Origin of the sequence: Mesorhizobium sp. B2-4-15, from assembly GCF_006658505.1 — a bacterium.
Classification (GTDB): domain Bacteria; phylum Pseudomonadota; class Alphaproteobacteria; order Rhizobiales; family Rhizobiaceae; genus Mesorhizobium.
This window is the reverse complement of sequence record NZ_VFUZ01000003.1, coordinates 283890-375902: the sequence shown is the minus strand read 5'-3', so window position 1 is coordinate 375902 and position 92013 is coordinate 283890. Positions and strand designations below refer to the sequence as shown.

Annotated in this window: 94 protein-coding genes (1 of these 94 cut by a window edge); 48 read left to right on the top strand and 46 right to left on the bottom strand. The window is 63.4% G+C overall.

Annotated elements, in window-relative coordinates:
- Positions 1 to 139: 139 nt before the first annotated feature.
- From FJ930_RS06060 to FJ930_RS06050, 3 genes are read right to left on the bottom strand one after another with little or no spacing between them, the layout of a single operon-like run.
- Positions 140 to 556, bottom strand: coding sequence for a cupin domain-containing protein (locus FJ930_RS06060; protein ID WP_141835906.1), 417 nt, complete (start codon positions 554 to 556; stop codon positions 140 to 142).
- A gap of 4 nt (positions 557 to 560) precedes the next feature.
- The gene (locus FJ930_RS06055) at positions 561 to 1424 is read right to left on the bottom strand and encodes a phosphoenolpyruvate hydrolase family protein (protein ID WP_141835903.1); all 864 of its coding nucleotides are present in this window, start codon (positions 1422 to 1424) and stop codon (positions 561 to 563) included.
- Between the two features lie 6 nt (positions 1425 to 1430).
- A complete protein-coding gene (locus tag FJ930_RS06050) occupies positions 1431 to 2627 on the bottom strand; it encodes a Tm-1-like ATP-binding domain-containing protein (protein ID WP_141835900.1) in 1197 nt (398 codons plus the stop codon).
- A gap of 123 nt (positions 2628 to 2750) precedes the next feature.
- Between FJ930_RS06050 and FJ930_RS06045 the strand changes: the two genes are divergently transcribed.
- The 7 genes from FJ930_RS06045 (at position 2751) to FJ930_RS06015 (ending at position 9462) form a co-directional block, all read left to right on the top strand.
- Positions 2751 to 3434 carry a TetR/AcrR family transcriptional regulator gene (locus tag FJ930_RS06045; RefSeq protein ID WP_141835897.1) on the top strand — a complete coding sequence of 228 codons (684 nt, stop codon included), beginning with the start codon at positions 2751 to 2753 and terminating at the stop codon, positions 3432 to 3434.
- A 359-nt stretch (positions 3435 to 3793) separates the two neighbouring features.
- Positions 3794 to 5110 carry an extracellular solute-binding protein gene (locus FJ930_RS06040; RefSeq protein ID WP_140744969.1) on the top strand — a complete coding sequence of 439 codons (1317 nt, stop codon included), beginning with the start codon at positions 3794 to 3796 and terminating at the stop codon, positions 5108 to 5110.
- Between the two features lie 65 nt (positions 5111 to 5175).
- Positions 5176 to 6081 (top strand): sugar ABC transporter permease, encoded by a 906-nt coding sequence (locus tag FJ930_RS06035; RefSeq protein ID WP_140764555.1) that lies wholly within the window; start codon positions 5176 to 5178, stop codon positions 6079 to 6081.
- 3 nt (positions 6082 to 6084) lie between these two features.
- Complete coding sequence (locus FJ930_RS06030; protein ID WP_140609328.1) at positions 6085 to 7041, top strand: carbohydrate ABC transporter permease; 957 nt, start codon at positions 6085 to 6087, stop codon at positions 7039 to 7041.
- A complete protein-coding gene (locus tag FJ930_RS06025; protein ID WP_140744967.1) occupies positions 7038 to 7256 on the top strand; it encodes a hypothetical protein in 219 nt (72 codons plus the stop codon). Before FJ930_RS06030 ends, FJ930_RS06025 begins: the two co-directional genes overlap by 4 nt.
- Positions 7256 to 8359 carry an ABC transporter ATP-binding protein gene (locus FJ930_RS06020; RefSeq protein ID WP_141835894.1) on the top strand — a complete coding sequence of 368 codons (1104 nt, stop codon included), beginning with the start codon at positions 7256 to 7258 and terminating at the stop codon, positions 8357 to 8359. The genes FJ930_RS06025 and FJ930_RS06020 overlap by 1 nt, the downstream gene beginning before the upstream one ends.
- Positions 8359 to 9462, top strand: coding sequence for an ABC transporter ATP-binding protein (locus FJ930_RS06015; protein ID WP_141835891.1), 1104 nt, complete (start codon positions 8359 to 8361; stop codon positions 9460 to 9462). Before FJ930_RS06020 ends, FJ930_RS06015 begins: the two co-directional genes overlap by 1 nt.
- Positions 9463 to 9498: 36 nt before the next feature.
- Here FJ930_RS06015 and FJ930_RS06010 read toward each other — a convergent pair whose 3' ends face one another.
- Entirely contained in the window at positions 9499 to 10485 is a 987-nt protein-coding gene (locus FJ930_RS06010; RefSeq protein ID WP_141835888.1) for an AraC family transcriptional regulator, read from the bottom strand.
- Positions 10486 to 10667: 182 nt separating this feature from the next.
- Between FJ930_RS06010 and FJ930_RS06005 the strand changes: the two genes are divergently transcribed.
- Positions 10668 to 11882 carry an MFS transporter gene (locus FJ930_RS06005; protein ID WP_141835885.1) on the top strand — a complete coding sequence of 405 codons (1215 nt, stop codon included), beginning with the start codon at positions 10668 to 10670 and terminating at the stop codon, positions 11880 to 11882.
- A gap of 127 nt (positions 11883 to 12009) precedes the next feature.
- On the opposite strand, the gene FJ930_RS06000 is transcribed toward FJ930_RS06005, so the two are convergent.
- A complete protein-coding gene (locus tag FJ930_RS06000; protein ID WP_141835882.1) occupies positions 12010 to 12357 on the bottom strand; it encodes a GFA family protein in 348 nt (115 codons plus the stop codon).
- A 120-nt stretch (positions 12358 to 12477) separates the two neighbouring features.
- Here FJ930_RS06000 and FJ930_RS05995 point away from each other — a divergent pair, with 120 nt between their 5' ends.
- Positions 12478 to 13773 (top strand): amidase, encoded by a 1296-nt coding sequence (locus FJ930_RS05995; protein ID WP_141835879.1) that lies wholly within the window; start codon positions 12478 to 12480, stop codon positions 13771 to 13773.
- Between the two features lie 24 nt (positions 13774 to 13797).
- Here the strand turns inward: FJ930_RS05995 and FJ930_RS05990 are convergent, their stop codons facing one another.
- Genes FJ930_RS05990 through FJ930_RS05975 form a run of 4 tightly spaced genes read right to left on the bottom strand, consistent with a single transcriptional unit; the run spans position 13798 to position 17632 of the window.
- The gene (locus tag FJ930_RS05990; RefSeq protein ID WP_246676813.1) at positions 13798 to 14790 is read right to left on the bottom strand and encodes a hydroxyacid dehydrogenase; all 993 of its coding nucleotides are present in this window, start codon (positions 14788 to 14790) and stop codon (positions 13798 to 13800) included.
- A gap of 2 nt (positions 14791 to 14792) precedes the next feature.
- Positions 14793 to 15512, bottom strand: a complete 720-nt coding sequence (locus tag FJ930_RS05985; RefSeq protein ID WP_141835876.1) for a FadR/GntR family transcriptional regulator — start codon at positions 15510 to 15512, stop codon at positions 14793 to 14795.
- A 2-nt stretch (positions 15513 to 15514) separates the two neighbouring features.
- Positions 15515 to 16684 carry a mandelate racemase/muconate lactonizing enzyme family protein gene (locus tag FJ930_RS05980; protein WP_141835873.1) on the bottom strand — a complete coding sequence of 390 codons (1170 nt, stop codon included), beginning with the start codon at positions 16682 to 16684 and terminating at the stop codon, positions 15515 to 15517.
- A gap of 60 nt (positions 16685 to 16744) precedes the next feature.
- Entirely contained in the window at positions 16745 to 17632 is an 888-nt protein-coding gene (locus tag FJ930_RS05975) for a sugar phosphate isomerase/epimerase (protein WP_027054376.1), read from the bottom strand.
- Between the two features lie 400 nt (positions 17633 to 18032).
- Here FJ930_RS05975 and FJ930_RS05970 point away from each other — a divergent pair, with 400 nt between their 5' ends.
- The 3 genes from FJ930_RS05970 to FJ930_RS05960 all read left to right on the top strand — a co-directional run bounded on the left by FJ930_RS05970 (position 18033) and on the right by FJ930_RS05960 (position 21455).
- Positions 18033 to 19088 carry a sugar phosphate isomerase/epimerase gene (locus FJ930_RS05970; RefSeq protein WP_141835870.1) on the top strand — a complete coding sequence of 352 codons (1056 nt, stop codon included), beginning with the start codon at positions 18033 to 18035 and terminating at the stop codon, positions 19086 to 19088.
- 111 nt (positions 19089 to 19199) lie between these two features.
- Complete coding sequence (locus FJ930_RS05965; RefSeq protein WP_140744957.1) at positions 19200 to 20387, top strand: Gfo/Idh/MocA family oxidoreductase; 1188 nt, start codon at positions 19200 to 19202, stop codon at positions 20385 to 20387.
- A 216-nt stretch (positions 20388 to 20603) separates the two neighbouring features.
- The gene (locus FJ930_RS05960; protein WP_141835868.1) at positions 20604 to 21455 is read left to right on the top strand and encodes a sugar phosphate isomerase/epimerase; all 852 of its coding nucleotides are present in this window, start codon (positions 20604 to 20606) and stop codon (positions 21453 to 21455) included.
- Between the two features lie 239 nt (positions 21456 to 21694).
- Here FJ930_RS05960 and phnE (FJ930_RS05955) read toward each other — a convergent pair whose 3' ends face one another.
- From phnE (FJ930_RS05955) to phnG, 13 genes are all read right to left on the bottom strand, one after another.
- Positions 21695 to 23062: a phosphonate ABC transporter, permease protein PhnE gene (phnE, locus tag FJ930_RS05955; RefSeq protein ID WP_141835851.1), complete on the bottom strand. Its 1368-nt coding sequence runs from the start codon at positions 23060 to 23062 to the stop codon at positions 21695 to 21697.
- A gap of 3 nt (positions 23063 to 23065) precedes the next feature.
- Positions 23066 to 24022: a phosphonate ABC transporter, permease protein PhnE gene (phnE, locus tag FJ930_RS05950; RefSeq protein WP_141835848.1), complete on the bottom strand. Its 957-nt coding sequence runs from the start codon at positions 24020 to 24022 to the stop codon at positions 23066 to 23068.
- Positions 24023 to 24077: 55 nt separating this feature from the next.
- Positions 24078 to 24986: a phosphonate ABC transporter substrate-binding protein gene (phnD, locus tag FJ930_RS05945; RefSeq protein WP_140744953.1), complete on the bottom strand. Its 909-nt coding sequence runs from the start codon at positions 24984 to 24986 to the stop codon at positions 24078 to 24080.
- 146 nt (positions 24987 to 25132) lie between these two features.
- The gene (phnC, locus tag FJ930_RS05940; protein ID WP_140744952.1) at positions 25133 to 25990 is read right to left on the bottom strand and encodes a phosphonate ABC transporter ATP-binding protein; all 858 of its coding nucleotides are present in this window, start codon (positions 25988 to 25990) and stop codon (positions 25133 to 25135) included.
- Between the two features lie 137 nt (positions 25991 to 26127).
- Positions 26128 to 26838 (bottom strand): DUF1868 domain-containing protein, encoded by a 711-nt coding sequence (locus FJ930_RS05935; RefSeq protein WP_141835845.1) that lies wholly within the window; start codon positions 26836 to 26838, stop codon positions 26128 to 26130.
- A gap of 87 nt (positions 26839 to 26925) precedes the next feature.
- Positions 26926 to 27543 (bottom strand): DapH/DapD/GlmU-related protein, encoded by a 618-nt coding sequence (locus FJ930_RS05930; RefSeq protein WP_141835843.1) that lies wholly within the window; start codon positions 27541 to 27543, stop codon positions 26926 to 26928.
- Positions 27540 to 28247 carry a phosphonate C-P lyase system protein PhnL gene (gene phnL, locus FJ930_RS05925; RefSeq protein WP_141835840.1) on the bottom strand — a complete coding sequence of 236 codons (708 nt, stop codon included), beginning with the start codon at positions 28245 to 28247 and terminating at the stop codon, positions 27540 to 27542. The genes FJ930_RS05930 and phnL overlap by 4 nt, the downstream gene beginning before the upstream one ends.
- Before the next feature lie 2 nt (positions 28248 to 28249).
- Positions 28250 to 29026 carry a phosphonate C-P lyase system protein PhnK gene (gene phnK / locus FJ930_RS05920; protein ID WP_015315654.1) on the bottom strand — a complete coding sequence of 259 codons (777 nt, stop codon included), beginning with the start codon at positions 29024 to 29026 and terminating at the stop codon, positions 28250 to 28252.
- Positions 29023 to 29922 (bottom strand): alpha-D-ribose 1-methylphosphonate 5-phosphate C-P-lyase PhnJ, encoded by a 900-nt coding sequence (locus FJ930_RS05915; RefSeq protein ID WP_141835837.1) that lies wholly within the window; start codon positions 29920 to 29922, stop codon positions 29023 to 29025. Before FJ930_RS05915 ends, phnK begins: the two co-directional genes overlap by 4 nt.
- The gene (fosX, locus tag FJ930_RS05910; protein WP_141835834.1) at positions 29919 to 30338 is read right to left on the bottom strand and encodes a FosX/FosE/FosI family fosfomycin resistance hydrolase; all 420 of its coding nucleotides are present in this window, start codon (positions 30336 to 30338) and stop codon (positions 29919 to 29921) included. The genes FJ930_RS05915 and fosX overlap by 4 nt, the downstream gene beginning before the upstream one ends.
- Complete coding sequence (locus FJ930_RS05905; protein ID WP_141835832.1) at positions 30335 to 31447, bottom strand: carbon-phosphorus lyase complex subunit PhnI; 1113 nt, start codon at positions 31445 to 31447, stop codon at positions 30335 to 30337. The genes fosX and FJ930_RS05905 overlap by 4 nt, the downstream gene beginning before the upstream one ends.
- 1 nt (position 31448) lies before the next feature.
- A complete protein-coding gene (gene phnH / locus FJ930_RS05900) occupies positions 31449 to 32060 on the bottom strand; it encodes a phosphonate C-P lyase system protein PhnH (protein ID WP_141835829.1) in 612 nt (203 codons plus the stop codon).
- A complete protein-coding gene (phnG, locus tag FJ930_RS05895) occupies positions 32060 to 32521 on the bottom strand; it encodes a phosphonate C-P lyase system protein PhnG (protein WP_141835827.1) in 462 nt (153 codons plus the stop codon). The genes phnH and phnG overlap by 1 nt, the downstream gene beginning before the upstream one ends.
- 118 nt (positions 32522 to 32639) lie before the next feature.
- Between phnG and phnF the strand changes: the two genes are divergently transcribed.
- Entirely contained in the window at positions 32640 to 33389 is a 750-nt protein-coding gene (phnF, locus tag FJ930_RS05890; protein ID WP_141835824.1) for a phosphonate metabolism transcriptional regulator PhnF, read from the top strand.
- A 332-nt stretch (positions 33390 to 33721) separates the two neighbouring features.
- Here the strand turns inward: phnF and FJ930_RS05880 are convergent, their stop codons facing one another.
- The 6 genes from FJ930_RS05880 to FJ930_RS05855 form a co-directional block, all read right to left on the bottom strand.
- Positions 33722 to 34741 carry a zinc-binding alcohol dehydrogenase family protein gene (locus tag FJ930_RS05880; RefSeq protein ID WP_141835821.1) on the bottom strand — a complete coding sequence of 340 codons (1020 nt, stop codon included), beginning with the start codon at positions 34739 to 34741 and terminating at the stop codon, positions 33722 to 33724.
- A 76-nt stretch (positions 34742 to 34817) separates the two neighbouring features.
- The gene (locus FJ930_RS05875) at positions 34818 to 35786 is read right to left on the bottom strand and encodes an ABC transporter permease (RefSeq protein ID WP_141835819.1); all 969 of its coding nucleotides are present in this window, start codon (positions 35784 to 35786) and stop codon (positions 34818 to 34820) included.
- Complete coding sequence (locus FJ930_RS05870) at positions 35783 to 37336, bottom strand: sugar ABC transporter ATP-binding protein (RefSeq protein ID WP_141835816.1); 1554 nt, start codon at positions 37334 to 37336, stop codon at positions 35783 to 35785. Before FJ930_RS05870 ends, FJ930_RS05875 begins: the two co-directional genes overlap by 4 nt.
- Positions 37337 to 37501: 165 nt before the next feature.
- Positions 37502 to 38497, bottom strand: a complete 996-nt coding sequence (locus tag FJ930_RS05865) for an ABC transporter substrate-binding protein (protein ID WP_140744939.1) — start codon at positions 38495 to 38497, stop codon at positions 37502 to 37504.
- A 338-nt stretch (positions 38498 to 38835) separates the two neighbouring features.
- Complete coding sequence (locus FJ930_RS05860) at positions 38836 to 39834, bottom strand: aldo/keto reductase (protein WP_141835813.1); 999 nt, start codon at positions 39832 to 39834, stop codon at positions 38836 to 38838.
- 94 nt (positions 39835 to 39928) lie between these two features.
- Positions 39929 to 41434 carry an altronate dehydratase family protein gene (locus FJ930_RS05855; RefSeq protein WP_141835811.1) on the bottom strand — a complete coding sequence of 502 codons (1506 nt, stop codon included), beginning with the start codon at positions 41432 to 41434 and terminating at the stop codon, positions 39929 to 39931.
- 252 nt (positions 41435 to 41686) lie between these two features.
- Here FJ930_RS05855 and FJ930_RS05850 point away from each other — a divergent pair, with 252 nt between their 5' ends.
- The 6 genes from FJ930_RS05850 to gndA all read left to right on the top strand — a co-directional run bounded on the left by FJ930_RS05850 (position 41687) and on the right by gndA (position 47634).
- Positions 41687 to 42586 (top strand): GntR family transcriptional regulator, encoded by a 900-nt coding sequence (locus tag FJ930_RS05850; RefSeq protein ID WP_140744936.1) that lies wholly within the window; start codon positions 41687 to 41689, stop codon positions 42584 to 42586.
- Positions 42587 to 42704: 118 nt separating this feature from the next.
- On the top strand, positions 42705 to 43061 hold the full coding sequence (locus tag FJ930_RS05845) for a DUF2946 family protein (RefSeq protein WP_141835809.1): 357 nt from the start codon (positions 42705 to 42707) through the stop codon (positions 43059 to 43061).
- Between the two features lie 101 nt (positions 43062 to 43162).
- Positions 43163 to 43699 (top strand): copper chaperone PCu(A)C, encoded by a 537-nt coding sequence (locus FJ930_RS05840; RefSeq protein WP_141835806.1) that lies wholly within the window; start codon positions 43163 to 43165, stop codon positions 43697 to 43699.
- Positions 43700 to 43737: 38 nt separating this feature from the next.
- Complete coding sequence (locus tag FJ930_RS05835; RefSeq protein WP_141835803.1) at positions 43738 to 44256, top strand: YcnI family protein; 519 nt, start codon at positions 43738 to 43740, stop codon at positions 44254 to 44256.
- Between the two features lie 77 nt (positions 44257 to 44333).
- Positions 44334 to 45941 (top strand): copper resistance CopC/CopD family protein, encoded by a 1608-nt coding sequence (locus FJ930_RS05830; protein WP_246676812.1) that lies wholly within the window; start codon positions 44334 to 44336, stop codon positions 45939 to 45941.
- 265 nt (positions 45942 to 46206) lie between these two features.
- Positions 46207 to 47634: an NADP-dependent phosphogluconate dehydrogenase gene (gene gndA, locus FJ930_RS05825; protein WP_141835799.1), complete on the top strand. Its 1428-nt coding sequence runs from the start codon at positions 46207 to 46209 to the stop codon at positions 47632 to 47634.
- A gap of 12 nt (positions 47635 to 47646) precedes the next feature.
- Here the strand turns inward: gndA and FJ930_RS05820 are convergent, their stop codons facing one another.
- A complete protein-coding gene (locus FJ930_RS05820; RefSeq protein WP_141835796.1) occupies positions 47647 to 48690 on the bottom strand; it encodes a LacI family transcriptional regulator in 1044 nt (347 codons plus the stop codon).
- A 408-nt stretch (positions 48691 to 49098) separates the two neighbouring features.
- Here FJ930_RS05820 and FJ930_RS05815 point away from each other — a divergent pair, with 408 nt between their 5' ends.
- The 7 genes from FJ930_RS05815 (at position 49099) to mgrA (ending at position 56505) form a co-directional block, all read left to right on the top strand.
- On the top strand, positions 49099 to 50355 hold the full coding sequence (locus FJ930_RS05815) for an ABC transporter substrate-binding protein (RefSeq protein WP_141835793.1): 1257 nt from the start codon (positions 49099 to 49101) through the stop codon (positions 50353 to 50355).
- A gap of 95 nt (positions 50356 to 50450) precedes the next feature.
- On the top strand, positions 50451 to 51347 hold the full coding sequence (locus tag FJ930_RS05810) for a sugar ABC transporter permease (RefSeq protein WP_141835790.1): 897 nt from the start codon (positions 50451 to 50453) through the stop codon (positions 51345 to 51347).
- Positions 51344 to 52273, top strand: coding sequence for a carbohydrate ABC transporter permease (locus FJ930_RS05805; protein ID WP_141835787.1), 930 nt, complete (start codon positions 51344 to 51346; stop codon positions 52271 to 52273). The genes FJ930_RS05810 and FJ930_RS05805 overlap by 4 nt, the downstream gene beginning before the upstream one ends.
- The gene (locus tag FJ930_RS05800; RefSeq protein WP_181763284.1) at positions 52273 to 53373 is read left to right on the top strand and encodes an ABC transporter ATP-binding protein; all 1101 of its coding nucleotides are present in this window, start codon (positions 52273 to 52275) and stop codon (positions 53371 to 53373) included. The genes FJ930_RS05805 and FJ930_RS05800 overlap by 1 nt, the downstream gene beginning before the upstream one ends.
- Before the next feature lie 52 nt (positions 53374 to 53425).
- Entirely contained in the window at positions 53426 to 54172 is a 747-nt protein-coding gene (locus FJ930_RS05795) for a sugar phosphate isomerase/epimerase (RefSeq protein WP_141835784.1), read from the top strand.
- A gap of 10 nt (positions 54173 to 54182) precedes the next feature.
- Positions 54183 to 55328, top strand: coding sequence for a Gfo/Idh/MocA family oxidoreductase (locus FJ930_RS05790; protein ID WP_141835781.1), 1146 nt, complete (start codon positions 54183 to 54185; stop codon positions 55326 to 55328).
- Positions 55329 to 55458: 130 nt separating this feature from the next.
- Positions 55459 to 56505 carry an L-glyceraldehyde 3-phosphate reductase gene (gene mgrA / locus FJ930_RS05785; RefSeq protein WP_141835777.1) on the top strand — a complete coding sequence of 349 codons (1047 nt, stop codon included), beginning with the start codon at positions 55459 to 55461 and terminating at the stop codon, positions 56503 to 56505.
- A 10-nt stretch (positions 56506 to 56515) separates the two neighbouring features.
- Here the strand turns inward: mgrA and FJ930_RS05780 are convergent, their stop codons facing one another.
- Positions 56516 to 56713 carry a hypothetical protein gene (locus FJ930_RS05780; RefSeq protein ID WP_181763290.1) on the bottom strand — a complete coding sequence of 66 codons (198 nt, stop codon included), beginning with the start codon at positions 56711 to 56713 and terminating at the stop codon, positions 56516 to 56518.
- Positions 56714 to 56954: 241 nt separating this feature from the next.
- On the opposite strand from FJ930_RS05780, the gene FJ930_RS05775 reads away from it, so the two are divergent.
- Positions 56955 to 57359, top strand: a complete 405-nt coding sequence (locus FJ930_RS05775; protein ID WP_141835770.1) for a Fur family transcriptional regulator — start codon at positions 56955 to 56957, stop codon at positions 57357 to 57359.
- A gap of 296 nt (positions 57360 to 57655) precedes the next feature.
- Here the strand turns inward: FJ930_RS05775 and polA are convergent, their stop codons facing one another.
- Positions 57656 to 60610: a DNA polymerase I gene (gene polA / locus FJ930_RS05770; protein ID WP_181763288.1), complete on the bottom strand. Its 2955-nt coding sequence runs from the start codon at positions 60608 to 60610 to the stop codon at positions 57656 to 57658.
- A gap of 420 nt (positions 60611 to 61030) precedes the next feature.
- On the opposite strand from polA, the gene FJ930_RS05765 reads away from it, so the two are divergent.
- The 11 genes from FJ930_RS05765 (at position 61031) to FJ930_RS05725 (ending at position 68779) form a co-directional block, all read left to right on the top strand.
- Entirely contained in the window at positions 61031 to 62416 is a 1386-nt protein-coding gene (locus FJ930_RS05765; RefSeq protein WP_141835767.1) for a M20/M25/M40 family metallo-hydrolase, read from the top strand.
- 79 nt (positions 62417 to 62495) lie between these two features.
- Complete coding sequence (locus FJ930_RS05760) at positions 62496 to 63116, top strand: ribonuclease D (RefSeq protein ID WP_140744920.1); 621 nt, start codon at positions 62496 to 62498, stop codon at positions 63114 to 63116.
- Between the two features lie 84 nt (positions 63117 to 63200).
- The gene (locus FJ930_RS05755; protein WP_141835764.1) at positions 63201 to 63404 is read left to right on the top strand and encodes a hypothetical protein; all 204 of its coding nucleotides are present in this window, start codon (positions 63201 to 63203) and stop codon (positions 63402 to 63404) included.
- Between the two features lie 110 nt (positions 63405 to 63514).
- Positions 63515 to 63769, top strand: a complete 255-nt coding sequence (locus tag FJ930_RS05750; protein ID WP_141835761.1) for a GlsB/YeaQ/YmgE family stress response membrane protein — start codon at positions 63515 to 63517, stop codon at positions 63767 to 63769.
- A 139-nt stretch (positions 63770 to 63908) separates the two neighbouring features.
- The gene (locus tag FJ930_RS05745; RefSeq protein ID WP_141835948.1) at positions 63909 to 64055 is read left to right on the top strand and encodes a hypothetical protein; all 147 of its coding nucleotides are present in this window, start codon (positions 63909 to 63911) and stop codon (positions 64053 to 64055) included.
- A gap of 49 nt (positions 64056 to 64104) precedes the next feature.
- On the top strand, positions 64105 to 64266 hold the full coding sequence (locus FJ930_RS29985) for a hypothetical protein (RefSeq protein ID WP_181763283.1): 162 nt from the start codon (positions 64105 to 64107) through the stop codon (positions 64264 to 64266).
- On the top strand, positions 64263 to 64400 hold the full coding sequence (locus tag FJ930_RS29980) for a hypothetical protein (protein WP_181173258.1): 138 nt from the start codon (positions 64263 to 64265) through the stop codon (positions 64398 to 64400). The genes FJ930_RS29985 and FJ930_RS29980 overlap by 4 nt, the downstream gene beginning before the upstream one ends.
- Positions 64401 to 64655: 255 nt before the next feature.
- On the top strand, positions 64656 to 64850 hold the full coding sequence (locus FJ930_RS05740) for a hypothetical protein (RefSeq protein ID WP_246676811.1): 195 nt from the start codon (positions 64656 to 64658) through the stop codon (positions 64848 to 64850).
- A 114-nt stretch (positions 64851 to 64964) separates the two neighbouring features.
- On the top strand, positions 64965 to 65348 hold the full coding sequence (locus tag FJ930_RS05735) for a hypothetical protein (protein WP_140744915.1): 384 nt from the start codon (positions 64965 to 64967) through the stop codon (positions 65346 to 65348).
- A gap of 339 nt (positions 65349 to 65687) precedes the next feature.
- Complete coding sequence (locus tag FJ930_RS05730; protein ID WP_141835758.1) at positions 65688 to 67946, top strand: transglycosylase domain-containing protein; 2259 nt, start codon at positions 65688 to 65690, stop codon at positions 67944 to 67946.
- Positions 67947 to 68026: 80 nt separating this feature from the next.
- Positions 68027 to 68779 carry an SDR family oxidoreductase gene (locus FJ930_RS05725; protein ID WP_140744913.1) on the top strand — a complete coding sequence of 251 codons (753 nt, stop codon included), beginning with the start codon at positions 68027 to 68029 and terminating at the stop codon, positions 68777 to 68779.
- A gap of 164 nt (positions 68780 to 68943) precedes the next feature.
- Here the strand turns inward: FJ930_RS05725 and FJ930_RS05720 are convergent, their stop codons facing one another.
- Both FJ930_RS05720 and FJ930_RS05715 read right to left on the bottom strand, forming a co-directional pair.
- Positions 68944 to 70770, bottom strand: coding sequence for a cation:proton antiporter (locus FJ930_RS05720; protein WP_141835755.1), 1827 nt, complete (start codon positions 70768 to 70770; stop codon positions 68944 to 68946).
- Positions 70771 to 70987: 217 nt separating this feature from the next.
- A complete protein-coding gene (locus FJ930_RS05715; protein ID WP_141835752.1) occupies positions 70988 to 71437 on the bottom strand; it encodes a host attachment protein in 450 nt (149 codons plus the stop codon).
- A 380-nt stretch (positions 71438 to 71817) separates the two neighbouring features.
- Here FJ930_RS05715 and cysG point away from each other — a divergent pair, with 380 nt between their 5' ends.
- The 6 genes from cysG (at position 71818) to FJ930_RS05685 (ending at position 77569) form a co-directional block, all read left to right on the top strand.
- Positions 71818 to 73263 (top strand): siroheme synthase CysG, encoded by a 1446-nt coding sequence (gene cysG, locus FJ930_RS05710; protein ID WP_141835750.1) that lies wholly within the window; start codon positions 71818 to 71820, stop codon positions 73261 to 73263.
- Entirely contained in the window at positions 73260 to 73553 is a 294-nt protein-coding gene (locus FJ930_RS05705) for a DUF2849 domain-containing protein (RefSeq protein WP_141835747.1), read from the top strand. The genes cysG and FJ930_RS05705 overlap by 4 nt, the downstream gene beginning before the upstream one ends.
- A gap of 46 nt (positions 73554 to 73599) precedes the next feature.
- The gene (locus tag FJ930_RS05700) at positions 73600 to 75270 is read left to right on the top strand and encodes a nitrite/sulfite reductase (protein ID WP_141835745.1); all 1671 of its coding nucleotides are present in this window, start codon (positions 73600 to 73602) and stop codon (positions 75268 to 75270) included.
- On the top strand, positions 75245 to 76009 hold the full coding sequence (locus FJ930_RS05695; RefSeq protein WP_141835742.1) for a phosphoadenylyl-sulfate reductase: 765 nt from the start codon (positions 75245 to 75247) through the stop codon (positions 76007 to 76009). Before FJ930_RS05700 ends, FJ930_RS05695 begins: the two co-directional genes overlap by 26 nt.
- Before the next feature lie 168 nt (positions 76010 to 76177).
- On the top strand, positions 76178 to 76711 hold the full coding sequence (locus FJ930_RS05690; protein WP_140744906.1) for a DUF934 domain-containing protein: 534 nt from the start codon (positions 76178 to 76180) through the stop codon (positions 76709 to 76711).
- A gap of 237 nt (positions 76712 to 76948) precedes the next feature.
- Positions 76949 to 77569 carry a DJ-1/PfpI family protein gene (locus tag FJ930_RS05685; RefSeq protein ID WP_141835738.1) on the top strand — a complete coding sequence of 207 codons (621 nt, stop codon included), beginning with the start codon at positions 76949 to 76951 and terminating at the stop codon, positions 77567 to 77569.
- A 116-nt stretch (positions 77570 to 77685) separates the two neighbouring features.
- Here FJ930_RS05685 and FJ930_RS05680 read toward each other — a convergent pair whose 3' ends face one another.
- On the bottom strand, positions 77686 to 78708 hold the full coding sequence (locus FJ930_RS05680; protein ID WP_141835734.1) for a fatty acid desaturase: 1023 nt from the start codon (positions 78706 to 78708) through the stop codon (positions 77686 to 77688).
- A gap of 93 nt (positions 78709 to 78801) precedes the next feature.
- Positions 78802 to 79002, bottom strand: coding sequence for a hypothetical protein (locus FJ930_RS05675; RefSeq protein WP_140744903.1), 201 nt, complete (start codon positions 79000 to 79002; stop codon positions 78802 to 78804).
- Positions 79003 to 79239: 237 nt separating this feature from the next.
- Between FJ930_RS05675 and grpE the strand changes: the two genes are divergently transcribed.
- Together grpE and FJ930_RS05665 are read left to right on the top strand one after the other, a co-directional pair.
- A complete protein-coding gene (gene grpE, locus FJ930_RS05670; RefSeq protein WP_141835731.1) occupies positions 79240 to 79878 on the top strand; it encodes a nucleotide exchange factor GrpE in 639 nt (212 codons plus the stop codon).
- 108 nt (positions 79879 to 79986) lie between these two features.
- On the top strand, positions 79987 to 80619 hold the full coding sequence (locus FJ930_RS05665) for a trimeric intracellular cation channel family protein (protein ID WP_140744980.1): 633 nt from the start codon (positions 79987 to 79989) through the stop codon (positions 80617 to 80619).
- 1 nt (position 80620) lies between these two features.
- On the opposite strand, the gene FJ930_RS05660 is transcribed toward FJ930_RS05665, so the two are convergent.
- The 11 genes from FJ930_RS05660 to sppA form a co-directional block, all read right to left on the bottom strand.
- The gene (locus tag FJ930_RS05660; RefSeq protein ID WP_141835728.1) at positions 80621 to 80977 is read right to left on the bottom strand and encodes an MmcQ/YjbR family DNA-binding protein; all 357 of its coding nucleotides are present in this window, start codon (positions 80975 to 80977) and stop codon (positions 80621 to 80623) included.
- A gap of 3 nt (positions 80978 to 80980) precedes the next feature.
- Entirely contained in the window at positions 80981 to 81856 is an 876-nt protein-coding gene (locus tag FJ930_RS05655) for a GNAT family N-acetyltransferase (protein WP_181165576.1), read from the bottom strand.
- A 287-nt stretch (positions 81857 to 82143) separates the two neighbouring features.
- Positions 82144 to 84423, bottom strand: a complete 2280-nt coding sequence (locus FJ930_RS05650) for a PAS domain-containing hybrid sensor histidine kinase/response regulator (RefSeq protein ID WP_141835725.1) — start codon at positions 84421 to 84423, stop codon at positions 82144 to 82146.
- 142 nt (positions 84424 to 84565) lie between these two features.
- Positions 84566 to 85555: an MDR family oxidoreductase gene (locus tag FJ930_RS05645; RefSeq protein WP_141835722.1), complete on the bottom strand. Its 990-nt coding sequence runs from the start codon at positions 85553 to 85555 to the stop codon at positions 84566 to 84568.
- Between the two features lie 56 nt (positions 85556 to 85611).
- A complete protein-coding gene (gene lspA, locus FJ930_RS05640; protein ID WP_141835719.1) occupies positions 85612 to 86094 on the bottom strand; it encodes a signal peptidase II in 483 nt (160 codons plus the stop codon).
- 13 nt (positions 86095 to 86107) lie between these two features.
- Positions 86108 to 86965 (bottom strand): RNA methyltransferase, encoded by an 858-nt coding sequence (locus FJ930_RS05635; RefSeq protein WP_140609189.1) that lies wholly within the window; start codon positions 86963 to 86965, stop codon positions 86108 to 86110.
- Complete coding sequence (locus FJ930_RS05630) at positions 86966 to 88057, bottom strand: class I SAM-dependent rRNA methyltransferase (protein WP_141835716.1); 1092 nt, start codon at positions 88055 to 88057, stop codon at positions 86966 to 86968.
- A gap of 112 nt (positions 88058 to 88169) precedes the next feature.
- Positions 88170 to 89135: an ornithine cyclodeaminase family protein gene (locus tag FJ930_RS05625; RefSeq protein WP_141835713.1), complete on the bottom strand. Its 966-nt coding sequence runs from the start codon at positions 89133 to 89135 to the stop codon at positions 88170 to 88172.
- A 37-nt stretch (positions 89136 to 89172) separates the two neighbouring features.
- Positions 89173 to 89505 carry a DUF1049 domain-containing protein gene (locus FJ930_RS05620; protein WP_141835710.1) on the bottom strand — a complete coding sequence of 111 codons (333 nt, stop codon included), beginning with the start codon at positions 89503 to 89505 and terminating at the stop codon, positions 89173 to 89175.
- A 54-nt stretch (positions 89506 to 89559) separates the two neighbouring features.
- Positions 89560 to 89844 (bottom strand): integration host factor subunit beta, encoded by a 285-nt coding sequence (locus FJ930_RS05615; protein WP_006200394.1) that lies wholly within the window; start codon positions 89842 to 89844, stop codon positions 89560 to 89562.
- 78 nt (positions 89845 to 89922) lie between these two features.
- Positions 89923 to 90879, bottom strand: coding sequence for a signal peptide peptidase SppA (sppA, locus tag FJ930_RS05610; protein ID WP_141835707.1), 957 nt, complete (start codon positions 90877 to 90879; stop codon positions 89923 to 89925).
- A gap of 359 nt (positions 90880 to 91238) precedes the next feature.
- Here sppA and lptC point away from each other — a divergent pair, with 359 nt between their 5' ends.
- Both lptC and FJ930_RS05600 read left to right on the top strand, forming a co-directional pair.
- Positions 91239 to 91934 carry an LPS export ABC transporter periplasmic protein LptC gene (gene lptC / locus FJ930_RS05605; RefSeq protein WP_140744892.1) on the top strand — a complete coding sequence of 232 codons (696 nt, stop codon included), beginning with the start codon at positions 91239 to 91241 and terminating at the stop codon, positions 91932 to 91934.
- 4 nt (positions 91935 to 91938) lie between these two features.
- Positions 91939 to 92013, top strand: partial view of an LptA/OstA family protein gene (locus tag FJ930_RS05600; protein ID WP_141835704.1) — the 5' portion only. The gene runs 516 nt beyond the window's last position; only the first 75 of its 591 coding nucleotides appear in the window; it begins with the start codon at positions 91939 to 91941; the stop codon falls past the right edge of the window.

The following is a 92013-nucleotide window of genomic DNA, read 5'->3' as shown; positions in this document are numbered from 1 at the left end:
CGCTGTCGCGAACGGTTTCGCCAATCGCTAGCATTGCAGAATAAGCGCCGAGGTTGCGACAGCTCCTTCTCCCCGTCGCTATACGGGGAGAAATGTCCGGCAGGACAATGAGGGGCGGCGCTACCCCAGAATAAGTTCATCACCGTCCCGCCGGCAGCAGCCTGAAATCCGGCAGATCCCGCAGCGCCAATTCCGGACCTGCCGGCGAGTAGACGACGAACAATTGCATCGGACCATCGCCTGTGTTCAGCGTCGAATGGAACCGGCTTTCCGGCACGTAGATGGTGCAGCCAGGGCCGATTTTCGCCACCACCGGGTTGCCTTGCTCGTCCTCGACCATCTGTTCGCCATGGCCCGAGACGACGAAGATGATTTCTTCCGCGCCCGGATGGTTGTGGCGTGCGTGGCCCTTGCCCGATGGCAGGTCGACGACGCCGCCGGAAAAGCGGGTTGCGCCGTTCACCTCCGGAGCAACCGTCAGCGACAGTTTTCCCCAGTCGAAACCGAAGGCGCTGACATCCTTCGGGTAGACAAACACCTTGCTCCTGTCGGTCATAGTCTCATCCCTTCTTCTTCTTCGCGGTCTTTTCGCTTCCGAGCGTCACCGCCTTGAAATCGGCGGTCTGCCGGGCGATCGCGGCTTCCGCCGGCAGCCGCTCCATCGAACTGGCGCCATAGAAGCCGTGCAGGCCCTTGGCACGGGAGAGGATGTAGCGGGCGTCGTCCGGCATCGAGATCGGGCCGCCATGGCAAAGCAGGATGACGTCCTTGCGCACCGTGCGTGCGGCCTCGGCGATAGCGTCGATCGCGACGACGCAGTCATCGAGCGACTTGGCCGAGGTGGCGCCGATCGAGCCACCAGTGGTGACGCCCATATGGGCGACGACGATATCGGCGCCGGCCTTGGTCATGGCGCGCGCCTCGTCGGGATTGAAGACATAGGGTGTGGTGAGCAGATCGAGCTTGTGCGCCTCGGCGATCATGTCGACCTCGAGCCCGAAGCCCATGCCGGTCTCCTCGAAGCTCTGCCGCATGGTGCCGTCGAACAGGCCGATGGTCGGAAAATTCTGTACGCCGGAAAAGCCCATTGTCTTCAGCTCGGCCAACAGCAGCGGCATGATGACGAACGGATCGGTGCCGTTGACGCCGGCCAGCACCGGTGTGCGCTTGACCACCGGCAGCACCTCATAGGCCATTTCCTTGACGATCTCGTTGGCATTGCCATAGGCGAGCAGCCCGGCGGCCGAGCCGCGTCCAGCCATGCGGTAGCGGCCGGAATTGTAGATGATGATCAGGTCGATGCCGCCGGCCTCCTCGGCCTTGGCCGACAGGCCAGTGCCGGCGCCGCCGCCGACGATCGGCACGCCCTCGGCGATCATCTTGCGGAATTTCTCCAGGATATTCTTGCGCGGGATGGCGGCCATCGGGTCTCACTTCTTGGCGATGTCGAGAAAAGCCGCGACCGCGGCTTTGGCGAATTTGGGGTCGTTGATGTGCAGCGGCAGGCGCGTCACCGTGCGCGTTCCGTTCGGCATGATGGTGCGCTCGATGGCCTCGAAAAGCGCCGCATCGGCCTTCGGGTCGAAGAAGGCGCCGCCTTCGATGTCGAGCGCCGAGACGCCTTTTTCCGGAATCAGGAAGCGGATCGGACCTTCGCAACGCGCCAAGCGGCCGCCGATCCATTCGCCGATCTGGCGGCATTCCTCAACGGTAGTTCGCATCAGCGTGACGTTAGGATTGTGCTCGTAGAACAGCCGCGCGCGATGGCGCTCAGGAATTGTCGCCGGCGCCCAGAAATTGACCATGTCGAGCGCGCCGACCGAGCCGACATAGGGCAGCTCCGTGCGGACAATGGCGCCGAAGCGGTCCTCCGTTGCTGGCAACACGCCGCCGAACAGCAAATCGCAGACCTCGGTCGTGGTGATGTCGATGACGCCCGCCAGCAGGCCGCTGTCGGCCAGCTTCTCCATCGAGCGGCCGCCGGTGCCTGTAGCGTGGAAGACCATGCAGTCGTAAGTGGCGCGCAACTGCTCGGCGATGGCAGTCACGCAGGGCGTGGTGACACCGAACATGGTCAGCCCGATCGACGGCTTGCCGTCGGGTGGAGGCGCCGGCCTGGCCGCCATGCCTGCGATCGCCTGGGCCGCATTGTGCAGCACGGTGCGGGACAGCCGGTTCAGCCCGGCCATGTCTGTCACCGATGGCATCATGATGATGTCGGAAACATCGACGTAAGGGGCTGTGTCGCCGGAGGCGAGCGTCGAGACCATGATCTTGGGCAGGCCGAGCGGCAGCGCGCGCATGCCCGAGGTGATGATCGAGGTGCCACCGCCACCGCCAATGCCGACCACGGCTGATATGTCGCTTCGTGACTGGATGAAGCGGGCGAAGGCAACGCCCATGGCTGCCACCGCGGCACCTCGATCATTGCCGCCGAGCACGGCTTCGGTGCCGGCGGGATGATGGCCGGCAATTTCCTTGGCGGTGATGTCGACCGATATCGTCGCGTCGCGCGTTCCGACATCGACCCGGGAAACGGCAACGCCGCTGGCCGCGATCGTGTCGGCCAGGAAGGCGAGCTCCTCGCCCTTGGTGTCAGCGGTGCCCACGACATAGATGCGTTTCATGGGCGACCCTCTGTGTTGGTTGGCCCGGCGGCGGCACTGTTCAGTGGATGAAGACCCTTGGCGTTTTACGGCGCCGTGACAAAGCGTCGTTGCAAATTTTTGAGACGCGCGTATCATATTGATATGGGTATCTCACGTCAACAAGCAACGACGGACGATGACGCAGGCGAGAGGGCCGAGCGTGGACCCCGGGCGCGCACCAAACGGCTGATGCTGGAGACGGCGACGAGGCTTATGCAGGCGGGTGCCACGCCGTCGGTCAGCGAAGTTGCCGAGGCGGCTGAGGTATCCCGCGCCACCGCCTATCGCTATTTCCCGAGCCAGGCGGCACTCGTGCAGGCCGTCGTCGACGAGGGGTTGGGCCCAATCCTGACCTGGCAATCGACCTCCGACGATGCCGAGCGCCGGGTCGCCGACCTGTTCGACAACGCCATGCCACGCATCGAGGCCTTCGAAGCAACGTTCAAGGCGGCGCTGAAACTGTCGCTCGATCAGTGGGCGAGGCGCCAGGCAGGGACACTTGGCGGCGAACCGGCCTTCACGCGCGGCCATCGCGTCGACCTGCTGAAGGAAGCGATCGCCCCGCTCAAGGGCCGGTTGCCGCCGCGCGACTTCAACCGGCTGGCGCAGGCGCTGTCGCTGATCTTCGGCGTCGAGGTGCTGATCGTGCTCAAGGATATCTGGGGGCTGGACAGCCGCGGGACGAGGTTCGTGGCGCAATGGGCGGCGGGTGCGCTGGTGCGCGCGGCGGTGGCGGAATCGATAGACGGCGGGGATGGTGCCAATACGGCGGCAGTGGTGAAATAGACTATATCTGGTTCGACCAGATTTGCATGCCGACTATTGATCGTAATTGCAGTGCCGGGCTTCAAACAAGGCCCCTGCGTATCAGTGAGTAGGAAAATCATGAGAAAACAGGCAGATAAAGCTGTAATTCGATCGCGACGATCCGATCTGGCTCCCAAGAAAGGGCTTGACGAGGGTGCAAAATTGGTAATACCAGATCAGAAAAGAAAAGTGGATCAAAAGTGAGGGCTTCGATTCATTTTCCGGCAGGGCGAGGAGGCCCGGAACCGGAAAGGTGCGATCAAGGGAGGAACTACCAGGGCCGGCTCCGTCGTCGGTTCGCATGACAGGGTAGAATGCGCACAAGGGAGGAAATCATTATGCGCAAGTTAGTGACCAGCGTGCTTGCTGGTATCGGCCTGACGCTTGCCTACGGAACGTCCGTCCACGCGCAGGACAAGGAACTCACCATTTTCTGGGCGGAATGGGATCCTGCGAACTATCTGCAGGAGCTCGTCAACGACTATACGGCCGAGACCGGCGTGAAGGTCACGGTGCAGACCACGCCATGGCCCGATTTCCAAACCAAGGCTTTCACCGAGTTCAACGCGCATGGCGACGCTTACGATCTGGTCGTCGGTGACTCGCAATGGCTGGGCGCCGGTTCGACGCAGGGCCATTATGTCGACCTGACCGACTTCTTCAACCAGCACAAGCTCACCGACGTGATGGCGCCCGCGACCATCAAGTATTACGCCGAATACCCTGGCGGTTCCGGCAAATACTGGGCGATCCCGCTGGAAGGGGATGCGATCGGCTGGTCCTATCGCAAGGACTGGTTCGAGGACCCAAAGGAGAAGGCAGCCTTCAAGGCGAAGTACGGTTACGACCTCGATGTGCCGAAAACCTATGCGCAGTTGCGCGACATCGCCGAGTTCTTCCACCGTCCGGACCAGAAGCGGTACGGTGTCGCCATCTACACCGACAATTCCTATGACGCGATGGCGATGGGCGTTGAAAGCGCCATCTTCAGCTACGGCGGCGATCTCGGCGACTATGCAAGTTACAAGGTCGACGGCATCACCAATTCGAAACAGGCCGCCGCTGGCCTCGAAATGTACAAGGACCTCTACAAGTTCACGCCTCCCGGCTGGGGAAAAACCTTCTTCGTGGAGGACAACCAGGCAATCACCGGCGGTCTCGCCGCGATGAGCATGAACTTCTTCGCCTTCTTCCCCCCGCTGGTGAACAAGGCCACCAACCCCTACGCCGACGTTACGGGCTTCTTCGCCAACCCGGGCGGCCCGGACGGAAAGCGCTTTGCCGCTCTGGGCGGTCAGGGAGTTTCGGTCGTCTCGTATTCGAAGAACAAGGACGAGGCGATGAAGTTCCTGGAGTGGTTCATTAAGGACGACACCCAGAAGAAGTGGGCCGAGCTCGGCGGCTACACCTGCAGCCAGGCCGTGCTGAAGTCGGAAGCCTTTCAGAAGGCCACCCCCTACAACAAGGCGTTCTACGACACGATGTTCATGGTCAAGGACTTCTGGGCGACGCCTGAGTACGCCGAAGTGCTCGATCAGTTGAACCAGAACATCTATCCGTTCGTGGTCGGCGGGAAGGGCACCGCCCAGGAGGCGCTCGACAAGACCGCCGCCGACTGGAAGGCGACGTTCACCAAGTACAACCGCTACAAGTAAGCATCAAAGTCGGAATGCCGGAGGAGGGTTTCCCCTCCGGCATTCCTGTTTCAGGGAGACGATCATTGGCTTCGGTAGCCCTCACCCATCTTGATCCTGCTTCCAGGGCCGCCGCGCGGGGCTGGTCGGATCTGACCATCCGCAACATGTTCATCATCCCGACGCTGGCTTTCCTGATCGTTTTCAACATCTTCCCGCTGATCTATTCGCTGGGCTACTCCTTCACGAACTTCGCGGCGAATCGGAGCGAGCCGTGGCAGTTCGTCGGCCTGCAGAACTACCGCGAGCTGCTCAGCGACGACCACATCTGGTCGAACTTCGTCACTACGGCGAAGTACGTCATCGTTTCCGTGACCGGCCAGATGATCGTGGGCTTCGGCCTGGCCCTGCTGCTTAATCGCAGCTTTCCGATGAAAGGCTTGATCACCACACTGCTGCTTTTGCCGATGATGATGTCGGCGGCGGTCGTCGGCCTGTTCTGGCAGTTGCTGTACAGCCCATCCTGGGGGCCTATCAACTACGTCTTCGGCCTGGGCGACTTCGCCTGGCTTTCCAATCCCGACAGCGCTCTTTACGCCGTCGCGATCACCGACATCTGGATGTGGTCGCCCTTCGTCATGCTGCTCTCGCTTGCTGGCCTCTCGGCGGTGCCGCAGCATCTCTACGAGGCCGCCGCGATCGACCGCGCAGGTTGGTGGTACACCTTCACCCGCATCACCTTGCCGCTGGTCTCGCCGATCCTGCTGATCGCGCTGATCTTCCGCACGATGGAAGCCTTCAAGACCTTCGACATCGCCTACACGATGACAACCCAACCGACCGCCGAGCTCATCGCAATTCGGCTCTACAAGCAAGCCTTCCAGCAGTGGGACACCGGCAAGTCCTGCGCGCTGGCCTATATCGTGCTGATCATGGTGCTGGCCATCACCAATCTCTACGTGAAGTACCTCAACAAGGTGAAGGAACGCTAGCCGATGGCCGCCGTGCGTACCACCAGCGAGATCGCGCTCAACCGCATCGCCGTCGTCTCGGTGCTGATCGCGACGCTGATCTTCCTCGCGCCGATCTACTGGATCGCCTCCACGGCCTTCAAGCCGAAGGAACTGGCGATCACGGTGCCGCCCACCGTTCTTTTCCAGCCGGAGGTCACGCCATTCATCCGTCTGTTCACCAAGCGGGTACAGATGCAGAAGGCCGTCGACCCCCAAGTCTACGAGGCCGCGCCTTGGTGGGAAAAGCGCATCTACGACGGCGGCGAGCGGGTGCTGAAGGTCGGCAAGGATGTGCAGCTTTCGCAGTACCCCGACCGGTTCATGAACAGCCTTATCGTGGCGGTCATCAGCACGGTGCTTGCCGTCGGCATGGGAACCTTCACCGCCTACGGCTTCTCGCGCTTCAAGATTGCGGGCGAGGCGGATCTGCTCTTCTTCATCCTGTCGACACGCATGCTGCCGCCGGTGGTCGTGGCGATCCCGATGTTCCTGATGTACCGGGTCGTTGGCCTCAACGACTCGCATATCGGCCTGATCATCCTCTACGTCGCCTTCAACCTGTCCTTCTCGGTCTGGCTGATGAAGGGCTTCATGGACGAGATCCCGAAGGAGTATGAGGAGGCGGCGCTCGTCGACGGCTACACGCGCATGCAGGCCTTCTTCAAGATCGTGCTGCCGGAAGCCGCGACCGGTATCGCCGCCACCGCCGTATTCTGCTTCATCACCGCGTGGAACGAGTATGCCTTCGCGCTGATCATGACCAACCGGCGCGCGCAAACGGCGCCGCCTTTCATCCCCAGCCAGATCGGTTCCGGCTTGCCGGACTGGACCACGATCGCGGCGGGAACCTTCCTGTTCCTGCTGCCTGTCGCGATCTTCACCTTCCTGCTGCGCAACCACCTGCTTCGCGGCGTGACCTTCGGAGCGATCCGCAAATGAGTTTTCGCGCCGTCAACGAGAAGTACCTGCTGCCGGCCTCGCAGATACTCATGGTGCTGGGCATCGTCGCGCTCTGCCAGCCGTGGAGTCTCGGCCTGCATTCCTACGGTGTGACGATCATCCTGATCGGGCTGATCGGCTTCAACATCACGTCGAAGATTGCACCGGCTCGCAGCGAGAAAACCGGCGCCACGGCGCATGAGGGAGCCCGGTAGTGACGCAGATCGAACTTCGCGGCATCGAGAAATTCTTCGGCGCCGTTCAGGTCATCCACAATTTGAACCTCGCCATCGCCGACAACGAGTTCATCGTGCTGCTCGGCCAGTCGGGTTGCGGCAAGACAACGACGCTGCGCGCCATAGCGGGGCTCGAGACGATCGACCAGGGCGACATCCTGATCGACGGCAAGGCAGTGCAGCACCTCAGGGCAGCCGACCGCGACATCGCCATGGTGTTCCAATCGTTTTCGCTCTACCCGCATATGACGGTCTTCGAAAACATCGCCTTTCCGCTACGTGCAACGCGCATGGGCAGCGGCGAGGTGGACAAGTCGGTTCGCGAGGTCGCCCGGGTCCTGCGCATCACCGATCTGCTCGGCAAGAAGCCGTCGGCGCTCTCCGGAGGCGACATGCAGCGCGTGGCCATCGGCCGGGCCCTGGTGCGGCGGCCGAAGGCGATGCTGATGGATGAGCCGATCGGCGCGCTCGACGCCAAGCTGCGCGAGGAGATGCGGGCCGAGATCAAGCGGCTGCACGTCAAGCAGGGTTCGACCACGATCTATGTCACCCATGACCAGATCGAAGCGATGAGCCTGGCCGATCGCATCGTCATCATGCATGAGGGTTTCATCCAGCAGGTCGGCACTCCAGACGAGGTCTATTCGCATCCCGCCAATCTGTTCGTGGCGCAATTCGTCGGCAGCCCGGTGATGAATGTCGCCGACGCGGCGGTGGCCGGGAAAGCCTCTTTCGCATCGGTTATCGTCGGCGACGCGACCACCGGTTTCGAGTTTCCCAGCGCCTTGCTGTCGAAGCTCAACGGCCATGCCGGTGGGCAGTTGGCACTTGGCATCCGGCCGGAAGGCGTGCTCATCCGCCGTGACGCGGCCGACGGCTTCATGGCCGTCGAGACGCAGATCGTCGAACCGCTCGGCTCCTTCGATATCGTCGATCTCAAAGTCGGTTCAAAGATGCTGCGAGCCCGCACCAAGAGCGGCTTCGTAAGCGGGCCAGGCGAGAAGGTGTTCGCCCGGATCGATCCGACGCAGGCGCATTTCTTCGACAAGGCAAGCGGCAAGTCGCTTGAGGTGAGGCTCTGATGGCCTATATCCAGCTCAAGAACATCTCCAAGAGTTTCGGCAACCACACGGCGCTCACCGGGCTCGATCTCGACATCGCCGATGGCGAGTTCTTCGTCCTGCTCGGCGAGACGGGCGCCGGCAAGACGACGACGCTGCGGCTGATCGCCGGCCTGGAAAAACCCAGCGAGGGGCAGGTGTTCATCGACGGCGTCGACGTTGCGGACTGGGGCGCGGCCGAGCGCGACGTGGCGCTGGTGCTGCAGCAATATTCGCTTTATCCGCGCTACACGGTGCGGGAGAACCTCGAATTTCCGCTGAAGCCGAAGATCCGCCGGCTGCCCGACGCCGAGATCAAGGATCGTGTCGATCGTGCGGCGCGCACGCTGCGGATTGAGCACCTGCTCGACCGCAAGACCGATCGTCTGTCCGGCGGCGAGATGCAGCGCGTCTCGATCGGCCGCGCCATCGTGCGCAAGCCGCGCGTGTTCCTGATGGACGAGCCGCTGTCGGCGCTCGACGCCAAGCTGCGCGAGGCGCTGCGCACCGAGCTGAAAAACCTGCAGATGCAACTCGGCGCCACATTCCTGTTCGTCACCCACGATCAAATCGAGGCGATGTCGATGGGCGACAAGGTCGGCGTCCTGAACCACGGCCGGATCGTGCAGACCGGCACGCCGCACGAGATCTACAACAATCCGCGCGATACCTATGTGGCGAGCTTCGTCGGCTCGCCGCCGATGAACCTCATCGACGGCAGGCTGGTGAATGGCCGCGCGGTGATGGCACCGTTGAATTTCGAACTGCCCTTTTCGGGGGGAGCCAAGGCTTTTCCGGGAAACAAGGCGAGTGCGGCGACAGATGGTCGCCCGCTCGTCTTCGGCATCCGTCCCGAGGACGTCTATCTGGAGGGCGGTGCGCCAGTCGAGGCGCGTGTCCACGACGTCGAGAACCACGGCGTCGAGAAGATCCTGACACTGCGCGTCGGAGAGGCGATGCTGCGCGCCACGGTGCCGGCCAGGACCGATGTCGCCATCGAGCAGCCGGTGCGCTTTGCCTGGAACCCGGACAAGGTGGTGCTGTTCGACAAGGACAGCGGCGTCAGCCTGCGGCATGCCTCATAGGTGTTGCTTCGTTCGAGGGGCGCGGGACAGGAAAGGTCAATTGGCCCGACGGATCTCTGCCTGCTCCTCGGCACGGAAATGGCTGGGCGCCGAGCCGATGACGCGCTTGAAGGCACGGCTGAAGGCGGCGTCCGATTCATAGCCGAGACGGGCGGCAACGACTGATATTTTCATGCGGTCGCGGACCAGCCACTGCCTCGCCTGATGCATTCGGACCTGGGTAACGTATTTTGCGGGCGTCTCGCCGACGATCGTGGCGAAACGCTCGGCAAAGCCCGAGCGCGAGGTGCCCATCATCCTGGCCAGCGCCTCGACCGTCCAGTCATGGTCCGGCTCGAGATGAATGGCGGCCAGCACGCGGCCGATATCGCGGTCCCGGACCGCCGCGATCCAGCCGGAGGAGTCGCCGCAGCCACGCTCGACCCATGAGCGGATGACTGTCGCGGCAAGCACGTCGGCCAGCCGCGCCAGAATGCCGCCGGAGCCCACGCGTTCCATCGTGACTTCGCGCGCCATCGATTCGAGAAGATGCGGAATGCCCGGCTCATAGGCTTCCAGTTCGTGCGTTCGCATCACGTCCGGCATCATGCCGAGCAGGGGATGCAAGCCGTCGAGGTTGAAATACATGCTGGCGCAGAACAACAGCGTTCCCGGCCGGCAATTCCTGTCGCACATCTCCGCGTTCGACGTGCAGTAGACGTCCTTGCAGACTTCCTCGAGCTCGTAGCCATGGATCGGCCAGGTCTGCGCACCGGGTTCGCTGGCGAGCAAATGGGCCTCACCGCGCGGCAAAAGCACCGCATCGCCGGCATTGAGCCGCACCCACTCGCCGGAGGGCTGCTTCAGCCAGCAGCCCTTGCGGCCGATGAAATGAAACCGCGCCCCGGGCCGAGCCGGGAACTGGATACCCCACGGCTCCTTCATTTCGCAGCGGCCATACTCGACACCATCGAGGCGCAGGCCGCGCAATATGTCTGTCAGCGGGTCGCCGGTGACCGGAATTTTGGACGAACGGTCAAACATAATGGTGTTTCTAGCATGGAAACTCCAACCGGTCACTCCTTATGTTGCAGTGCAGCTTGATATTGCGCCGCAAACAAATGGAAGACCGGCCCCTAGCCAAGCCCTGACGGCGAGGCATGTAACGGGTGGAGCCCCAGCCGGCCGTTTCCTATGTGGCGCTGCCAACAGATCGGAGACCGAGCATGGCCGAACCCGCGACAGGCGTCATCGACGCCGCACTTCTCAATCCCGCAGAATCCGATGAACGAACCGAGCCGGCGTGGGGTGCCGTGGTTTCGCTCGCGCTTGGCGTTTTCGGCCTCGTCACCGCCGAATTCCTGCCCGCCAGCCTGCTGACGCCGATGGCACGCGATCTCGGGGTGAGCGAAGGTATCGCCGGCCAGGCGGTGACGGCAACCGCCATCGTCGGCGCCATCGCCGCGCCCACCATGGCCATCGTCACAAGGCGCATGGATCGCAGGCTGGTGATGTGGATGCTGACGGCGTTCCTCATTCTGTCCAACCTTCTGGCCACCTTCGCTTCATCGCTGCCCATGCTTCTGCTCGCCCGCGTGGTGCTCGGCGTTGCGCTCGGCGGCTTCTGGGCGATGTCGGCGGCGATGGCGTTGCGGCTGGTTCCGATGCGGCTGATGCCACGCGCCATGTCGATCATCCTGATCGGCGTTTCGCTTGCCACCGTCACCGCCGCCCCGGTCGGCGCCTATGTCGGCGACATCTGGGGATGGCGCACGGCGTTCATGATCGCGACCGTCGTCGGTGCGTTGGCGCTGCTGGTGCAGCTGGCCACCATTCCGAAGCTGCCGCCGGTGGGCGTCGCGAGCTTCCGCACCTTGCTCGAGGTGCTGGAGCGGCCGTCGATCCGGGTGGCCCTGCTGGTCGTGCTGCTGGTCGCGTCCGGGCACTTTGCCGGCTTCACCTATGTCCGCCCTTTCCTTGAAAAGGTGCCGGTGCTCGACATCGAGACGATCTCGCTGGTGCTGCTGGCTTATGGCGTTGGCGGTTTCTTCGGCAATATCGCCGGCGGCATCCTGGCCGAACGCAGCCTCAAGACCGCCGTGGCGCTGGCGCCCTTGCTGATTGCCCTGGCGGCCGCTTCGATGCTGATCTTCGGCGCTTCGCCGACGATCGCCGCCGCCGCCGTCGCTGCCTGGGGCTTTGCCTTCGGCGCTGTCCCGGTCGGGCTGCAGAGCTGGCTGGTGCGGGCCGCGCCCGATCAGGCTGAAAGCGCCGGCGGCCTGATGGTGGCGACCTTCCAGGTGGCGATTGCGATGGGCGCCGTCTTCGGCGGCCTGCTGGTCGACCATGCCGGCGTCGCCAGCGCCTTCGCCTATTGCGGCATCGCAACACTGCTGGCGGCGGTCCTCGTGTTCCTGCGCAGCCCGAAGCAGGCCGAATAGTGTCCGCCAACAGCCATTCCTGGCAGCGGCCCGAGAACCGTCACGGTTTTCGGGCCGTTGCCGTCGTGGTGGCGGCAACAAAGCGGGTTGCGGCGCCGGATCGTTCCCGCCGGAACGAGCGAGAGGCTCAGGCCGACCGACCGTCGAAGTCGAAGATCGACAGAACGGAAATGTCGATACCCTCGACACAGTTGAGGTTGACGTAGGCGCTGCGTTGATCGCCTTCGCGGACATCCTCCGCGAAAGGGTGGATGCCGCAGGTGCGGCAGAAACGGTGCGCGATGGCATGATTGCCGAATGTGTAGGTGCCCAGGTCGTCGCCCCAGGCGAGGACTGTCAGGCTTTCATGCGGGACAGCGCACAGGAGGGCGCCCTTGCGCGAGCAGATCGAACAATTGCACCGCACGACACCGGTCAGCTTTGCCTTGAATTCGAAGGCGACCTTACCGCAGTGACAGCTGCCTCTGTAGAGCATCGTTTCTTCCTCGTATCCGACAGGAGTGCAAAATCGCCTTCGCCGGGTTAAGTCTCGGCAAGCCATGCAACTGGCTTCTCATCTTAAGACGTTCAGGCAGTCCGGAGTCCGACACCGACAATGCAATCCGTCCGGGATCATCTCGAAATTATTCTTGCGCGCCTTGCCGCCCGCGCCGGCGACGAACGCGTTTTCACGAGGATTTACGCGGAGCCGGCGCGCGCGGCGGCCGACGCCAGCGACGCCCGCAGCCGCGCCGGCGTGACGCTTGGACCGCTCGACGGGACGGTTGTCTCGATCAAGGATCTGTTCGATGTCGCCGGCGAGGCGACCACGGCCGGTTCGCTGATGCTCAGGACTGCCACGCCCGCTGTGCGCGATGCCGCCATCGTCAGCCGCCTGCGGCAGGCCGGCGCGGTGATCATCGGCAAAACCAACATGACCGAATTCGCCTTCACCGCGATCGGCGACAACATGCACTACGGCACGCCAGGCAATGCCGTCGACGCCAGCCGCATTCCGGGCGGTTCGTCGTCCGGCGCTGGCGTTTCCGTCGGCGAGGGAATGAGCGACATCTCCATCGGTTCCGACACTGGCGGCTCGATCCGCATTCCGGCGGCGCTCAACGGCGTCGTCGGCTTCAAGCCGACGGCACGGCGCGTGCCGCTTGCCGGTGCCTTTCCGCTGTCGAGCACTCTGGACTCGATCGGGCCGCTTGCCCGAACGGTCGCGCAATGTGCCGCTGCCGATGCGGTGATGGCCGGCGAGATGCCGAGCGAGCTGGCGGGCATTGCACTCGCCGGGCTCCGCGTTGGCATCCCGCGCGGCGTTCTTTTCGGGGACACGCAAGGCGAGGTTGCCGCGGCCTTCGAGCGTTGTCTTGGCAAGATCGAACGGGCTGGGGCGCGCATTGCGGACCTGTCGATCGACGACATGATCGCGGATTTGCGTGCGGCCACCAAGCGTGGCTCGATCGCCGCGATGGAAGGGGCTGAAGTGCATTCCGACTGGCTGGCGACGGGCGCATCGATGGCGGTCGACCCGCATGTCAGCGGGCCTTTGTCGCGGGCGGCAATGCTGCCGACTCCGGTCTACATCAGGGCACTGCGCCGCCGCGGCGCGCTCGCCGCCGCCATGGACGAGCGCCTGACGCCGGTCGATGTACTGGCCCTGCCAACCACGCCGGTGACGGCGCCGACGATCGTTTCCATGGCCGAGGATGCCGAACTGCGTGATCGTGTCGAGGGCCTGCTGCTGCGCAACACACAGGTCGCCAACCAGTTCGACCTCTGCGCGATTTCGCTGCCGATGCCTGACATGGCGCTGCCGGGCGGCCTGATGCTGGTTGCGCGCAACGGCCATGACCGGCATCTGCTGCGGATTGCTGCTGAAGTGGAGAGACTGCTGGGCGGCTGATCGGCAGGGCGAAACCGCGATACGCTATATGTCGGGCGGAAACCGCTGCCGGTAGCGGTCCACCACTTCCGGATTGCGCAGATTGACCGGCAGTTTGCCCGCCAGCACCAGCAAGGCCTCGCCCGCCGCGCCGATCCCCATGCGCATCATCGATTCCTCGGTGATCCCTGCCATATGCGGGGTGATGATGACGTTGTCGAAGCCAAAATAGGGATGATTTGGCGGCAGTGGCTGCGTTGAAAACACGTCGAGTGCGGCGCCGCCGATGCGGCGCTCCCGCAAGGCCTCGATCAGCGCGTCGTCGTCGACGACCGGTCCGCGCGAGACGTTGATCAGCAGCGCGTTGGGTTTCATGCGCGCGATGCGCTCGCGGCTGATCAGGCCGCGCGTCTCCGGCGTCAGCGGACAGCAGAGCACGATGATGTCGCTCTGCTCGACCAGCGCGTCGATCGACAGGAAGCCGACCTTCTCCGGCGCCGGCTGCATGCTGCGTGTCGTTGCCACCACCTTCAGGTCGAAGCCGTGCGCGGCGATATGGCCGACGGCCTGCCCGACCGCGCCAAGGCCGACGATGCCGATGGTCTTGCCGGCAAGCTCGACATTGGCGTTGGCATGCTCGCGTCCGGCAAGCCAGCCTTTGGCGCGCAGGTCGCGGTCGACCCTGCGGAATTGCCGCAGCAGCGCAAGAGCCGTGAACATGACATGCTCGGCCACCGAGCGCGCGTTGACCGCCGGCACGTTGGCCACCAGCACGCCGGCGCCGGTCGCCGCCTCCATCGGGATCATGTCGAGCCCGGCGCCATGGCGGATCGCCGCTCGCAGCTTCCAGGCGTCCTCGAAGAGCGCCGGCGGCAGCGGTGCGCGCACGATGACGATGTCGGCGTCCTTGGCCTCCCTGGTGAGAGTGCCGGGATCGAGCGCAGAAGCGATGACGAGTTGACCGGCGCCGGCGAGCCTGGCCGAAGCGCGCGGATGCAGCGGATGGGTCGACAGGATCTTCGGCACGGCCTGGCCCACGGTCAGGCTTTTTCGAGCGCCGGGCTCGCTGGCGCACCCGCCTTGCCGCCTTCGATCAGCCCCTTCCAGTAGCTTTCCGCGCCCTGCAGATGAGCGCTCATCAGCGCCTGGGCGAGATTGCCGTCGCGGCGCAGCAGGGCCTCATAGATCTGTACGTGCTCTGCATGCGAACGCACGCTGCGTTCGGGATCGTTGAAGTAGATCGGCAAGCGCTGTTCGCCCATCAGATAGTAGACGCTGCAGATGTTATGGAAGACGCCGTTCTTGGTGGCGCGCACGATCTCGAGGTGAAACTCGCGGTCCTCCTTGGCGAGGCCCTCGCCGGCGGCGATGCGCTCCTCGGAGGCCTTGAGGATCTCGCGCAGCCGTTCGAAATTCTCCTCGGTGGCGCGCGAGCAGGCAAGCTCGGCCGCCTTGATCTCGTGGATCTTGCGCAATTCGACCGTTTCATAGATCTGCAGGGGATCAAGCGGCAGGCCGGCGCGCGCAAACAGCGCCAGCGCCTCGACGCTCGCCTGCTTGGTATCGATATAGATACCGGATTTCGCCCGGCGCTCGACGATGCGCATGGCTTCGAGGATGGCCAGCGCCTCGCGGATCTGGCCGCGGCTGACGCCGAAATGCTCAGCCAGCTCACGTTCCGACGGTGTACGGCCCGTCTCGTTGTCGGAGTGGGAGAACAGATAGGCGGCGAGTTCCGCGAGAAGGTTCTTTTCTTTCATCGTCAATTGCGTTGCGCGTGCGCCTCCAGGAATCGCTCCGAAATGGTGAATCCCAGTCCGGGCTTTTCGGGGATCGCTATCATACCGTCCCTTGCTTCGACAGTCTCTTCGATCAGATCGTGGATCATCGGGTTGGCGCCGAGCGAATACTCGACCGTGAAACTCGACGGCGATGCGGCGCAGACATGCAGCCCGGCGAAGAAGCAGGGCGCGCCGGCCCATAGATGCGGTGCAAAGCGCAGGTTGAAGGCGCTGGCGATGGTGCCGATCTTCATCGCCTCGCTGATGCCGCCGCAGAAGGCGGGATCAGGCTGGAAGATGTCGGCGGCCTTGAGCATAGCGAGGTCGCGGAAGGCATAGCGCGTCGCCTCGCTCTCGCCGGTGGCGATCGGAACGGCGCCGGAGGCACGCACTTCCGCCAAGCCCGGCTTGTCGTCGGCGATGACAGGCTCCTCGAACCAGGCGAGATCGAGGTCGTTGACGAGATGGATGAAGCGCTTGGCCTCGGCCACCGTATAGGTGCCGTGGGCATCGACCATCAACTCGACATCGGGGCCGAGCGCCTGGCGGGCGGCGCGCACGCGGGCCGCAGAAATATGTGCGGCGCCATCCATGGCGCCGACCCGCATCTTCAGGGCCTTGAAGCCGCCCTGGGCGATGTAGGATTTCAACTGCTCGCCGATGGCATTGGCGGACGCCCAGCCGCCGGAAGCATAGGCCTGCATGCGATCGACCTTGCGTCCGCCGAGCAACCGCCAGACCGGTTGGCCGAGCGACTTGCCTAGAATATCCCAGAGCGCGATGTCGACGGCGCTGATGGCGGCGATGCTCATGCCGCGCCGCGCCAACTGCGGCATGGCGTGGCCGGCGCGGGCCGCACTGTCGTGGCGCACGCCATTATAGAGCATCTCCCAGATGATGCCGATGTCCGCCGGATCGCGGCCGATCAATTGCGGGCCGACTTCGTGGTTCAGCATATGGACGAGCGCGCCGTAGCTGCCGGCGCTGCCGGCGGCGTTCTTGCCTTCGCCCCAGCCAACCAGCCCGTCATCGGTCCCGATGCGCAGAACGGCGGCATCAAAGGTCGTCACCTGACCGAAGTCGCTGCGGTGCTGCCGCGCGGCTTCGATCGGGATGCGGACCCACCAGGCCTGGACGGTGTTGATGCGCATATTTTTCCCCAGCCCTGCCGCCGGTCGGGGCGGAAGGGCAAATTTCCCAGAGACAGTCGACTACTTGATCAGCGGCAGCAGCGTTTCGGCGGTGATGCGCATCTGGTCGGTGTAGAATTTCTCGGTGAGCACGCTGGAGCCATGGTCCTGGATGAACTTCAGCTGCTCGGGCGAGATATCGACCGGGTGGCGCTCGACCATGTCGGGATAGGGGGCCGCCGGCGTGCGGTCGACCGGGGCCACGAACTCGTTGGTCAGCGCGCCGTCGTAGCCGACTTCCTTCAAGGTGGCGACGATCCTTGGCCAGTCGATCTGGCCGAGGCCGGCGGCGAAGCGGTTGTTGTCGGCGACATGGAAGTCGAACAGCCGCTTTCCGACCTGCCGGATGGCGTCATGGACGTTAAATTCCTCCATGTGGATATGGTAGGCGTCGAGGCAGACGCCGCATTCGGGACTGACCGCGTCAGCCAGTGCCAGCGCCTGGGCGCCGCGATTGAACAGATAGGTCTCGAAGCGGTTGAGCGGCTCGACCGCAATCTTGACACCGACCTTCTTGGCGTGGGTGAAGCATTCGCGGGTTGCGTCGACCACCCACTTCCATTCCTCTTCCTCGGTGCCGTCAGGCACCACCTTGCCGACCGTGGCCGGAACCAGGGTGATGATCTCGCCATCGAGTTCGCTGACCATGGTCAGCACGTCCTTGACATACTGCACGGAGCGCTCGCGCTGGCCCTGGTTCCTGGCGGCAAGGTTGCGCTCGCCCAGCATCAAGGTCACCGCACCCCAGCAGCGGATGCCATGCTCCTTCAAGAGCGCCCGCGTCTCCTTGGTTTTGTATTGCTCGGGCTCGCCGGAAATCTCGATCGACTCATAGCCGAATTTCTTGATGCGCTTGAGCGTGGTCTCCAGGGGTTCCGCGCGCATCCAGTTGTGCGTCGAAAGATGCATGGTCTGTCCTTCCCAAATTCGTCCGTATGGTTTGCCTGCGACATGCATCGCCGAAAGACGACGCAAGCGTTCCTCCCCAAGGCATCCCCAGCCCCTTTCCCGCAAACTGGTTAGACCAATTGGGCCTGAGGCGAGGTCTACAGCAAATTCTCCTGAACGGCAAGAAGCGTGGCGGTGTAACTCGACATGCGAATTATTCCATTGATTGTATTGCGATATATGCCGATATCCTGGATGCACGGAGGGCTTGGCCGAACCATTGTGAGGCTTGACCAAATTCCCCTATTTGGTAATACCAGAATGGCAGTGCCTGCAAAGCGCACGATGCGAAAGACCAAAGTGGCTGGCCCTGTTTCCAATCAGCGCTATGCTTGGTCGTACAAAGAAGGGGAGGATGCCGATGCCGACGACGATGAAGGGTCCCGGGCTGTTTCTGGCGCAGTTCGCGGGCGATGCCGCGCCATTCAATTCGCTGGCCTCGATCACCAAATGGGCGGCCGGTCTCGGCTACAAGGGCGTGCAAATCCCGACCTGGGACCGACGCCTGTTCGACCTTCAGAAGGCGGCGTCCTCCAAGGTCTATTGCGACGAGGTGAAGGGCATCTGTGCCGATGCCGGCGTGGAGATCACCGAATTGTCGACGCATCTGCAGGGTCAATTGGTGGCGGTGCATCCGGCCTACGACACGCAGTTCGACGGCTTTGCGCCGGCTTCGGTGCACAATAGTCCCCAGGCGCGGCAGAAATGGGCGGTCGAGCAGATGACATTCGGGGCCAAGGCATCACGCAACCTTGGGCTCGATGCCTCGGTGACTTTCTCCGGCGCGCTGGCCTTTCCTTACCTCTACCCCTGGCCGCAGCGGCCCGCCGGGCTGATCGAGGAGGCATTCGCCGAACTCGGCAAGCGGTGGAAGCCGATCCTCGATGTCTATGAGGACAATGGGGTCGATGTCGGCTATGAAATCCATCCCGGCGAAGACGTGTTCGACGGCGCTACCTTCGAGATGTTCCTCGACGCGGTCGGCGGCCACAAGCGCTGCAACATCAATTACGATCCGTCGCATTTCCTTTTGCAGCAGCTCGACTATCTCGAATTCATCGACATCTATCACGAGCGCATCAAGGCCTTCCACGTCAAGGACGCCGAGTTTAACCCGACCGGGCGGCAAGGCGTCTATTCCGGCTATCAGGGTTGGGTCAACCGCGCCGGCCGCTTCCGTTCGCTGGGTGATGGCCAGGTGGATTTCGGCGGCATCTTCTCCAAGCTGACGCAGTACGATTACGATTCCTGGGCAGTGCTGGAATGGGAGTGCTGCCTGAAACATCCCGAGGATGGCGCAGCCGAAGGCGCGCCCTTCATCCAGCATCACATCATCCGTGTGACGGAGAAGGCGTTCGACGATTTCGCCGGCGGCACCACCGACAAGAAGCTGCTGCGCGCAATGATGGGAATTTAGCGCCGGGAGGGATAGGTTCAGGCCGAGATATTCGGCCTGCGACCCCACCCGATCCGCTGCGCGGATCGACCTCCCCTCGAGGGGGAGGTAAGCACAACGAGGGAGACAAAAATGGTCGGTGCATCGAAGTCGGAAACGGGAGGCGGCCCGATCCGCTACGGCATGGTCGGCGGCGGGCAGGGCGCGTTCATCGGCGCGGTGCACCGCATCGCGGCGCGCATGGACAATGATTTCGTGCTGGTTGCCGGTGCGTTGTCGTCCGATCCGGCGCGCGCCAAGGCATCGGCCGCCGAACTCGGACTCGATCCGGACCGCAGCTATGCATCCTATGCCGAGATGGCCAAGGCCGAGGCGAAGCGCCCCGACGGTATCGAGGCGGTGGCCATCGTCACGCCCAACAATGTGCACGTGCCGGCGGCCAAGGCCTTCCTCGAGGCCGGGATTCACGTCATCTGCGACAAGCCGCTGGCGACGACGCTTGCCGAGGCGAAAAAGCTTGCCGCGATCGTCGAGAAGACCGGCAAGGTGTTCGTGCTTACCCATAACTACACCGCCTACCCGATGGTGCGGCAGGCGCGCGAGATGGTGGCCAAGGGCATGCTCGGCGACATCCGCATCGTGCAGTCCGAATATCCGCAGGACTGGCTGACCGAGGATCTCGCCGCCACCGGCCAGAAGCAGGCGTCGTGGCGCGGCGACCCGAAACAAGCGGGCGCCGGCGGGGCTCTGGGCGACATCGGCACGCATGCCTACAACCTTGCTCGCTTCGTTTCCGGGCTGGAGCTGGACTCCCTGTCGGCCGATCTCGATGCCTTCGTGCCGGGACGGCAACTCGACGACAATGTCAACGTCATGCTGCGCTTCAAGCCAAATGGAAAAACGCATCCGGCCAAGGGCATGATCTGGGCAAGCCAGGTGGCGCCGGGTCATGAGAACGGGCTGAAGCTGCGCATCTATGGCTCGAAAGGCGGGCTGGAGTGGGTGCAGGCCGATCCGAACTATCTCTGGTACACACCCTTCGGCCAGCCGAAGCAATTGATCACCCGCAATGGCGCCGGCGCATTGCCGGTGGCTGGCCGCGTCAGCCGCGTGCCGTCGGGCCATCCCGAGGGCTATCTCGAAGGTTTCGCCAACATCTATCAGGAAGCGGCGCGGGCCATCCGTGCGGCGCGCCGCAAGGGTGGCAAGCCGGCAAAGGATGTCGTCTTTCCGACCATCGAGGACGGCGTCGAAGGCATGGCCTTCATCGAAGCCTGCGTGAAGTCGTCGAAGAAGAATGGAGCGTGGACAAAGCTATAGTTTCGACTTCGCTGGGGGAGACCCCCTCACCCGGATTGCCAACCGAATTGCGAAGGGCAATTCGGGGCAATTCGACCTCTCCCCGAGGGGGAGAGGAGGCGTCGGCGCATCTCTCTTCTCCCCTCGGGGAGAAGGTGGCCGCGAAGCGGCCGGATGAGGGGGAGTCGCGAAAACCGGCGGTGCAACCAGCCGGCCGCCAAAAAGGGAGGAGCGTCGATGAAAATCGGCATGTGCATGTTCTTGTGGACGACGGCGGTATCGAAGAAGCACGAGCCGCTGCTTCGCGACATCAAGGCGACAGGCTTCGACGGGGTCGAGATACCGATCTTCGCCGGCACGCCGGACAACTACAGGAAACTGGGCGAGTCGCTTGACCGCATCGGGCTGGAGCGGACCGCTGTATCGGCGATGGGTGATCCGGCGATGAACCTGATCTCGGCCGATGTGGCAACGCGCAGGGCCGGGATCAATTACATGAAATGGGCCGTCGATTGCGCGGATGCACTTGGCGCGCGCACGCTGAGCGGACCGCTGCATTCGACGCTCGGCGCCTTCTCCGGCAGCGGACCGACGGCCGCCGAGAAGAAGCGCTCGGTTGCTTCGCAACGTGCCATCGGCGACCATGCCGGCAAACGGAACGTCACCATCGGGCTCGAGGCGCTGAACCGCTTCGAATGCTATCTCCTCAACACGATGGCCGACCTGTCTGAGCATATCGACGCCATCGACCGGCCGCACATCAGGGCGATGTACGACACTTTCCACGCCAACATCGAGGAGGCCGACCCGATCGGCGCCTATACGAAGCATCGGGGCAACATCGTGCATATCCACATATCGGAGAACGATCGCGGCGTGCCGGGGCGTGGCAACCTCCCGTGGAAGGAGACGTTTTCGGCGATCCGCAAAAGCGGCTATGACGACTGGCTGACGATAGAGGCCTTCGGCCGCTCGCTCAAGGACCTGGCTGCGGCGACCAAGGTGTGGCGCGATTTTTCCGAGACGCCGGAGGCGGTTTATCGGGAGGGGTATAAGCATATCAGGGCTGGGTGGAGGAAGGCAGCTTAAGCCGCTCACTCGTCATCCACGGGCGGAGCGGGAGCGAAGCGGACGCGGAGACCCGAGGATCCACGCCGAGACTTTTCAGCACCGCGACGGTGGCGGTCCTACGGACATTTTTTGACCGTTGTATTTTACCGCGAATGTTCCGGCATGGATCCTCGGGTCTGCGCCGCGTCGCTTCGCTCCTTGCTCCGCCCGTGGATGACGAAGGCGGCGCGGGCCGCTACCAAGCAGGGCGTCGTTGATCACCCCTGCCGGGCCTGGATCCTGTTGTAGTCGTGGATCGTGCGGCTCAGCCGGCGGCGCAGTAAGTTCGAGATGTTGTCGAAGATGAAGACGACCATCAGGATCAGCAGCACCATGTAGAAGACGTTGGCCCAGTTGGAGTTGGTGCGCATCGCTTCCCACAATTTCAGGCCGATCCCGCCGGCGCCGACAGCGCCGATGATGGTGGCGCCGCGCGTGTTGGATTCCCACTGATAGAGCGTCTGGCTGATGAAGATGGGTATCACCTCCGGCATTACGCCGTAACGCTGCACCAGCAAACCGTTGGCACCGGTCGACTTGATGCCTTCGCGCGGTTTGTCGTCGATGTTCTCAAGACCTTCGGAATAGACTTTGCCGAGCGTGCCGATCTCGGTGAAGAAAATCGCCGCGCTGCCGGCCAGCGGCCCGGGGCCGAAGGCGCGGGTGAAGAACAGAGCCCAGATCAGCATGTCGACCGAGCGCATGAAGTCGAAGAAGCGCTTGAGCACCTGGCCGAGCGCGCCGCTCGGCGTGATGTTGCGGGCGGCGAAGAAGGCGAGCGGGAAGGCGACGATGCCGCCGAGCAGTGTGCCCAGGAACGCCATGACGATGGTCTGCAGCAGCTTCGTCCAGACATCGCCGTGCTGCCACTGGGCGTTGTTCCAGATATTGTCGGCGGCAAGCGCGAGGTTCGAGGTACCTGGCTTCAGCTCGGGTCCGGACGCGATCAGCGAAATCACTTCGCCGGCCGGCTTGCCGAAGAAGGGCGAGCGTGTGTCGAAGACGAAATTCGCCCAGCCGAGGAAGCGCTTGCGCACCTTGACGCGGTCGACCGTGACACGAACCTCGCCGACGAAACCCATCCTGGCCACCACCTCGTCATCATGCGCGGTGATCCAGTCCGGTACCTGGCCTTCGACCAGGGGCTTGCCGCTGGTCAGCGAGACGTGAACCGTCTGGCCGTGGGCTGTAATCGTCGCCAGCGTCTTGTCGAAGGTGACGGATTTTGCCGGTCCGTCTATTTGCACGGTGAAAGTGCCGTCCGGGTTCTTGATCACCCAGTCGGGGTTCGGATTATCGCCAAGGGCTGAGAAGCGCGGATATTTCGGCGTGATCTCGGGTTGGTCGAGGCGGAATTCCGGCTGCAGGTCGTAGCTGATCCACTGCGTCAGGAAGAGCGGCAGGCGCTCCCAGTGCGATTCCCTCAGCACCTGAGGCAGGCTGAAGAACCACATGGCATAGACGAGGTATAGCATTGTGCCCGCGACCAGCAACAGCGGGCCGTAGCGCTTGTAGGCCGGGCGACGGAACACCTGCGGGTAACGCTCCTCGATCGACAGGATTTCGTCGGCGGTCATTGTCGACATGATCTACGCTCCCATCATGAAGGCTTGCTCGCCGACCAGCTTGCGACGAAGCCAGGCGGAAAACTGGTCGATGATGAAGATCGTCGTGAACAGCAACAGCACCAATGCCAGCGTCTTGGCGCCGAAACCGCGCGAAATGGACAGTTTGAGTTCCTCGCCGATACCGCCGCCGCCGACCGCGCCGATGATGGTCGACGCACGGACATTGATCTCGACGCGCAGCAGCGTGTAGGACACGAAATTTGGCAATACCTGCGGGAGGTCGGCGAAACGCACCCGCTCGAACCAGTTGGCGCCGACGGCGTGCAGGCCCTCCTCGGCGCGCATGTCGATGTTCTCGTTGATCTCGTAGAACAGCTTGCCGAGCGCGCCGATCGAATGCAGACCGATGGCGATGATGGCGGCGATCGGACCGATCGAAACGATGGCCGCGAACAGGCCGGCAATGACGATCTCGGGAAAGGCGCGCAGCAGTTCCATGAAGCGCTTGACGACGAGCCTCAGCGCCGGATGCGGCGTCAGGTTGCGCGCGGCGATGAAAGAGAACGGCACCGCGAAGATGAAGCCGACGAAGGTCGAGACCAGCGCCACATTTACCGTGATCAGCATCAGCTCGAAATATTCGGGGACATAAAAGGCGCCCCAGACATAGACGCGACCGAGCGGGAAGTTGAATTCCTGCGTGCCAGTGTCATGGGGCGAGGCGATGTCGAATAGTGCCCGCCAGACGTCGTTCCAGTCCTTGGGGACGAGCCAGCTCAGGAAATCCAGAAGGTGGGGAAGCCGGTCGAAGAAATGCCCGGCATTGGCTTCGTCGGCAAACCACATGCTGCCGAACATGGCGGCCAGCAGCAATCCAACGCCGAGCACCGTATAGAGGCGGCGAAGCGATGTCTGGCGCCGCCAGGCGTCGGCCATCGCGTTGGGCGTGCCGGAAGGGGCGGGAACGGAAAGGGTCATGATCGGAGATGCAAAAAGGGCGACACCTTGCGCGCCGCCCTTTTCGATTTCGCCGTTAGCCGCCGATGGCAGCCTTACGGGCTTCGACGATAACACTGTAGAAGTCCGGCTTCACCGGAACGTAGCCGGTGAAATCGCCGCCTTCGACGCCTTCGAAGCAAGCCTTGTCCTTCTTGGGCAGATCGGTGAAGAACGCGGAGAGCTTTGCGGTCATCTCGTCGCCGAGCGCGGTGCGCACGACCAGCGGGCCGTTCGGGATCAGGCCCGAGCGCCAGACTTCGACGAAGTCGTTAGGGTCGACGGCGCCCTTGGCGACTTCCTTGTGGAAGGTGCCGGAGCTGTAGCCGTTCTTGAAGTCGCCGATGCCCGAGGAATCGTCGACCGCGACATCGACCTTGCCGTCGCGCACGGCGAGCACGTTATTCTCGTGGCCACCGTTGAACTGGGTCGAAGCGAAGAACTTGTCGTTCGGCATGCCCGTGGTCTTCGGAATCTGCGTCAGCGGGATCAGATAGCCCGAGGTCGAATCCGGGTCGGCGTAGCCGAGCTTCTTGCCCTTGGCCGACATGATGTCCTTGATGCCCGAGGACTTCAGCGCCATGCCGATCGAGTAATAGCCGGTGGAACCGTCGGTCTGTTTGGTGGTGAGGATCGGGGTAACGGCCTTCGGGTCCTTGAGATAGACGCTGGCATAGCCGGAAGCGCCGAGTTCGGCGAAGTCGAGCGTGCCGCCGAGCAGGCCCTGGATGACGCCATCATAGTCGGCGGCGGGGAACAGCGAGACCTTCTCGAAGCCGAACTCGGTCTTCAGGTGGTCGGCCAGGCACTGGTAGTTGCGCAGGCGGTCGGTCTCGTTTTCACCGCCGAGAATGCCGACGCGGAATTCTTTCATGTCGGCGGCATGGGCCATGCTGGTGGCCATTGCGAGCACCGAAACGGCGCCAAAAATCATTTTCCTGAACATATGACATCTCTCCTGTAGGTTCCGGCCCCGCGCCGGCAGCGTTCTTGATTTTGACGGTGCCCTTGACGCGGGCGGACGATCCAGTACGGCTTTTCTTGGCCCATGATCTTTCCCGAAAAGCGAATTCCACTTTCGGGACTATGGGCTCAGTATCCCGGGAAAGCGGGTTCGAGCGGTCCGGCGGATGCGGCAATCTTTTGTTTGTAGGCAACGCTGGTCGAGGTGATGGCCTCGGAGATTTCGCTGCCATTGGCATCGGCGCCGTAGACAAGACGCACGGCGTCGCGGTCGAGCTCTTCCGGTGGGCCGTCGAAGACGACCTTGCCGGCGGCCATGCCAATGATGCGGCTGCAATAGGCGCGGGCGGTATCGAGCGTATGCAGATTGGTGACGACGGTTATGCCTTCGCGCAGGTTGATGTCCTGCAACGAATCCATCACCACCTTGGCGTTGAGCGGGTCGAGCGAGGCGATCGGCTCGTCGGCGAGGATCACCTTGGGCTGCTGCATCATGGCGCGGGCTATTGCGACGCGCTGCTGCTGTCCGCCCGACAGGGTGCCGGCGGGCTGAAGGGCCGTCCGTGCGATATCGAGACGCTCCAGCGCCGCGACCGCTTCAGCGCATTCGGCGCGCGAGAACATGCCCAGAAGATTGGACAGGGTCGAACGATGGTTCAGCTTGCCGAGCAGCACGTTGGTCAGCACGTCGAGGCGCGGCACCAGGTTGAACTGCTGGAAGATCATGGCGCAGTCGCGCTGCCAGCGCCGCAAGGGCGAACCGCGCAACCGGGAGACCTCGGCGCCGTCAAAAAAAATCGACCCCTGGCTGGGATCGACAAGACGGTTGATCATGCGAAGAAGGGTTGATTTGCCAGCGCCGGAACGGCCAATGACGCCAACCATCTGACCCTGCGGAATCGAAATGCTGACGTCGCTGACGGCGGTGTTCTTGCCAAATCGTCGGCTGACGCCGCGGATTTCGAGCGTGGCGGAAGTTGCTGACATGGGGCCGGGCTCCAGTCCAGTCGCGGTTGAAGGTCTGTTGGGTCTTCGCTAGCGCAGCGCCATGAACCTGCGGTGTCGGATTGATGTCAGTTTTGTTACGACCCACAGGCCTCGTGTCGGGCGCCCGAGGAGCGCGATCAGCCGAGCACCAGCAGTTCCTCGAAATGCTTCATGTCGCGGAATGCGCAGAAAGCGGGAGCCTTGATCTCGATCACCGGTGCCTGCCGCGCGAAAAGCGCGAGGCAATCGTCGAAGAGCACCTGCCAAGCCGCCGCCCTGTCATCCGCAAGCCGTTGGATCTGATAGGCAAAGATTATGTGGAAGACGTAGGTGTCGTGGTCTGGATGCCGGTATCCAAACGGCACCGCCAACGCATCGCGCCATTGGCGCATGATGCGCATGTCGTGGTCAGTCGCACCGGCAACGGTGAGGCCGGTCGGCACCACCTCGACGACCTTGATGTTGAAAGGGCCGAAGCCCTCGAAATCTTTCAGCCGTTCCAGATAGAGGCGGGTCATGGCGTCGATGCTGGTATCGAGCGGCACGTCCTGCGGCCAGTAGGGCAAGCGGCGGCGATATTCGATGATACCCTGGAACAGCGTCATGTGCAGGCTGGACACTGGCGTGAAGGCCAGCCTGTCGGCATCGGGCATGGCCAGCATCCGCTCGCGCACCGCAAGCCCCACGGCTTCGGACGGCGAACCGCTGACGAGATGGCTGACGACCGTGTTGCCGGGCTCGATCAGGAAATTGCCCGACGCATCGTAGCGTGTGCCGAGATGCGCTGGCGGGGTCGGGTTGGAGCCGGCAAAGAATCCGGCGAGCGATGGTCTGACAGTGTCGAGCATGGCGATCTCCTTGGGGAGATGGCCTCCTGTCCGAGTCCTGTGTCAAGGGTATGAAACGGACGTCCTCCTCAACAACGATGCACTGGGTTATCCGCCGTACTTCTCCAGAAACGCCTCGGCCTCGAGTTCGCGAAAATCGTCGAGCGAAGCGCGCAGTCTGGCATGGTCCCAGTCCCACCAGGCAAGTGCCTGGTAGCGTTCCGCGGTGCGGCGGTCGAAGCGCTCCCGGATCGGCTTTGCCGGAACGCCGGCGACGATGGTGTAGGGGGCAACATCTTTCGAGACCACCGCGCCCGCGCCGACCGCCGCGCCGTCGCCGACGGTGACGCCGGGCAAAATGGTCGAGCCGTGACCGAGCCAGGTGTCGTGGCCAATGGTGACCCGTTTGGCGCGGCGCTGGGCGAAGAATTCGCTCTCGTGCTCGGCGTCGTCCCAATAGTCCGAAGCGCGGTAGGTGAAATGGTGCAGCGTCGGCCGCCATGTCGGGTGGTTGGTGGCGTTGAGGCGCACGCTTGCCGCGATGTTGGCAAACTTGCCGATCGTCGCGCACCAGACGGCGCAGTCCTGCATTATGTAGGAATAGTCGCCGAGTTCGCTCTCCGAAACCCGGCTGCGGTCGGCGATCTCGGTCCAGCGGCCGAGTGTCGAATTGTGTACCTCCGCCGTCGGGTGGACCAACGGTGTCTCGGATAACTTCCTGGTCATGCGGCGAGTTTTCCCGGAGCGAAAGCTGTCACATCGATGACGCGGTCGGCGACCGCCTTGCGCACGTCGTGGTCGTGGAAGATGCCGAGCAGGGCGACGCCCGCCGACTTCTTGGCGGCGATGAGCTCGATCACCACGTCGCGGTTCCTGGCGTCGAGCGAAGCGGTCGGCTCGTCGAGCAACAGGATCGGATGCTCGGTGATGAAGCCGCGCGCTATATTGACGCGCTGCTGCTCGCCGCCGGAGAAGGTCGCCGGCGGCAGCGCCCACAGTTTCTCCGGCAAATTGAGCTGCGCCAGCAAAGCGCGCGCCTTGCCTCTGGCCACTTCGCGTTCTTCGCCGCGCTCGACCAGCGGTTCGGCAACGACATCGAGCGCCGAGACGCGCGGCACGGTGCGCAGGAACTGGCTGACATAGCCGATGGTTTGCCGGCGCACGGCAAGCACGGTGCGTGGGCTGGCATTGGCGAGATCGATCAGGCCGCCTTCATGGCTGACGATGATCTGGCCTTCATCGACGGCATAGTTGCCGTAAAGCATCTTCAGGATCGAGCTCTTGCCGGCACCGGAGGGGCCGCCCAGCACCGTGCATTCGCCAGCCTTGATCGAGAACGAAACAGCGGCGACGACTGGCAATTTGATACCGTCGCGCAGATGCATGGTGAAGCTTTTCGCGACATCGGAGACAACGAGGGGCGTCGGCATGATCAGACCTGCAGGATCGAGGAGACGAGAAGCTGGGTGTAGGGCGCGCGCGGGTCGTCGAGCACGCGGTCGGTGAGGCCGCTTTCGACGACACGGCCGTCCTTCATCACCATCATGCGTTGCGACAGAAGCCGAGCCACGGCAAGGTCGTGGGTAACGACGATTGCGGCCAGGCCAAGATCGGTGACGAGCCCGCGCAAGAGATCAAGCAGGCGCGCCTGCACGGAAACATCGAGGCCGCCGGTCGGCTCATCCATGAACACCAGCCGTGGACCGGTGACGAGATTGCGGGCGATCTGCAGACGCTGGCGCATGCCGCCGGAAAAGGCGCGCGGTTCGTCATCGATGCGGTCTTCCTCGATCTCGACGCGCGACAGCCAGTCGACGGCGGTGGCGCGGATCTTGCCGTAGTGCCGGTCGCCGACGGCCATCAGCCGTTCGCCGACATTGGCGCCGGCCGACACGGTCATGCGCAGGCCGTCGGCTGGGTTCTGATGGACAAAACCCCAGTCGGTGCGCATCAGGAAGCGGCGCTCGGCCTCGCTCATGCGGTAGAGCTCGCGGAACTGGCCGTCGCGCATACGATAGCTGGCGGTGCCGGAGGAAGGCAAAAGCCGGGTTGACAGGCAGTTGAGCAGCGTCGTCTTGCCGGAACCGGACTCGCCGACGACAGCCAGAACCTCGCCCGGCCACAGGTCGAACGAAACGTTGTCGCAGCCGACTCGCGACCCGTAGAATTTGGAAAGCGCCGAAACGCGTAGCAGCGGTTCGTCGGTCATTGTGCCGGCTCCATTTTTTCCGAGGCGAGGTGGGTTTCAGGGGCAAGATGACCGCGATGGCCGTCTTCGCGCCGCTTCTCGCAATGGTCGGTGTCGGAGCAGACGAACATGTGGCCGCCATGGTCGTCGAGGATGACCTCATCGAGATAGACATTCTCGGCTCCGCACAGCGCGCAGGGCTGGTCGAAGGTCTGTATCTCGAATGGATGGTCCTCGAAGTCGAGGCTGACGACGTCGGTGAAGGGCGGCACCGCGTAGATGCGCTTTTCGCGGCCGGCGCCGAACAGCTGCAGGGCCGGCGAGCGATGCATTTTCGGGTTGTCGAATTTCGGCGTCGGTGAGGGGTCCATCACATAGCGCCCCTCGACCTTGACCGGATAGGCATAGGTGGTGGCGATGCGGCCGTGCTTGGCGATGTCCTCGTAGAGTTTCACATGCATGAGGCCGTATTCCTCCAGCGCGTGCATTTTGCGCGTTTCGGTTTCGCGCGGTTCGAGGAAGCGCAGGGGTTCCGGGATCGGCACCTGATAGACCAGCACCTGGCCCGCGGTCAGCGGATGTTCGGGGATGCGGTGGCGGGTCTGGATGATGGTTGCCTTGGCGGTCTCTGTGGTGACGGCGACATCGGCGACCTTCTTGAAGAAGGCGCGGATCGAGACCGCATTGGTGGTGTCGTCGGCGCCCTGGTCGATGACCTTCAGCACATCGTCGGGGCCGATGATCGAAGCGGTGACCTGGACGCCGCCGGTGCCCCAGCCGTAGGGCATCGGCATTTCGCGCGAGGCGAACGGCACCTGGTAACCGGGGATGGCGATGCCTTTCAGGATCGCGCGGCGGATCATCCGCTTGGTCTGTTCGTCGAGGTAGGCGAAGTTGTAGGTGGCGATGTCGGTCATGCTGAGACTTCCAGTCCTTTGGCATAGCGCGCCAGCCGCTGGTTGAGCGTCCCGGTGTGCAGTTCGAACATGTGGTTGTCGTCGTCGTAGAAATAGATCGAGCGGCCTTCGCCCTCGACGCGTGGGCGCGGCGGGCGCATCTCCAGCCCGAGCTTGCCGACGCGCTCGGCATAGCGGTCGAAATCGGCATCATCGATCTTGAAGGCGACGTGATTGTAGCTGCGCTCCGGCAGCGGCTTGCCTTCCATGATGGCGATCCAGATGTCGCCGATCAGGAAGAATTTTTCGCGCGACAGCGAGAACTGTTCGGCGTCGCTGGCATAGACCTCGCGCGCATCGAACACGCCCTCGAGAATCCTGGTCATCCGGTCGAGATCGCGCACGATGAAGGTCATGTGGGACAGGCCGTCGATCATTCCGCGGCCTCCCTTTTCTCTTCGGCCTTCATGGGGTTTTCGCGGGCCTCGTATTCGGCGCGCATGCGGCGCACCAGGTCGAGTTCGGCCTGGAAGTCGACATAGTGCGGGAGCTTCAGATGCTCGACGAAGCCGGTCGCCTGGACATTGTCGGAGTGCGAGATGACGAACTCCTCATCTTGGGCGGCGGCGACGATGTCCTCGCCGAGTTCGGAGGCGCGCAGCGCCCGGTCGCACAGCGCCATGGCCATCGCCTTGCGCTCGCTCTGGCCGAAGACGAGGCCGTAGCCGCGGGTGAATTGCGGCGGCGCCTTGGCCGATCCCTTGAACTGGTTGACCATCTGGCATTCGGTGACACGCACCGTGCCGAGCGGCACGGCAAAGGGCAGTTCGGGAACGTCAAGCTCCAGCTCGACCTCGCCGATGCGGATCTCGCCGACGAAGGGGTGGTTGCGGGCATAGCCGCGCTGGGTGGAATAGCCGAGCGCCAGGAGAAAACCCTCGTCGCCGCGCGACAGCGCCTGCAGGCGGATGTCGCGTGCCATCGGGAATTCCAGCGGCTCGCGGGTGATGTCGCCCGGGACATGGTCCTGCGGCATCTCGCCATCCGGTTCGATCAGCCCTTCCCGGGCGAGGATCGCAGAGACGCGCGGCATGGCCGGCGCTTCCGTCTCGCGCCGCAAGGGCTCGGCCACATCGGCGCCTGCGGCCAGTTCGGGATCGAGCAGCCGGTGGGTGTAGTCGAAGGTCGGGCCGAGCAACTGGCCGCCGGGCAGGTCCTTGTAGGTCGCCGAGACCCGCCGCTCGACCAGCATCGTGCCGGTGTCGATCGGGTTGCTGTAGCCGAAGCGCGGCAGCGTGGTGCGATAGGCGCGCACCAGGAAGATCGCCTCGATCATGTCGCCGCGCGCTTGGACGATGGCGAGCGCGGCGAGTTCACGGTCATAAAGCGAGCCTTCGCTCATCACCCGGTCGACTCCCAGCGCCAGCTGCTCGACGATCTGATCGAGGCGCAGCGCCGGCACTGAACGGTCGCCGCGCCTGCGGTCGGCAAGCAGGCTGTGGGCGTTGGCGATTGCGGCCTCGCCGCCTTTTACCGCGACATACATCTTATGCCTCCATCGTCTTGATGCGCGTCGTGCGCGGCAGGCAGGCTATGCCTTCCGACGTGGCGAGGATGATGTCGACGCCGCGCGGAAAGCGCTTGGTATTCTGCTTCCACTGCTCGATGAAATGACGCGGCATCTGCGCCGGCGCGATCGTGGCGCTGGTTTCGATGCCGGGGCCTTCGAGTAGCAGCGGGGTGCCGGAAGCGAGATCGCCGACCTGCAGGATCAGCGTGGTTGACCGGTCGGGATAGTCCTGCGTGCCCTGCGAAAAGCCGTCGAGCGCCATCAACTCGGCGGGTGTGGCGACAAAGGCGAAATGCGCGTCGGCAGGCGTGTTGGCCAGCGGCGCGCCAGTGTGGAAGCCAAGCCAGGAGATGACCGCCGCGGAGGCGTGCAGGGCCGGGTCGAGCCAGAGCGGCGTGTCGCTGTCGCAGAGCGCCAGCGCGATGGCGCCGGCGGTTGCCGAAAGCGGCGCCGGCGGGCGGGCAAGGACCGCCAGGGGCTGCACGCTGCCCGGCCGCGCCATCGCGTCCATGATCGCGCGAAAAACGGTCTGGGCGTTGAAGACCGGATCGGCGAAACCGCCCTCGATCGATTGCGCTGCGATGTCCATCAGTCTTCTCCGCGAACCATGGTGAAGAAATCCACCTTCGTTGCCGCGGTCTCGGCGCGGCGTTTTTCATCGGTAGTGGCGAGCGCCGCCCGCAGAGGCGCGATCAGCCTGGTCTCGACCTCGGTGCGGCGGGCAGGGTCCTGCCACAGCGCGTCGGCGATGGCCGCCAGCTTCGCCTTTTGCTTGTCGCGGCCAAGCGCGTAGCAATGGCCGACCTGTCCGGACGGCAGACGGACAGTGGCGCGGGTGACGGTCGCCTCGCCGACATTGAATGGCGCGCCGCCGCCGCCGATGCGGCCGCGTAGCGTGACCAGGCCCGTCTCGGGACCGCGCAGCAGCTCGGCTTGCGAAGGCAGGCCAGCCTCGTTCCAGAGCCGGACGATGTCGTCGCCGCTCGATTGCGCCAGCGTCGCCATGGCGGCCTTCCGCTCGGCCTGGTCCCGGGCTTCCTGTCCTCGCATACGGTGCATTCCTCTTGGCTAAATTTGTCTATTGATATAGACAACTATACAAATTATACATATTACCTAACGCGAGTCCATGACGGGTGGATGACAAGCGACAGAGTAGGGGCGATTCATGACCGGGCGACAGGAGGCCGACAGCATCGAGCGGCGCAGCGGCGTTTCGTTGTGGCGCCAGATCGCCGACAGGATTCTGCAATCGATCGCCATCGGCGATTTCGCCGAGAATGCCGCGCTGCCGCCCGAAATGGCGCTGGCCGGACGCTATGGCGTCAACCGTCACACGGTGCGCAGCGCCATATCGGCCCTTGTCCAGGAAGGGGTTTTGCGGGCCGAGCAGGGACGCGGCACCTTTGTCTTGTCGCGCAAGCGGCTCTCCTATCCGATCGGCGCGCGCACACGCTTTTCAACAGGCCTGCAGGGGCAGACGTCGGAACGGCACATCGTGCTGCTTGCCTCCTCGGTCGAGCCTGCCAGCCAGCGAGTCGCGGAGGGGCTCGGGCTAGCCAGGGGGACCGAGGTGATAAGGCTGGAGACACGCGGCGAAGCCGATGGACGGCCGGTATCGCGCGCCGCCGGCTGGTTCGATGCCAGGCGCTTTGCCGGTATCGACAAAGCCATGGCTGAGACAGGATCGGTCACGGCGTCGCTGGCGCGTTTCGGCATAGACGATTATCTCCGGCAATCGACCGTGCTATCGGCTCGCCATGCCGATGCGGCCGACCTTGCCGACCTCGACCTGCAGCCCGGCGCCATCGTGCTGGTCACGGTGGCCGTCAATGTCACGCCAGACGGACAGCCGATCCAGTTTTCCGAGTCGCGCTTTCCGGCCGAACGGGTCGAGCTCAAACTGTCGGCGCTGTAGGGAGTGCCGGCCTTATACGAAACCGTCTGATTCACGCCGATATCAGATCAGCTCGGTCGCGCTCACTTGTCAGCGGCTTGGCGTTTGAGGACCGCCTTCCCCCACTCCGTCTCGGCTTCGCCGAGCCACCTCTCCCCCCTCCGGAGGGAGAGGAAGGGAGTCCGCTGGCGACGAGAGAAGGAGGGACGCTTGTTGAGGAGCGTTGGCTGGAAGAGGTTCGCACCCTTCCTCTGCCCCGTCGATCGGGGGAGAGGTGGCTCGGCGAAGCCGAGACGGAGTGGGGGTCGATCTTCGCGGGGCGTCAATACGGGCCGGGTTCACGGCCTGCCATGTTATGACCGCACCTCGATCACGGCCTTAATCAGGCCGGATTTCTCGTGCGCCCAGCGGGCGAGATCGGACGGCGTATCGGCCAATGTCGTCCGGTGGGTAACCAGCTTGGCCAACGGCACGGCGCCGCTGCGGATCGAAGCGGCGACATGATCGAAGTCGGCGCGCAAGGCATTGCGGCTGCCGATCAGCGTCATCTCCCGTTTGTGGAACTCCGGGTCGGAGAAGGCGATGTCATCCTTGACGACGCTGACCAGCACCAGGGTCCCGCCATGCGCGACATGGGCAAAGGCCGACTGCACCGACTGGGTGTTGCCGGTGGCGTCGAAGACCACGTCGAACCCTTCGCCTGACGTCGCCTCCCTGACCAGATCGGATGCCGCGCCGTGTGATCCATCGAGGGCTGGGAAGCCGAGTTCGTTCGCGGCAAAATTCAATCTTTCGCTGCTCATGTCGAGCAGCGTCACGTCGGACCCGGCGATGCGGGCGAAGATGGCGGTGCCAAGCCCGATCGGGCCGGCGCCGATGACCAGCGTGCGGGCGCCGGGGTCGGCGCGCGAGCGCCGCACGGCATGCGCGCCGATGGCCAGGAACTCCACGGCGGCGGCGTCGGCGAGCGACAGGCCGTTGGCCGGGTAGAGGTTTTGCGCCGGCACCAGGATCTGGTCGCACATGGCGCCGTCGCGATGGACGCCGAGCACTTCGATCCGCACACAGCAGTTCGGCTTGCCATGCCGGCAGGCGATGCACTTGCCGCAGGACAGATAGGGGTTGACGACCACCGGTTCGCCAATGGCCAGATCGACGCCTTCACCGGTCTCGACGATCGTCCCCGACACCTCGTGGCCCATGATGCGGGGGTAGGCGAGGAACGGGTGCTTGCCTTCGAAGATATGATAGTCGGTGCCGCAGATGCCGACATGGCTGACCGCCACCAGCGCCCAGCCGGGAGGTGGCGAGCCGGGCGCGGGGTGGTCTTCCAGGACAAGGTCGCCGGGTGAGCGGCAGACTACGGCTCTCATATTTCGGTCCAGTCGGTTTTACGAAAACGCCGGCCCGTCTCGATACCGGACCGGCGATCGATTTTCGGTTCGTTGACTACTTGCCGCCGCGGCGGCGCAGACCGTCGAAATAGACGATGACGATGATCAGTACGCCGGTGATGACACGCTGCCAGAAGGCGTTGACGTTGAGCAGGTTGGCACCGTTGTTGATGGTGGCGAGAATGAAGGCGCCGAGCAGTGGTCCGTGCACCGAGCCGACGGCGCCGAACAGCGAGGTGCCGCCGATCACCGACGAGGCGATCGCCTGCAGTTCCCAGCCCTCGGCCTGGGTCGGATTGCCGATGCCGATGCGCGACGCGAGCAGCACGCCGACGAACGCCGCGCAGAGACCCGACAGCGTGTAGGCCATGAAGATGGTGCGCTGGACATTGACGCCCGACAGTCGCGAAGCCTCGGCGTTCGAGCCGACCGAAAAGAGATAACGGCCCCAGCGGCTGTGATGCAGGAAGACGTAAGCGGGTATGCCGACCAGGAGGACCATCCAGAACAGATTGGGGATGCCGAAGAAGGAGTTGCGCGAGAATTCCTGGAAGGCATCGTTGTTGATCGAGATCGAATTGCCATTGGTCATCAAAAGGCCGATGCCCCGCAGCGACGTCAGGGTCGCCAGGGTGATGATGAAGGGCGGGAGGCCCATCTTGACGATGCCAAAGCCATGGAAGAGGCCGATGGCGACGCCGACCAGCAGGGTGAGCAGGATGGCGAGGAAGACCGGGATGCCGGCATTGATCAGCATCGCCGCAATAACGGTGGCGAAGCCGACCACGGCGCCGACGGATAGATCGATGCCGCCGGTGATGATGACGAAGGTCTGGCCGACAGCCAGGATGGCGATCATCGAGCCTTGACGCAAAAGGTTCGAGATGTTGTTGGCCGAAGCGAAGCTCGATGTCGCCAGCGACAGGATGATCCAGAGCAGCACCAGCAGCGCCAGCAGCGTCAACCCGAACAGGGCGTTATAGTTGCGCTTCGGTTTTTCGGCAGGAATCGCCTCGGTGCTCATATCTTTCCTCCCAGCTTTTCTTGTTTCTCGGCGAGCGCCTGTGTGAGAATGTCCTCGTGATCGGCGGTGCGAAACCCATGCGTCGCCACCAGCTTGCCGCGGCGGAACACGTGCAGCGTGTCGGCCAGTTCATAGACCTCCGGCAAATAGGACGAGATCAGAATGATGCCGGCGCCTTTCGACAGGAGCGCGCTGAACAGGCGGTAGATCTCGGCCTTGGTGCCCACGTCGACGCCGACCGTCGGCTCGTCGAAGATGAACAACTTGGCGCCGTGGGCCAGCCACTTGCCGATGACGATCTTCTGCTGGTTACCGCCCGACAGGCTGGAGGCCAATGCATTGCGTGTCGGCGTCTTGATCCTGAGATCGGCGATCTGGCGGTCGGCCTGGGTCTTTTCCTGGGCGCCGGAGATCAAGAGATTGTTGGAGATGCGCTTGTAGATCGGCAGGTTGAGGTTGAGGCCAACCGGCAGGTTGAGGCAGAGGCCCTGGTCGCGGCGGCTTTCCGGCGCCAGCGCCATGCCGAGCCTGATTGCGTCGTGCTCGGAATTGATCTGGACGTCCTTGCCCTTCCACAGGATCTGGCCGGCCGATTTGCGGTGGCGGCCGTAGAGCGTGGTGACGAATTCGCTGCGTCCGGCGCCGATCAGGCCGTAGAGCCCGACGATCTCGCCGGCGCGCACCGTCATCGACACGTTCTCGAAGCCCTTGCCCGAGAGGTTCCTGGCCTCGATGATCGCGGCACCCGGCGTGAAATGCTCCTTGTGGTAGATCTGCTCGATCGAGCGGTTGATCATCAGCTTGACCAGTTCGGCGTCGTTGGTCTCACTGATGTTCCTCGTGCCGACCAGCGTGCCGTCGCGCAGCACGGACACGCGATCGGCCAGTTCGAAGACTTCCTCCATGCGGTGGCTGATGTAGATGATCGTCACGCCCTCGGACTTCAGTCGGCGGATCAGGGTGAAGAGCTGGTCGGCCTCCTTGCGGGTCAGGTAGGCGGTCGGCTCGTCGAAGATCAGGAATTTGGTGCCGCGCACGGTGGCGCGGGCGGCGGCGATCAGCTGCTGCTGGCCGATGGTGAGGTCGCCGAGCACGACATGCGCCGGCAGGTCGAAGCCGAGACCGTCGATGATCTTCTGCGCATCCTTGACCATGGCGCGCTGCTGCAGGATGCCGAAGCGCGAGTTCTCCTCGCCGAGGAACATGTTGGCGGCGACGGTCAGATGACGGCAGAGCACGACTTCCTGGTGCACCGCGTTGATGCCCAGCGCCATCGCCTCGTGAGGGGTCGCGAGCGCCGCCGGCTTGCCTTCCCAGATCACCTCGCCGGAGGTGCGTGGCATGACGCCGGTCAGCAGCTTGATCAGGGTGGATTTGCCGGCACCATTCTCGCCAACGATGGCGTGGATCTCGCCCGACTTGAAGGCGAGGTTGACCGGCTTCAGCGCGTGGGTGCCCGGATATTTCTTCTCGAGGCCGCGCAGTTCCAGGATCGTTCTGCTGGGCTCCAGCACGGGGGCAGGGTGCAGGTCTTGCGCGGTCGATGTCATGACAATCCTCCCAGACTGGCATCCCAGATTGGCCTCACGATTTGGCGCGCTGCGAGGCTTTGGAACTCTCGCCGGAGCAGCCTAGCTCAAGGCGGCGGATTTCCAAGCGATATGCGTTTGGTTTCCGGGGCACGGGCCCCGGAAACCATGTTTCCGTGCTGATGCTCAGTTGAGCTTCGGGTTGAGCAGCGCGTCGATCTTCGGTTCCTTCATGTTGGCCTTGGTGACCAGATTGGCGCCGGTGTCGACATTGGCCTCGACCTTCTCGCCCTTGGACGCGGCGAGCGCGGTCTTGATGCCGTCATAGCCCATCCGGTAGGGATCCTGGACGACGAGGCCGGAAATGACGCCGTCATTCAGGAACTTGATCAGCTTCTCGTCGCTGTCGAAACCGATCAGCGCGACCTTGCCGGCAAGCTTGTTCTCGGCGACCGCCTGGCCGACGCCCTGCGCCATGATTAGGTTGGACGCGAAGATGCCCTTCAGGTCCGGATTGGCGGTGATCAGGTCGGTCGCGATGTTGAGGCCGGTGGTGGCCTGGCCGTCGGCATATTTGTCAGCAATGAGTTCAAGGCCGGGGTACTTGGCCTTGAGCTCTTCCTTGAAGCCCTGGGCGCGCTGCTCGAGCGAGCCGGCGCCGGGAAGCGCGGTGATCAGGGCAACCTTGCCCTCGACCTTGCCGCCATTGGCCGCGCCGATGGCCGCTGCAAGACCGTCCGCCGCGACGCGGCCGCCCTGCACATTGTCGGTGGTGAGGAACGAGGTGAAGGCCTTGGAGTCGGCGCTGGAATCGATGCCGATGATCTTGACCTTGGCGGCGGCTTCGTCGATCGGCTTGCCGAGCGCCTTGGCTTCCGTCGGCGCGATGACGACGGCGGCAGGGTTGCCGGCGACGGCGTTCTCGAGGATGGAGATCTGGCCGTTGACGTCGGTTTCAGCCTGGGCGCCGAGTTCCGGCACGTTGACGCCGAGATCCTTGCCGGCCTTGCGCGCGCCGGCCAGAACGATCTGCCAATAGAAGGACGTGGTGTCCTTGACGATGATCGGAATGGTGGCGTCCGCCGCCGAAACCGGCGACGAATGCATGACGCCGGCGAGCATCGACGCTGCTGCCAGGGCCATGACGGCGCGGCGGTTGAGAATGCTGGTCACGAATTTCATAGGTTCCTCCCTAAGTCGCCCGGTGAACGTTACGGAAGCTCCGTTCGGATAGGCGCGGCCCCAAACAGAACTTTATCAATAAAAAACAGTTACGCTGTTTTGATAGTGCATCGACCTGGCCGATGCAAGCGGTGTTTCGCGTCCACCCTCCCATGGCAGGCGGAGACACATTCACACGCCGCTCCTTCCCCGACGCGGCAAACGCTCCCGTTCCGTTCTGTAAAGTATGGAATGTTAATTCCATGCTTTAGTCAATATGGAATATTCATTCTTTTTTATTGGAGATCGCGGATTTGTAAAGTGGAACCCCATCAAGGCGCATCAGCGTGGTGCCGGTTTCAGGCCAGCTTCTGTACCACCGTATAGGGACGATATTTGGCGTATTCCGTCTCCGGCACGTCGATATCGAGCAGTTCGAGGTTGCGTGTCAGGTTCGCCAGCTTGGCGGTGCCGGTCAGGACGGTGGCGACCGTTGGCTCGTGCAGGGGAAACTGGAACGCGGCAGCGGCCAGCGGATAACCGCCCTCGTCGGCGATCCTCTCCATGGCGTCCACACGGTCGAGCACATCGCGGCTGGCGGGCTGGTAATCGAAATGCGCGCCTTGCACCGGTCCCGTCGCCAATATGCCGGAATTGAAGACACCGCCTATGACCAGCGACGTCTGTTGCGCCCGGCACAGCGGCAGCAGGTCGGCTTCCGCGCTGCGGTCGAGCAAGGAGTAACGGCTGGCGAGCAGGATGCAGTCGAGCGGCGCCCGGCGCATCACGTCGAGGCAGATCTGGACCTCGTTGACGCCGAGCCCATAGGCGGAAATGGTGCCGGCCCCCTTAAGCTCCTCGAGTGCCTTGAGCCCGCCATCCATCAACTGGCGAAAGTGCAGCTTGGTCTTCTCGACACCATGCGTGTAGACGCCGATGTCATGTACGTAGAGGATGTCTATTCTGTTCAGGCCGAGCCGCGCGTAGCTGAAGTCGACCGACCGCATGATGCCGTCATAGGAATAGTCATAGTCTAGCGCAAAGGGCAGGGGATCGACATAGGAGTGGTCGGGAACCTGGTCTTCAGGGACCGGGCGGAACAGGCGGCCGACCTTGGTGGACAAGATATAGGAATCGCGCGGCTTGTAGCGCAGGAAATCGCCGAAGCGCCGTTCCGACAGGCCGAAACCGTAGAAGGGCGCGGTGTCGAAATAGCGCAGGCCCGCCTCCCAGGCGCCTTGCAGCGTCTCCATCGCCGCCTCGCGCGAACAGGCGCGGTAGAGGCCGCCGATCGCGGCGCCACCGAAGCTGATCTCGGTGACCTCGAGCGGCGTCCGGCCAATGCGGCGTTTTTCCATGCACAACCTCCTCCATTGCGCGGAACCAAGATACCATCCACGGCAATTCCGGGAAAAGTTCGTCGCCGTTCCGGAATTGCGCGAATGCAAAGAGCTAGAGAGTCGCGCCGAGGTGCCAGGGCACGAACTCGTTGTCGCCGTAGCCAAAATCCTCACTCTTGGTCTTTCGGCCGGAAGCCGTCTCGACGATCAGTTCGAAGATCTCGCGGCCCATGCCGGCGATGGTCTTTTCGCCCGAGGCGATGACGCCGCAATTGACGTCCATGTCCTCTTCCATCTGGTGATACATGGTCGAGTTGGTGGCGACCTTGATCGACGGTGTCGGCCGGCAGCCGAAGCAGGAACCGCGGCCGGTGGTGAAGACGATTACATTGGCGCCGCCCGCGACCTGGCCGGTGGCCGAGACCGGGTCGTAGCCGGGCGTGTCCATGAACACCAGTCCGTTGCCGGTGACCTTCTCGGCATAGCCGAACACGCCGTTGAGCGGCGTCTGGCCGCCCTTGGCGACCGCGCCCAGCGATTTTTCCAGGATCGTGGTGAGGCCGCCGCGCTTGTTGCCGGGCGAGGGGTTGTTGTCGATCGAGGCGCCGTGCTTGGCGACGTGGTCTTCCCACCATTTCACGTAGCCATCGAGCTTCTTGGCGATTTCGGGCGTCGCCGCGCGATAGGCCAGCAGATGCTCGGCGCCGTAGATTTCCGTCGTCTCGGAGAGGATGCCGATGCCGCCGACGCCGGCGAGGATGTCGACAGCCGCGCCCAGCGCCGGATTGGCCGTGATGCCCGACATGCCGTCGGAGCCGCCGCACTGCAGGCCGACGACGATCTCGCTGACCGGGATCGGTTCGCGCTTCAACTGGCCGACTTCCTCTGCGATCTCGGCCAGCACGCCCATCGCCTTTTCCACCGATTTGCGCGACCCGCCGGCATCCTGGATGTTGAAGTGGCGCTTGCCGGCGGCGGCGCCTTTCTGGCCGTAGAGGGTCAGCTGATTGACCTCGCAGCCGAGACCGACCATCAGCACGCCACCGAAATTCGGGTGGCGGGCATAACCCGCAAGCGTGCGGTGCAGCACCATCATGCCGTCGCCCGTGCCGCTCATGCCGCAGCCCTGGCCGTGGACGATGGGCACGAAGCCGTCGATGCCGGGATATTTCGGCAGCAGGGTCCGGTTGGCCGTGTCGGCGATGGAATGGCAGACGGTGGCCGAGCAATTGACGCTGGCGATGATGCCGATGAAGTTGCGCGTGCCGGCGCGGCCGTCGGCGCGGCGGTAACCCATGAAGGTGCGGGCGCGGTCGGCCTCGGTCGCGTGCTCGGCCTCGCTCGGCGGCACCACCGGCAGACGGCCGGCCTCGAAAGTCAGATTGTGCGAGTGGACATGTTCGCCGGGCGCGATGTCTATCGTGGCGCGCCCGATCGCCTGGGCGTATTTGACCACCGCCGAGCCGGCGGGAATGGGCTTGATCGCCACCTTGTGGCCAGGCTCGATGACGGCGGCGGCAAGCGCGCCGCCCGGCAGCGCGGTGCCGATCTCGATGCGGCCATTGGCAACGGCGACATTGTCGGCGGGGGACAGAAGGATGGTGTTCGAGACGTTCACGGGCGGCTTCCTGGGTGATCCTGGGATGCGCGGATTGACACGCGCCTGTTAAGAGCTAATGTCTTTTATCGTGAAAAAACAGTTTTGCGTCAATTGTTTTTTCGCAAGCAGTTCCGCGTACCCCGCGTAGGTGGTGGCGCTGCAAACAATGAACCGACCCCAGCGAAAGCAATTCCGCTTTTCAGGGTCATGGGAACGTCATATTGCGCTTCAAGCCGGCCGCCGCAAGCGCCGGCATCGATGGGTCAGGGGATGTCGAAGAGCAACAACGTCTACAAGGACGCCTACAACCGCTGCCTCAGGCTGCTTGACGAGACACGCAGCCTGCCGTCGGAACCGGAACTTGGCGCACTGCTCGGCGTCAGCCGCACGACCGTGCGCAGCATCCTTTCGCGCATGGAGGAAACCGGGCTGATCGCCTGGAACAAGCGCGCCAAGACGGTGCTGCGCGACCCGCGTCCCGATGATTTCTTCCCCGAGGAAGAGACTGACACGCTGGCCGAGATCATCGAGCGGTCCTTCATGCGGCGGCTGCTCGCCGATGGCGCCGAGGCCGGCATGCAGATCAACGAGCTCGAACTGGCGCGCGAGATCGGCGTCGGCACCACCAGCGTGCGCGAGTTCCTGATCCGCTTCTCCCGCTTCGGCCTAATCGAGAAGCGCCGCAACAGCCATTGGGTGCTGAAAGGTTTTACACGAGCCTTCGCGCTCGAACTGACCGAGATCCGCGAGATGTTCGAGCTGCGCTCGGCGGCGGCCTTCGCCGCCCTGCCGCAGGATAGCCCTGTCTGGGCCGATCTCGACCGCCTGGAGGACGAACATCGCCAACTGGCAGGTGAGATCGCCACGCGCTTCAACGCGTTTTCGGAGCTGGACGAGCGCTTCCATCGGCTCATCCATCGTGCCTCGCACAACCGCTTCATCGTCGATTTCTACGATGTCATCGCCATGATCTTCCATTACCACTACCAGTGGAACAAGGCGCAGGAGCGCGAGCGCAACGAAGTCGCGGTCGGCGAGCATCTTGCCTATATCGAGGCGCTCAAATCGCGCGACCTCGGCAAGGTCGACGCCGCCTGCCGCAAGCACCTGAAGTCGGCACGTCAGACATTGCTGACGTCGATCCCGGAAAGCCGGCCGCAAAAATCCTGATCGCGCCGCGTTGCCGCAGCATCGAATTGGCGATTTTCCACTCGGCGGCCCCGTGATAGGTATCTTCCAGTCGCTTGAAGAGGCAAATCTTTTGAACAGCCGGGGGAAACGGTGGAGCATGCCGGTCGCGCTTGTCGCGGCCTATCTGCTGCTACTCCAGTCGACGCTCGGTGCGTTTGCCTTCGCCGCCGGCCCGAATGCCGCGCAGCTCGACGCTTTCGGCAACGTCATCTGCACCCACAATGGCGCCACCCAGCTTCCTGGTGGTGACGAGCACCCGTCCCATCTGCCGGCCTGCTGCACGCTCGGCTGCGGCATGTTTTCATCGGCCTTCGCGCCGCCGCCCGATGCCGGGCTGGCCCTGGCCAGCCTTTCCTTTGAAACGGTTGCCTTCGTCTTCCCGGCGAGCATTCATCTCGACTTCGCGCGCGAGCGCTCGCCGTCCAATCCGCGCGCGCCGCCGCTGGCAGCCTGAGCCTGCTTGCCCCGGCGGAATTTTTCGCGGGCGTACCCATCCAAAGATCCAAAACGGTTCGCGACCGGCAACGGCGCGATCATCACTTCATGGAGCAAACCATGTCCTATTCTTCCCCCGTAGCGGCGGGCTTTATGTTCGGCCGCGTTCTGTCCCGCTTCCGGGAGCGTCTCGGCCTAGCCGCGCTGGCCTTTGCCCTGCTGTTCGTCGGCGCCCAGTCGGTGCTCGCGCATGAGTTCAAGGCCGGCGATCTCGAGATCGAGCACCCGTGGTCGCGCGCCACGCCGGCCGGCGCGAAGGTGGCCGGCGGCTATTTCACCGTCGTCAACAAGGGCGGTACACCGGACCGGCTGCTGTCGATTTCCTCCGATATTTCGGAAAAAGCCGAGCTGCATGAGATGGGCGTCAAGGACGGCGTCATGACCATGCGGCCGGTTTCCGGCGGCCTGGAGATCCCCGCGGGCGGCAAGGTAGCTCTCGCGCCTGGCGGTTATCACCTGATGTTCATCGGCCTGAAGCGGCAACCCAAGCAAGGCGAAAAATTTGCCGCCACGCTGACCTTCGAGAAGGCCGGCGCGGTCAACGTCGAGTTCGCTGTCGAAGGCATGGGCGAGATGGGCGGCATGGATCACGACTAACGCCGTATCCGCAAAATTTGAAAATCCGAGGGACCATCATGAACAAATATCTTTTGGCAGCCGGCACGCTTCTCGTGCTGGGGACAAATGCCGCTTCCGCGCACATCACGCTCGAAGCCCAGGAAGCGGCGGTCGGCTCGACCTACAAGGCAGTGCTGCGCGTGCCGCATGGTTGCGACGGCAAGGCCACGACCGCCGTGCGGGTGCAGATCCCGGAAGGGGTGATCGCCGTGAAGCCGATGCCGAAGCCGGGCTGGACGCTGCAGACCAAGAAGGGCAAGTATGAAAACTCCTACCAGCTGTATGGTCAGGCGGTGACCGACGGGGTCAAGGAAGTCGATTGGAGCGGCGGCAGCCTGCCGGATGAATTCTACGACGAGTTCGTCTTCCGCGCGACGCTGACGGCGGATCTGCCTGTCGGCCAGAAACTCTATTTCCCGGTGGTGCAGGAATGTGGCGATGCCGCCGAGCGTTGGATCGAGATTCCGGCGGCAGGGCAAGATGAAGACGCGCTGGAGAATCCGGCGCCCGGCATCAAGCTGACACCGAAGAAATAGGTTTTCTCCCTGGCGCGCTCTGCTTGCCAGAACGCGCCGCATTTACATGGCACGGCATGACGGCGATATCTTCTCGGATGGCCGGTACCACAACCAAGCTCGTCGGCTGGATTGCCGGCGGGCTGCTGGCCATTGCGTTCATCGTCATGGCCTCTACAAGTCAGGCCTTTGCCCATGCCGCATTGATCAAGACCGACCCGGCCGACGGTGCCGTGCTGGCGCAGGCTCCGGCGCGGTTCTCGCTGACTTTCAGCGAACCGGTTTCGCCGCTGGTGCTGACGCTGGTGAAACCTGACGGCACGCCGGTGCCGCTGACATCCTTCCGTCTCAGCGACCAGACGGTCGAGATCGACAATTCGCGGGCGCTGAAGTCCGGCACACATGTGCTGAGCTGGCGCGTCATATCCGCCGACGGGCATCCGGTCGGCGGCTCGCTCTTGTTTTCCATCGGCGCGCCAAGCGAACCACCTGTCGTGTCCGAGGCTGTCGACTGGCCGCAGCGATCGGCGATCTGGATTGGCAAGGTGTTTCTCTACATCGGCCTTTTCCTCGGCGTCGGCGGCGCCTTCGCCCTTGCCTGGCTGGCCGGCGATGATCGCGCCGGTCAGCGCTTTGTCACGGCCGCGATTCTTTGCGGGCTGGTGGCGGCACCCCTGTCGCTGGGGTTCCAAGGGCTGGATGCGCTGGGGGCGCCGCTCTCCCATCTGGCGCAGCCGGTGATCTGGCGTACCGGGCTCGGCACCAGCTTCGGCTGGACGGTGCTGATCGCCCTGATCGCGCTGGGGCTCGGCCTGCTCTCGCTGGGCGGACCGCGAGCGGCAGCCAGACCATTGGCGCTTGCCGGTCTGGCTGGCCTCGGCATCGCGCTCGTCGCCAGCGGCCATGCCAGTGCGGCCGAGCCGCAATGGCTGACGCGACCATTGGTGTTCGTCCATGACGCCGGGATTGCCTTCTGGGCCGGCGCCCTGGTGCCGCTCGGCCTTGCGCTGAAGCGTCAAACGGTCGGCGCCGTTGCGTTCCTGCGCCGCTTCTCATGGACGATCCTGCCTGTCGTGGCCGTGCTTGCCGCGGCTGGCGTCGTCCTCGCCATTATTCAGGTACAGACGCCCCCGGCGCTGATCGGCACCGCCTATGGCCGGCTGCTGCTGGTCAAGCTCGCATTGCTGGTCTTCCTGTTCACGCTTGCCGCCGTCAATCGCTGGAAACTCACCGCTTCGGCCGAGGCAGGCTCAACGGAGGTGCAACGCAGGCTCACCCGTTCGATCGGCGTCGAATTGCTGATCGTGCTGGCGATCTTCGGCGTTGCCGCGGGCTGGCGCTTCACGCCGCCGCCACGGGCCTTGGCGATCGCGGCGGCACAGCCGGTTTCAATCCACATCCATGCGCTGCAGGCAATGGCCGATCTCTCCATCACGCCGGGTCATGCGGGGCCGGTCGCCGCCTCGATGATCATCATGACTGGCGATTTCGGGCCGCTCGACGCCAGGGAAGTGACGCTGGTGCTGTCGAAACCCGATTCCGGTATCGAACCGCTGAAGCGCGCGGCGACCAAACCCGGCGACGGCAGCTGGCGTGTCGACAAGCTCGTCATTCCGGTGCCCGGCCGCTGGACGGTTCGCCTCGACATCCTGGTCTCGGATTTCGAGATGGTGAAGATCGAAGCGCCGGTGGACATCAGGCCGTGATGGTCTTTTGTTTTGCGCAATTGCGGACGGAACCCGTAAACACTTCTCCTGGAATTGCTCCATATGGCCGTCTGCGAGGCGGTTCCCAATCCTTCGGCAACGCATCTTGCTGGCAAACACAAATCGGCGAGGCGGTTGACGGCGGCCTGAAGGCCCGTCAATCATCCCGAGAAGAACGGGCATCCTGAGAAGAACGGGCATCCCGGCAAGAATGGGTATCGCCCGCAAATCGCTCAACAGACGATCCGGAAGCAGGGAAGAAACGATGGAAAAAGCCGAAATCGGCCTGATCGGCCTTGGCACGATGGGTTCCAACCTGGCGCTCAACATTGCCGAGCATGGGCACCGCATCGCCGTCTTCAACCGTACCAAGGCACGCACGGATGCCTTCGTCGAGAGTGCCGGTGCGCTCAGGGATATGGTCGTTCCCTGCTACAGCCTGGAGGAACTCGCCGCGGCGATCCGGCCGCCGCGCCCGATCATCATCATGGTGCTGGCCGGCAAGCCGGTCGACGAACAAATCGAAGCCTTGCGCGGTGTGCTGTCCAACAATGACATCATCATCGATGCCGGCAATGCCAATTTCCGCGACACGATGCGGCGCTTTTCCGAGCTGTCCGGCTCTGGCCTCACCTTCATCGGCATGGGCGTGTCCGGCGGTGAGGAGGGTGCGCGCCACGGACCGTCGATCATGGTCGGCGGGACGGAGGACTCCTGGAAGCGTGTCGAGAAAGTGCTGACCGCCATCTCCGCCAAGTTCAAGGACGAGCCCTGCGCCGCTTGGCTCGGCACCGACGGCGCCGGGCATTTCGTCAAGACCATCCATAACGGCATCGAATATGCCGACATGCAGATGATCGCCGAAATCTACGGCGTCCTGCGAGACGGCGTGGGCATGGGGCCGAAGGACATCAGCACGGTGTTCGCCAACTGGAACAAGGGCCGGCTCAATTCCTACCTGATCGAGATCACCGCCAAGGTGCTGGCCGCCGACGATCCGAAGACCGGCAAGCCGGTGGTCGACATCATCCTCGACCGCGCTGGCCAGAAGGGCACCGGCAAATGGTCTGTCATCGAGGCGCAGCAACTTGGCATTCCAGCGACCGCGATCGAGGCGGCGGTGGCGGCGCGCGTTCTGTCGTCGCTCAAGGACGAGCGGCTGGCGGCCGAAAAGGCCTATGGCGATATCGGCGTGACGAAGATTTCCGGCGACAAGGACGCGCTGCTGAAAGACCTCGAACTGGCGCTGTTCGCCGGCAAGATCGCCGCCTATGCGCAAGGCTTCGCGGTGATGAGCGGCGCCTCGAAGGAATTCAACTGGAACCTGCCGATGCCGACCATCGCCAAGATCTGGCGCGCCGGCTGCATCATCCGCTCGCAGATGCTGGACACGATGGCCGAGGCTTTCGGCAGCGGCGGCGCTTCGACCAACCTTTTGATGGCGCCGGCCTTCATCACCATGATGCGGGAGGCGCATCCGTCGCTGCGGCGCGTGGTGGCGCGGGCCTCGGAGGCCGGTTCGCCAGTGCCGGCGCTGTCTTCCGCACTTGCCTATTTCGACAGCTACCGCCAGGGCCGCGGCACTTCCAACCTGATCCAGGCGCAGCGCGATTTCTTCGGCGCGCATGGCTTCGAGCGCATCGGCGAGCAGGGCGCCTTCCATGGACCGTGGGGCAGCGGCGCTGCCGGCTAGACCAGAGCCTGGCTAACCGCCATAGGAAACAACCCCCTTCGGCTCGCTCAGGCTCTGCAGCGAGCCGGGTGCCGCGCCGCCGATCCAGCCGAGCACCGAGCGGGCAAGCTCCGAACCGGCTAGCCGGAAGTCTTCGTTGACGACCAGCAATTCATGCCGGAACAGGTGCAGCAGCTCCGACGACTGCTTCGATACCACATCGACGTCGCGGCCGAGCTTCAGCCCGGCATCCTCGATGCCGGCGACGATGGCAAGTGTCGCGGCGGCGGCACTGCTGACGATGCCGTCCGGCCTGATATCGCGCCGCATCAACTGCGCGGTCCGCATCCTGATCTGCTCGATCGAGTGGTCGATCGAGACGGTGCTGAACGGCACTTCCAAGGCGCCGACCTCGCTCAGCGCGTCGGCAAAACCGTTCACCGTGTGGCGGTGATAGGTCAGACCGACCGGAGGCGCCACCAGAGCGAGCCGACGCCGGCCCATGCCGGCGAGATGGCGCACCGCCTCGGTCGCGAAGGCGTAATTGTCGAAATCATGATAGGGGTGCACGAGCCCCATGTCAGTGCGGCCGTGCGTTGCGAAGGGGATGCCGTGCTCCAGCAAGTAGCGGGCCCTTGGATCGTTTGGCTGCGTGCGTGAAATGATGACGCCGTCGGCGGAGCCCGTCTCCACGAGATAGCGCACCGGGTCAAGCGGATCCTGCAAGCGTGAGTAGGGCGTGACGATCAGATGGTATGGCGTATCGGCGATGACTTCCGTGACGCCATAGATGATGTCAGAGACGAAGCTCATCAGCTCATGTTCGGTGTTGAGCACAAGGCTGATGACGTTGGTCTTGCCGGTGCGCAGGCGCACTCCGGCGCGGTTTGGGCGATAGCCGATCTGCTTGGCCACGAGCTGCACGCGACGCCTCGTCTCGGCGCCAATCTCGGGAGCGTCCTTCAACGCCCGCGAGACGGTGGTGACGCCAAGCCCGGTCATGAAGGCAAGCGTCTTCAGCGTCGGCCGCCTCTGCGCCGACGTATCATCGTTCTTGTTCGTGCGCCGTCTGTTCATTCATCCCGCCCGTGAGCCGCATAGCAGCCGCACACCGGGTCGGCAATCGCCGCGATTAGCAGCGCGGCATGGCTTCAGGCCCGGTGAGGGTGCCAATATACTGAAACGTTACAGATTGCCAATCTCGTTCGCCGATAGGCGTATTTGGAGGTGAACGCTCGAACCTGAATTCCCTTGGGAATCCAAGGCAAAGCGTCACCCCTTGTAAGCCTGTGCAGACCCTCGTGGGTAATTTGGCTGTTTTGCACTGCAATAGCTCATATTGCGACGCACAGTAGCTCGATGGCTGGTCCCATTTTATTCGTGGCCCGAAAAAATGTCCGACGGGCTTCATGCCTGGGGTTGCGTCACTAGCGCAATTGCCTTATCGAAAATCTGTAACGTTTCAGATTCTGGGAGGAAACCGAAATGCGATACAAAGTCCTGACCGCTGCGTTCGCGGCGACGATGGCGTTCGATTTTGCCGGGGCCGCGGCCGCGGCCAACCTGGAAGTAATTCACTGGTGGACGTCGAAGGGCGAGTCGGCGGCGGTCTCGCAGTTCGCAAAGGCCTTCGACAATGACGGCCACGGCGACAAGTGGGTGGACAGCGCCATTGCTCTGGGCGAAACGGCCCGCTCGACCGTCATGCAGCGCGTGCTCGGCGGCGACCCGCCCGGTGCGGCTCAGTTCAATCCCGGCCGGCAGTATGAGGAACTGATTTCAGGCGGCAAGCTGCTCGACCTCACCGATGTCGCGACCGCCGGGAAATGGGACGAGGTCATTCGCCCGAAAGCGATCGGCAGCGCCTGTCTCGTGAACGGCCACTGGTGGTGCGTCCCGGTCAACATCCACTCGAATTATTGGGCCTGGTACTCCAAGCCGGTATTCGCGAAAACGGGCGTGCCGGAGCCGAAGAACATGGCTGATTTCATCGCGGCCGCGCCGAAGATCAAGGAGGCAGGCTTCATTCCGTTCGCGATCGGCGGCGACGGCAATGGCTGGCAAATCCAGCTGCTGTTCCAGGACATGGTTACCGAGGCTCTCGGTGTCGCCAAGCGCGACGAGATGTATACCAAGAAAAGTGCCGAAATTGCCGGCGGTCCCGAGATGAAAGGCGTGTTCACGCAGCTGAGGGCGCTGAAGCAGTTCACCGACAACGGCTACGCCAACCGCAACTGGAACGACACCACCAACTTGCTGATCACCGGCAAGGCCGGACTTCAAGTGATGGGCGACTGGGCGCGCGGCGAATTCGCGGCCGCCGGCATGACCGGTGTCAAGGATTTCGGCTGCATGATCGGCCTGAACGAGGACAAGCCGGTTGTCAGCACCGACGGCGACATCATCGTGTTCTTCAAGCAGGGCAATGCTGATGTCGAGGCGGCGCAGAAGCGACTTGCGGTCCTGCTCATCAGCCCGGAGGTCCAGGTCGCGTTCAACAATGCCAAGGGTTCCATGCCCGTGCGCGGCGACGTCGACATGTCGACGGCCGATCCGTGCATGCAGAAGGCGCTGAAAGCAGTGGAAGATCCGGCCAAGATCGTCACCGCGACCAACAGGTTCATCACCGAGAACACCAACCAGCAGCTCAATGAGCTCGTCGCGCAGTTCTTCGCCGACGACTCCATGACGGCGGATGACGCCACGGCGAAGTTCGCCACCATCATCGGCAATTCCGACTAGGAACCGACCGGCACCTGGAGGCGCCGCCCCGGGGTGACGCCTCCATTCTTGCCCTGGCCTGCCCAGGGTCCTGGTGAGGTGGAGAAGAACGGACGATGCAGAAGAGCTGGAGGCAGAGATTTCACCTGCCCGCGGTGATCGGGACGATACCGATGATTCTCGTCGCCGTGGGCGTGTTCGTGATCGGCATCGGCTTCTCGGTGCTGTGGTCCTTCACCAGTTCCAAGCTCTTCCCGACCTATGATTTTGTCGGCCTGGCGCAGTACAGGCGCCTTTGGGCCGATAACCGCTGGCTCGTCTCGGTCAACAACATCTGGTTCTTCGGCCTGATGTCGATCACCTGCAACATGGTGTTCGGCTATTTGCTCGCCGTTTTCATGGACCAGCGCATCCGCCAGGAAGACCTGTTCCGCTCGATCTTCCTCTATCCCTTTGCCATGTCGCTGATCGTCACCGGACTTGTGTGGCAATGGGTGCTCGACCCCAATCTCGGCCTGCAGGAGACGATGCGCAATCTGGGCTGGTCGAGCTTCAGCTTCGCCCCCCTCGTCGATGCCAATACGGCGATCTACGCGTTGGTCGTGGCGGGCATCTGGCAGGGCTCGGGCGTGACGATGGCGATCCTGCTTGCAGGCCTGCGCGGCGTCGACGAGGAGATCTGGAAGGCGGCGAGAGTGGACGGTATTCCGACGTGGCGCACGCATGTGTCCATTGTAGCACCAATGATGAAGGGTGCGTTCGCGACCGCCTTCGTTCTCCAGTCCGTCGGCGTGGTGCGCGTCTACGACCTGGTCATCGCGATGACCGGTGGCGGTCCCGGCATCGCGACATCCATGCCGGCCGTCTATGTCATCCAGCTCATCACCGTGCGCCAGAATGTCGGCCAGGGCATGGCTGCGGCAACGATGATGCTGCTGCCGGTGCTGATCGTTCTGGCTTTAGCCGGACTTGTGCTGTGGCGGCGCAACCGAGTGCAGGAAGCGGGCGTATGAGCGCCGTGCAAACCACGGCAAGCCGGCCGATGCAAGAAGCGCCGGATCAGGCCACGCCCTTCGGGCCGAAGCCGCGACGGATATCGGCCGGCCGCATCGGCATCTACGCTTTCCTGATCGTCGCGGCGCTCTTCTTCCTCATTCCGGTCTACATCATGGTCGTCACTTCACTGAAGGGGATGCCCGAGATCAGGCTGGGGCATCTTTTCAACCTTCCAGGCGACCCGACCTTTCAGCCCTGGGCCGATGCCTGGCTTCACGCCTGCACCGGCCGTGACTGCAACGGCCTCAGTCCAGGTTTCTACAATTCGCTGAAGATCACTGTCCCGAGCGTCGTCATCTCGATCATATGCGCCTCGATCAACGGCTACGCGCTGACCTTCTGGCCATACAAGGGCGCCAACCTGCTGTTCGGCTTGCTCGTGTTCGGCGCCTTCGTGCCGTATCAGGTCGTGATCTACCCGCTGATCATCGGACTGAGCTCGGTCGGGCTGTTCGCGACCCTGCCCGGCATCATCATCGTGCACACGATCTTCGGAATGCCCATCCTGACGCTGCTGTTCCGCAATTTCTATGCGGCAATGCCGGTCGAGCTGTTCAAGGCGGCGCGCGTCGACGGCGCCGGCTTCTGGCGCATCTTCATCTACATCATGCTGCCAATGTCGGTGCCGATCACGGTCGTCGCCGTCATCCTGCAGGTGACCGGTATCTGGAACGACTTCCTGTTCGGCATCGTGTTTGCCGGGCGCTCCAACTGGCCGATGACGGTGCAGCTCAACAACATCGTCAACACCACGACCGGTGTGCGGGAGTACAATGTCAATATGGCGGCCACCATTCTGACAGCGGCGGTGCCGCTCGTCATCTACTTCGTCTCCGGCAGATGGTTTGTGCGCGGCATTGCCGCCGGCGCGGTGAAAGGGTGATGGCGATGGCGGCAAACGGCACCAGCGTTTCGATCCAGGACCTGTCGCTGAACTTCGGCGCGGTTTCCGTGCTGCAGACGCTCAATCTCGATGTCGCCGAAGGCGAGTTCATCGTGCTGCTCGGCCCCTCCGGCTGCGGCAAGTCGACCCTGCTCAATTGCATCGCCGGTCTGCTCGACATCTCGGAAGGCAGCATCTTCATCAAGGGCAAGAACGTCACCTGGGAAGAGCCCAAGGACCGAGGCATCGGCATGGTGTTCCAGTCCTATGCGCTCTATCCTCAGATGACGGTGGAGAAGAACCTGTCCTTCGGCCTGCGCGTCGCCGGCGTACCCAAGGACGAGATCGCCAAGCGCATCGCGCGCGCGGCCGAGATCCTGCAGATCGAGCCGTTGCTGCAACGCAAGCCGGCGGCGCTCTCCGGCGGGCAGCGCCAGCGCGTCGCGATCGGGCGGGCGCTGGTGCGTGATGTCGATGTCTTCCTGTTCGATGAGCCGTTGTCCAATCTCGACGCCAAGCTGCGCTCGGAACTGCGCGTAGAGATCAAGCTGCTGCACCGCAAGCTGCAGAACACCATGATCTACGTCACCCACGACCAGATCGAGGCGATGACGCTGGCCGACCGCATCGCTGTCATGAAGGGCGGCGTCATCCAGCAGCTCGATGCGCCACAGACCATATACAACCGCCCGGTCAACCGTTTTGTCGCCGGGTTCCTCGGCTCGCCGGCGATGAATTTTATCGAGGGCAGGCTGGAGAAGGACGATAGCGGCTGGCAGTTCGCCGCCGAGGATGTTCGTATCCCGCTTTCGACCTATGCCTTTGAGACGGAACCGGTGCCAGGTCCGACGGTATTCGGCATCCGGCCGGAGCATGTCGCCTTGAACAGCGGCTCCGGCTGGCCATTCACCGCCACAGCGACTGTCGAGGTGGTCGAGCCTATGGGCTCCGACACACTGGTTTGGCTGAAGCTCGGCAAGCAGAATTTCACGGTGCGGGTCACGGCCGAGCGCACGCCGCACAATGGCGAGGCTGTCAGCATTGGCTTTGATCCGATGCGCGCTTCGCTTTTCGACGCCGCTGCCGGCAGCCGCATCTAGCTCCCGAGAATCACCACCTGAAACGATCCCCCAAGCAGAACGGACAGAGACGATGAACTGGTCATTCCAACTTTACAGCGCCCGCAATTTCCAGCCCTGGGAAGGCGTGCTCGCCACACTCGGCAAGCTCGGCTACACCGAGGTCGAAGGTTTCGGCGGCGTCTATGAAAATCCCAAGGCCTTCCGCGCCGAGCTCGACAAGAACGGCCTTTCCATGCCGACCGGCCATTTTTCCATCGACGCGCTGGAGAAGGATTTCGATGGCGTGCGCAGGATCGCCGAAGCGCTCGGCATCAAGCTTTTGATCTGTCCCTATCTGATGGCCGAGGACAGGCCGTCCGACGCCGCCGGCTGGCGCGGTTTCGGCGAGCGCCTGGCAAAGGTCGGCGAGGTGGCTTCGAAGGCCGGTTACGGCTTTGCCTGGCACAACCATGATTTCGAGTTCAAGGCGCTCGCCGACGGCTCGGTGCCGCAGGACCATATTCTATCCTCCGCGCCCGACATCGGATGGGAGATGGACGTTGCCTGGATTATACGCGGCGGAGCCGACCCGCTGCCCTGGATCGAAAAGCATGGCAAGCGCATCGTCGCCGTCCACGTCAAGGACATGGCGAAACCGGGCGAAGGGCTGGATGAGGATGGCTGGTCGGATGTCGGCCACGGCACGATCGACTGGGCCGGCCTGATCAAGGTGCTGCGGGCCAAGAGCGCGGCAAGATACTTTATCATGGAACAGGACAACCCCAACGACATCGAGCGCTTCGCCCGCCGCTCGATCGCATCCGTCAAGACCTATTAGGACAATCACCATGGCAAAGAAACTGGGTATCGGCGTCATCGGCTGCGGCAACATCTCGAAGGCGTATTTTTCGCTGGCGCCGCTGTTTCGCGGCATCGAGATGCGCGCCTGCGCCGACATCAACATGGACGCGGCCAAGGCGCGGGCGAAGGAGTTCAGGCTGCGCGCCGAGACCGTTGAGGACCTGCTCAAGGCCGATGACATCGACATCATCGTCAACCTGACGATACCTGCGGTGCACTATGAGGTGTCGAAGCAGGTGCTCGATGCCGGCAAGCACGTCTATTCCGAAAAGCCCTTCGTGCTGTCGCTCAAGGAGGGCCAGGACCTCAAGGCACGGGCCGGTAAAAAGGGGCTGCGCATCGGCTCGGCGCCGGACACGTTCCTCGGCGGCGCGCATCAGCTGGTGCGCGAGCTGATCGACGAGGGGAAGCTCGGCAACATCACCAGCGGCACCTGCCATGTCATGGGCCACGGCATGGAGCACTGGCACCCGAATCCCGACTTCTTCTTCCAGCCAGGCGCGGGGCCGGTGCTCGATATCGGGCCGTACTATATCACCAATCTGATCCAGCTGATCGGCCCGGTGAAGCAGGTGGCGGCCTTTGCGACGACCCCTGCCAAGGAACGGACGATTTCATCGAAACCGCGCGCGGGTGAAAAAATCCCGGTCAACACGCCGACCACAATCCATGGATTGCTGGAATTCGAGAATGGCGCCGTGGTGACGCTGAACACCAGCTGGGACGTCTGGGCTCACGGCCACGCGCCGATGGAACTCTATGGCGAGGCGGGCACGGTATTCGTGCCGGATCCGAACTTCTTCGGCGGCGACGTGCGCTTCACCGAAGAGGGCAAGCCGGTCAAGAAATTGCCGAAGTGGAAGCATCCGCTTGGCGTGCCGAATGAAATGCACGGCCACGGCATGATGGCCAATTACCGCACCGTGGGCCTCGCCGACATGGCGCTGGCGATCGTCGAAGGACGGCCGCACCGCTGTTCGATGGAACTGGCGCTGCATGCCGTCGATGTCATGACCGGCATATTGCGCTCGGGCGAAAGCGGGAAATTCGTCGCCATGCAGACGAGTTGCGAGCGTCCGGCCGCACTCGGCGTGAAGGAGGCGAAGGAACTGCTGGCCAAGAAGAAAAAATAGGCGGCGGAGATTATCGATAATTTGGCTGCCCCTCTCCCCGTTTGCGCGGGGAGAGGTTAAAGGGTGGGCGTAGGGCTGGTCGTTGCATTCGCAATTGCCGCGCCCGTCCGTTTCAGATCGAGGATTCCCCATGCCTTACGTACCCGCCGAAAACCGCTACGAAAAAATGATCTACAACCGCTGCGGACGGTCCGGCCTCAAGCTGCCGGCGATCTCGCTGGGGCTGTGGCACAATTTCGGCGACGACACGCCGCACCGGACCAAGCAGGCGATCGCCCGCAAGGCTTTCGACCTCGGCATCACCCATTTCGACCTCGCCAACAATTACGGGCCGCCGCCCGGGTCGGCCGAGACCGCTTTCGGCGAGATCCTGCGCACCGATTTCGCCTCCCATCGCGACGAGCTGATCATCTCGACCAAGGCCGGCTATGAAATGTGGGCCGGTCCCTATGGCGAATGGGGCGGGCGCAAATACATGCTGGCCAGCCTCGACCAGAGCCTCAAGCGGATGGGGCTGGATTATGTCGACATCTTCTATTCGCACCGCTTCGATCCCGATACGCCGCTGGAAGAAACCATGGGCGCGCTCGACCATGCGGTGCGTTCGGGCAAGGCGCTCTATGCCGGTATCTCTTCCTACAATTCGCAGCGCACCCGCGAAGCCGCCGACATATTGAGACAGCTCGGCACGCCATGCATCATCCACCAGCCGAGCTATTCGATGCTGAACCGCTGGGTCGAGGAAGACGGCCTGCTCGATACGCTTGAGGGGCTCGGCGTCGGCTCCATCGTGTTCTCGCCGCTGGCCCAAGGCATGCTGACCGACAAATATCTCGGCGGCATCCCTGAAGGCAGCCGTGCTTCCCAGGGCAAGTCGCTGAAGACAGCCTTCATCAACGCCCGCACTATTGCCAACATCAAGGCACTCAACGCCATCGCCGGCAGGCGCGGCCAGACGCTGGCGCAGATGGCGCTGGCCTGGGTGCTACGCAGAGGCAAGGTGACGTCGGCATTGATCGGCGCAAGCCGGCCGGAACAGGTCGAGGATTGCGTCGGGGCGCTGAGGGTGCTCGATTTCAGCGATGCCGAACTGGCGGAGATCGATGGCTACGCACGCGAGTCCGACATCAATCTGTGGGCGGCTTCCGCGGAACGCAACGGCCCGCCAAGGAAATAGCCGGAGCCGGCTAACAAAAGCCGGCGGATCGCTCCCGCCGGCCTTGTTGATGACAGAGGCCGGGCCAGTGCGCCTTCGGCCTGATCATGTTGCTGGTCAACGGGTCAGTCATGGTGCGCGGTGCCGCCAGCGCCCGGAACGAAACCGTGCCCGCAGCCATCAGCGCGGACGTGCCGACAAGCAGCGTGCGGCGTGTCAATTTGAACATAGCGCCTCCCGAAGCCCGATCGAACTTCCCAAGCGAGGCCACCTCGTCGAGGACCCTGTCAGTATTTTGAATGTCGCTTCGCCATCAATCCTGCCATCACCCTTGTGCAGTCACGTCATCGATCGACCGGGACAACAACAGAAGAGTAGCAAAGACGACGGTTCGTCGCTATCTGAATGGGATCAGGCCGTTTGCACCGGCAAACAGCCTGCGGATGGCGCGGGAAAGTTGGAACGGGACCATGGCGGCAAGGGATGTGCTGACTAAGAACCAGTTGTGCGTGCTCGAAAAGCTCGAGACCGCCAGCGGGCCGCTCAGCGCCTACACCTTGCTCGATCAACTGCGTGAACGCGGTTTCCGCGCGCCGCTTCAAGTCTATCGCGCGCTCGACACGCTGGTGAAATCAGGCTTCGTGCACAGGCTGGAAAGCATCAACTCCTTCGTCGCCTGCGCCGACCCGCACGACCACAGCCATTCGATGACCGCTTTCGCCATCTGCGACAGCTGCGGGCAGGTGAGCGAAATGTCCGACCATGATGTTGGACACCGACTGGACGAATGGGTGCGTTCCACCGGCTTCGCCGCCAAGAAGGCGGTGATCGAGTTTCGGGGCGTATGTGCCAAGTGCCGGGCCGAGGCGGCGTAAGCCTTCGCTTCGTCATACTAGGGCGAAGCAAGGAGCGAAGCGACGCGCGCAGACCCTAGAGCCGGATGATTTCAGGTCGAGTCGACCTGAAATCTGAATCCGTCTCTAAATCAAAAAGTTAGAGCATGATGTCGTCCGAAAACCGCTTCACACTTTTCGGCATCATGCTCTAGTATCCATGCCGTGACATCGACGTGTCGCTACGATGCAGAACTCGAGTTCTGCTCCGCCGTGTTTTTCAACTGAGGTCACGGAATGGATCCTCGGGTTAAGCCCGAGGATGACGAAGTTTGCGCTTAATGCGCCTCATCCCAATTATTCGCCGCTCGCGCATCGACGTGCAGCGGCACCGACATCGATACCGCCGGCATCGCCGCGTTTTCCATGACGTGGCGCACGACGGGAATCGTCGCTTCGACCTCCGCCTCCACCGTCTCGAAGATCAGTTCGTCATGCACTTGCAGGAGCATGCGGGCTGACAGCTTTGCCTTCTCCAGCGCTTCCTCCATGCGCACCATGGCGCGGCGGATGATGTCGGCGGCGGTGCCCTGCAGGCGGGCATTGATCGAGGCGCGCTCGTTGAACGCGCGGATCGACGGGTTCGAGGACCTTATATCCGGATAATGGATGCGGCGGCCGAAGATCGTCTCGACGAAGCCGTGCTCGCGGGCATAGGCCTTGGTCTCCTCGATATAGTCGCGGATGCCGGGGAAGCGCTCGAAGTACTTCTTGATATAGTTGCTGGCTTCCTCGCGCGGGATCGACAGCTGGTTGGCGAGGCCAAAGGCCGAGATGCCGTAGATGATGCCGAAATTGATCGCCTTGGCGCGGCGGCGGATTTCCGAGGGCATGCCCTCCACCGGCACGTTGAACATTTCCGAGGCGGTGATGGCGTGGATGTCCGCCCCATCGGCGAAGGCCTGCCGCAGCTGCGGGATTTCGGCGACATGGGCAAGCACGCGCAGTTCGATCTGGCTGTAGTCGGCCGAGACCAGGCGGTTGCCCTTGTCGGCGATGAAGGCGGTCCTGATCTTGCGGCCTTCGGCGGTACGCACCGGGATGTTCTGCAGGTTGGGCTCGGAGGATGACAGCCGGCCCGTCGTGGTCGCGGCCAGCGCGTAGGAGGTGTGGACACGTTTGGTGTCCTGATGGATGAAGCCCGGCAGCGCGTCGGTGTAGGTCGATTTCAGCTTGGTCAGCTGGCGCCAGTCGACGATCTTGCGCGGCAGTTCGTGGCCTTCGGCGGCAAGGTCTTCCAGAAGCTGTGCCGAAGTCGACCACTGGCCAGTCTTGGTTTTCGAGCCGCCTGGCAGGCCCATGCGGCCGAACAGGATGTCGCCGAGCTGCTTGGGCGAGCCGATGTTGATGCGCTCGCCGATGAGCTGGTAGATTTCCTCCTCGAGCCGGGCAGCGCCTTGTGCGAGTTCGCCCGACAGCCGCGACAGGATCTGCCGGTCGACGGAGATGCCGCGCTGTTCCATGCGGGCCAGTACAGGCACCAGCGGCCGCTCCAGCCGCTCATAGACCGAGACCAGGCCCTTGGCCGCAAGCCGGGGCTTCAGTACCAGCCAGAGCCGCAGCGTCACATCGGCGTCCTCGGCGGCATGGGCGGTCGCCTTGTCGATGCCGACCTGGTCGAAACCGACCGAGCTTTTGCCGGAGCCGGTCACATCCTTGATCTGGAGGGGTGAGTGACCAAGCCATTTCTCGGCAAGCGCGTCCATGCCGTGACCATGCGGGGTGCCGGCGTCAAGCACGTAGGAGATCAGCATGGTGTCGTCGAACGGTGCGACATCGATGCCATAGCGGCTCATGATGACCAGATCGTATTTCAGGTTCTGCGCGATCTTGAGGACCGACCTGTCTTCGAGCAGCGGCTTCAGCAGCGCCAGCGCTTCGCGAAGAGCAATCTGGTTCTCAAGCATGCCGCCGCCCAGCAGATCGCCGTTGCCGCTCCTGTGGGCGAAGGGGATGTAGGCGGCGCGGCCGGGCGCCGTGGCTATTGCCATGCCAATCAGTTCGGCCTGCATCGGGTCGGGCGAGGTCGCCCTGGCGTCGAAGGCGACGATGCCGGTCTCCCGCGCCTCGGCGATCCAGGCCTTCAGCGTCGCGATATCGCGGACGCAATGATAGGCCGACGTGTCGATCTTGTGCGTCGCCGCGCCCTCCAGCCGCAGCGCGGAGAGCAGGGAAGGGGTGTCCCCCTGCTTAGGTGTCTCTGTCGTCGGTGTAGCAGTTGCGTCTGCCTCTGGCCCGGCCCCGTCTCGGGCAACGATCGGTGTCCCCGCGCCCACATCGGGCCCGTGCGCGGCATCGGCGCGCTCGACGGTCACCGCGACGGCCTGGACGTCGCCGGCCTCGGTGCCGGTCGCTTCCGCCACGCGGCGGGTCAGCGAGGAGAATTCCATGGTCTTGAGGAAGCCGATCAGCTTCGGCCCGTCAGGGGCATGAAGCACGAAATCGTCCAGGCCCTCGGTCACCGGCACGTCGTTCTTCAGCGTCACCAGCTGGCGCGAAATGCGCGCTTTGTCGGCATTAGCGATGATCGTTTCGCGCCTCTTGTCCTGCTTGATCTCGCCGGCGCGGGCGAGCAGCCCATCGAGGTCGCCGAACTGCTCCAGCAACTGCGCTGCCGTCTTCGGCCCGATGCCAGGCACACCCGGAACATTGTCGACGGAGTCGCCGGTAAGTGCTTGCAGGTCGACCATCTTTTCCGGCGGCACGCCCCATTTCTCGATCACCTCGGGGATGCCGATCTGGCGGTCCTTCATCGGGTCGTACATGCCGACCGTATCGCCGACCAGCTGCATCAGGTCCTTGTCGGAGGAGATGATGGTGGTGTCGCCGCCGACCTCGCAAGCCAGCCGGCAATAGGTGGCGATCAGGTCGTCGGCCTCGAAACCCTCCATCTCGATGCAAGGCAGGTTGAACGCCTTGGTTGCCTGGCGGATCAGGCCGAATTGCGGGATCAGATCCTCCGGCGGCGCCGAACGGTTGGCCTTGTATTCGGGGTAGAGGTCGTTGCGGAAGGTTTTCGAGGAATAGTCGAAGATGACCGCGAAATGCGTGGGTACAATGCCCACATCAGTGTTGCGGGCATCCTGCATCAGCTTCCACAGCATATTGCAGAAACCGGAAACGGCACCGACCGGAAGGCCGTCGGACTTGCGGGTCAGCGGCGGCAGTGCGTGATACGCGCGGAAGATGTAGCCGGAGCCGTCGACAAGGAAAAGATGATCGCCTTTTTTCATGCCGGCAGGGATAGCGCGGCGCGATGGCTTGGTCCATGCCAAAGACATCGCCAGGGATCGGTTCCGTCAATACCCTGACAGATCGGGGTTATACCGGGCCGCTCACGAGCACGTTACAAAAGTGTAACGTTGGTGCCCTTGAATCGCCACGTTCACAGACCCAAATACATGCCATCGGCAGTTTTCGCCGAAGTCCGGAGCAAGGCCCGTCCCCCGCCTATCCCGGGCAACTGCGGCAGCCTATCCCCCTCTCCGGGCTGCCGCATCGTTTCGAGTAAAAGGCCGCCGTGGTTCCCCCTCCACCACGGCGGCATTTTTTTGCCTTGCGGCGACCGTATCGGGTCTTGGTCCAATCGTCCCGGCTTTTCGTTTCGCCGCTCTGCCTTTACGGTTCCGGCACTGAATCGAAAGGCTTCGCAAATGTCCGCAGTTTCCTCCGTACTCGACCGTCTCGACCAAAATCTCGACCAGAGCCTGGAACGGCTGTTCGGCCTGCTCAGGATCAAGTCGATCTCCACCGATCCGGCCTATGCCGCCGACTGCCGCAAGGCGGCGGACTGGCTGGTGGCGGAGCTTAAGCTGATCGGCTTCGACGCCAGCGTGCGCGACACGCCCGGCCATCCGATGGTGGTTGCGCATCATGACGGGCCTGCCGGCGCGCCGCATGTGCTGTTCTACGGCCACTACGATGTGCAGCCGGTCGACCCGATCGAACTGTGGGAAAACGATCCATTCGCGCCTGATGTCAAGGAGGTCGGACCCGACCACAAGGTGATCACCGGGCGTGGCTCGGCCGATGACAAGGGCCAATTGATGACCTTTGTCGAGGCGTGCCGCGCCTGGAAGCAGGTGCACGGCAATTTGCCGTGCCGCGTCACTATTCTCTTCGAGGGTGAGGAGGAATCCGGTTCACCTTCGCTGAAGCCTTTCCTCGAAGCCAATGCCGAGGAACTCAAGGCCGATTTCGCGCTGGTCTGCGATACCAGTATGTGGGACCGCGAAACGCCATCGATCTGCGTTGGGCTGCGCGGGCTGGTTGGTGAGGAGATCACGGTCAAGGCCGCCGACCGCGACCTGCATTCGGGCCTCTATGGCGGGGCCGCGGCCAACCCGATCCGCATCCTGGCCAAGGTGCTGGCCGACATCCACGACAAGGACGGCCACATCACCATTCCGGGTTTCTACGACGGCGTCGAGGAGACACCGACGCAGGTGCTGAAATCATGGGAGACGCTCGGCGAGACGGCCGAGACCTTCCTTGGGCCTGTCGGCCTGTCTATCCCATCGGGCGAAAAGGGACGTTCGGTGCTGGAACTGACCTGGGCGCGGCCGACTGCCGAATTCAACGGCATCATCGGTGGCTATACCGGCAAGGGATTCAAGACCGTGATCGCGGCGGAAGCATCGGCGAAAGTGTCCTTCCGCCTCGTCCACAAGCAGGATCCCAAGAAGATCCGCGCCACCTTCCAGCAATTCGTCAAGGAGCGCATTCCGGCCGACTGTTCGGTCGAATTCCACGCCCATGGCGGTTCGCCGGCAATCCAGCTTTCCTACGACTCGCCGTTCCTGGCGAAGGCCAAGACCGCGCTGTCGGATGAATGGCCGAAGCCGGCGGTGACGACCGGCAGCGGCGGCTCGATCCCCGTGGTGGGCGACTTCCAGACCTATCTCGGCATGGAATCGCTGCTGGTCGGCTTCGGCCTCGACGACGACCGCATCCATTCGCCCAACGAGAAATACGAACTCAGTTCTTTCCACAAGGGCCAGCGTTCCTGGGCGCGCATTCTCGACGCGCTGACGCGCTGAGCCGCGGAAAAGCAAGTTTTCTTGTTGATTTTTCACCGGATCGCGGCAAGGACGGGTAACGCCGCGACCGGAGAAGACAATGGCCGATATCCGTTTCCACAAAAATGACCTGCCCGACCTTTCGCATTACAATGTCGGGGCGGTGGCCATCGATACCGAGACGCTGGGGCTGAACCCGCATCGCGACCGGCTCTGCGTGGTGCAGATATCGCCGGGCGACGGCACCGCCGACGTCATCCAGATCGCACCGGGCCAGAAGAAGGCGCCGAACCTCGTCAGCCTGCTGAGGAGCCGCAACATCACCAAGCTGTTCCACTACGGGCGCTTCGACCTGGCCGTGCTCTACAATGCGTTCGGGGTGATGCCCGAGCCTGTGTTCTGCACCAAGATCGCCTCGCGGCTGACCCGCACCTATACCGACCGGCACGGGCTGAAGGACATCTGCTTCGAGCTTCTCGGCGTCGGCCTGTCCAAGGCGCAGCAATCGTCCGACTGGGCGGCCGAAACGCTGTCGCCCGAACAGCTCGAATATGCCGCTTCCGACGTGCTCTACCTGCATCGGTTGCGTGAGGTGCTGGCCGGAAGGCTGGCGCGCGAGGGGCGCACAAAGGAGGCCGATGCCTGCTTCCGCTTCCTGCCGACACGCGCCAAGCTTGACCTGATGGGCTGGGGCGAGGAGGATATTTTCGCCCATAGCTGAGGGCCCCGGCGACGATCCGCGCCCGACGGCGGTTTGGAACCAGATGCCGGCCGTGGCGTTCTGCCGGCTGGAAAAGGGGATGACATGACCGACCGTAAGCCGATATCGACCGCACCGACCGACGGTTCCAAGGTCACCGTCACCTGGAAGGACAGCGACGGCGTAATCAACGAATCCATCGCGCAGTACCGCGACGACGGCTGGTGGGTCTATACCGACAGCCACACGCAAAAGAAGGTCGAACCGACCAGCTGGCGGCCTGCTGCCGGCGACGATGACGACCAGTGAGCGTACCGCTGGCGAGGCCAGCTGCTTTCGAATAGCCTGAAGTCGTTGATATCGGGGCCGATTCGGAGCCTTCCGCTCCGCGCTCGCTCTCTTGCTCGGAGGAAATCGCTATGGGGGTCGAAAGCCTTCTCGTCTTCATCATCATTGGTGCCATCGCCGGCTGGCTCGCTGGCCTCATCGTGTCGGGTTTCGGCTTCGGCCTGATCGGCAACATCATCGTCGGCATCGTCGGCGCATTCATCGCCGGCTGGCTGTTCCCGCTGATCGGTTTCTCCATAGGCGGCGGCATCATCGCCTCTATCATCCATGCCATGATCGGCGCGATCATCCTTTTGGTGCTGGTCAGGGTCCTCAAGCGAGCCTAAGGCTCGAGACAACTGGAGCGGGTTCAGCGTTTGATAGAACTCGTTGAACCGCTCTAACTCTTTGTTTTTTACGGTTTTTACGCAATCCCGGACGGAAAACCGCTTCGCACTTTTCCTGGAATTGCTCTGGGGGCACGCCATGAAACAGAATACGCTCTACCTCATCATTGGCGCGCTCGCCGTCGTGGTCATCGCGCTCGGCGTCTACGTCTACCGCGAGCAGACCAGGCCCAAAGGCGTCGAACTCAAGATCGACGACAAGGGCATTTCGATCCAGCAGAACTGAGCCTGCGATCGGACCCTCTTGTCGTTTGATTTCCAGATGGCGGGCAGCCTTGACCGATAGACGCAACACGCCCTTCGTCAGGTTCGATCCCGGCGATTGCCTGGCCGACGACAACCCCAACAAATGCGTGACGGTGCGAAGCGAAGTGGAGGCCAGCAACGTTTTTGCGCTCGCCGCCGGCCATTGCCGGATGTCCGGGTCGTCGACATGAACGATGCTTTATGCGGCAAGCAAACCTGCGCCGCGGTCGTAGGCAACATCATTGTCTGGCGCGACTACCACCACATGACGGCGACCTACGCGCTGGCACTGGCGCCCTATCTGGCGAAGGCAGCGGGTCTCTAGCCGTTGAAACCTAGCAATGCCTGCATCGCGCTTGACCGTCGAGGGTGCCATCGGCTTAGTCAGCACCATCAATGCGGGGGCAAGCAGTCGCCAATGGGCCGGGGCAGCAGCACAGTTCTGGACCCTTTCCATCGTTCGATCTCTTGGGCGGGTCGCGAATGATCGCCGGGATCGACTTCAAAGCCAGCCAAGGGGCGCGGGCGGCGCTTTTGGCGATCGGCCGCACCGAGGACCTGCGCTTCTCCCCGGGGTCCCGTGCTCGACGAGGAGACCTTCCTGCGTGGCAGGGCCAATCCCGAGGAGGGCGGCCCGAAAGGCCTCGACATCGACCGGTCGAACAGCGTGATGGCGATCACACGCGAAGAGCGGACGCTGGCTTTCTTCTCGGTGCTCTCGATATTCGATGGCGCTGAAAATCGCCGGCAAGGCAGCGCCATCGCACCGGCGTAATGCCGAAAGAGAGACCGACCGGAGATGGAATTAGAATGACGGATCGAAGCTTCGGCGCTATGATGCCGGCATAGGGCGTTTGGGGCCAGCCAACCTAACGAACAGGAGGTTGCCATGAAGCACCAAACACTGGACCAACTGCATGCAGTGGCCGAAATTAGTATCACACAGCCGGTAATGAGCCGAACCCAGCGTCTCGTACGTTGGGCCGAACTTCTCGAACGTGCGCCCAGCCGGCTGCTCACGGCGCTTGCCGGAACCGAATACCGTGCACCGCCCGAGCGCAATGTCATGCGAGGCGATGGCTCGCCGATATCGGTTGCCTTTACGGACCCCATTTTGAAAGACGAGGGTCTGAAGGACGACAGTTATGGCGAAGCCAAGCGCTTCTTCGAGCTGACCGATCACCAACTGCATGAGATCGTCTGCTACTGCCATGTCGGCGAGGTGATGCAATCGTCCAGGGCCGCGCTTTCTGTCCGTGCGGCGATTGGTTGACGCATATCCACCAGGTGATCATCTGGGGAGGAATGAATTGGGGCGCGGTCGAATGCGACGCCGTATCTGCGATCGCGCCCTGACGGAGACCATGGCGTGACTGCGCATCAAAGGCTTGTCCGCTGCCGGATACTGGCGTTCCGACCAATGGTTCTGATCGGTCTCTCTCGTCGGACGCGACCGCCTGCCGGCGCCTGATCCGCAATCCCGGAAATGGACAGGCTGCCAAGCATTTGATTATCAATCGCTTTGAATTTTTCCGACTTAACCCGCCCTTAAATCGCCGCATCTACTCTTCAACCGAAGCGCCATAGGCACCGGGAACAGACAGCGCAGCGCATGGCGAACCGCAGAGACAGCCGCATCGAACCCAGCTTCGAGGGACCGCCACAGACGCGGTCCTCGGCCGGTCTTTCGGTGAGCGAGGAGGACCGCGTCGTGCCGAGCAACCGCAAAGCCTCCGCAAAACGCAAATCGTCGAAAGCGAAATCGTCGCGCGGCGGACGCGGCAGAAGCCGGCGTGGCCTGTTCGGCGTGCTTGGCCGGCTGTTCTACTGGTGCTTCGTCCTCGCCATCTGGGGCGGCATCGCGGTGGCGGGCGTCGTCATCTACTACGGCGCCAAGATGCCGGCGGCCACGACATGGTCGATCCCCGACCGCGCTCCCAACATCAAGATCGTCTCGGCCGATGGCCAGTTGCTCGCCAATCGCGGCATGAGCGGCGGCGAAGCCGTCGGCCTGCACGAAATGTCGCCCTATATCCCCGAGGCGGTGATCGCCATCGAGGACCGCCGCTTCTATTCGCATTTCGGTGTCGATCCGATTGGCCTGTCGCGCGCCATGGTGACCAACCTGCTCGGCAGGCATTTCTCGCAAGGCGGATCGACGCTGACCCAGCAATTGGCCAAGAACCTGTTCCTGAAGCCCGATCGTACGCTGGAGCGCAAGGTGCAGGAAGTGCTTCTGGCGCTGTGGCTGGAGCACAAGCACACCAAGGACCAGATCCTCGAAATGTACCTCAACCGGGTCTATTTCGGCTCCGGCGCCTTTGGCGTCGAGGCGGCTTCGCGGCGCTATTTCGGCAAGAGCGCGCGCGACGTCACCCTGTCGGAAGCGGCCCTGCTTGCAGGTCTCTTGAAGGCGCCGTCGCGGCTGTCGCCGGCGCGCGATCCGAAGGCCGCCGAGGAACGCTCGCAGCTCGTGCTCGCCGCCATGCGCGAGGAGGGCAAGATCAGTGAGAAGGAACTGAAGACGGCGCTCAGTGCTCCGGCGACACGCTCGCCATCCTACTGGACCGGCTCGGAAAACTATGTTGCCGACACCATCATGGAGGAGCTGCCCGACCTGATCGGCGACGTGCGCGGCGACATCGTCATCGACAGCACCGTCGACCTGAACCTGCAGAAGCTCGCCGAGAAGTCGATCCGCCGGCTGATCGACGACAGCGGCAAGAAGCTCAACGTCACCCAGGGCGCGCTCGTGTCGATCGACGATTCCGGTGCGGTGCGCGCCATGGTCGGCGGCTACGACTATTCGACCAGCCAGTTCGACCGCGCCTCGGAGGCACGTCGCCAACCAGGCTCGGCGTTCAAGCCGTTCGTCTATATGGCGGCCCTTGAGGCTGGCCGGACGCCCGACAGCGTGCGCAACGACGCGCCAATCAAGATCGGCAACTGGACGCCCGACAATTACGGCGGCAAGTACTTCGGCAAGGTCACTTTGGCGACCGCGCTGGCCAAGTCGCTGAACTCGGTTGCCGCGCAGCTGACCATGGAAGTCGGGCCGAACGCGGTGGTCGAGGCCGCGCATCGCATGGGCATCCAGTCCGACCTGCAGACCAACACATCGATCGCGCTCGGCACCTCGGAAGTGACGCCGCTGGAGTTGACCTCGGCCTATGTGCCTTTCGCCAATGGCGGCTACAAGCCCGACATCCACTTCATCCGCCGCATCACGACTGCGGACGGCAAGCTGATCTACGACGGCGGCGGCGGCAGCGCTCCGCGTGTGGTGAAACCCGAGATCGTCGGCATGATGAATTCGATGATGACTGGCACCGTCGAGATCGGCACCGCGAAGAAAGCGGCTTTCGCCTGGCCGTCGGCCGGCAAGACCGGCACCAGCCAGAATTCGCGCGATGCCTGGTTCGTCGGCTACACCGCCAATCTCACCACCGGTGTGTGGTTCGGCAATGATGACGGCACGGCGATGAAGAAGGTCACCGGCGGCGCGCTGCCGGCGCAGGCCTGGCACGAATTCATGGTCGCCGCGCATGAGGGTGTGCCGGTGCGGCCGCTGCCCGGCACCTGGAAATCGACACCGGCCGACACGATCGTGCCCGACGACATACCCTCGGCTGACAACAACCAGGTGGCACCGGTTCCATCGGCATCCGTTGGCCAGCAGCCGCCGTCCGCGCCGGCGCAACCGCCAGCCCGCGTCGCGCGGCCGGCCCAGACCGTCGATGCCGATGGCTTCAACATGCCGTCGGATGGCGGCGCCACCGCCTCTGTCGGGCATCCGGTGCCGCCAGGCAGCGTCGGCGGGCCGCTCAAGAAGCGGAAGACCTCGATTCTCGACATTCTGGGCGGCGGCTGACACTCTCATTCAAGCGGCGTCAATCCGCCTCTCGCCAGCGCCGCGGCGTTCGGCTACATCTCCGGCCCGGAGACCGCGACATGGCTGAACTCGACACCAGAAAGACCATCGTGCTGACCGGCGCCAGCCGGGGCATCGGCCATGCCACGGTCAAGCGTTTTTCGCGCGAGGGCTGGCGCGTGATCACCTGCTCGCGCCAGGCCTTTGCCGAGGATTGCCCGTGGCCGGCCGGCCCCGAGGATCACATCAAGGTCGACCTCGCCGACCAGGAAGATGTCGGCATCGCGGTCTCGGAAATCCGCCATCGGCTGGAATCGCATGGCGGCCAGCTGCACGCCTTGGTCAACAACGCCGGCATTTCGCCGAAGCTTAAGGACGGCAACGGCCGCATGGACTCGATCGACACGCCGATGCATGTCTGGCGTGACGTTTTCCAGGTGAATTTCTTCGCGCCGATCATGCTGGCGCGCGGCCTGTTCAAGGAGTTGGCGGCGGCGAAAGGATCGATCGTCAACGTCACCTCGATCGCCGGCACCCGCGTCCATCCGTTTGCCGGCACCGCCTACGCCACGTCGAAGGCGGCCCTCGGCTCGCTGACGCGCGAAATGGCGCATGATTTCGGCCCGCACGGCATCCGCGTCAACGCCATCGCGCCAGGCGAGATCGACACCGCCATCCTGTCACCGGGCACGGACAAGATCGTCGAGACCATTCCGCTCAGGCGCCTCGGCACCACGGCCGAGGTCGCCGACATCATCTTCTTCCTGTGCTCGGGGCAGGCGTCCTACGTGACCGGCTCGGAAATCCACATCAATGGCGGCCAGCACGTGTGAGCGAGCCGGCTCGTGGGTATGAGCGTTTCACGGAAACCAACATCGTTGGGTCGCTGCTGATTTATGAATGGGCTGCAAGCCTGAGCAATCGCCAGGCAGGCGAGATCCTGAATCGCATCGCTGAATTTATCGGCTCTTCCGGACATAGCTGATCGACGCCGGCCTCACGATTGTAAAGCAATAGGCGCGGCTCCCGCGCCTTCCGCCATGGCATCGCGAACTGGCTTTTGCCCGGCATGGTTGCCCAATACCTCTTCGACAATGCCACGCGCGATCTCGCGCTCGCCCATGATCACCGTGTCGGCGCCGAGCCCCTTGAGATGCTCGACCTCGGCATCGGAATGGGCGCGGGCGACGACGTTGATGTTGGGATTGGCGGCACGCGCCCGCAGGACGATCTGGCCGGCCTCGAACGCGTTGGGGATGGCGAGGATCAGCCGCCTGGCGCCTTCGGGATTGGCGGCCGCGAACACTTCGGCGTTGGCGGCATTGCCGGCCACGGTCTCGATATTGTCGGCTTTCAGCTTGGCCAGTGTCTTGTCGGCGTCCTCGATGACGAGGAAGGGCAGGGCCGCTTCCTTCAGCGCGGTGCCGACGAGACCGCCGACGCGGCCGTAGCCGATCAGGATGGCATGGCCGGTGAGTGTAGTCTTCGGTGGTGGGCCGTCTTCCTTTTGAAAAGTCGAGGCAACCGAGGCCACCTGGCCTGGTTCGGTCGCCGGACCGACCGGCTTTGTTTCCGCTGGCGCTGCCGTCCTGGCGGCACGAGCTTCCAGCCACGGCTTCATCCAGTCGATGACCAGGAACATCAACGGGTTGAGCACGATCGACAGGATGGCGCCGGCCAGGATCAGGTCGCGACCCTGTTCGGGCAGAAGTTTCAACCCGACGCCGAGTTCCGCCAGGATGAAGGAGAATTCGCCGATCTGGGCAAGGCTGGCCGAAATCATCAAGGCCGTGGCCAGGGGATAGCCGAAGGCGACGACGATGACGAACGCCGCCAGCGACTTGCCGATAACGATGATGGCGAGCGTGGCCAGGATCGGCAGTCCGTTGCTGATCAGGCTGAGCGGATCGAACAGCATGCCGACGGAGACGAAGAACAGCACCGAAAAGGCATCGCGCAGCGGCAGCGATTCTTCCGCCGCACGGTGGCTGAGCTCGGATTCGCTCATGATCATGCCAGCGAAGAAGGCGCCTAGCGCCAGCGAGACGCCGAACAGTTTTGCCGCTCCGAAGGCGACGCCGAGTGCGATTGCGAGCACCGAGAGACGGAACAGTTCGCGCGACCCTGTATGGGCGACATAGTGCAGGATCCAGGGGATGACCCTGCGGCCGACCACCAGCATGACGACGACGAAGGCCGCGACCTTGGCCAGCGTGATGCCGACGACGCCCCAGATGCCGTAGCTGGCCGGCAGCGAGAGCAGGCCGCTCGAATGCACATCCGCCTGCTCCTGGCCACCCAGCACACCGGCAAGCGCCGGCAGCAGCACCAGCGCCAGCACCATGGCCAGATCCTCGACGATCAGCCAGCCGACGGCGATGCGGCCGCGCTCGGTCTCGATCAGGCGGCGCTCCTGCAACGCACGCAGCAGCACCACGGTCGAGGCCACCGACAGCGCCAGGCCGAACACCACACCCGCGCCCATCGACCAGCCGAGCATCCAGGCAAGACCGATGCCGAGCAGCGTGGCAAAGCCGATCTGAACGATGGCGCCCGGCACGGCGATGGCGCGGACCGACAAAAGGTCCTTCAGCGAGAAATGCAAGCCGACGCCGAACATCAGCAGGATGACGCCGATTTCGGCCAGTTCATTGGCAAGGCTGGCATCGGCGACGAAGCCGGGCGTGTTCGGCCCGACCAGCACACCGGCTACGAGATAGCCGACCAGCGGCGGAATGCGGAAACGGTTGGCGAGAGCGCCGAAGACGAAAGCCAGCCCCAGACCGGCGACGATGGTGGCGATAAGGGGCGTGTCATGCGGCATTGTCTATGGAGCGCCTTTCAAGCTAGCGATGTCGGATGTGCGCCGCCCGGAGCCGTCGCCTGTTTCGCAATATGGTGGAAGGGGTGACGGTGGTGCAACCCGCAAGGGCGCGAAAATCGATGGCGGGGCGACAATTACCTGACCGGCAGCCGAAAAGCCGCCGGTCAGGCAAGGTCCGCGAGATGCTCGCCCCGATGGCCGGGTGTGTCGCCTTCCATCAGGCGGCCTGCAACAGGGCCTCGATCTCAGAGATGGCGTGGTTGGTCATGGTCTTTGGAATTTCAGCCGTCACCTTGTCTCCGACCTCCTTGTGCAGCTTCTTGCGCATGGTGCCGAGCACCACCGGCGGGGCGACGAGCACGATGCTGTCGAACTCACCGTCATGGGCGAGCTTGTAGAGCCGGGCCGCGATTTCTTCCGCGAAGCGCTCCTTGCCGATCCGGTGCCAGTCGGTATCCTCGACCGCACTGCGGTGCACGGACGGGCCGTCATTGTATCGGCCGGGACTGTCGCTTCCCTGTTCACGGGTGGGCGGGTTCTCCTGTTCCATCACCTGCACGACCTCAAGGTTCGGAAATTTGTTGTCGCCGGCATTCTTGAGCAAGAGCGCTTTTTCGCCGTCGGCCACCAGAACCCAGATGCCGTGCTTCAGTCTGATCGTATTCATGGGAAGCGCTCCTTGTTGAATAATTGACATATCGGGAACGCGTTTCGGCCCGGCAACGTTCCAACCGCCAAGGCGTACCAAAAATCTGTGCCGTGAACGCCGAACGCCAGGTTCATCAATGGATTACTTTAATCTACCGAATTGGTAGAATTAGAAAAAACAGTTTTGCCAGGCGAGGCGCCGGCGGCTAAAAGTCGCTGAAATCAAGTTCACGCCTGCGACTTGGCCCTGTCCAGAACCCGCATGGGGAATATTTTTCTCCTGCCTTTCGCAGTTGCGAAAAATCGATTGCCTGCCATCACAGGATGCGCGAGTGGTTTGCTTCTGGTTTTTCGCGCCCGGGCGTAAAACCGCGATACTGTTCCCGGATTGCGTTTCACATGCCGCAGGTCAATGCCAAGCTCAACGCCTTTCCCGTCTTCGTGCGGGTCGAAGGCGAAGCCGTGGCCATTGTCGGCGGCGGCGAGCAAGCCCTGGCCAAGGCGCGGCTGATCGAACAGTCGAGCGCGGTCCTGCGCATCATCGCCCAAAATGCCGAACCGGATCTGCTTGCCTTCATCGCCCAGTCCGGTGCCAGCCATATCGCGGCAGTTTACGATGCCTCGCAGCTCGACGGCGCGGTCATGGTGTTTGCCGCCAGCGGCGATGACACGCTTGACCGCCGCGTCGCCGCGGATGCGCGCCGGCTGGGTCTTCCGGTCAATGCCGTCGACCGGCCGGAGCTCTGCGATTTCTTCACCCCCGCGCTGGTCAATCGCGCGCCAGTCGCCATCGCCATCGGTACCGAAGGGGCAGGCCCGGTGCTTGCCCAGATGCTGCGCAGCCGCATCGACCGCATGCTGTCGCCGTCGTTCGGTCGGCTGGCGGCGCTCGCTGCGTCGTTCCGTACCGCCGCCGAGAGACTGCCCAAAGGCAATATTCGTCGCCGGTTCTGGAGCGACTTCTTCGGCGGTGCGCCGGCGCGTGCCATCGAGGCTGGCGAGCTTTCGCGGGCGTATGAGGCGGCGACTGATCTGCTCCTGTCGAACGCGCCGGCTTCGGGGCACATCGCGCTGGTTGGCGCCGGCCCGGGCGCCGAGGATCTGCTGACGCTGCGGGCGCATCGCCTGCTGATGGAGGCCGATGTCATCGTCCATGACGCGCTGGTGCCGGAGTCGGTTATCGCCATGGGCCGACGCGATGCCGAGCGCCTGGCAGTCGGAAAACGCAAGGGCTGCCATACCAAGAGCCAGGCCGAAATCAATGCGCTGCTGGTGGAACTTGGCCGCCAGGGCAAGCGGGTGGTGCGGCTGAAGTCGGGCGATCCGCTGGTGTTCGGCCGCGCCGGCGAGGAGATGGCGGCACTGCGTGACGCCGGTATCGCCTATGAGGTGGTTCCGGGTGTCACCGCGGCCTTCGCCGCCGCCGCCGATTTCGAGCTGCCGCTGACCTTGCGCGGTGTCTCCTCGTCGATGGTTTTCACCACCGGCCACGATCTCAAGGGCAATTCGCTGCCGGACTGGGCCAAGCTCGCGATTTCCGGTGCCACGGTTGCCGTCTATATGGGCCGCTCGGTCGCGGCCGAGGTTGCCGGCCGGCTGATCGAGGCCGGCCTTTCGCCGGATACGGCGGTCGCCGTGGTCGAGAATGCCAGTCTTGCCAACCGCCGCCGTTTCCACGGCACGCTGGCCGATCTGCCGTCGCTGGAAGCACGGGCCGATCTTTCCGGCCCGGTCATGACCATTATCGGCGACGCTGTCGCCGGTGCCAATTTCGAGCGATCAGAGCCGCTCGCGGCACACAGGGTTGCAGGTGCGTCCGTCGCTGCCGAAGGAGTTCAGCCATGAAGATCTTGACTGCCAATCGTCTCGGCGATGGCATTGCCGTGTGGTACGCCGATGGCGGCTGGGCCGAGACGGTGGATCAGGCGGACCCTGCCCACGATAAGGCGGCCGAGGATCGCCTGGAGGCGATCGGCGCCAGGGCGTTTGCCGCCAACGAGGTGGTCGACGTCAACCTGATCGACGCGGAAGTCGTTGACCGCGTTGTCGAGCCCGTGCGGCTGCGTGAGAAGATCCGCGCCGCGGGCCCGACCATCCGTGGCGACCTCGGCAAGCAGGCCGAGCGGGCAGCCTAGTCGGAATACCAAGTGAAACGGGCGGACGCGCCCTGAAAGACGAAGCATGTACCGTTACGATGAGTTCGACCACGATTTTGTCCAGGCCCGCGTCGCCGAGTTCAGCGACCAGGTCCAGCGCCGGCTGTCCGGCGAGATCACCGAGGACCAGTTCCGGCCGCTCAGGCTGATGAACGGCGTCTATCTGCAATTGCACGCCTACATGCTGCGCATCGCGGTGCCCTATGGCACGCTGAACAGCAAGCAGTTGCGCATGCTTGGCCACATCGCCCGCAAATACGACAAGGGCTACGGGCATTTCACCACACGCCAGAACATCCAGTTCAACTGGCCGGCGCTGTCGGACATTCCGGCGATCCTGGCCGACCTGGCAAGTGTGGAGATGCACGCCATCCAGACCAGCGGCAATTGCATTCGCAACGTTACCGCCGACCATTTTGCCGGGGCTGCCGCCGACGAGGCCGCCGATCCGCGCCCCTATGCGGAAATCCTGCGGCAATGGTCGTCGGTGCACCCGGAATTCTCGTTCCTGCCCAGAAAATTCAAGATCGCGGTGACGGGTGCCGAGCGCGACCGTGCCGCCATCCAGACGCATGATATCGGGCTGCATCTGAAGAAGAACGCCGCCGGTGAGCTCGGCTTCGCCGTCTATATCGGTGGTGGCCAGGGCCGCACGCCGATGGTGGCGAGGAAGATCCGCGACTTCCTGCCGGAAGCCGACCTTCTGTCCTACTGCACGGCGATCCTGCGCGTTTACAATCTCTATGGCCGCCGCGACAACAAGTACAAGGCGCGCATCAAGATCCTCGTCCATGAGACCGGCGTTGAGGAAATCACCCGGCAAGTCGAGGCCGAATGGCAGGAGTTGAAGGACGCCGAGCTTAAACTGCCTGAGGCCGACATCCGCGCCATCGAAGCGTATTTCGCGCCGCCGGCGCTGGTTGATCGGCCCGATGGCGACGAGGCCGTGAAGCTGGCCCGCCTCGATTCCAAGGGTTTCTCGGAGTGGCTCGACCAGAATGTGGTGACGCATCGCCATCCCGACTACGCGGCGGTGACGATTTCGCTCAAGGGCATTGGCGACGTGCCGGGCGACGCCTCGGACAGCCAGATGGAAGCGGTGGCCGACATCGCCGAAAAATACGCCTTCGACGAACTTCGCGTCAGCCATGAGCAGAACCTGATCCTGCCGCATGTGGCGCGCGCCGACCTCAAGGCGATCTATGACGCCCTTGTCGACATCGGCCTGGCGACGGCCAATTCCAACCTGATATCGGACATCATCTCGTGCCCGGGCCTCGACTATTGCGCGCTGGCGACGGCGCGCTCGATCCCGATCGCCCAGGAAATCTCGCGCCGCTTCGCCTCGCTGGAGCGGCAGCGCGAGATCGGTGAACTGAAGCTGAAGATTTCCGGCTGCATCAATGCCTGCGGCCATCACCATGTCGGCCATATCGGCATCCTCGGCGTCGAGAAGAAGGGCTCCGAGCTCTATCAGGTCACGCTCGGCGGCTCCGCCGACGAGAACACGTCGGTCGGCGAGATCATCGGCCGCGGCTTCTCGTCCGAAGAGATCACCGATGCCATCGAGACGATCGTCGACACCTATCTCGGCCTTCGGACCGACCCTCAGGAAAAATTCATCGACGCCTACCGCCGTGTCGGTCCCGCGCCGTTCAAGGAGGCGCTCTATGCTGGCGAAGCCAAGGCTGCTTGACCGTATAGCCGATGTCGATGACGGCGTCGCCGCCAAGGCGGCGGGGCTCGACGCGCTCTACGGCCATCTGAAGCCGCTCGAGATCATCGAACGCACGGCCGGCGAACTGTTCCGCGACGAAATCGCGGCCGTGTCGTCTTTCGGTGCCGATTCCGCCGTGCTGCTGCACATGATCGCCGAGATCGACCGGTCGCTACCGGTCATCTTCCTCGACACCGGCAAGCATTTCGAGGAGACACTCGGCTACCGCGACGCGCTCGTCGCCGATTTCGGGCTGACCAACATCCAGGTCATCAAGCCGGAGGAGGCCGCACTTGAGCGGACAGACCCGACGGGCAATCTCCACCAGAGCGACACCGATGCCTGCTGCAACGTGCGCAAGGTCGAGCCGCTGGCGCGTGGGGTCGCACCCTTCCGCGCATGGTTGACCGGACGCAAGCGCTTCCAGGCCTCGACACGGGCAGCACTTCCGGTGTTCGAGGCGGTCGGCCCGCGCATCCGCATCAATCCGCTGGCGCATTGGACGACATCGGATCAGGCGGACTACATGCGCGCGCATGTGCTGCGCGAAAATCCGCTCGTCGCCTACGGCTATCTGTCGATCGGCTGCTTCCCGTGCACGCAGCCGGTGCAGCCGGGCGAGGACGCGCGCAGCGGCCGCTGGGCCGGTCATGCCAAGACCGAATGCGGCATTCACCTGTCGGGGCTGGAAGTGTCGCTGACCGACGCATCACTATAGGGTATGTTGCAATTCAGGTGAGGCCGGTCTGCAAACGGCGGCTTCCTGCGCTTCCGGTACTCACGTACTTCAAGTACGCTCCGCTCCGGCCTCGGAAGCAGCCGTTTTCGACGTGGCCTGACCTGAATTTCAACACACCCTTGAGCTCTTCGAATTTTGGGAATTTTGATGACTGAATCGACGACACCGGAGACCCGGCTCTGGACCCCGGAGGGTTTTCGCGAGGATGAGTGGGCCCATGCCGAAAACGCAGACGCGCTTTCCGGCAATGGCCGCTTCATCCTGCCGCTGCAGCCGTTCCTCGATCTTGATCCGGAGGTGCGCCTTTCCGCCAGGGAGCGGCTTGGCGTCCTGCTGCAGCCCGGCGACCAGCTCGAGAAGATCGCTGATCTGCTCGACCAGCTGTCGCTGGTGGCGCTCGCCTTTCCGGCCTTCAACGACGGCCGCTCCTTCTCCAAGGGCGAATTGCTGCGCAGCCGCTACCATTTCGAAGGTGCGGTGCGCGCCACTGGGCAGGTTCTTGTCGACCAGCTGCCGCATATGCTCCGCCTCGGCTTCGACGAGTTCGAGATCTCGAACCCGGTGCTGCTCAAGCGCCTGGAAGAGGGCCGCACAGGCGGATTGGGACTCTATTACCAGCCAGCCGCCGTGCCGGAGCCCAAAGGCCCGAAATATTCCTGGCGGCGCGTGCGCTCAAGCTGACGCCAGCTTGTCGTCCATGCCACCTCTTCCGGCATTCTGGTCGAACCAGGTAAACCATTTTCAGTCGAGGCGATAGACTCGGACTTCAGAGAGGCGGAATTTCGCCAAAACTGGTCTGACCAATTTTGCGTTTCTCTCTTTCCCGAAGGACGTCTTGGCCGTAGGATGGCATTATTATTTTGTGATCCGAAATAAATGGCCACAAAGGAATAAATGGCCACAAGGGAGGAATCGGGAATGGCTGCCAAGAAGATATTGATGCTCGTTGGCGAGTTCAGCGAGGAATATGAGATTTTCGTTTTCGAACAGGCCATGCATGCCGTCGGACACACCGTCCATGTCGTGTGCCCGGACAAGAAGGCAGGCGATGTGCTGAAGACCTCGCTGCACGACTTCGAAGGCCACCAGACCTATACGGAAAAGCTCGGCCACGACTACATCCTCAACAAGACGTTTGCCGAGGTGGACCCGGCCAAATACGACGCCGTCTACGCGGCCGGCGGGCGCGGACCGGAATACATCCGCATCGACAAGCGGGTGCAGGCGCTGGTGCGGCATTTCCACGAGGCTGGCAAGCCGATCTTCACCATCTGCCATGGCGTGCAGATCCTGATCGCGGTCGATGGCGTGGTGCGGGGCAGGGAAGTGGCGGCGCTCCACTACTGCGAACCGGAAGTGACGTTGGCCGGCGGCATCTACATCGACGTCGCGCCGACAGGCGCCCATGTCGACGGCAATATGGTGTCGGCCAAGGGGTGGCCCGGCCTGTCCAACTTCATCCGCGAATGCCTGAAGGTGCTGGGCACGGAAATCCGCCACGGCGAGATGCTGATGCGCGAGGAGCGCCAGGCGGCCTGAGGTTAAGATCCAGGTGTCGTTCGCTGCTGCTTTCAAATCACTTTGAAAGCCCGGCGCTGCCCCTCATCGGCCTGCCGGCACCTTCTCCCCGTATAGTGACGGGGAGAAGGCAGACTCTATACCGCCGCCCGTGCCTCGCGGAACGACACCAGCTTGCGGCGGTTTTCGTCCCACAATGCCAGTTTGACGCAGCGCAAGCTCTCGAGCAGCGTGACGCGACCGATGCCGCGCAGCTCCGGATAATCGCGCAGCACTTCCTGCAGACGGTAGCCCGGCACCTTGGCGGAGAGGTGGTGGACGTGGTGGACGCCGATATTGCCGGTGAACCAGTTCAGCACCGGCGGCAGGTCGTAATAGGACGAGCCGTGCAAGGCGGCGCGCTGGAATTCCCATTCGTCATCCTTTGCCCATTCCGTCTCCTCGAACTGGTGCTGGACGTAGAACAGCCAGACGCCGGCCGAACCGGCGAGAATGACGATCGGCAGATGGACAACCAGGAACGCACCGGGGCCGACAGCCCAGATAAGCAAGGCCGCCGCAAGCGCGATGGCGAGATTGGTGGTCATTGACGACACCCAGGGCGTCAGCCCGCCACGCATCATGCCGACAGGCAGCCTTTGCGAGAAGATGAACAGCCAGATCGGCCCGAGACCGAACATCACCAGCGGATGGCGGTAGAGCCGATAGGCAAGGCGGCCACGCCAGGACATCCGCCGGTATTCGGCAACGGTCAGGGTCCGGATGTCGCCCGTGCCGCGCTCGTCGAGATTGCCGGCGCCGGCATGATGTGTCGCGTGGGCGCGCCGCCAGCAGTCGTAGGGTGTCAAGGTCAGGACGCCGAGCGCGCGGCCGATCCAGTCGTCGGCGACACGATTGGCGAAGAAGGATCCATGGCCGCAATCATGCTGGATCATGAAGATGCGTACCAGGAACCCAGCCGCCGGAAGGATCAGGACCAGCCCCCACCAATGGCCATAGGCATAGGCGGCCGAAGAGAGCGCCCAGAGCGTGGCAAACGGGATAAGGGTGATGGCGAGCTCGATGGCGCTGCGCCGCCGGTCCGGCTTCTTGTAGCGCGCCAGAATCTTCAGCCAGGCGCGCTTGCTGTTAGCGGCCGCGTCGGGGGAAATAATGTTCATCACGAACCATAGGCGGGGCGTGCCGCCGCCGCAAGGCGACGATCACGCGAAATTACCGCGCGTAATTGTCGCGTAAGAATCCTGGCGAAAGCCTTACTGGCGTCGCCAGCTTACGTCCCCATCCTCCAATCGGTCGAGGCGGTCGAGCAATTGCCTGAAGCGGTCGGGAATGTCGGCCTCGGTGCGGAAAGCAGGCAAGGTGCGCAAAAAACGGGTCATCGCCTCGGCACCGAGCTGGCGCCGGACCTCCGTGGCGAGCCGTTCTCCCTTTTCAGCCTTGTTGCGGGTCATCATTTCAAAATCCTATGTCGGTTCCGAAACTCCTCCAGCAAGGGAATGGTTCCCGCATCACGCCCTTGTCGCAAGCAAAGCCAGCAAGTACGGTAAAATTTGAATTAAAATCCAAGTATCACCGCCGGTCACGGCTTAGTGCCGGCCAAAGGCCCAAGGGGCGCTTACCCCTTGATTTTTGGCCGCCGAACCTCGATATCGGGCACAAAATCAGACCATTCGAGATAACGGGAAACGGCGATGAGCGACCAGGCAAAAGACGAACGCGTGCCCAGTGAAGTGGAGGCGGCCGAGGCCAATGCCAATGCCGAGCGCACGGAAGGCAGCATCGATGGCGACTATGAAGCGCTTGTGCGGCTGCTGAAGGAAAATGAAGAGCTGAAGGACCGCGCTCTGCGTGTCGCGGCCGAGATGGAAAACCTGCGCCGCCGCACCGCGCGCGACGTGCACGACGCGCGCACCTATGCGGTTGCGAATTTCGCGCGCGACATGCTGTCGGTGTCGGACAATCTGCGCCGCGCGCTGGACGCCATTCCCGCCGAGGCCAAGGCGTCTGGTGATGCCGGTTTCAAGGCATTGATCGAAGGCGTCGACCTGACCGAACGCGCCATGCTGTCGGCGCTGGAACGGCATGGGGTCAAGAAACTCGCTCCGGAGGGCGAGAAGTTCGATCCCAATTTCCACCAGGCGATGTTCGAAGTGCCCAATCCCGATGTGCCGGCCAACACGGTGGTCCAGGTCGTGCAGCCGGGCTATTCGATCGGCGAGCGCGTGCTGCGCCCGGCCATGGTCGGCGTCGCCAGGGGCGGCCCCAAGATCGCCGCCGAGGCACCCGTCGAGCCGGGGCCGGTCAATGAGCAGGCCGAGAAGGACGCGTAGTAAGGCAGTAGGCAGTAGGCAGTAGGGAACTAAGGAGACGTATCAATCGCACGGCTTCGTGCTATTGATACCCTATTCCTAATCCCCACCGCCTACTGCCTCATGTCTTTGAATCCCATCGCCCTTCTCGACTATGCCGGCGTCGCCGTGTTTGCGGCGACCGGGGCGTTGGCTGCGTCGCGCAAACAACTCGACATCATCGGTTATCTGTTCCTGGCCAGCGTCACCGGCATCGGCGGCGGCACGCTTCGCGACGTCATCCTCAATCTGCCGGTTTTCTGGGTCGCCAATTCCAGCTATGTCCTGATCTGCACGGTGGTGGCGGTGCTCGTGTTCTTCAGCGCGCATCGCGCCGAATCGCGCTGGAAATGGCTGCTCTGGCTCGACGCTATCGGGCTGGCTGCCTTTTCGGTGATGGGCGCGGCCAAGGGACTGGCCATCACCGGTTCGCCTGTCGTTTCCGTCATCACCGGCGTACTCACCGCTACATTCGGCGGCATTCTGCGCGATCTCCTGGCCGGCGAGCCGTCTGTGCTGCTCAGGCCGGAGATCTACGTCAGTGCAGCCCTAGCCGGTGCCGGCCTCTATACAGTCGGCGACCTTGCCGGCCTGCCGCCGCTCGCCTCCAACCTGATCGGTTTTGCGGCAGCCTTCCTGGTGCGCGGCGGCGCGCTGAAATATGGATGGTCGTTTCCGTCCTATAAGAGCCGGCCCGGCCGGCGGCCGGAAGACATTCCTTGAATCAGCCTTTTCCTGCCCGCCAGGCCCCGACCAATTTCTTCGGCGCCTGCCTCAGCCAAATTTGTTCGAGCCGATGGCGCAATTCTTCGGAAGGGATTTTGTCCAGCCTGACCAGGATTGCCGGCCAGCCTTTATAGTGATCGGTTTCGAAATAGATTTCGGGAGCCGCCTCCAACAGCATCTCCTTCTCGTCGAGCGGACACATCAGCACGATGGTGTTCGCGTCCTTGACCCTGGCGAGCAACTTCTCGCCGACCTTAAGGGCCGGCGTTCCATAGGACGTGGTTTCGACGACATCCAGAAGGCCTGCCGCCGCAAAGCGCAACGAGTCGAACGCTTTGGAGGGATCGTCACTCACCGTTCACGCGGCGAAGCGCTGCGCTTCCCCGCCATAGTAGTTGACGTAGCGGGCGCCGATCTCCTTGACCGGCATCACCACGAAGACGTCTACCGTCGAGAATTCGCGATCGATAACGCAGCCGTCGCCGATGCGGGCGCCGACCCGCAGATAACCCTTGACCAAGGGCGGCATCGCCGCGATCGCCGCCTTGGCGTTGACCGCCTCGATCGGCATCAGGTCCATGGAGCAATAGCGCCCGGATACGGCACGCACATCCCAGGCCGAGTTGGTCCGGCAATGATGGGCAAGGTAGGTGAGCGCCTCGGCATGCGCGGCCGGCACGGTGCCGTGGAAGGAAGCGCAGCCGGTCATCACGCCGATCTCGTAGTGATTGATGTAGGCCCAGATGCCCTGCCACAGCGCCTCGATGGTGCGCTTCGAGCGGTATTCGGGCAAAACACAGGAACGGCCAAGTTCGAGAAAACGCTGGCCGGGGTGGCGGGCAATGAGCTTGGTCAGCTCGAATTCGCCTTCCGAATAGAAGCCTCCGGCAGCGGCCGCGATCTCCTGCCGCAGCAGGCGGTAGGTGCCGACGATGCGGCGGTGTTCGGGACCGGAAATCGAATTGTCGAAGACAAGCAAATGGTCGCAGAGCGGGTCGAACCGATCGGCGTCACGCCGATCCTGCGCCTGGAACAGGTCCTTCCTGGCCCCAAGCTCGTCGTAGAAGACACGGTAGCGCACTTCCTGCGCGGCCGCGATCTCGGCCTCGTTGCGGGCAAGCCGCACTTCGAGGTTGCCGATACGGCCGAGCGCTGCCCCCTTCATGACGGAATCGACGTTACGTCCGGCGAGCAAGGCGCTGCTGGCGTTCGGCCGAGTGTCACATTCCGGCATAACTGTATGCACGAGTGATTCTCCTTCGAGCCATCCCTCTTGGCACGGGGATACGGTGTAGGTGCAACAGGATTGTGACAGTACCGTGATACGGCGTCGCGGGCAATACTTCGTCGGCTGGCGAAAACGGTCAACCGGCTATGTTCGGTGAGCTTAGTCGAGGCGCCCCGCGTCCGCACGGATCGAGGCGACGCGCCTCAAGTCCTTGTTTTCATGGATGTCGTCCTGACGGAACCAGAGCTGCTTTGGGAGGACATGCATTCGCCGCGCGGCGGGAAAAAAACAGCTCAGGCGGCGACCTGGCTCTCGACGGCGGTGACCAGGGCGTCGGGGTCCAGCGGCTTGGTCACGAAGCCGCTGGCGCCATGGGCGAGCACGGCATGGCGGGTCTTTTCCTGGCTGTCCGCCGACAGCACCATGATCGGCACGGGTGCCACGGCCGTTTCCTCCTCATGGCGGCGTATGGCCGCAATTGCGTCCAACCCGTCCATGACCGGCATATGCAGGTCCATCAGCACCACGTCGAAGCGGTGCTTGTGCCCGGCGCTGATGACGGCCTCGACGGCGGCCTTGCCGTTGCCGACCACCTTGACGCGATGCCCGGCCTTCAACAGCGTGGCGCGGGCCAGCATGGCATTGATGTCATTGTCTTCCGCGATCAGCACGGACAGGCCCTGCTGGCGCTCGCCGGCGGCGCGAAGCGCCGGGATGCGGCGCTCTTCCGGCTGGGGCTGGGTCAGGGCCGATGCATGGCTGCTCATAAGCACACGCAAAAGTGTTCCCCCGCGCACCGGCCGGGCCAGGAAGGTCGCGTAGCCGCTGGCGCGGAATTCGCCAAGCATGCCGCGGTCGGTCGGCGCGATCAGCGTGACGGCTTCGCAATCGGAAAGGCCGCTTTGGCGCAATCGCTTGAGCAGCCGTCCGTCGCTCTCTTCCATGGCCGCGTCGACCAGAAGCACGTCGCAGCCGTCGGCAAAGGATGCGGCCTGCGCCACGGTGGTGGCGATACCGGCGGTGCCGCCATTGGCGCGGATGGTGCGGGCGATGGCGTCGGCTTCGACGGTGTTCCTGGACAGGATCACCGCGCGCCTGCCGGCAAGCGCGTTCAGCCGGCCCTGTGGCGCCTCGGTGGCCGCTATGGCCGGGATTTCGAAGACGAATTCCGATCCTTGCCCAAGCCGGCTGGAGACTGAGATCGTGCCGCCCATGGCAGCCACCAGGCGCTTGGAGATGGCAAGTCCAAGACCGGCCCCTCCATGCGCGCGCGTCGACGTGCCGTCGGCCTGCTCGAATTCCTCGAAGATGCGCTCCATGTCTTCGTCGCGCAGGCCGGGACCGGTGTCGGCGATGGTGAAGCAGATGCGGTCGCTGGTCTCGGTGCGGGCACGCGCCACGCTGACCAGCACGCCGCCGCTGTCGGTGAACTTGATGGCGTTGCCGATGAGGTTGAGCAGCACCTGCCTGACCCGGCCCGGATCGGCGGTGATCATTTGCGGTACGTCCGGCTCGACGTGACAACCGAGACCGATATCCTTGGCGAAGGCGCGCGCCGCCAGCAGTTCGATGATGTTGTCGGCGATCTCGCGCACCGACATGGGCTGCGGTTCCGGATCGAAGCGTCCGGCCTCGATCTTGGAATAGTCGAGCAGGTCCTCGATCAGGGCGAGCAGGGCGCTGGCGGAGGTCGAGATGGCGCCGACATAGGTCTGCTGCTCCGCCGACAGGCTGGTGTCGGCCAAGAGCCTCGCCATGCCCATGATGCCGTTCATCGGCGTGCGGATTTCATGGCTGACGGTGGCGAGGAAGCGCGATTTGGCCTGGCTGGCATATTCGGCTCGCTCGCGCGCTGTGATCAGTGAGGATTCGGCGCGCTTGCGGGCGGTGATGTCGCGGGCGATCGCGCGATGGGAAACCGCGCCGCTGTCCTTCTCGCGCACCGACAGCTCGATCCACGAGAACCAGCGCGGGCCGCTCGGCGTGCGGATGGCGACGTCGGTGGAACTCAGGCACTCGTGATCGGAAAAGGCGGCATCGGGAACGATGCCGACTTCGATGCCAAGTTCGGCCAGCGTCTTTCCGGCAAGGTCGCGCTGATCGGTACCGACCAGATCGGCGAACACCTTGTTGGCATAGACGATGTAACCGTCGCGATCGCGGTGGATGACGAGGTCGCCAAGCGCGTCGATGAGACCGCGAAAGCGCTCCTCGCTTTCCTGCATCTCCCACATGCGGTCGGCCAGCGTCTCGATCTCGGCGCGGCTGCGGGCGGTGGTCTCGTCAAGCAGCACCGCGGTACGATGGACGCGACGTCTGGCGTGTAGATGCATGGCGAGGCCGGCGAGGCCGGTCGCCAGCAGTGCGAGGCTGACAAAGATCGGCGCACCGGTCAGATGGGACAGGCCCGCCAGCGCCAGGATGACAACGAAAGTCAGGAGCGGCCCTTGCTGCCTGGCCGATTGCTGTTCGGGCACCAGCGGTGGCGAGGCGATAAAGCGCCGCGCCGGCGCGGATACCGCATCGACGTCGTCGCCAGTGTCCGCCTGTTGCCTGTCGGATTGCGCGATCATGCGAAATCCTTGCCAGACAGAGATTATGGAAAATTGCGGCGGATCGTTCGAATTTTAGCAGATCGGGCGTTTTTGTCCCGGCAGCGGCGGGTTCGCCGCCGGATTCGGCAATTCCGTCCGCCGCCAGCGATCGGCGAGCCGGTCACATGTCGACGACGACGCGTCCGCGGATCTTGCCGTCGACGATATCGCGTGCCGCATCGATGATGCCGTCGAAGCCGATGGTCGTGGACAGGCTGGCGAGCTTCCCCAGGTCGAGGTCGGTGCCAATGCGCCGCCAGGCCTCGATGCGCACGGCCTTCGGCGCCATCACCGAATCGATGCCGAGCAGCGAGACGCCGCGCAGGATGAAGGGGGCCACGCTTGCCGGCAGGTCCATGCCGCCGGCCAGGCCGCAGGCGGCGACCGCGCCGCCATAGGAGGTCATCGAGAGAACGTTGGCCAGCGTGTGGCTGCCGACCGAATCGACGCCGCCGGCCCAGCGCTCCTTGGCCAGCGGTTTGGCGGGCTGGCTGAGTTCGTCGCGCGATATCACCTCGGCGGCACCGAGGTTGATCAGATAGGGGCTTTCGGCATTGCGGCCCGTGGACGCAACGACATGGTAGCCGAGGCTGGACAGGATCGAGATCGCGACCGAACCGACGCCGCCGGCCGCGCCCGTCACCACCACGGGGCCGCGATCGGGCAGGATGCCGTGCCGTTCCAGCGCCATGACAGAAAGCATGGCGGTGTAGCCAGCGGTGCCGACCGCCATCGCATCATGCGGGCTCATGCCTTTCGGCAGCGGCACCAGCCAGTCACCGTTGACGCGAGCGCGCCCGGCATAGGCGCCGAAATGGGTCTCGCCGACGCCCCAGCCGTTCAGGATGACCTTGTCTCCCTTGCGCCAGTCGGGATTGGAAGACGAGATGACGGTGCCGGCGAAGTCGATGCCCGGCACCAGCGGCCAGCGGCGGACCACCGGCGCCTTGCCGGTAATGGCCAGTCCATCCTTGTAGTTCACCGTCGTCGCCTCGACCGCGACGGTGACGTCGCCCTCCATCAGGTCGGCGTCGGTGAGGTCCGTCACGGCTACCGACTGCTTTTTGTCGGCGTCGCGCGAAATGAGGATGGCTTTGAAGGTTTCTGACATCTTTTTCTCCGCGAGCTTGCTTGTCGGGCTGACTGTGCGGCGATGACCGCGTCGGGTCAATCGTTCGAAGGCGTGGGCTCGCGCCGCCAGCCGATGAGTTCGTCGAAGACGACCAGTGCCGCGCCCACCGAAATGAGGGCGTCGGCAAGGTTGAAGACGGCAAAGGACCAAACCGGCGTGTGAAACAGGATGTAATCGATGACGTGGCCGTAAACGGCGCGGTCGATCAAATTGCCCAGCGCACCGCCGATGATCAAGGCAAAGCCGGTGCGGGCGACGACATGACCGGACGGCGTGCGGGTGGCGAGATAAAGTACGAAGGCGACGACCAGCACGGCGACGACCACCAGGCCAGTGTCGCCGAAGGAGGAAAACATCGAGAAGGCGATGCCGGTGTTGTAGGTGCGAAACAGCGCCAGGAACGGCAACAGATCGAGCTTTTCCTGGAAGGGCAGCCCGGCTTCGACCAGATGTTTTATCCATTGGTCGAGCGCGATGGCCACGACGACGAGCAGGGCGTAGGGGGACCACGATTTCAAGGTTGGATAGCCCTCACTTGGAGTCCGCGATGGGGTCGAGCTTCAGCGCACCGCGCCGGATCTCGAACAGCATGATGCCGGTGGCGACGGCGAGATTGAGCGAATCGGCGCGGCCGGCTTGCGGAATCCTGAGCAATCTGTCGCAACTGGCCGCCAGGCTTTCGGGCAGGCCCTGCTGCTCGTTGCCCATCATCAGCAGCACCGGCCCGCGGGAAAAATCGACCGAGCGGTAGTCGACCGCGCCTTTCAGATGCGTGCCGGCGACAAGGCCTGAAAATCCGCCGCGCCAGGCAAGGAAGGCCTCGGTCGTTGCCTTCGCCACCGGCACGGCGAAGATGGAACCCATGGTGGCGCGCACCGTCTCCACCGAAAAAGGATCGGTGGTGTCGCCGACCAGGATGACACCCTTGGCGCCAACGGCATCGACGGTGCGGATGACGGTGCCGAGATTGCCGGGGTCGCGCACCCGGTCGAGCGCCACCCAGACATCGCCATTGCCGGCGCGGATGTCCTTCAGTGTCTGGAATTTCTGCGAGAAGACGCCGACCACCATTTGCGGATTGTCGCGGCGAGTGATGGCGACAAGCACCTTTTCCGACACTTCGAGCACGGTGCCGCCGGCGGCAACGGTGCGCGCGGCGACCTTCTCCACCGCCGGGTTGCCGCGTCCGGCCTTGGCGAAGACCAGGGTTCTGATCTGCCAGCCCAAGTCGAGCGCATCGATGACCAGCTTCAGTCCCTCGGCCATGAAGGCGTTCTGCTGGTCGCGGAATTTCTTCAAGGCGAGTGCCTTGATGTCCTTCACGAGCGGATTGGCGAGGCTGGTGACTTCCTTCACCTGGCCGGGTGCGCCCACGTGCCGCTCGTTCATTCAAGCCACCCAACGCGAAAAAAGTGATGTCGAAAGCGCCCGGCCGGCGGACTTTTCACGGATGATCAGCTCACCCGATTCGACCCTGCCGCCCATGCCGGCAAAGGTGTCGCGCATCAAGGCATGGATTGCGAAGAAGGAGGCGCGGATCGAATAGGCGGTCAGCACCACGGCAAGCGGCTTCGGCGTCAGGATCGCGCGGCAGAGATCGGTCAATGCCGGCAGATCCTCGAACAATTGCCAGACCTCGCCCTTGGGACCACGGCCATAGGCGGGCGGATCGAAGAGAATGATGTCGTAGCGGCTGCCGCGGCGCTCCTCGCGTTCGGCGAATTTCATCGCGTCGTCGACGATCCAGCGGATCGGCTTGTTGCCCAGCCCGGCCATCTCCTGGTTTTCGCGCGCCCAGCCGATCGCTTTCCTCGAGGCGTCGACATGGGTGACCTCGGCGCCCGCGCGGGCTGCTACGAGAGACGCGAGCCCCGTATAGCCGAACAGGTTCAGCACCTTGACCGGCCGCTTCGCCGCCGCGATCAGCCCGGCCATGTGGTCCCAATGCGAGGCTTGCTCCGGAAAAACGCCGACATGGCGAAACGAGGTGAAACGGCCGAGATAATCGATGCCGTCATGCTTCATCGGCCAGGTTTCGCCGAGTGGCGTCTTGGGAAAGCGCCAGCGGCCAATTCCTTCCTCGTCGGTGTCGCCGGTGAAGATAGCGTCGGCACGCTCCCAGTCCTTTGCCGGCAAGGCCTTCCGCCAGATCGCCTGGCCGTCGGGCCGCACGATGCGGTAGGGGCCGTATTGTTCAAGCTTCTGGCCGGAGCCGCTGTCGAGCAGGGCATAATCGGCGTTGGGCGCCACTTCGAGGATCAGCGGAAGCTGCTCGGCCGGCAGGGCGCCGTCGCGACGGGCGAGGATGCGCGGCGAAGATTTCGGCGCGGGCTGACTATCCGGTTTCAAGTCACGCGGTTCGCGCGGCCGGACGTCTGTCTTGACCGCCGGCCGATTCTCCTGCGGGCGCGGCTGTGCGGTCCCACCCTTCGCCGGCTGGTGCGGGCGGCCGTCGCGGCGTTTGTCGCGAAAAGACTTCAAGAAGCAGCATCTCCGGCGGTTCGGCCCGCTTCTGCCACAGCTATGCCCTTGTGCGCAACAAACGGCGATTGTGGACGGCTGACGACCGGGGCCGCGAAGAAGCTCGCAGGTGCTACGGCTTGAGCGCCTTGTAAACGGCAATGCCGGCGGCAAGGTCCTCAAGCGCGGCGCCGACCGACTTGAACAGCGTGATCTCGTCAGTGCTCTCGCGGCCCTTCTTCTGATTGCGTGCGAGTTCGTGCAGGTCGGCGATGATGGCTTCCGGTTTCAGGACGCCCGAGGCCAGTGGCTGGACGATGTCGCCGGCCTCCTTGGTGGCGCCGGCGCGGGTGTCGACATAGACGCGGGCGCGTGCGATCGCGTCATCGTCGCTTTCGCGCATCGCCGGGGTGAAGCCGCCGACCAGGTCGACATGGGTTCCCGGCCGCAACAGCGCGCCCTTGATAAGCGGCGTGGTGGTGATCGTCGCTGAGGAGACGATATCAGCCTGGCCAAGCTCGGCATCGAGATCGGTCGCGGCGCTCGCCGCGAAGCCTTCGGCGCGCAGATCCGCCGCGACTTTCTCGGCATTGGCCGGAGTGCGGTTCCAAATGCGGATGGTCTCGATCGGCCGCACCGCCGAATGCGCCTTGGCGAGGAACGGCGACAGGGCGCCGGCGCCGACCACAAGCAGGCGTGAGGCATCGTCGCGGGCGAGATAGGACGCCGCGAGCGCCGAGGCGCAGGCCGTCCGCCACTGCGTCAGCCGCTGGCCGTCGATCAGGGCTTCCGGTTCGCCGGTGCTGCCGTTGAGCAGAAGATAGAGCCCCATCACGGCGGGCTTGCCGATGGCGTTGTTATCGGGCGAGACGGTGACGATCTTGACACCGACGTGCCCCCCGGCCGAGGTGCCGGCGGCATTGAAATCGGTCCATGCCGGCATCAGCAGCAAGGTCGAGGCCGCACCATCAGGCCGTTCGACCGCGTGATGATGCCTGACGGGCTGCACCGCACCCTCGCGAAACGCGGTGCGCAACGTTTCGACCAATCCCGGAAAGGTCAGCGCACGGTCGACCTCGGCGGCCGAAATGGTCAGCATGAAAAGCTCCGTGAAACGAAAGGCGCCGGCCGGCGGTTCAATTGCTCGGCTTCGGCAGCACCGGCCCCTGCGGCGCCGCCGGGGCGCGGCTGACCGCCTGGCGCAGGTTTTCCGCCTCGACGCCGCGTTGACGCGCCAGCTTGCGGTAGCGGCCCTGCTTGACCCAGGTTGCCAGGCTGCCGACGATCATGCCCATGCCGAGCGCCAGGAACAGGAAGATGAACAGCGGCAAGGTGAGCGTCAGCTTCGGATTGCCGGGGTTGAACGGGTCCAGCGTGAAGGCGACGAGTTCGCGGTTGGCGACGGCCAGAGCGATCAGGATGATCGCCAGGGGCACGAAGATCACGATGAGCATGAAGCGATTGAGCATGATATCTTCCGTCGCAAGCGGGCCGGACAAGGCCGTCTGGCGCTGATGTTGCGCCTACTTGCCGCCGTTCAGCCTTTCGCGCAGTTCCTTGCCGGTCTTGAAGAACGGCACCCATTTCTCCTCGACCTCGACGGATTCACCGGTGCGCGGATTGCGGCCGGTGCGCGCGGGGCGGTTTTTCACCGAAAAGGCGCCGAAGCCCCGCAGTTCGACCCGGTTGCCTTCGGCAAGGGCGTCGGTGATTTCATCGAAGATCGCACCAACGATGTTTTCGACGTCGCGCAGGAAAAGATGCGGATTGCGCGTGGCAATAATCTGCACAAGTTCGGACTTGATCATCAGACGGGTCCCCGTGAAAGCCGTGCGGTCAAAATTATGAGGATGATTTTGTTTGTTTTTTCAGTCCCAGGCGGCGTCTCAAGGGTGCCAGACGGAAACGAGACCGTCAAGAAACAAGCGGTCGGCGCCGAGTTCATGGATGACATCGCCGCTGTAGTCAGGCAGGCCGAGCGCGCTGACGATCGTTTTCACCATGGCCTTTGACCAGAAGAAGCCTCCGCGCCGTTCGGTGTTCTTCCACTCGACCACCTTGAGTTTGGCATCGACACCCTTGGTCGCCAGCCAGTCGATGGCCTCGGTCTCGCCGCCGACGGAGTCGATCAGGCCGTTGGCGACACCCTGGCGGCCGGTGAAGATCGAACCGTCGGCAAGCGCCAACGCTTGTTCGTGGGTCATCTTGCGGCGCTCGGCGACGATGCCGACGAACCAGTCATAGCTGTCGAGGATGAGCTTGCGGACCATGGCGCGCTCGTCGTCATTGGTCGGCTTGAAGGGAGACGGCGAGGCCTTGAGCGGCGAGGATTTCACCTCCTCCAGCTTGACGCCGAGCTTGTCCATCAGGCCGCTGACGTCGGGATACTGGATCAGCACGCCGATCGAACCGACGATCGAGGTCTTGCGGGCGACAATGTGGTCGGCGGCACTGGCGATCATATAGCCCGCCGAGGCGGCGAGGGTGCCGACTTCGGCCACTACAGGCTTGTCGGCGGCTACCTTGCGCACCTCCTCAAAGATCGATTCGCCGCCGACAGTGGTGCCGCCAGGCGAATCGATCGCAAGGATCACGCCTTTTACCTTCGACGACTGGCGGATGGTCTCCAGCCGCTTTATCAACTCGTCATCCTCGGTGATGGTCCCTTCGATCCTGACCTTGGCGATATGGTCGACGGTCGATCCGCCGAAATCGTCGCGGTAGAGCCAGGCCGACAGCATAATCACCCCAAGCGCCACGATGCCGAAGGCCGTGACACGCCAGAAAGTCAGCTTGCGCCGCAAACGGCGGCGGTCGATCAGGTCGTCGGCTCTCAGTGCCATGGTCAGCCTCACAATCGGCGGGAAGAGACGCTTTTAGACCATGATGCCCGCATCGGGAAGCTGTTCCGTCTTCCCGACGGCGCGGCAATCCGCGCGCCCCAATCCCATGCTGTCCATTTTGTGACTGGCCCGGGCAAAGGACCCGAGTTAAAGGGGAAGAACAGCAGCGATGAAAAAACGACGCAACGGCGTCCATTTCTGCTATGAAGTACCGGTTGTTGTGCTGACCTGGGTTTCGTTTGTACAACGGCAGCTGTCACATTTTTGCGGTTTTCGTCGGCTTGTGCTTGCTTGAGGGCGCTGGCATCCCACCTATAGGCGGTGCTCCGGGCGGGCAGGGGTTTTAGAAGAAAGCAGTCATGTTAGCGCGACCGAATGAACCGACCAGCCCCGAGACGGAGTTGGCTCCCCCGGCGGATGGCCGGACACGGAGCGATGCGTTCGACCGCGCCCAGCGTCATTCGCGCCGCGTGCGGGTGCTCAAATTCGCCGTGCCCTTGGCTGCGGCGTTGATCGCCGTCGCCTTCCCCGTCTATTCCTATCTTGCGGCGCCCGTCTCCGTCGCGGTGCAGGCCGAAGGCACCGCTTTTTCCAACGGCAAGCTGGTGATGGCCAATCCCAGGCTCAACGGTTTCACCAAGCAGAAGCAGCCCTATTCGATGACAGCCCTGCGGGCGATACAGGATGTCAGCACGCAAGGCGTCATCGAACTCGAAGGCATAGACGCCAAGGTGCCGATCGCGCCCGACAACGTAGCGGCGGTCAAAGCCTCGCGCGGTACCTACGATCGCGACGGCAATACCATGAAACTGAACAGCGACGTCACGATCACCACGACCGATGGTATGCAAGCCAAGTTTAAATCGGTCTTCCTCGACATGGGCAAAGGCACTATGAAGACGGATGATCCCGTCGACGTCAGTCGTGGCGGGTCGCAGATCACCGCGGATTCCTTGTCGGTCCAGGACAATGGCAAGATCCTGGTGTTCGAGAACAGGGTGCGCGTCAACATCGATCCCGCCAGTCTGAAGGCGGCTGAGGCAAAGGGCGAATAGGCGAATGTGGCTCAACAGTTCGACACGGCTTGCGGCCGCAACTTCGGCGCTGCTCCTGCTCAGCCTGACGCCGTCGCTG

Bases quoted from the DNA above. Each gene is read 5' to 3' on its own strand.
- FJ930_RS06060 (WP_141835906.1), bottom strand. From the start codon at position 556: ATGACCGACAGGAGCAAGGTGTTTGTCTACCCGAAGGATGTCAGCGCC.
- FJ930_RS06055 (WP_141835903.1), bottom strand. From the start codon at position 1,424: ATGGCCGCCATCCCGCGCAAGAATATCCTGGAGAAATTCCGCAAGATG.
- FJ930_RS06050 (WP_141835900.1), bottom strand. From the start codon at position 2,627: ATGAAACGCATCTATGTCGTGGGCACCGCTGACACCAAGGGCGAGGAG.
- FJ930_RS06045 (WP_141835897.1), top strand. From the start codon at position 2,751: ATGGGTATCTCACGTCAACAAGCAACGACGGACGATGACGCAGGCGAG.
- FJ930_RS06040 (WP_140744969.1), top strand. From the start codon at position 3,794: ATGCGCAAGTTAGTGACCAGCGTGCTTGCTGGTATCGGCCTGACGCTT.
- FJ930_RS06030 (WP_140609328.1), top strand. From the start codon at position 6,085: ATGGCCGCCGTGCGTACCACCAGCGAGATCGCGCTCAACCGCATCGCC.
- FJ930_RS06025 (WP_140744967.1), top strand. From the start codon at position 7,038: ATGAGTTTTCGCGCCGTCAACGAGAAGTACCTGCTGCCGGCCTCGCAG.
- FJ930_RS06015 (WP_141835891.1), top strand. From the start codon at position 8,359: ATGGCCTATATCCAGCTCAAGAACATCTCCAAGAGTTTCGGCAACCAC.
- FJ930_RS06010 (WP_141835888.1), bottom strand. From the start codon at position 10,485: ATGTTTGACCGTTCGTCCAAAATTCCGGTCACCGGCGACCCGCTGACA.
- FJ930_RS06005 (WP_141835885.1), top strand. From the start codon at position 10,668: ATGGCCGAACCCGCGACAGGCGTCATCGACGCCGCACTTCTCAATCCC.
- FJ930_RS06000 (WP_141835882.1), bottom strand. From the start codon at position 12,357: ATGCTCTACAGAGGCAGCTGTCACTGCGGTAAGGTCGCCTTCGAATTC.
- FJ930_RS05995 (WP_141835879.1), top strand. From the start codon at position 12,478: ATGCAATCCGTCCGGGATCATCTCGAAATTATTCTTGCGCGCCTTGCC.
- FJ930_RS05985 (WP_141835876.1), bottom strand. From the start codon at position 15,512: ATGAAAGAAAAGAACCTTCTCGCGGAACTCGCCGCCTATCTGTTCTCC.
- FJ930_RS05980 (WP_141835873.1), bottom strand. From the start codon at position 16,684: ATGCGCATCAACACCGTCCAGGCCTGGTGGGTCCGCATCCCGATCGAA.
- FJ930_RS05975 (WP_027054376.1), bottom strand. From the start codon at position 17,632: ATGCATCTTTCGACGCACAACTGGATGCGCGCGGAACCCCTGGAGACC.
- FJ930_RS05970 (WP_141835870.1), top strand. From the start codon at position 18,033: ATGCCGACGACGATGAAGGGTCCCGGGCTGTTTCTGGCGCAGTTCGCG.
- FJ930_RS05965 (WP_140744957.1), top strand. From the start codon at position 19,200: ATGGTCGGTGCATCGAAGTCGGAAACGGGAGGCGGCCCGATCCGCTAC.
- FJ930_RS05960 (WP_141835868.1), top strand. From the start codon at position 20,604: ATGAAAATCGGCATGTGCATGTTCTTGTGGACGACGGCGGTATCGAAG.
- phnE (WP_141835851.1), bottom strand. From the start codon at position 23,062: ATGTCGACAATGACCGCCGACGAAATCCTGTCGATCGAGGAGCGTTAC.
- phnE (WP_141835848.1), bottom strand. From the start codon at position 24,022: ATGACCCTTTCCGTTCCCGCCCCTTCCGGCACGCCCAACGCGATGGCC.
- phnD (WP_140744953.1), bottom strand. From the start codon at position 24,986: ATGTTCAGGAAAATGATTTTTGGCGCCGTTTCGGTGCTCGCAATGGCC.
- phnC (WP_140744952.1), bottom strand. From the start codon at position 25,990: ATGTCAGCAACTTCCGCCACGCTCGAAATCCGCGGCGTCAGCCGACGA.
- FJ930_RS05935 (WP_141835845.1), bottom strand. From the start codon at position 26,838: ATGCTCGACACTGTCAGACCATCGCTCGCCGGATTCTTTGCCGGCTCC.
- FJ930_RS05930 (WP_141835843.1), bottom strand. From the start codon at position 27,543: ATGACCAGGAAGTTATCCGAGACACCGTTGGTCCACCCGACGGCGGAG.
- phnL (WP_141835840.1), bottom strand. From the start codon at position 28,247: ATGCCGACGCCCCTCGTTGTCTCCGATGTCGCGAAAAGCTTCACCATG.
- phnK (WP_015315654.1), bottom strand. From the start codon at position 29,026: ATGACCGACGAACCGCTGCTACGCGTTTCGGCGCTTTCCAAATTCTAC.
- FJ930_RS05915 (WP_141835837.1), bottom strand. From the start codon at position 29,922: ATGACCGACATCGCCACCTACAACTTCGCCTACCTCGACGAACAGACC.
- fosX (WP_141835834.1), bottom strand. From the start codon at position 30,338: ATGATCGACGGCCTGTCCCACATGACCTTCATCGTGCGCGATCTCGAC.
- FJ930_RS05905 (WP_141835832.1), bottom strand. From the start codon at position 31,447: ATGTATGTCGCGGTAAAAGGCGGCGAGGCCGCAATCGCCAACGCCCAC.
- phnH (WP_141835829.1), bottom strand. From the start codon at position 32,060: ATGGACATCGCAGCGCAATCGATCGAGGGCGGTTTCGCCGATCCGGTC.
- phnG (WP_141835827.1), bottom strand. From the start codon at position 32,521: ATGCGAGGACAGGAAGCCCGGGACCAGGCCGAGCGGAAGGCCGCCATG.
- phnF (WP_141835824.1), top strand. From the start codon at position 32,640: ATGACCGGGCGACAGGAGGCCGACAGCATCGAGCGGCGCAGCGGCGTT.
- FJ930_RS05880 (WP_141835821.1), bottom strand. From the start codon at position 34,741: ATGAGAGCCGTAGTCTGCCGCTCACCCGGCGACCTTGTCCTGGAAGAC.
- FJ930_RS05875 (WP_141835819.1), bottom strand. From the start codon at position 35,786: ATGAGCACCGAGGCGATTCCTGCCGAAAAACCGAAGCGCAACTATAAC.
- FJ930_RS05870 (WP_141835816.1), bottom strand. From the start codon at position 37,336: ATGACATCGACCGCGCAAGACCTGCACCCTGCCCCCGTGCTGGAGCCC.
- FJ930_RS05865 (WP_140744939.1), bottom strand. From the start codon at position 38,497: ATGAAATTCGTGACCAGCATTCTCAACCGCCGCGCCGTCATGGCCCTG.
- FJ930_RS05860 (WP_141835813.1), bottom strand. From the start codon at position 39,834: ATGGAAAAACGCCGCATTGGCCGGACGCCGCTCGAGGTCACCGAGATC.
- FJ930_RS05850 (WP_140744936.1), top strand. From the start codon at position 41,687: ATGTCGAAGAGCAACAACGTCTACAAGGACGCCTACAACCGCTGCCTC.
- FJ930_RS05845 (WP_141835809.1), top strand. From the start codon at position 42,705: ATGCCGGTCGCGCTTGTCGCGGCCTATCTGCTGCTACTCCAGTCGACG.
- FJ930_RS05840 (WP_141835806.1), top strand. From the start codon at position 43,163: ATGTCCTATTCTTCCCCCGTAGCGGCGGGCTTTATGTTCGGCCGCGTT.
- FJ930_RS05835 (WP_141835803.1), top strand. From the start codon at position 43,738: ATGAACAAATATCTTTTGGCAGCCGGCACGCTTCTCGTGCTGGGGACA.
- FJ930_RS05830 (WP_246676812.1), top strand. From the start codon at position 44,334: ATGGCCGGTACCACAACCAAGCTCGTCGGCTGGATTGCCGGCGGGCTG.
- gndA (WP_141835799.1), top strand. From the start codon at position 46,207: ATGGAAAAAGCCGAAATCGGCCTGATCGGCCTTGGCACGATGGGTTCC.
- FJ930_RS05820 (WP_141835796.1), bottom strand. From the start codon at position 48,690: ATGAACAGACGGCGCACGAACAAGAACGATGATACGTCGGCGCAGAGG.
- FJ930_RS05815 (WP_141835793.1), top strand. From the start codon at position 49,099: ATGCGATACAAAGTCCTGACCGCTGCGTTCGCGGCGACGATGGCGTTC.
- FJ930_RS05810 (WP_141835790.1), top strand. From the start codon at position 50,451: ATGCAGAAGAGCTGGAGGCAGAGATTTCACCTGCCCGCGGTGATCGGG.
- FJ930_RS05805 (WP_141835787.1), top strand. From the start codon at position 51,344: ATGAGCGCCGTGCAAACCACGGCAAGCCGGCCGATGCAAGAAGCGCCG.
- FJ930_RS05800 (WP_181763284.1), top strand. From the start codon at position 52,273: ATGGCGATGGCGGCAAACGGCACCAGCGTTTCGATCCAGGACCTGTCG.
- FJ930_RS05795 (WP_141835784.1), top strand. From the start codon at position 53,426: ATGAACTGGTCATTCCAACTTTACAGCGCCCGCAATTTCCAGCCCTGG.
- FJ930_RS05790 (WP_141835781.1), top strand. From the start codon at position 54,183: ATGGCAAAGAAACTGGGTATCGGCGTCATCGGCTGCGGCAACATCTCG.
- mgrA (WP_141835777.1), top strand. From the start codon at position 55,459: ATGCCTTACGTACCCGCCGAAAACCGCTACGAAAAAATGATCTACAAC.
- FJ930_RS05780 (WP_181763290.1), bottom strand. From the start codon at position 56,713: ATGTTCAAATTGACACGCCGCACGCTGCTTGTCGGCACGTCCGCGCTG.
- FJ930_RS05775 (WP_141835770.1), top strand. From the start codon at position 56,955: ATGGCGGCAAGGGATGTGCTGACTAAGAACCAGTTGTGCGTGCTCGAA.
- polA (WP_181763288.1), bottom strand. From the start codon at position 60,610: ATGAAAAAAGGCGATCATCTTTTCCTTGTCGACGGCTCCGGCTACATC.
- FJ930_RS05765 (WP_141835767.1), top strand. From the start codon at position 61,031: ATGTCCGCAGTTTCCTCCGTACTCGACCGTCTCGACCAAAATCTCGAC.
- FJ930_RS05760 (WP_140744920.1), top strand. From the start codon at position 62,496: ATGGCCGATATCCGTTTCCACAAAAATGACCTGCCCGACCTTTCGCAT.
- FJ930_RS05755 (WP_141835764.1), top strand. From the start codon at position 63,201: ATGACCGACCGTAAGCCGATATCGACCGCACCGACCGACGGTTCCAAG.
- FJ930_RS05750 (WP_141835761.1), top strand. From the start codon at position 63,515: ATGGGGGTCGAAAGCCTTCTCGTCTTCATCATCATTGGTGCCATCGCC.
- FJ930_RS05745 (WP_141835948.1), top strand. From the start codon at position 63,909: ATGAAACAGAATACGCTCTACCTCATCATTGGCGCGCTCGCCGTCGTG.
- FJ930_RS29980 (WP_181173258.1), top strand. From the start codon at position 64,263: ATGAACGATGCTTTATGCGGCAAGCAAACCTGCGCCGCGGTCGTAGGC.
- FJ930_RS05735 (WP_140744915.1), top strand. From the start codon at position 64,965: ATGAAGCACCAAACACTGGACCAACTGCATGCAGTGGCCGAAATTAGT.
- FJ930_RS05730 (WP_141835758.1), top strand. From the start codon at position 65,688: ATGGCGAACCGCAGAGACAGCCGCATCGAACCCAGCTTCGAGGGACCG.
- FJ930_RS05725 (WP_140744913.1), top strand. From the start codon at position 68,027: ATGGCTGAACTCGACACCAGAAAGACCATCGTGCTGACCGGCGCCAGC.
- FJ930_RS05720 (WP_141835755.1), bottom strand. From the start codon at position 70,770: ATGCCGCATGACACGCCCCTTATCGCCACCATCGTCGCCGGTCTGGGG.
- FJ930_RS05715 (WP_141835752.1), bottom strand. From the start codon at position 71,437: ATGAATACGATCAGACTGAAGCACGGCATCTGGGTTCTGGTGGCCGAC.
- cysG (WP_141835750.1), top strand. From the start codon at position 71,818: ATGCCGCAGGTCAATGCCAAGCTCAACGCCTTTCCCGTCTTCGTGCGG.
- FJ930_RS05705 (WP_141835747.1), top strand. From the start codon at position 73,260: ATGAAGATCTTGACTGCCAATCGTCTCGGCGATGGCATTGCCGTGTGG.
- FJ930_RS05700 (WP_141835745.1), top strand. From the start codon at position 73,600: ATGTACCGTTACGATGAGTTCGACCACGATTTTGTCCAGGCCCGCGTC.
- FJ930_RS05695 (WP_141835742.1), top strand. From the start codon at position 75,245: ATGCTGGCGAAGCCAAGGCTGCTTGACCGTATAGCCGATGTCGATGAC.
- FJ930_RS05690 (WP_140744906.1), top strand. From the start codon at position 76,178: ATGACTGAATCGACGACACCGGAGACCCGGCTCTGGACCCCGGAGGGT.
- FJ930_RS05685 (WP_141835738.1), top strand. From the start codon at position 76,949: ATGGCTGCCAAGAAGATATTGATGCTCGTTGGCGAGTTCAGCGAGGAA.
- FJ930_RS05680 (WP_141835734.1), bottom strand. From the start codon at position 78,708: ATGAACATTATTTCCCCCGACGCGGCCGCTAACAGCAAGCGCGCCTGG.
- FJ930_RS05675 (WP_140744903.1), bottom strand. From the start codon at position 79,002: ATGATGACCCGCAACAAGGCTGAAAAGGGAGAACGGCTCGCCACGGAG.
- grpE (WP_141835731.1), top strand. From the start codon at position 79,240: ATGAGCGACCAGGCAAAAGACGAACGCGTGCCCAGTGAAGTGGAGGCG.
- FJ930_RS05655 (WP_181165576.1), bottom strand. From the start codon at position 81,856: ATGCCGGAATGTGACACTCGGCCGAACGCCAGCAGCGCCTTGCTCGCC.
- FJ930_RS05650 (WP_141835725.1), bottom strand. From the start codon at position 84,423: ATGATCGCGCAATCCGACAGGCAACAGGCGGACACTGGCGACGACGTC.
- FJ930_RS05645 (WP_141835722.1), bottom strand. From the start codon at position 85,555: ATGTCAGAAACCTTCAAAGCCATCCTCATTTCGCGCGACGCCGACAAA.
- FJ930_RS05635 (WP_140609189.1), bottom strand. From the start codon at position 86,965: ATGAACGAGCGGCACGTGGGCGCACCCGGCCAGGTGAAGGAAGTCACC.
- FJ930_RS05625 (WP_141835713.1), bottom strand. From the start codon at position 89,135: ATGCTGACCATTTCGGCCGCCGAGGTCGACCGTGCGCTGACCTTTCCG.
- FJ930_RS05620 (WP_141835710.1), bottom strand. From the start codon at position 89,505: ATGCTCAATCGCTTCATGCTCATCGTGATCTTCGTGCCCCTGGCGATC.
- FJ930_RS05615 (WP_006200394.1), bottom strand. From the start codon at position 89,844: ATGATCAAGTCCGAACTTGTGCAGATTATTGCCACGCGCAATCCGCAT.
- sppA (WP_141835707.1), bottom strand. From the start codon at position 90,879: ATGGCACTGAGAGCCGACGACCTGATCGACCGCCGCCGTTTGCGGCGC.
- lptC (WP_140744892.1), top strand. From the start codon at position 91,239: ATGTTAGCGCGACCGAATGAACCGACCAGCCCCGAGACGGAGTTGGCT.